The 109,266-nt window shown below is 62.7% G+C and carries 119 protein-coding genes and 2 tRNA genes (1 of these 121 only partly in view); 41 read left to right on the forward strand and 80 right to left on the reverse strand.

Annotated features, from left to right (window positions below):
- Nucleotides 1-162: 162 nt before the first annotated feature.
- On the reverse strand, nucleotides 163-1,344 hold the full coding sequence (locus tag GRS80_RS04800) for a hypothetical protein (RefSeq protein WP_160046582.1): 1,182 nt from the start codon (nucleotides 1,342-1,344) through the stop codon (nucleotides 163-165).
- The gene (locus GRS80_RS21080) at nucleotides 1,344-1,493 is read right to left on the reverse strand and encodes a hypothetical protein (protein ID WP_160046583.1); all 150 of its coding nucleotides are present in this window, start codon (nucleotides 1,491-1,493) and stop codon (nucleotides 1,344-1,346) included. The genes GRS80_RS04800 and GRS80_RS21080 overlap by 1 nt, the downstream gene beginning before the upstream one ends.
- 624 nt (nucleotides 1,494-2,117) lie before the next feature.
- Between GRS80_RS21080 and GRS80_RS04810 the strand changes: the two genes are divergently transcribed.
- The 7 genes from GRS80_RS04810 to leuS all read left to right on the forward strand — a co-directional run bounded on the left by GRS80_RS04810 (nucleotide 2,118) and on the right by leuS (nucleotide 8,680).
- The gene (locus GRS80_RS04810) at nucleotides 2,118-2,342 is read left to right on the forward strand and encodes a hypothetical protein (protein ID WP_160046584.1); all 225 of its coding nucleotides are present in this window, start codon (nucleotides 2,118-2,120) and stop codon (nucleotides 2,340-2,342) included.
- Between the two features lie 105 nt (nucleotides 2,343-2,447).
- Complete coding sequence (gene ribH / locus GRS80_RS04815) at nucleotides 2,448-2,861, forward strand: 6,7-dimethyl-8-ribityllumazine synthase (protein WP_160046585.1); 414 nt, start codon at nucleotides 2,448-2,450, stop codon at nucleotides 2,859-2,861.
- Between the two features lie 4 nt (nucleotides 2,862-2,865).
- Nucleotides 2,866-4,011 (forward strand): pyridoxal phosphate-dependent aminotransferase, encoded by a 1,146-nt coding sequence (locus GRS80_RS04820; RefSeq protein WP_160046586.1) that lies wholly within the window; start codon nucleotides 2,866-2,868, stop codon nucleotides 4,009-4,011.
- 158 nt (nucleotides 4,012-4,169) lie between these two features.
- Complete coding sequence (locus GRS80_RS04825; RefSeq protein WP_343161485.1) at nucleotides 4,170-4,901, forward strand: HNH endonuclease signature motif containing protein; 732 nt, start codon at nucleotides 4,170-4,172, stop codon at nucleotides 4,899-4,901.
- Nucleotides 4,902-4,949: 48 nt separating this feature from the next.
- Nucleotides 4,950-5,022 (forward strand) — tRNA-Gln (locus tag GRS80_RS04830).
- Nucleotides 5,023-5,414: 392 nt separating this feature from the next.
- The gene (locus tag GRS80_RS04835) at nucleotides 5,415-5,876 is read left to right on the forward strand and encodes an SPW repeat protein (RefSeq protein ID WP_160046587.1); all 462 of its coding nucleotides are present in this window, start codon (nucleotides 5,415-5,417) and stop codon (nucleotides 5,874-5,876) included.
- Nucleotides 5,877-5,983: 107 nt separating this feature from the next.
- Entirely contained in the window at nucleotides 5,984-8,680 is a 2,697-nt protein-coding gene (leuS, locus tag GRS80_RS04840; protein WP_160046588.1) for a leucine--tRNA ligase, read from the forward strand.
- A gap of 126 nt (nucleotides 8,681-8,806) precedes the next feature.
- On the opposite strand, the gene GRS80_RS04845 is transcribed toward leuS, so the two are convergent.
- The 5 genes from GRS80_RS04845 to GRS80_RS04865 form a co-directional block, all read right to left on the reverse strand.
- Complete coding sequence (locus tag GRS80_RS04845; RefSeq protein WP_160046589.1) at nucleotides 8,807-10,780, reverse strand: ATP-binding protein; 1,974 nt, start codon at nucleotides 10,778-10,780, stop codon at nucleotides 8,807-8,809.
- A gap of 49 nt (nucleotides 10,781-10,829) precedes the next feature.
- Nucleotides 10,830-11,426: a DUF420 domain-containing protein gene (locus tag GRS80_RS04850; protein WP_160046590.1), complete on the reverse strand. Its 597-nt coding sequence runs from the start codon at nucleotides 11,424-11,426 to the stop codon at nucleotides 10,830-10,832.
- A gap of 51 nt (nucleotides 11,427-11,477) precedes the next feature.
- Nucleotides 11,478-11,765, reverse strand: a complete 288-nt coding sequence (locus tag GRS80_RS04855) for a HalOD1 output domain-containing protein (RefSeq protein ID WP_160046591.1) — start codon at nucleotides 11,763-11,765, stop codon at nucleotides 11,478-11,480.
- A gap of 201 nt (nucleotides 11,766-11,966) precedes the next feature.
- Nucleotides 11,967-12,740, reverse strand: coding sequence for an ABC transporter permease (locus GRS80_RS04860; protein WP_343161452.1), 774 nt, complete (start codon nucleotides 12,738-12,740; stop codon nucleotides 11,967-11,969).
- Nucleotides 12,737-13,753 carry an ABC transporter ATP-binding protein gene (locus tag GRS80_RS04865; RefSeq protein ID WP_160046592.1) on the reverse strand — a complete coding sequence of 339 codons (1,017 nt, stop codon included), beginning with the start codon at nucleotides 13,751-13,753 and terminating at the stop codon, nucleotides 12,737-12,739. The genes GRS80_RS04860 and GRS80_RS04865 overlap by 4 nt, the downstream gene beginning before the upstream one ends.
- Before the next feature lie 130 nt (nucleotides 13,754-13,883).
- Between GRS80_RS04865 and GRS80_RS04870 the strand changes: the two genes are divergently transcribed.
- Together GRS80_RS04870 and GRS80_RS04875 are read left to right on the forward strand one after the other, a co-directional pair.
- Nucleotides 13,884-14,840, forward strand: a complete 957-nt coding sequence (locus GRS80_RS04870) for a TIGR03557 family F420-dependent LLM class oxidoreductase (RefSeq protein ID WP_160046593.1) — start codon at nucleotides 13,884-13,886, stop codon at nucleotides 14,838-14,840.
- Nucleotides 14,841-14,984: 144 nt separating this feature from the next.
- Entirely contained in the window at nucleotides 14,985-15,983 is a 999-nt protein-coding gene (locus tag GRS80_RS04875; RefSeq protein WP_160046594.1) for an aldo/keto reductase, read from the forward strand.
- Nucleotides 15,984-16,123: 140 nt separating this feature from the next.
- Here GRS80_RS04875 and GRS80_RS04880 read toward each other — a convergent pair whose 3' ends face one another.
- The 3 genes from GRS80_RS04880 to GRS80_RS04890 all read right to left on the reverse strand — a co-directional run bounded on the left by GRS80_RS04880 (nucleotide 16,124) and on the right by GRS80_RS04890 (nucleotide 18,865).
- On the reverse strand, nucleotides 16,124-16,762 hold the full coding sequence (locus GRS80_RS04880) for a thioredoxin domain-containing protein (RefSeq protein ID WP_160046595.1): 639 nt from the start codon (nucleotides 16,760-16,762) through the stop codon (nucleotides 16,124-16,126).
- 69 nt (nucleotides 16,763-16,831) lie between these two features.
- Nucleotides 16,832-18,253, reverse strand: a complete 1,422-nt coding sequence (locus GRS80_RS04885; protein ID WP_343161453.1) for a heme o synthase — start codon at nucleotides 18,251-18,253, stop codon at nucleotides 16,832-16,834.
- Between the two features lie 285 nt (nucleotides 18,254-18,538).
- Nucleotides 18,539-18,865, reverse strand: coding sequence for a hypothetical protein (locus tag GRS80_RS04890; protein WP_149082469.1), 327 nt, complete (start codon nucleotides 18,863-18,865; stop codon nucleotides 18,539-18,541).
- Between the two features lie 98 nt (nucleotides 18,866-18,963).
- On the opposite strand from GRS80_RS04890, the gene GRS80_RS04895 reads away from it, so the two are divergent.
- From GRS80_RS04895 to GRS80_RS20315, 3 genes are all read left to right on the forward strand, one after another.
- Nucleotides 18,964-19,866 (forward strand): DUF3267 domain-containing protein, encoded by a 903-nt coding sequence (locus GRS80_RS04895; protein ID WP_343161454.1) that lies wholly within the window; start codon nucleotides 18,964-18,966, stop codon nucleotides 19,864-19,866.
- Between the two features lie 94 nt (nucleotides 19,867-19,960).
- Nucleotides 19,961-20,254 (forward strand): PadR family transcriptional regulator, encoded by a 294-nt coding sequence (locus tag GRS80_RS04900; RefSeq protein WP_160046596.1) that lies wholly within the window; start codon nucleotides 19,961-19,963, stop codon nucleotides 20,252-20,254.
- A gap of 140 nt (nucleotides 20,255-20,394) precedes the next feature.
- Nucleotides 20,395-20,682 (forward strand): hypothetical protein, encoded by a 288-nt coding sequence (locus GRS80_RS20315; protein WP_235019665.1) that lies wholly within the window; start codon nucleotides 20,395-20,397, stop codon nucleotides 20,680-20,682.
- 96 nt (nucleotides 20,683-20,778) lie between these two features.
- Here GRS80_RS20315 and GRS80_RS04910 read toward each other — a convergent pair whose 3' ends face one another.
- Nucleotides 20,779-22,026: an acyl-CoA dehydrogenase family protein gene (locus GRS80_RS04910; protein WP_160046597.1), complete on the reverse strand. Its 1,248-nt coding sequence runs from the start codon at nucleotides 22,024-22,026 to the stop codon at nucleotides 20,779-20,781.
- Between the two features lie 242 nt (nucleotides 22,027-22,268).
- On the opposite strand from GRS80_RS04910, the gene hemE reads away from it, so the two are divergent.
- On the forward strand, nucleotides 22,269-23,285 hold the full coding sequence (hemE, locus tag GRS80_RS04915) for a uroporphyrinogen decarboxylase (RefSeq protein ID WP_160046598.1): 1,017 nt from the start codon (nucleotides 22,269-22,271) through the stop codon (nucleotides 23,283-23,285).
- Nucleotides 23,286-23,294: 9 nt separating this feature from the next.
- Here hemE and hemH read toward each other — a convergent pair whose 3' ends face one another.
- Together hemH and hemG are read right to left on the reverse strand one after the other, a co-directional pair.
- The gene (hemH, locus tag GRS80_RS04920) at nucleotides 23,295-24,368 is read right to left on the reverse strand and encodes a ferrochelatase (protein WP_160046599.1); all 1,074 of its coding nucleotides are present in this window, start codon (nucleotides 24,366-24,368) and stop codon (nucleotides 23,295-23,297) included.
- A gap of 90 nt (nucleotides 24,369-24,458) precedes the next feature.
- Nucleotides 24,459-25,733: a protoporphyrinogen oxidase gene (hemG, locus tag GRS80_RS04925; RefSeq protein ID WP_160046600.1), complete on the reverse strand. Its 1,275-nt coding sequence runs from the start codon at nucleotides 25,731-25,733 to the stop codon at nucleotides 24,459-24,461.
- 362 nt (nucleotides 25,734-26,095) lie between these two features.
- On the opposite strand from hemG, the gene GRS80_RS04930 reads away from it, so the two are divergent.
- Nucleotides 26,096-27,148: a phytoene/squalene synthase family protein gene (locus tag GRS80_RS04930; protein WP_160046601.1), complete on the forward strand. Its 1,053-nt coding sequence runs from the start codon at nucleotides 26,096-26,098 to the stop codon at nucleotides 27,146-27,148.
- A 54-nt stretch (nucleotides 27,149-27,202) separates the two neighbouring features.
- Here GRS80_RS04930 and GRS80_RS04935 read toward each other — a convergent pair whose 3' ends face one another.
- Nucleotides 27,203-28,057, reverse strand: a complete 855-nt coding sequence (locus GRS80_RS04935) for a 3-hydroxyacyl-CoA dehydrogenase NAD-binding domain-containing protein (RefSeq protein ID WP_160046602.1) — start codon at nucleotides 28,055-28,057, stop codon at nucleotides 27,203-27,205.
- A 167-nt stretch (nucleotides 28,058-28,224) separates the two neighbouring features.
- Here GRS80_RS04935 and GRS80_RS04940 point away from each other — a divergent pair, with 167 nt between their 5' ends.
- Nucleotides 28,225-28,806, forward strand: coding sequence for a hypothetical protein (locus GRS80_RS04940; RefSeq protein WP_343161455.1), 582 nt, complete (start codon nucleotides 28,225-28,227; stop codon nucleotides 28,804-28,806).
- 127 nt (nucleotides 28,807-28,933) lie between these two features.
- Nucleotides 28,934-29,179, forward strand: a complete 246-nt coding sequence (locus tag GRS80_RS04945) for a hypothetical protein (protein ID WP_160046604.1) — start codon at nucleotides 28,934-28,936, stop codon at nucleotides 29,177-29,179.
- Between the two features lie 125 nt (nucleotides 29,180-29,304).
- On the opposite strand, the gene GRS80_RS04950 is transcribed toward GRS80_RS04945, so the two are convergent.
- The 3 genes from GRS80_RS04950 to GRS80_RS04960 all read right to left on the reverse strand — a co-directional run bounded on the left by GRS80_RS04950 (nucleotide 29,305) and on the right by GRS80_RS04960 (nucleotide 31,639).
- Nucleotides 29,305-30,285 (reverse strand): PLP-dependent cysteine synthase family protein, encoded by a 981-nt coding sequence (locus GRS80_RS04950; RefSeq protein ID WP_160046605.1) that lies wholly within the window; start codon nucleotides 30,283-30,285, stop codon nucleotides 29,305-29,307.
- 230 nt (nucleotides 30,286-30,515) lie between these two features.
- On the reverse strand, nucleotides 30,516-30,866 hold the full coding sequence (locus GRS80_RS04955) for a DUF5798 family protein (RefSeq protein WP_160046606.1): 351 nt from the start codon (nucleotides 30,864-30,866) through the stop codon (nucleotides 30,516-30,518).
- A 152-nt stretch (nucleotides 30,867-31,018) separates the two neighbouring features.
- Complete coding sequence (locus GRS80_RS04960; RefSeq protein ID WP_160046607.1) at nucleotides 31,019-31,639, reverse strand: TlpA disulfide reductase family protein; 621 nt, start codon at nucleotides 31,637-31,639, stop codon at nucleotides 31,019-31,021.
- A 575-nt stretch (nucleotides 31,640-32,214) separates the two neighbouring features.
- On the opposite strand from GRS80_RS04960, the gene GRS80_RS04965 reads away from it, so the two are divergent.
- Nucleotides 32,215-32,889, forward strand: coding sequence for a LysE family transporter (locus GRS80_RS04965; RefSeq protein ID WP_343161456.1), 675 nt, complete (start codon nucleotides 32,215-32,217; stop codon nucleotides 32,887-32,889).
- Between the two features lie 17 nt (nucleotides 32,890-32,906).
- On the opposite strand, the gene GRS80_RS04970 is transcribed toward GRS80_RS04965, so the two are convergent.
- The gene (locus GRS80_RS04970) at nucleotides 32,907-34,169 is read right to left on the reverse strand and encodes a hypothetical protein (protein WP_160046608.1); all 1,263 of its coding nucleotides are present in this window, start codon (nucleotides 34,167-34,169) and stop codon (nucleotides 32,907-32,909) included.
- A gap of 159 nt (nucleotides 34,170-34,328) precedes the next feature.
- Nucleotides 34,329-35,000, reverse strand: coding sequence for an HD domain-containing protein (locus GRS80_RS04975; protein ID WP_343161457.1), 672 nt, complete (start codon nucleotides 34,998-35,000; stop codon nucleotides 34,329-34,331).
- A 210-nt stretch (nucleotides 35,001-35,210) separates the two neighbouring features.
- Here GRS80_RS04975 and GRS80_RS04980 point away from each other — a divergent pair, with 210 nt between their 5' ends.
- The 3 genes from GRS80_RS04980 to GRS80_RS04990 all read left to right on the forward strand — a co-directional run bounded on the left by GRS80_RS04980 (nucleotide 35,211) and on the right by GRS80_RS04990 (nucleotide 37,751).
- Nucleotides 35,211-35,621 carry a cobalamin B12-binding domain-containing protein gene (locus GRS80_RS04980; protein ID WP_149080103.1) on the forward strand — a complete coding sequence of 137 codons (411 nt, stop codon included), beginning with the start codon at nucleotides 35,211-35,213 and terminating at the stop codon, nucleotides 35,619-35,621.
- Nucleotides 35,618-36,712 carry a methylmalonyl Co-A mutase-associated GTPase MeaB gene (meaB, locus tag GRS80_RS04985; RefSeq protein WP_160046609.1) on the forward strand — a complete coding sequence of 365 codons (1,095 nt, stop codon included), beginning with the start codon at nucleotides 35,618-35,620 and terminating at the stop codon, nucleotides 36,710-36,712. The genes GRS80_RS04980 and meaB overlap by 4 nt, the downstream gene beginning before the upstream one ends.
- 94 nt (nucleotides 36,713-36,806) lie before the next feature.
- A complete protein-coding gene (locus GRS80_RS04990) occupies nucleotides 36,807-37,751 on the forward strand; it encodes an alpha/beta hydrolase (protein WP_160046610.1) in 945 nt (314 codons plus the stop codon).
- Nucleotides 37,752-37,764: 13 nt separating this feature from the next.
- On the opposite strand, the gene GRS80_RS04995 is transcribed toward GRS80_RS04990, so the two are convergent.
- A complete protein-coding gene (locus GRS80_RS04995; protein WP_160046611.1) occupies nucleotides 37,765-38,157 on the reverse strand; it encodes a Zn-ribbon domain-containing OB-fold protein in 393 nt (130 codons plus the stop codon).
- Entirely contained in the window at nucleotides 38,154-39,320 is a 1,167-nt protein-coding gene (locus tag GRS80_RS05000) for a thiolase domain-containing protein (RefSeq protein ID WP_160046612.1), read from the reverse strand. Before GRS80_RS05000 ends, GRS80_RS04995 begins: the two co-directional genes overlap by 4 nt.
- 237 nt (nucleotides 39,321-39,557) lie before the next feature.
- Here GRS80_RS05000 and GRS80_RS05005 point away from each other — a divergent pair, with 237 nt between their 5' ends.
- Nucleotides 39,558-40,625, forward strand: coding sequence for a M42 family metallopeptidase (locus GRS80_RS05005; RefSeq protein ID WP_160046613.1), 1,068 nt, complete (start codon nucleotides 39,558-39,560; stop codon nucleotides 40,623-40,625).
- 51 nt (nucleotides 40,626-40,676) lie between these two features.
- Here GRS80_RS05005 and GRS80_RS05010 read toward each other — a convergent pair whose 3' ends face one another.
- The 7 genes from GRS80_RS05010 to GRS80_RS05040 form a co-directional block, all read right to left on the reverse strand.
- Nucleotides 40,677-41,291, reverse strand: coding sequence for a HemK2/MTQ2 family protein methyltransferase (locus GRS80_RS05010; RefSeq protein WP_160046614.1), 615 nt, complete (start codon nucleotides 41,289-41,291; stop codon nucleotides 40,677-40,679).
- Complete coding sequence (locus tag GRS80_RS05015) at nucleotides 41,284-42,489, reverse strand: mechanosensitive ion channel family protein (RefSeq protein ID WP_160046615.1); 1,206 nt, start codon at nucleotides 42,487-42,489, stop codon at nucleotides 41,284-41,286. The genes GRS80_RS05010 and GRS80_RS05015 overlap by 8 nt, the downstream gene beginning before the upstream one ends.
- Before the next feature lie 89 nt (nucleotides 42,490-42,578).
- A complete protein-coding gene (locus tag GRS80_RS05020; protein ID WP_160046616.1) occupies nucleotides 42,579-43,427 on the reverse strand; it encodes a 16S ribosomal RNA methyltransferase A in 849 nt (282 codons plus the stop codon).
- A gap of 154 nt (nucleotides 43,428-43,581) precedes the next feature.
- Entirely contained in the window at nucleotides 43,582-44,058 is a 477-nt protein-coding gene (locus GRS80_RS05025; protein WP_160046617.1) for a universal stress protein, read from the reverse strand.
- A gap of 192 nt (nucleotides 44,059-44,250) precedes the next feature.
- The gene (locus GRS80_RS05030) at nucleotides 44,251-44,835 is read right to left on the reverse strand and encodes a DUF655 domain-containing protein (protein ID WP_160046618.1); all 585 of its coding nucleotides are present in this window, start codon (nucleotides 44,833-44,835) and stop codon (nucleotides 44,251-44,253) included.
- A gap of 73 nt (nucleotides 44,836-44,908) precedes the next feature.
- Entirely contained in the window at nucleotides 44,909-45,265 is a 357-nt protein-coding gene (locus tag GRS80_RS05035; RefSeq protein ID WP_160046619.1) for an RNA polymerase Rpb4 family protein, read from the reverse strand.
- A gap of 6 nt (nucleotides 45,266-45,271) precedes the next feature.
- Nucleotides 45,272-45,580 carry a 50S ribosomal protein L21e gene (locus GRS80_RS05040; RefSeq protein ID WP_149080091.1) on the reverse strand — a complete coding sequence of 103 codons (309 nt, stop codon included), beginning with the start codon at nucleotides 45,578-45,580 and terminating at the stop codon, nucleotides 45,272-45,274.
- Between the two features lie 458 nt (nucleotides 45,581-46,038).
- Between GRS80_RS05040 and GRS80_RS05045 the strand changes: the two genes are divergently transcribed.
- Entirely contained in the window at nucleotides 46,039-47,244 is a 1,206-nt protein-coding gene (locus tag GRS80_RS05045; protein ID WP_160046620.1) for a cystathionine gamma-synthase, read from the forward strand.
- Nucleotides 47,245-47,264: 20 nt separating this feature from the next.
- On the opposite strand, the gene GRS80_RS05050 is transcribed toward GRS80_RS05045, so the two are convergent.
- On the reverse strand, nucleotides 47,265-48,098 hold the full coding sequence (locus GRS80_RS05050) for a hypothetical protein (RefSeq protein ID WP_235019651.1): 834 nt from the start codon (nucleotides 48,096-48,098) through the stop codon (nucleotides 47,265-47,267).
- Nucleotides 48,099-48,377: 279 nt separating this feature from the next.
- Here GRS80_RS05050 and GRS80_RS05055 point away from each other — a divergent pair, with 279 nt between their 5' ends.
- Together GRS80_RS05055 and GRS80_RS05060 are read left to right on the forward strand one after the other, a co-directional pair.
- Nucleotides 48,378-49,067, forward strand: a complete 690-nt coding sequence (locus tag GRS80_RS05055) for an MBL fold metallo-hydrolase (RefSeq protein ID WP_160046621.1) — start codon at nucleotides 48,378-48,380, stop codon at nucleotides 49,065-49,067.
- A 250-nt stretch (nucleotides 49,068-49,317) separates the two neighbouring features.
- The gene (locus GRS80_RS05060; RefSeq protein WP_149080087.1) at nucleotides 49,318-49,755 is read left to right on the forward strand and encodes a hypothetical protein; all 438 of its coding nucleotides are present in this window, start codon (nucleotides 49,318-49,320) and stop codon (nucleotides 49,753-49,755) included.
- A 188-nt stretch (nucleotides 49,756-49,943) separates the two neighbouring features.
- Here the strand turns inward: GRS80_RS05060 and GRS80_RS05065 are convergent, their stop codons facing one another.
- From GRS80_RS05065 to GRS80_RS05075, 3 genes are all read right to left on the reverse strand, one after another.
- On the reverse strand, nucleotides 49,944-51,224 hold the full coding sequence (locus GRS80_RS05065; protein WP_343161458.1) for an MFS transporter: 1,281 nt from the start codon (nucleotides 51,222-51,224) through the stop codon (nucleotides 49,944-49,946).
- 211 nt (nucleotides 51,225-51,435) lie between these two features.
- On the reverse strand, nucleotides 51,436-51,702 hold the full coding sequence (locus tag GRS80_RS05070) for an elongation factor 1-beta (RefSeq protein ID WP_149080085.1): 267 nt from the start codon (nucleotides 51,700-51,702) through the stop codon (nucleotides 51,436-51,438).
- 10 nt (nucleotides 51,703-51,712) lie between these two features.
- Nucleotides 51,713-51,892, reverse strand: coding sequence for an HVO_2753 family zinc finger protein (locus GRS80_RS05075; RefSeq protein ID WP_149080084.1), 180 nt, complete (start codon nucleotides 51,890-51,892; stop codon nucleotides 51,713-51,715).
- Between the two features lie 386 nt (nucleotides 51,893-52,278).
- Here GRS80_RS05075 and nreA point away from each other — a divergent pair, with 386 nt between their 5' ends.
- Both nreA and GRS80_RS05085 read left to right on the forward strand, forming a co-directional pair.
- A complete protein-coding gene (nreA, locus tag GRS80_RS05080) occupies nucleotides 52,279-53,586 on the forward strand; it encodes a DNA repair protein NreA (protein ID WP_160046622.1) in 1,308 nt (435 codons plus the stop codon).
- A 99-nt stretch (nucleotides 53,587-53,685) separates the two neighbouring features.
- Nucleotides 53,686-53,892: a hypothetical protein gene (locus tag GRS80_RS05085; RefSeq protein WP_160046623.1), complete on the forward strand. Its 207-nt coding sequence runs from the start codon at nucleotides 53,686-53,688 to the stop codon at nucleotides 53,890-53,892.
- Between the two features lie 124 nt (nucleotides 53,893-54,016).
- On the opposite strand, the gene GRS80_RS05090 is transcribed toward GRS80_RS05085, so the two are convergent.
- The 7 genes from GRS80_RS05090 to GRS80_RS05120 form a co-directional block, all read right to left on the reverse strand.
- Nucleotides 54,017-55,111, reverse strand: coding sequence for an AI-2E family transporter (locus GRS80_RS05090; protein ID WP_160046624.1), 1,095 nt, complete (start codon nucleotides 55,109-55,111; stop codon nucleotides 54,017-54,019).
- Nucleotides 55,112-55,236: 125 nt separating this feature from the next.
- The gene (locus GRS80_RS05095) at nucleotides 55,237-55,701 is read right to left on the reverse strand and encodes a DUF302 domain-containing protein (protein ID WP_160046625.1); all 465 of its coding nucleotides are present in this window, start codon (nucleotides 55,699-55,701) and stop codon (nucleotides 55,237-55,239) included.
- Between the two features lie 238 nt (nucleotides 55,702-55,939).
- Nucleotides 55,940-56,638, reverse strand: coding sequence for a CPBP family glutamic-type intramembrane protease (locus GRS80_RS05100; RefSeq protein WP_343161459.1), 699 nt, complete (start codon nucleotides 56,636-56,638; stop codon nucleotides 55,940-55,942).
- 6 nt (nucleotides 56,639-56,644) lie between these two features.
- Nucleotides 56,645-56,929 (reverse strand): DUF5789 family protein, encoded by a 285-nt coding sequence (locus GRS80_RS05105; RefSeq protein WP_160046626.1) that lies wholly within the window; start codon nucleotides 56,927-56,929, stop codon nucleotides 56,645-56,647.
- A gap of 79 nt (nucleotides 56,930-57,008) precedes the next feature.
- Entirely contained in the window at nucleotides 57,009-58,187 is a 1,179-nt protein-coding gene (locus GRS80_RS05110; RefSeq protein WP_160046627.1) for an aminotransferase class I/II-fold pyridoxal phosphate-dependent enzyme, read from the reverse strand.
- 9 nt (nucleotides 58,188-58,196) lie between these two features.
- Nucleotides 58,197-59,201 carry an agmatinase gene (gene speB / locus GRS80_RS05115; RefSeq protein ID WP_160046628.1) on the reverse strand — a complete coding sequence of 335 codons (1,005 nt, stop codon included), beginning with the start codon at nucleotides 59,199-59,201 and terminating at the stop codon, nucleotides 58,197-58,199.
- A complete protein-coding gene (locus tag GRS80_RS05120) occupies nucleotides 59,194-60,519 on the reverse strand; it encodes an aspartate aminotransferase family protein (protein ID WP_160046629.1) in 1,326 nt (441 codons plus the stop codon). Before GRS80_RS05120 ends, speB begins: the two co-directional genes overlap by 8 nt.
- A 223-nt stretch (nucleotides 60,520-60,742) precedes the next feature.
- Here GRS80_RS05120 and GRS80_RS05125 point away from each other — a divergent pair, with 223 nt between their 5' ends.
- Nucleotides 60,743-61,771, forward strand: coding sequence for an NrpR regulatory domain-containing protein (locus GRS80_RS05125; RefSeq protein WP_160046630.1), 1,029 nt, complete (start codon nucleotides 60,743-60,745; stop codon nucleotides 61,769-61,771).
- A gap of 3 nt (nucleotides 61,772-61,774) precedes the next feature.
- Here GRS80_RS05125 and GRS80_RS05130 read toward each other — a convergent pair whose 3' ends face one another.
- From GRS80_RS05130 to GRS80_RS05155, 6 genes are all read right to left on the reverse strand, one after another.
- Complete coding sequence (locus GRS80_RS05130; RefSeq protein WP_160046631.1) at nucleotides 61,775-62,602, reverse strand: nitrilase family protein; 828 nt, start codon at nucleotides 62,600-62,602, stop codon at nucleotides 61,775-61,777.
- A 28-nt stretch (nucleotides 62,603-62,630) separates the two neighbouring features.
- Nucleotides 62,631-64,505, reverse strand: a complete 1,875-nt coding sequence (locus GRS80_RS05135) for an ABC transporter permease subunit (RefSeq protein WP_160046632.1) — start codon at nucleotides 64,503-64,505, stop codon at nucleotides 62,631-62,633.
- Nucleotides 64,506-65,600 (reverse strand): ABC transporter ATP-binding protein, encoded by a 1,095-nt coding sequence (locus tag GRS80_RS05140; RefSeq protein WP_160046633.1) that lies wholly within the window; start codon nucleotides 65,598-65,600, stop codon nucleotides 64,506-64,508.
- 6 nt (nucleotides 65,601-65,606) lie between these two features.
- Complete coding sequence (locus GRS80_RS05145; protein WP_160046634.1) at nucleotides 65,607-66,701, reverse strand: extracellular solute-binding protein; 1,095 nt, start codon at nucleotides 66,699-66,701, stop codon at nucleotides 65,607-65,609.
- Between the two features lie 147 nt (nucleotides 66,702-66,848).
- On the reverse strand, nucleotides 66,849-67,859 hold the full coding sequence (locus tag GRS80_RS05150) for an NrpR regulatory domain-containing protein (protein ID WP_160046635.1): 1,011 nt from the start codon (nucleotides 67,857-67,859) through the stop codon (nucleotides 66,849-66,851).
- Nucleotides 67,860-67,866: 7 nt separating this feature from the next.
- The gene (locus tag GRS80_RS05155) at nucleotides 67,867-69,270 is read right to left on the reverse strand and encodes an aspartate aminotransferase family protein (RefSeq protein ID WP_160046636.1); all 1,404 of its coding nucleotides are present in this window, start codon (nucleotides 69,268-69,270) and stop codon (nucleotides 67,867-67,869) included.
- A gap of 229 nt (nucleotides 69,271-69,499) precedes the next feature.
- Here GRS80_RS05155 and GRS80_RS05160 point away from each other — a divergent pair, with 229 nt between their 5' ends.
- On the forward strand, nucleotides 69,500-70,609 hold the full coding sequence (locus GRS80_RS05160; RefSeq protein WP_160046637.1) for a class II histone deacetylase: 1,110 nt from the start codon (nucleotides 69,500-69,502) through the stop codon (nucleotides 70,607-70,609).
- Nucleotides 70,610-70,713: 104 nt separating this feature from the next.
- Nucleotides 70,714-71,736: a hypothetical protein gene (locus tag GRS80_RS05165; protein ID WP_160046638.1), complete on the forward strand. Its 1,023-nt coding sequence runs from the start codon at nucleotides 70,714-70,716 to the stop codon at nucleotides 71,734-71,736.
- Nucleotides 71,737-71,754: 18 nt separating this feature from the next.
- Here GRS80_RS05165 and GRS80_RS05170 read toward each other — a convergent pair whose 3' ends face one another.
- Both GRS80_RS05170 and GRS80_RS05175 read right to left on the reverse strand, forming a co-directional pair.
- Nucleotides 71,755-72,252: a metal-dependent hydrolase gene (locus tag GRS80_RS05170; protein WP_160046639.1), complete on the reverse strand. Its 498-nt coding sequence runs from the start codon at nucleotides 72,250-72,252 to the stop codon at nucleotides 71,755-71,757.
- A gap of 84 nt (nucleotides 72,253-72,336) precedes the next feature.
- Nucleotides 72,337-72,858: a CinA family protein gene (locus tag GRS80_RS05175; protein WP_160046640.1), complete on the reverse strand. Its 522-nt coding sequence runs from the start codon at nucleotides 72,856-72,858 to the stop codon at nucleotides 72,337-72,339.
- A gap of 116 nt (nucleotides 72,859-72,974) precedes the next feature.
- Between GRS80_RS05175 and GRS80_RS05180 the strand changes: the two genes are divergently transcribed.
- Together GRS80_RS05180 and GRS80_RS05185 are read left to right on the forward strand one after the other, a co-directional pair.
- Nucleotides 72,975-74,324: a PQQ-binding-like beta-propeller repeat protein gene (locus GRS80_RS05180; RefSeq protein ID WP_160046641.1), complete on the forward strand. Its 1,350-nt coding sequence runs from the start codon at nucleotides 72,975-72,977 to the stop codon at nucleotides 74,322-74,324.
- A 223-nt stretch (nucleotides 74,325-74,547) separates the two neighbouring features.
- Complete coding sequence (locus GRS80_RS05185) at nucleotides 74,548-75,648, forward strand: pyridoxal phosphate-dependent aminotransferase (protein WP_160046979.1); 1,101 nt, start codon at nucleotides 74,548-74,550, stop codon at nucleotides 75,646-75,648.
- 127 nt (nucleotides 75,649-75,775) lie between these two features.
- On the opposite strand, the gene GRS80_RS05190 is transcribed toward GRS80_RS05185, so the two are convergent.
- Nucleotides 75,776-76,054: a hypothetical protein gene (locus tag GRS80_RS05190; protein WP_160046642.1), complete on the reverse strand. Its 279-nt coding sequence runs from the start codon at nucleotides 76,052-76,054 to the stop codon at nucleotides 75,776-75,778.
- 276 nt (nucleotides 76,055-76,330) lie between these two features.
- On the opposite strand from GRS80_RS05190, the gene GRS80_RS05195 reads away from it, so the two are divergent.
- Together GRS80_RS05195 and GRS80_RS05200 are read left to right on the forward strand one after the other, a co-directional pair.
- The gene (locus GRS80_RS05195; RefSeq protein WP_160046643.1) at nucleotides 76,331-77,503 is read left to right on the forward strand and encodes an ArsA family ATPase; all 1,173 of its coding nucleotides are present in this window, start codon (nucleotides 76,331-76,333) and stop codon (nucleotides 77,501-77,503) included.
- A 177-nt stretch (nucleotides 77,504-77,680) separates the two neighbouring features.
- Nucleotides 77,681-79,258, forward strand: a complete 1,578-nt coding sequence (locus tag GRS80_RS05200) for an MATE family efflux transporter (protein WP_160046644.1) — start codon at nucleotides 77,681-77,683, stop codon at nucleotides 79,256-79,258.
- A gap of 53 nt (nucleotides 79,259-79,311) precedes the next feature.
- On the opposite strand, the gene GRS80_RS05205 is transcribed toward GRS80_RS05200, so the two are convergent.
- The 3 genes from GRS80_RS05205 to GRS80_RS05215 all read right to left on the reverse strand — a co-directional run bounded on the left by GRS80_RS05205 (nucleotide 79,312) and on the right by GRS80_RS05215 (nucleotide 81,042).
- The gene (locus GRS80_RS05205; RefSeq protein WP_343161460.1) at nucleotides 79,312-79,827 is read right to left on the reverse strand and encodes a DapH/DapD/GlmU-related protein; all 516 of its coding nucleotides are present in this window, start codon (nucleotides 79,825-79,827) and stop codon (nucleotides 79,312-79,314) included.
- Nucleotides 79,824-80,699, reverse strand: a complete 876-nt coding sequence (locus GRS80_RS05210) for a hypothetical protein (protein WP_160046645.1) — start codon at nucleotides 80,697-80,699, stop codon at nucleotides 79,824-79,826. The genes GRS80_RS05205 and GRS80_RS05210 overlap by 4 nt, the downstream gene beginning before the upstream one ends.
- 82 nt (nucleotides 80,700-80,781) lie before the next feature.
- Complete coding sequence (locus GRS80_RS05215; protein ID WP_149080055.1) at nucleotides 80,782-81,042, reverse strand: hypothetical protein; 261 nt, start codon at nucleotides 81,040-81,042, stop codon at nucleotides 80,782-80,784.
- 257 nt (nucleotides 81,043-81,299) lie between these two features.
- Between GRS80_RS05215 and GRS80_RS20320 the strand changes: the two genes are divergently transcribed.
- Nucleotides 81,300-81,458, forward strand: coding sequence for a hypothetical protein (locus GRS80_RS20320; protein ID WP_200840327.1), 159 nt, complete (start codon nucleotides 81,300-81,302; stop codon nucleotides 81,456-81,458).
- Nucleotides 81,459-81,486: 28 nt separating this feature from the next.
- On the opposite strand, the gene GRS80_RS05220 is transcribed toward GRS80_RS20320, so the two are convergent.
- Complete coding sequence (locus GRS80_RS05220) at nucleotides 81,487-82,518, reverse strand: NAD(P)-dependent alcohol dehydrogenase (RefSeq protein ID WP_160046646.1); 1,032 nt, start codon at nucleotides 82,516-82,518, stop codon at nucleotides 81,487-81,489.
- Nucleotides 82,519-82,654: 136 nt separating this feature from the next.
- Between GRS80_RS05220 and GRS80_RS05225 the strand changes: the two genes are divergently transcribed.
- A complete protein-coding gene (locus GRS80_RS05225) occupies nucleotides 82,655-83,725 on the forward strand; it encodes an amidohydrolase family protein (RefSeq protein WP_160046647.1) in 1,071 nt (356 codons plus the stop codon).
- Entirely contained in the window at nucleotides 83,722-84,081 is a 360-nt protein-coding gene (locus GRS80_RS05230; RefSeq protein WP_160046648.1) for an iron-sulfur cluster assembly protein, read from the forward strand. The genes GRS80_RS05225 and GRS80_RS05230 overlap by 4 nt, the downstream gene beginning before the upstream one ends.
- 333 nt (nucleotides 84,082-84,414) lie before the next feature.
- Here the strand turns inward: GRS80_RS05230 and GRS80_RS05235 are convergent.
- The 4 genes from GRS80_RS05235 to GRS80_RS05250 all read right to left on the reverse strand — a co-directional run bounded on the left by GRS80_RS05235 (nucleotide 84,415) and on the right by GRS80_RS05250 (nucleotide 87,054).
- Nucleotides 84,415-84,485: transfer RNA gene (locus tag GRS80_RS05235), tRNA-Pro, on the reverse strand.
- 84 nt (nucleotides 84,486-84,569) lie between these two features.
- Nucleotides 84,570-85,478: an RNA-guided pseudouridylation complex pseudouridine synthase subunit Cbf5 gene (locus tag GRS80_RS05240; protein WP_160046649.1), complete on the reverse strand. Its 909-nt coding sequence runs from the start codon at nucleotides 85,476-85,478 to the stop codon at nucleotides 84,570-84,572.
- The gene (gene cmk / locus GRS80_RS05245) at nucleotides 85,475-86,053 is read right to left on the reverse strand and encodes a (d)CMP kinase (RefSeq protein WP_160046650.1); all 579 of its coding nucleotides are present in this window, start codon (nucleotides 86,051-86,053) and stop codon (nucleotides 85,475-85,477) included. Before cmk ends, GRS80_RS05240 begins: the two co-directional genes overlap by 4 nt.
- A gap of 53 nt (nucleotides 86,054-86,106) precedes the next feature.
- Nucleotides 86,107-87,054: a DUF106 domain-containing protein gene (locus GRS80_RS05250; protein WP_160046651.1), complete on the reverse strand. Its 948-nt coding sequence runs from the start codon at nucleotides 87,052-87,054 to the stop codon at nucleotides 86,107-86,109.
- A gap of 183 nt (nucleotides 87,055-87,237) precedes the next feature.
- On the opposite strand from GRS80_RS05250, the gene GRS80_RS05255 reads away from it, so the two are divergent.
- Complete coding sequence (locus GRS80_RS05255) at nucleotides 87,238-89,685, forward strand: hypothetical protein (RefSeq protein WP_160046652.1); 2,448 nt, start codon at nucleotides 87,238-87,240, stop codon at nucleotides 89,683-89,685.
- Nucleotides 89,686-89,776: 91 nt separating this feature from the next.
- On the opposite strand, the gene GRS80_RS05260 is transcribed toward GRS80_RS05255, so the two are convergent.
- Nucleotides 89,777-90,412 carry an adenylate kinase gene (locus GRS80_RS05260; RefSeq protein WP_160046653.1) on the reverse strand — a complete coding sequence of 212 codons (636 nt, stop codon included), beginning with the start codon at nucleotides 90,410-90,412 and terminating at the stop codon, nucleotides 89,777-89,779.
- Between the two features lie 59 nt (nucleotides 90,413-90,471).
- On the opposite strand from GRS80_RS05260, the gene GRS80_RS05265 reads away from it, so the two are divergent.
- Complete coding sequence (locus GRS80_RS05265) at nucleotides 90,472-90,933, forward strand: hypothetical protein (protein ID WP_160046654.1); 462 nt, start codon at nucleotides 90,472-90,474, stop codon at nucleotides 90,931-90,933.
- Nucleotides 90,934-90,948: 15 nt separating this feature from the next.
- Here GRS80_RS05265 and GRS80_RS05270 read toward each other — a convergent pair whose 3' ends face one another.
- Nucleotides 90,949-91,230, reverse strand: a complete 282-nt coding sequence (locus GRS80_RS05270; RefSeq protein ID WP_160046655.1) for an amphi-Trp domain-containing protein — start codon at nucleotides 91,228-91,230, stop codon at nucleotides 90,949-90,951.
- Between the two features lie 407 nt (nucleotides 91,231-91,637).
- Between GRS80_RS05270 and coxB the strand changes: the two genes are divergently transcribed.
- Together coxB and GRS80_RS05280 are read left to right on the forward strand one after the other, a co-directional pair.
- Nucleotides 91,638-92,618 carry a cytochrome c oxidase subunit II gene (coxB, locus tag GRS80_RS05275; RefSeq protein WP_160046980.1) on the forward strand — a complete coding sequence of 327 codons (981 nt, stop codon included), beginning with the start codon at nucleotides 91,638-91,640 and terminating at the stop codon, nucleotides 92,616-92,618.
- Complete coding sequence (locus tag GRS80_RS05280) at nucleotides 92,615-95,098, forward strand: cbb3-type cytochrome c oxidase subunit I (protein WP_160046656.1); 2,484 nt, start codon at nucleotides 92,615-92,617, stop codon at nucleotides 95,096-95,098. Before coxB ends, GRS80_RS05280 begins: the two co-directional genes overlap by 4 nt.
- 484 nt (nucleotides 95,099-95,582) lie before the next feature.
- Here GRS80_RS05280 and GRS80_RS05285 read toward each other — a convergent pair whose 3' ends face one another.
- Complete coding sequence (locus GRS80_RS05285; protein ID WP_343161461.1) at nucleotides 95,583-97,199, reverse strand: S8 family serine peptidase; 1,617 nt, start codon at nucleotides 97,197-97,199, stop codon at nucleotides 95,583-95,585.
- A 206-nt stretch (nucleotides 97,200-97,405) separates the two neighbouring features.
- Here GRS80_RS05285 and GRS80_RS05290 point away from each other — a divergent pair, with 206 nt between their 5' ends.
- Nucleotides 97,406-97,663, forward strand: a complete 258-nt coding sequence (locus tag GRS80_RS05290; protein ID WP_160046657.1) for a cytochrome C oxidase subunit IV family protein — start codon at nucleotides 97,406-97,408, stop codon at nucleotides 97,661-97,663.
- Between the two features lie 706 nt (nucleotides 97,664-98,369).
- Here GRS80_RS05290 and secY read toward each other — a convergent pair.
- The 21 genes in view from secY to GRS80_RS05395 are tightly spaced (at most 7 nt apart) and all read right to left on the reverse strand, a layout consistent with a single transcriptional unit that may run on beyond the window.
- On the reverse strand, nucleotides 98,370-99,860 hold the full coding sequence (gene secY / locus GRS80_RS05295) for a preprotein translocase subunit SecY (protein WP_160046658.1): 1,491 nt from the start codon (nucleotides 99,858-99,860) through the stop codon (nucleotides 98,370-98,372).
- A 3-nt stretch (nucleotides 99,861-99,863) separates the two neighbouring features.
- Nucleotides 99,864-100,346, reverse strand: coding sequence for an uL15m family ribosomal protein (locus GRS80_RS05300; protein ID WP_160046659.1), 483 nt, complete (start codon nucleotides 100,344-100,346; stop codon nucleotides 99,864-99,866).
- Between the two features lie 2 nt (nucleotides 100,347-100,348).
- Nucleotides 100,349-100,816, reverse strand: a complete 468-nt coding sequence (locus tag GRS80_RS05305) for a 50S ribosomal protein L30 (RefSeq protein WP_160046660.1) — start codon at nucleotides 100,814-100,816, stop codon at nucleotides 100,349-100,351.
- Entirely contained in the window at nucleotides 100,813-101,475 is a 663-nt protein-coding gene (locus GRS80_RS05310) for a 30S ribosomal protein S5 (protein WP_149080037.1), read from the reverse strand. Before GRS80_RS05310 ends, GRS80_RS05305 begins: the two co-directional genes overlap by 4 nt.
- A complete protein-coding gene (locus tag GRS80_RS05315; protein ID WP_149080036.1) occupies nucleotides 101,472-102,020 on the reverse strand; it encodes a 50S ribosomal protein L18 in 549 nt (182 codons plus the stop codon). The genes GRS80_RS05310 and GRS80_RS05315 overlap by 4 nt, the downstream gene beginning before the upstream one ends.
- Entirely contained in the window at nucleotides 102,020-102,469 is a 450-nt protein-coding gene (locus tag GRS80_RS05320; protein ID WP_160046661.1) for a 50S ribosomal protein L19e, read from the reverse strand. The genes GRS80_RS05315 and GRS80_RS05320 overlap by 1 nt, the downstream gene beginning before the upstream one ends.
- Nucleotides 102,462-103,208, reverse strand: coding sequence for a 50S ribosomal protein L32e (locus GRS80_RS05325; protein ID WP_160046662.1), 747 nt, complete (start codon nucleotides 103,206-103,208; stop codon nucleotides 102,462-102,464). Before GRS80_RS05325 ends, GRS80_RS05320 begins: the two co-directional genes overlap by 8 nt.
- A 3-nt stretch (nucleotides 103,209-103,211) precedes the next feature.
- Entirely contained in the window at nucleotides 103,212-103,745 is a 534-nt protein-coding gene (locus tag GRS80_RS05330) for a 50S ribosomal protein L6 (protein ID WP_149080033.1), read from the reverse strand.
- 2 nt (nucleotides 103,746-103,747) lie between these two features.
- On the reverse strand, nucleotides 103,748-104,140 hold the full coding sequence (locus GRS80_RS05335) for a 30S ribosomal protein S8 (protein ID WP_149080032.1): 393 nt from the start codon (nucleotides 104,138-104,140) through the stop codon (nucleotides 103,748-103,750).
- A gap of 1 nt (nucleotide 104,141) precedes the next feature.
- Nucleotides 104,142-104,324 carry a 30S ribosomal protein S14 gene (locus GRS80_RS05340; RefSeq protein ID WP_149080031.1) on the reverse strand — a complete coding sequence of 61 codons (183 nt, stop codon included), beginning with the start codon at nucleotides 104,322-104,324 and terminating at the stop codon, nucleotides 104,142-104,144.
- Entirely contained in the window at nucleotides 104,317-104,856 is a 540-nt protein-coding gene (locus GRS80_RS05345; protein ID WP_160046663.1) for a 50S ribosomal protein L5, read from the reverse strand. The genes GRS80_RS05340 and GRS80_RS05345 overlap by 8 nt, the downstream gene beginning before the upstream one ends.
- A complete protein-coding gene (locus GRS80_RS05350) occupies nucleotides 104,853-105,560 on the reverse strand; it encodes a 30S ribosomal protein S4e (RefSeq protein WP_160046664.1) in 708 nt (235 codons plus the stop codon). The genes GRS80_RS05345 and GRS80_RS05350 overlap by 4 nt, the downstream gene beginning before the upstream one ends.
- Entirely contained in the window at nucleotides 105,557-105,913 is a 357-nt protein-coding gene (gene rplX, locus GRS80_RS05355) for a 50S ribosomal protein L24 (RefSeq protein ID WP_149080028.1), read from the reverse strand. The genes GRS80_RS05350 and rplX overlap by 4 nt, the downstream gene beginning before the upstream one ends.
- 3 nt (nucleotides 105,914-105,916) lie before the next feature.
- The gene (locus GRS80_RS05360; protein WP_013878558.1) at nucleotides 105,917-106,315 is read right to left on the reverse strand and encodes a 50S ribosomal protein L14; all 399 of its coding nucleotides are present in this window, start codon (nucleotides 106,313-106,315) and stop codon (nucleotides 105,917-105,919) included.
- A complete protein-coding gene (locus tag GRS80_RS05365) occupies nucleotides 106,315-106,752 on the reverse strand; it encodes a 30S ribosomal protein S17 (RefSeq protein ID WP_149080026.1) in 438 nt (145 codons plus the stop codon). The genes GRS80_RS05360 and GRS80_RS05365 overlap by 1 nt, the downstream gene beginning before the upstream one ends.
- Nucleotides 106,743-107,147, reverse strand: a complete 405-nt coding sequence (locus GRS80_RS05370; protein ID WP_149080025.1) for a ribonuclease P protein component 1 — start codon at nucleotides 107,145-107,147, stop codon at nucleotides 106,743-106,745. Before GRS80_RS05370 ends, GRS80_RS05365 begins: the two co-directional genes overlap by 10 nt.
- 7 nt (nucleotides 107,148-107,154) lie before the next feature.
- Nucleotides 107,155-107,367: a 50S ribosomal protein L29 gene (gene rpmC, locus GRS80_RS05375; RefSeq protein ID WP_160046665.1), complete on the reverse strand. Its 213-nt coding sequence runs from the start codon at nucleotides 107,365-107,367 to the stop codon at nucleotides 107,155-107,157.
- On the reverse strand, nucleotides 107,367-108,344 hold the full coding sequence (locus GRS80_RS05380; RefSeq protein ID WP_160046666.1) for a 30S ribosomal protein S3: 978 nt from the start codon (nucleotides 108,342-108,344) through the stop codon (nucleotides 107,367-107,369). The genes rpmC and GRS80_RS05380 overlap by 1 nt, the downstream gene beginning before the upstream one ends.
- Nucleotides 108,344-108,829: a 50S ribosomal protein L22 gene (locus GRS80_RS05385; protein ID WP_160046667.1), complete on the reverse strand. Its 486-nt coding sequence runs from the start codon at nucleotides 108,827-108,829 to the stop codon at nucleotides 108,344-108,346. Before GRS80_RS05385 ends, GRS80_RS05380 begins: the two co-directional genes overlap by 1 nt.
- Nucleotides 108,830-108,836: 7 nt before the next feature.
- Nucleotides 108,837-109,262: a 30S ribosomal protein S19 gene (locus GRS80_RS05390; protein ID WP_149080021.1), complete on the reverse strand. Its 426-nt coding sequence runs from the start codon at nucleotides 109,260-109,262 to the stop codon at nucleotides 108,837-108,839.
- Nucleotides 109,259-109,266, reverse strand: the final stretch of a protein-coding gene (locus GRS80_RS05395) for a 50S ribosomal protein L2 (RefSeq protein ID WP_149080020.1). 715 nt of this gene lie beyond the right edge of the window; only the last 8 of its 723 coding nucleotides appear in the window; its start codon lies off the right edge, out of view — the gene reads right to left on this strand; its stop codon occupies nucleotides 109,259-109,261. The genes GRS80_RS05390 and GRS80_RS05395 overlap by 4 nt, the downstream gene beginning before the upstream one ends.

Raw genomic sequence — 109,266 nt, forward strand, 5'->3', positions numbered from 1 at the left:
ACCTTCGTCTAACCGTTGCTCTCGCCAATTATCACCGTGGAAACGATGTCGCTAGTCCTAACATCACGCTATGAGACCCATTCTGCCCCACCGCCCTAGAGGTCACTAAGCCCCTGTCCCAAGGAGCGGACGGCGGTAGCCACAGTGAGTAGCAGGGGGAGTTCACCGGTCGCCGCCAGCTTTACGGAGCGTCACCATCGTCGCAGTAGTCCGTTCACGTGCTCGAGTGAGTGTCTCCCCGTCGAGCACGCCAGTCGCATCTGTATCGGCGACGGGTCGGCGGTTGATGCCCGTGGCAAGTACGATATCGTCGTCAACTAGTCGTGCGGCGTGGATAGCGATCGCCCAGGGGCCGACTTGCCCGTTCAACACGCCAACAAATGTTCGGAGGTCGACCTCGTCGTCGAGCAGTGTCGTGGCGGGATCGGCCTCGAGGATCGGATCCGGATTCGCCACGAGCGGCGGGACGCGGTCACCATCGACGGCGTCGGGCCCGACGAGCCACTCGACTGTTCGCGCGTCGGTAACTCCAGCCCGGCGCAGCACGTCGCGAACCTCCTCGTGGGCGAAGATTTCCTCGAACTCGAGCCCGGCAAGGGGGTTGAGGTTCTGTCCGGCGACGCTCGCGTTTGGCGTAGCGAGAACGCTGAAGCCGAACGTCGCTCCCGACAACGGGGCGGATATGCCCGCATTGAACAACTGCCCGATATCGATCCGGTCGGGCGACGTCAGCGGTGTTGATGGGAATGTGCGGTCGTCCGTGAACGCAGCGATCAACAACTCGTCGGTTCGAAGCTCCTCGTCCGCCTCGACTGTCCGATACGGGCCAAATCGGTCGCGGAGTTCACGCGTCTCGACACCTAGCCGAGAGGCGAACGTAGCCTCATCGGTCGGAATAAACGTGGAGACTGATTTGGATTCGGCGGGATCCCAAGTGCTGCCAGGGATCCACGCCGTGCTTGGGCTCCACCCGTCACCAGTCTCGTCGTCGTATTCCTCGGTCCAGGACTCGTTTGGAAACACGCGCCACGGCTGCTCGATGAGGAGTCCCTCACCGCCGGTGTTCTGGAACGCGTCGACGCCAGTCGACGTCGCGCTCGCGAACAGCATACCCGGCAGCGGCTCGCCGTCCATTGCGCGTGCTTCCGTCGGGACGAGAAACGACGCCTCCGTGCCGAGGAGATCAACTGCGCCGCCGTCGGCGAAACCGAGTTCGATCGTTTCAGCGCCGACATCCGCTGGCGTGACGATGAGGCCGCCGTCGCTGAGGCCACCTGCGTTGGTTTCGTGGGTAAAACTACCGATGACGTTTTTCCGAATGCTCTTTCGTTTTCTTGCCGCCATCAGTCGTCCTCATCGAAGTCGGGTGCGTACACTGCCCCGTGGCTCGTAATTGTGACGGAAATACCGGCTTGCTCGCGCTCGAGCGTGGTCGACTCGTCGGCTAGTGTGGCGTATCCAAACGCCTCGCGGTCGGCCTCCGGAATAACCACGGGTGTCGCTTCGAATCGTTGATCCCTGAGATCTGAACACCCCGCCAACCCAGTTGCGACAATAAGACCGGCTCCCGCCAGCAAGCGTCGTCTCGTCGGTTTCGCACCCTCATCAACTGTCTTCCCACCCCTGTCAATCATTTCCACGTTCTAATCGAAACACATCCCTCATTTTATATAAGTATTTCCATAATTATGTTGGGTTGATTAGAGGCATGTTTCCCAGGGCATCCGAATTTTCGGACGAGGGAACGGCGAACACTTCCGAGGGGTGAGAGACAACCCACGCTAAAATCGGTCACTCTTTCACCCGGAGATCCACTGGTGAGAGGCCTTATACGTGTTCGGTGACCACCTACGCTGTCCCGTCTACCTTCAGCCTCGGTGCGAATCTCGAGCGTGATCGTCAACCGTGGTAGAGCGACAAAACGAACACCAGTACATCTGAATTCATGATTATGTACCGACGATCCGTTCTCTCGGCAGGAGCGGTGCTGACGGCGAGTGCAACAGCCGGTTGTTTCGCTGACTCGAGTCGTGCGGAGATAACGGTCGTAGATGGGCACGTCGAACGCGATAACGACGTCTTCGAGACGATTCTCGAGTTGGAGCGGACGGGCTCTGGTGGAACGTACGAAATTTTTCGTTCAGGTCGATGACGGAACCGGTAACATTTTTCCGTTCGATCGGATCCACGGAGACGTTTCCGAGGACGTCAGAAGGCGGACCGAGTCCGCACAGACGACGCCTCCCGACGAGATGGGGGCTGTCGACGACGAGTACGATGCAATCGCGACGATCTTCGAAGAGTCCACCCCCATCGAAGAGTTCGACTTCGAGACACGGTGAAACGCAACTCGAGGCGAGGAGTCGACCCAACCAACCGCGTCGAGCGATCCGGCGAGTTCGGCGGAGAACGGTACCTCTTTTACCCGCCCTCTCCACCGCTCGCGTATGACCACGCTCGGACTGGTAGTCGCGCAGTTCAACCGGCCGATCACCGAGCAGATGGAGCAGGAGGCGCTCGATGCTGCACACGCCGCTGGTGCGGAGGTCTTCGAGACCGTCCGCGTGCCGGGCGTCTACGACGCGCCGCTTGCCGCCGACCGACTCGCGCGCAGGGAGGCGGTCGACGCCGTCGCCGTCGTCGGGAGCGTCATCACCGGCGACACCGACCACGATCAGGTGATCACCGACGCCGCCGCACAGCGTCTCGCCGACGTCAGCGTAGAGCGTGATACACCCGTTACCCTCGGCGTGACGGGCCCCGGAATGTCAGCCGCCGAAGCACGGGAACGCGTCGAGAACGCGGCGAACGCCGTCGACGGCGCGCTCGATCTCGTGTCCGAACTACCCGACCCACAGTGATACGATGACGATGGAATTCACCGACCGCGTAACCCGAGTCGAACCGTCCGCAACCCTCGCGATCTCAGCACTCGCCACCGAACTCGAGGCCGACGGCGCCGACGTCGTCGACCTCTCCGTCGGCGAACCCGACTTCCCGACGCCGCAAAACATCGTCGACGCCGGACAAGACGCGATGGACGCCGGCCACACCGGCTACACCACGTCGGCCGGCATCCTCGAGCTTCGCGAGGCGATCACCGACAAACTCGCCGACGATGGCCTCGATCACACGACCGACGAGATCATCGTCACACCCGGCGCGAAGCAGGCGCTGTACGAGATCGTCAGCGCTCTCGTCGACGACGGCGACGAAGTGGTGCTGCTCGATCCCGCCTGGGTCTCCTACGAGGCGATGGTGAAGATGGCCGGTGGCTCGCTCTCGCGGGTCGACCTCTCCGGGTACGACTTCCAGCTCGAGCCCGCACTCGACGACCTCGCCGACGCAGTGTCGGACGAGACGGAACTGCTGATCGTCAACTCGCCGTCGAACCCCACCGGCGCGGTCTACTCCGACGCCGCCCTCGAGGGCGTTCGCGATCTGGCCGTCGAGCACGATGTTACGGTGATCTCCGACGAGATCTACAAGGAGATCACCTACGGCGTCGAGCCCACGAGCCTCGGCACGCTCGAGGGGATGGCCGACCGCACGGTCACGGTCAACGGCTTCTCGAAGGCGTACTCGATGACCGGCTGGCGACTCGGCTACTTCGCCGGTCCCGAGGAACTGATCGACCAGGCCGGCAAACTCCACAGCCACTCCGTCTCCTCCGCGGTGAACTTCGTCCAGCACGCCGGCATCGAAGCCCTCGAGACCGACGAGGCCGTCGACGAGATGACCGAGGCCTTCCACGAGCGTCGCGACCTCGTCGTGGATCTACTCGCCGAACACGACGTCGACGTCGCCGTGCCCGAGGGCGCGTTCTACATGATGCTCCCAGTGGATGACGACGATCAGGCGTGGTGTGAGGGCGCGATTGAAGACGCCCACGTCGCCACGGTCCCGGGGAGTGCCTTCGGGACGCCCGGCTACGCGCGAATTTCCTACGCCGCGAGCGAGGAGCGACTCGAGGAAGGGATCGAGCGGCTGGCCGACGAAGGCTACCTGTAGTCGGGTTCGCGAAATCGACCCCGTTTCGGAGCGAATTGTTCTTCGCGTGGGACCTTCGATCCTCAAGTGCAGCTTCGTCGTTCTCGAGAAGGGCTTTCAAGCTACGGGGCCGTTCCCCCGTCCTCGAGTTTATATACGATACCGAGGCCAACGCCGGCGTGGACTGTCCGACGTGCGGGAAGACACTCCGGACGGAGCAGGGAATGCGCCAGCATCACACCAAGGTGCACGGGAAGCCGCTGCCGAACCGGACGTGCAAAGGGTGTGAAACGGAGTTCTACGATCCGAAAGCGCGCCGGATATTCTGCGAGGAGTGCAATCCGAACGCGGGCGAACACAACGGAAACTGGAAGGGCGGGACGGAGACGTCTACGTGTCGGCTCTGTGATTCGGAATTTGAGTATTATCCATCCGATAAACCGGGACTGTACTGTTCAACCTGTGTCGAAGATGCAAATCGGTTTCTCGGCACCCCGTATTACGAATATCATGAGATCGAACGAGTGAAACGAGTCTGTGAATTCTGCGGAAGGATATCAACAGTACTGAAATCGAAAGCTGAGCGTGATCCGGTACGGTTCTGTAGTCGAAACTGTCTCAATCTTTGGCTCTCCGATCAGTGGGGAGACACTGACAATCCTTATAACGGACGCTGGAGGGAAGTAAGGCGGAAAGCACTCGAACGGGATGATCATACGTGCCAACACTGTGGCATTACCCGGGAGGAGATCGGTCACGAGCCAGACGTTCACCACATAAAACCAGTTCGGGAATTCAACGATCCACAACTCGCACATACACTCGATAACGTCGTTTGTCTCTGTCGAAGCTGCCACCGATATGCCGAAATAGCGCAGATTGACCGGCTCTCACCGACCGAGCAAGAGTAAACAATAACTCATAAGCCGCTCTGTTTCCAACCAGTAGTTGTCGGATTCAGTCCCGTGGTGTAGTGGCCAATCATCTGAGCCTTTGGAGCTCAGGACGGCGGTTCGAATCCGCCCGGGACTATGTAATGATTCCTACTATTCTGCCGAAGTCGCCAGAGGGTAGTATACCGGTGAGACGCCGGTCTCGAGTCGGATTGCCGCTTTTCCCTCGAAGTAAGACGGACCGACGATGTCCCGAGACACCAGGTTCGAACGCTCGAGTATCGGCGACACGTCGATCGAATTGATACCGAACGCCAGTAAATGTCGACGACGCAGGTAAGACGCGATTACTCCCACGATGGGGATCCGTTCGGTGGACGATCGACCCGGAGTAACGTCGGCTTGGCGATCCCAACCTCGAGTCGACCGAACGGCACAGATCACCGCGTGAGCGGGTTTCGAGGGCGTTGCTGGAAACAGTCACCGCGCATTTTGAGCGACGATGGGCTATCGCCGGCCTGTCGATCGATCATGAGTGAATCCACGACGAGCGACCCGGAAACAGGGGATGCACAGATGCGAGACCAGGGCGAACCGGAGGGACAGAAGTGGTTGAGCGGGGTCGTCTCCCTCGTCGGTCTGTGGATCGCGATCTCACCGTTCGTCTACGAGGCGGCCGCGGAGTTCGCGTGGAACAACGTCGCAGTCGGCGGAGCGATCTTCCTCTTAGCTGGCTACAACTTCTACCGGATCATCACGGCACACCCGACCAGTACGAGCGTGATGTCTCTCGTCGCCTTACTGGCGCTGTGGATACTGGTCTCTCCGTTCGCACTCGAGGGCCAGTTCGCGATGGAGGGCCTCGAGGTGGCCGCGGAGGCGCTCGTCTGGAGTAACGTCGTCTCGGGACTCGTCGGCGCTGTGTTGGCGGCGTACATCGCGTACGCTGCCGGACGCAGGGCACCGGCCGGAACGCCCGCTGGGGCGCGGTGAACGGTCGGCGGTCTCTCACGAACTCTCCCATCCGGCCCGCTCGTTCGTGCCTCGAGTGGCCAACAATGATATAGCCGGCACTCCGAGTGGTGGACAACGGGGTCCCAATGCCGAGTCATTACGATCACGCGCAGGTACAGGAGTTTTGGCAGTACGTTTGGGAGCGCGACGACGTCTACGAGCTTCCGGACGACGCGACGGACCCGACGTACGTCCTGGGGATGTTTCCGTACACCTCCGGGACGCTTCACATGGGCCACGTTCGCAACTACGCGATCACCGACGCCTACGCCCGATATCGGCGGATGTGTGGCGACGACGTCCTCCATCCGATGGGGTGGGACGCGTTCGGTCTCCCCGCGGAGAACGCCGCCTACGAGCGTGCGAGCGATCCGGAGTCGTGGACCAAAGCGTGTATCCGCCGGATGCGAGAGGAACTCGAGACGCTGGGCTTTGGCTACGACTGGTCCCGAGAAATCACGACCTGTGAGCCGGAGTACTACCGGTGGAACCAGTGGCTGTTCAAACGACTGTACGAGGCGGGGCTCGTCGAGTACGAGGCGGCGACGGTCAACTGGTGTCCCGACTGCGAGACGGTACTCGCCGACGCACAGGTCGACGAACGGGATGATGATCGGATCTGCTGGCGGTGTGATACGCCTGTCGAGCAACGCGAACTCGACCAGTGGTTTTTCACGATCACGGAGTACGCCGAGGAGCTCCACGACGGTCTCGAGGACCTCGAGGGGTGGCCCGAGGGCGTCCGTGAGATTCAGCGAAACTGGATCGGCCGCCAAGAAGGCGCGAAAATCGGCTTCGAACTGTCGACCCCTGTCACGGGCGACGACGAGGGTGACGAACCGAACGGGGCGATCGACGCCGTCGATGTCTTCAGCACCCGACCGGAGACGATCTACGGGGCGACGTACCTCGCCGTCTCGCCCGGACACGACCTCGCCCGAGCGCTCGCCGACCGAACCGACGACGTCGCCGACTACGTGGAGACGGTCCGCGAGCGCGGGCCCGACGAGGTCGGCTTCTCCGGCGTCGAGACTGACGTGACGGCGGTCCATCCCCTGACGGGAGCGGAACTGCCGGTGTACGTCGCCGGCTACGTACTCGAGGATGTCGGGACGGGTGCCGTCATGGGCGTTCCCGGCCACAACGAGCGCGATCACGGGTTCGCACTCGAGCACGACCTGCCGATCGAACGCGTGGTCGTCTCCGGGACCGAAGACGACACTGCTGGTGACGAGACGCTCGAGGACGAACCGTACACCGGCGAGGGCATCCTCGAGGGAAGCGGCGAGTACGACGGCCTCGAGAGCGAACGTGCGCGAGACCGACTGGTCGCGGACCACGACGCGATTCAGGCGGACGTCACCTACCGGCTCCGGGACTGGCTGATCTCGCGACAGCGCTACTGGGGGACGCCGATCCCGGTCGTCCACTGCGAGGACTGTGGACACGTGCTCGTCCCCGACGAGGAGCTTCCGGTCGAACTCCCGGAGTTCGTCCGCACGACGGGGAACCCACTCGAGGAACACGACTCGTTCCGACACACGACCTGTCCCGAGTGTGGCGGCCCCGCTCGTCGGGAGACCGACACGATGGACACGTTCGTCGACTCCTCGTGGTACTTCCTGCGGTTTCTCTCCCCCGATCTCGCGGAGGCACCGTTCGACGCCGAACGTGCAGACGAGTGGCTCCCGATCGACGTCTACGTCGGCGGCGACGAGCACGCGATCCTCCACCTGCTGTACATCCGGTTTATGACCCGCGCACTCGCCGATATCGGCCTGATCGAGAAGCGAGAGCCGGTCGAGCGACTCGTCAGTCAGGGGACGGTGCTCTACGACGGCGAGAAGATGTCCACGTCGAAGGGCAACGTCGTCGCGCCCCTCGAGTACGGTGCGGAGACGACGCGGCTGTTCGTCCTCTCTGCGGCCCATCCCGAACAGGACTTCGAGTGGACCGCGAACAACGTTCGCGGTGCGTACGACCTCCAGCAGAACCTCTACCGGATGGCGACCGAGTTCGTCGAGGCGGCGGATACCCGTGTCGAACGACGCAACCACGACGAGTATATCGCACGCGAAATCGATCGAACCATCGTCGCGGTCACCGAGGAGTACGAACGGTTCCGGTTCCACCGTGTTGCGACCGAGATTCGAGAACTCGCGCGACTCCTTCGCCGGTATCTGGCGTACGATCGTCCACACGATGAGGTCTATCGTCACGGTCTGTTGACCCTCGCAGCGTTGATCTCACCGATGGCTCCCCACCTCGGCGAGGAACTGTGGAACAAGCTTCGGGGGGAAGGGCTGGTCGTCGAAGCCGACTGGCCGGAGCCTCGAACGGAGCCGTCGAACTACGCGAGCGAGCGTCGACTCGTCGAGCGAACCCTCGAGGACGTCCGCGACATCGTCGACGTGGCCGACATCGACGAACCCCAGCGGATCGAACTCGTCGTCGCTCCGGCGTGGACCTACCGCGTCGCGGCGGTGCTCACAGAAGAGGCCGACGGAGACGTGAACGTCCCGAGCGTGGTCGATCGCGTATCCGTCGGCGATCTCGAGACACCGTCTCGAGAGACCGTCGCGACGGTCGTCGGGACGCTACTCGATCGTGCGTCCAAAGGCGGCATGGATCAACCCTTGACCTTCGACGACGAGCGAACGCTGCTCGAGCGTGCCCGGTGGCTGGTCGCCGACGAGTTCGGTGCGGACGTCGTCGTTCGCTGTGCGGAGGGCTCGGAGACGACGAAAGCCCGCCCGGGGAAGCCGGCGATCCGAATCGATTGAGGACGGTCGCCGGTTCGTTTCTCTCGAGGGATGAACCGATCGTTCAGACGGGTTGCTATCTCGATGGACCGACACACCTGCCCCAGGGGTCGCAGGTGCGCCGGCACTGACCGACAGGAAACCGTATCAGGCCGACCTCGTCACCGTCGATTCGGGATGGGCCGGAAGCGAAAACGAGAACGTCGATCCCTCGCCTGGCTCGGATTCCACCCAGATATCGCCGCCGTGACGTTCGACGATGCGCTCACAGAGCGCGAGGCCGATCCCGCTCCCGGAGCGCTCGTCGACCGAGTGGAGTCGTTCGAAAACACCGAATATCCGGTCCGTATCGGCGGGATCGATACCGATCCCGTCGTCGCTAACCGAGAGGATCCACTTGTCACCGTCGCGTTTCGCGGAGACGTCAACTGCGGGCGGTTCGTCGTCCGTGTACTCGATCGCGTTCGAGAGCAGGTTCTGGAAGACCTGACGTAACTGATTGCCGTCGCCCCGAACGCGTGGAAGTGATTCGCTGGTAATCTCCGCATCGCTCTCCTCGATCTGAAATCGCAGATCCCGTCGGACGTCCGCGAGTACGTCGTTCAGGTCGACCGGTTCGAACGGTCTCCCCGAGGTCTCGACCCGTGAAAACGCCAGCAAGCCATCGATCATCTCGCGCATGCGCTCGGCGCCGTCGACGGCGTACGCGATGAACTCCTCGCCGTCCTCGTCTAACTCGTCGCCGTAACGGTCCTCGATCAACCGGAGGTAGCTCGAGACCATCCGCAACGGCTCCTGGAGATCGTGAGAGGCCGCGTATGCGAACTGCTCGAGTCGTTCGTTCGACTCCTCGAGGCGTCGGCGATACTCCTTTCGCTCGGTAACGTCCCGGAAGTAGACCGACGCTCCCGTCTCGGAGGGATAGATCGTTACCTCGAGCCAGCGCTCGGCCAGATCGAAGTAGTGGACGTAGCTGGTCGGCTCCTGGGTGCCCATCGCCGTCTCGAAGCTCTCACGGACGATCTCCTGGTTCGCTGCCTCCGGAAACTGCTCCCAGAGTTGCTCTCCCAGGAGTTCGGACTCCGAGCGCTGGAGAAGCTCCTCCGCGCGTTCGTTGACGTGCGTGTACCGAAACTCCTCGTCGAACGCACAGACGGCGTCGTCTATCCGTCCGAGAATTTCCTCCAGTCTGGTCTCGAGACGCTTTCGTTCGGTGATATCCTGAAGGGCGTACACCGCGCCGTCGAACGAGCCGTCGGTGTCGAACAGTGGACGACAGTGTGTAGAGAGCCAGACGCGGGTTCCATCGGGTTGGTCGACGCCGATGACTTCGCCGTAGACTGGCTCTTGGCTCTCTTTGACGATCGAAAACGGAAGCTCTTCACTGGCCAGCGGATCGCCCGATTCGTCGACGAGATTCCACCGATCGTCGTCGTGTGTGTACGACCGCACCTCCTCGATCGGTCGGCCGAGCAGCTCTTCGGCTCGCTCGTTTGCAAACACGTACGTCCCTTCCGAATCGACGAGCGTGATTCCGATCGGAGTCGTTTCGACGATTTCGTCCGTTAGTTCCATCTCCTCGTGGTGTCGTTGGTTCGCTCGTTCGCGCTCGACCGCGGATGCGAGAACGTTCGCAACGATCCCGACGAAGGTCACGTCAGCGTCCGTGTACTCGGCGTACGCCTCGTTGCGCACGTCGAGGACACCCCAGGGATCGTCATCCGGTCCGACCACCACACTGATGCCACTTTGCACGTTGCGTTCGTATCCGCGATCGAGATCGGTGACGCGTTCGTCCGTTCGGACGTCTTCGACGACGACGGGGGCGTCGACCGTCAACGCCTGTCGGACGCGAGTGTTGGGCTCCGAGATGACGACCGTCGACGTGGTGTCCTCGTCGATCGTACCGCTGACGCCCTGTACGTGAAACCGGCCTTCCGACCGTGACTCGAGAGCTACACACGAATCGACCGACAGCGTTTCGGCGATCGCGTCGGTGGCTCGCTCGAATAGCTCCTCGAGTGGGGCCTCCGACAGCGCCAGATCGGAGAGGTCCGCGACCAGTTGCTGCTGGCGGTCCCGACGCTCGAGTTCCGACCCGGTTCCGTTGGACGACGCCATTTTGACTGAACTAGTCGTGAGCCACGCGTAAAGAGGCTCCGCCGGACAGTCAGAACACGAGCATCGAACTGAACTCGTAGCTGTAGATGTGGTTGAGCATCAGGTACGTGACGATTCCGAGAAAGAGACTCAGAATCCACGAGCCGGCGGCGATGCGCCCGACTCGAGCGTGAGAGGTCTCCCGAAGCTCCGAGGGAGTGTGTGTTAGCCCGAGGATCAACGCGTAGAGGACGACCGGAACGGCGACGATCGAGAGGACGATGTGAATCGCCAGCATGATCAGGTAGGTGTAGTAGACGGCATCCGGCCCGACGAAGAGTTTCTCGCCGCCCCCGCCGACGCGAATCAGATAGACGACCAGAAAGAAGATGATGAGTACGAACCCACCGACCATCGCGAACCGATGTTTCTCGATTTCGTTCGTTCGGATCCAGTACCAACCGAGTACGAGGAGAACCAGCGTCACCGAGTTAATGGCTGCGATCGCGTGGGTAAGTGCGTTTATCTGTGCGTTCGTGAGATCCGGATAGATCGGAATATCGAGGACGAACGTCCCGATAACCAACGCATATCCGACGATCGTCAACAGGATCGTAACTCCGATCGGGCGCTCCCGAAGTCGCCGTCTCGCACCCGCAGTTGCCATTGGTCTCGATTGGACGGGACGTCGTATCTGTCTTGCTGTTTCCGAACGCGATCAGTCGGAGTCCCCGTCGGTGGTGTTCGCTGTGAGCGCGACCGTCCCGTCCTCGCCGACGGTGACCTCGTATCCACAGAACCGAAACGAGACGTTACAGTCCGTCGTGGGCCGATTTGCGCACAACGAATCGAGTGCGTCCGGGTCGACGACCGCGTGGAGCGGTTCGTACTCCGGCGGTTGCAACTCGTCAGGTGAAACCCCCTCTGCCTCCGCGACTGCCTCGACGACCGCACGGCTCGGTGGTTTTCGAACGGTTTCGCCAGCATTATCGCCACCACCATCCATCGTAATCCTTGCTTTCGAACCCCATCGAATAAAACTGTCCTTCTCCGTTTCGATTCGGGTGTCCGCCGACGTGAGAACCTTCGATGTCGAAGGGTAAATCGTCCGATCCGATTCGGCCCGGAGTGCGATGGTTCGTCAATCCACGGGGAGAGACAGCGGTAAATCAGCCGTGTGTTAACTTTCGATGGCGATGGCGTCGAATCAGTCCGTTCGCGGAATCGAGCGCGCGCCGAGGGCGAAGGCGACGACTGCGATCGTCGCGAGGACGACGAGGTTTGCCAGTGCCGGATCGACACCGGCGACGCCGGCCGGCTCCGCTTCCGGGAAAGTCGCCGCCCGCACCCCGCGAGCGAAGTAGGTCAGCGGTGAGAGTTCGACGAGCGGTCCGAACCAGCCGGGCAGTTGCTCGAGTGGAACGAACGTTTCGGAGAGAAAGAGCAGCGGGAGGCCGATGGCGTTGCTCGCAGCGACAGCGCCGTCTTGGGAGTCGGTGTAACTGCCGAGCATCGCACCGACGCCACAGAAACAGACGACGCCGACGAGGACGTAGGGAACGAGTACCGGAGAGACGACGATGTCGGCGCCGGTGAGTACGACTACGAGAACCAGAATGAGGACGCTCGCGAGTCCGATGATGATCGCGTTCACGAGCGTCTGAGAGAGCAACCACTCGCCGCGAGTCAACGGCGTCGTCGCGAGCTTCTCGAATCGGTTCCCTTCCCGGTGGCGGGCGACCTCGCTTCCCATCCGCGAGAGCGGCGTAAAGAGGACGACGACGGCGAGATACCCCGGCACGTAGTAGGCTGCGGGCTCGGCGAAGAGCCCGCCGCCGGTCGGGTCGGTCTGAACTAACGCGCCGAAGATGACGATCAGGATCACCGGGAAGAAAAACGTAAAGAAGACGGCGGTTCGCCGACGGACGAACGAGCGCCAGCCGGCGTTCGTCTCCGCACGCACCCGATCGATCCGACTCACGCGGTCTCACCCGCCGACGTCTGTTCGTCGTCCCGCGTTTCGGTTTCGCGCTCGCCGCCGCGGTTCCGATCCGCCGCGTCCGTCCGGCCGAGTTCGGCCCGGGACGCGAGTTCGAGATAGACCTCCTCGAGTCCGGGTTCTGTCCACTCGAGTCCCGAGTACGCGATTTCCCGTTCCTCGAGGTAATCGACGACGTCGCCGATCTCCGGGGGGGTGACGGCCCTGACGACGATCGAGTCCGTCGCGGGCGAGCGGCTCTCGCCCCCTCTCGAGTCGGCCGGCTGTTCCACCGGATACGCTAGCTCGTCGAACGCCGCCGGTTTCGCAGCCGTCTCGATCGTCAGCCGACTCGAGCCGCCGTGTTCGTCCACGAGATCGGTCGGCGTTCCGTCGGCGACGAGCGCGCCGTCGGCCAGCAAGCCGACGCGGTCGGCAAGGCGTTCGGCTTCCGCCATGTCGTGTGTCGTAAGGACGACGGTCGTCCCGCCCGCGGAGAGCGATTCGATCAGACGCCAGACCGTCCGCCGACCCGCGGGGTCGATACCGGTCGTCGGCTCGTCCAGAAAGAGGACGTCGGGATCGTTGACGAGCGTCGCCCCGACGCAGACCCGCCGCTGTTGCCCGCCGGAGAGGTTCTCGTACCACGTGTCGCCGGCGTCGGCGAGGCCCACGTCTGCGAGTACCTCCTCGGGATCGCGAGCGTCGTCGTACAGCCCCGCGTAGTAGCTGAGCAACTCGTGGGCGGTGAGCCGATCCGGCGGCGAGAACGCCTGCGGGAGGACCGCAAGCCGGTTTCGGTCGGTCGCCGACGGGTGTTCCTCGAGTACTCGTGCGGTCCCAGCGTCCGGCACCGTCGTCCCCGTCAGCGCCCGGACCAGCGTCGTCTTTCCGGCTCCGTTCGGTCCGATCAACCCGAAGATTTCGCCGCGTTCGATCGCCACGGAAACGCCCGCAAGGGCGACCGTCTCGCCGTAGGATTTCCGAAGCTCACTCGCCTCGACGACGGCTTCCATGCGCGTCGATACCCATTCGGAGCGGGTAAGGGGTTCGATTCTCGCCGCAACACACCCGGTTGCGACTCGAGGTGCGTTCGTGCCGTCGCAGGCTCAACCGTTACCGACGCGTCCGTCGTAGCCGTGTCGCATGGTCGAACTGGGATACACCCTCTCGAGTGAGGAGCACGGACCGATGGAGCTCGTCGAATACGCCCGCCGCGCGGAGGAGATCGGCTTCGATTTCGTCTCGGTCTCCGATCACTTCCACCCCTGGATCTCGGCGCAGGGGGAGTCGCCGTTCGTCTGGTCGACTCTCGGCGCGATCGCGGTGGCGACCGACGAGATCGAGGTCGGCGTCGGCGTCACCTGTCCGACGATGCGCATCCACCCCGTCAACGTCGCCCACGCCGTCGCCACCGTCGCCGAGATGTTCGACGGTCGTTTCACCTTCGGCGTCGGGACCGGCGAAAATCTGAACGAACACGTCACCGGCCACCGCTGGCCCGAACACGACGTCCGCCTCGAGATGTTAGAGGAGGCGATGGCGGTCATGCGCAACCTCTGGTCCGGCGAGACGACGAGTCACCGCGGCGAACACTACACCGTCGAGAACGCCCGCCTCTATACGGTTCCCGACGAGGAGCCGAAGACGATCGCGAGCGCCTTCGGGCCACAGACGGCTCGGTGGGCCGCCGAACACGCCGACGGTCTCTGGTGTTCCGGCCCGAACGGAGACGTCGTCGAGGCGTATCGGAACGCCGGTGGGGACGGGCCCGCGTACACACAGCTTCACACGTGTTACGCCGAAACCGAAGACGAGGCGATCGACACAGTCCTCGAGTACTGGCCCAACGGCTCGCTGCCGGGCGAACTCGCCCAGGAACTCCCGACCCCCGCTCACTTCTCGCAGGCGGCACGACTGGTCGACCGTGAGGACGTCGCCGAGTCGGGCACGACCACCGATCCCGACCCGCAGGCACACGTCGAAAGCATCGAGCAGGCGACCGACGCCGGCTACGATCACGTCTACGTCCACCAGATCGGCCCCGACCAGGAGCACGCCCTCGAGTTCTACGAGGAAGACGTGTTGCCGTCGGTTCGGTAGGGGTTCCCGTAGGCCAGGGAAACGACTGCGTACGGAGCCACCCGGCGTTCGACCCTCTCGAAAATATACTACATTTGTACTCACTTTCACGACGAATTCACCGGTTTCCGACCCATTTTATTTCCCGCGACGAGACCGTCGTGTATGGAGTACACCACGCTCGGAAACACCGGCACGACAGTCTCGCAGATCTGTTTCGGAACCTGGCGCTTCGGGATGCAATCCGGCGGCGTCGTCGAAACCGACCGCGAGGAGGCCCACGACCTCCTCGATACGGCCTGGGACAACGGGATCAACTTCATCGACACCGCGAACGTCTACGGCAACCCGAACGGCCTCAGCGAGGAGTGGATCGGCGAGTGGCTCGCCGACCACGACCGGGAGGACGTCGTCCTCGCCTCGAAGGTGTACTTCCCCTTCGACGGCTGGGGCGAACCCGGACCGAACGACTCCGGCCTCGGGCGTAAACACATCCGCACACAGATCGAGGGTACCTTAGATCGTCTCGACACGGACTACCTCGACCTCTACTACATTCACCGCTGGGACGAGAACACGCCCATCCGCGAGACGCTCCGAACGCTGACCACGCTCGTCGAGGAGGGGAAGGTCCACTACCTCGGCGCGAGCACGATGGCTGCCTGGCAGCTGACGAAGGCGCTGTGGACCGCCGACGTCGAGGGACTCGAGCGCTTCGACGTTACCCAGCCGATGGTCAACGCGGCCCAGTACGACGAGGTCGCCGACTACCTCGACGTCTGTGCCGACCAGGATCTCGCGGTCTGTCCGTACTCGCCGCTGGCTGGCGGCTTCCTCACCGGCAAGTACGACCGCGCCGAGGACGGCTCCGTCGAGGCGCCCGACGGCTCTCGGGGGAGCTTAGACGAGATGTTCGACGAGTGGTACACGACCGAGCAGGCCTGGGACGTCCTCGAGGCCGTCGAAGCGGTCGCCGACGAGGTCGACGCGACGCCTGCCCAAGTTTCGGTCCGCTGGCTCATCGAACAGGACCGATTCACGTGCGTCCCGATCGTCGGCGCTCGAACGCCCGAGCAACTCGAGGAGAACGTCGGCGCGGTCGAGATCGAGCTCACCGACGACCAGTTCGGACGGATCGACGAGGCGCGCCAGCTCGAGGGATAAGGGCTCCGTTCTTCACCGACGCTGTCTTTTGGGCTAACTGATACGGATTACTGCAGCGATGTACCGGTGAGACCGCCGTCCGGGTCGCGGTCTCACCGGAAATAATCTACAATAAACCGTATGAATCGGCGGCGATACCGTCAGGACGCGTCGTCGATCGCGTCGGAAATTTCGTCGAACTCGAGCGGTTCGTCGACGATCTCGCCGTCGACGACGACCGTCGGCGTCCGCTCAACGCCAGCCTCAGCGCCACGGTCCCAGTCTGCGGCCAGCGTCGGATAGTAGGTTTCGTCTGCGAGCGCACTCGAGACCGACGCCGGATCGACGCCGACCGATTCGGCGAGTTCTGCAAGCGCCTCGTCGCTCCAGTCGTCGTGTTCTATGACGGCGGATCTGTACTCGAAGAACTGGCCGTTCGAGTCGTCGTCGGTCCCCGTCTCGGCCTGGACGGCACGAGCGGCGTTTGCCATCGCGACGGACTCATCGGCGGCCTCGACGGGAAAGTCGAAGTGGCGGTAGGTGATCCCGCCAGTTTCGAGGTACGACGCCTCGAGGTCGGGGAAGACGTCGGCCTGAAACTCGTGACAGTACCGACAGCCCAGGTCCTCGTAGACGTCGACGGTCACGTCGCCAGATCCGAGCGTCGGCGTCGAAAGCTGACTCTCTGGGTCGATACCCTCGAGTTCGTCCGGTCGAGAGGCCTCGAACAGCGAGCTGCAGCCGGCCACCGCGGTGACTCCACAGCCGGCGGCGGAGACGAGAAACGCGCGGCGATTCATGTCTCGAACTACGAAACCGGATCGGTTAGAGGTGTCGTCTTCGACGTCCGAAATCGACGGTGTTCGGGGCTACAGGACGAGCGCGTCGACGACGATGACGACGAGTGCAGCGCCGAGGAACGCGTTGGAGGCGTGAAACGCCCGGAACGCCGCCGACTCGGTTTTCTCGAAGTGTAAGGTGACGGCAGCCCAGAGGAAGATCCCGCCGAAGATTGCGACCGTCGCGGCGTACAGCGCCCCGAGGTCGGTGATCCAGGCGAGTCCGACCGTCGCGACGAGCGTCGCCGCGATGTAGTAGACGATGTGCTTTCGCGTCTCCGTCTCGCCGCGGACGACGGGCATCATCGGGAAACCCCCGCGGGCGTAATCGTCCCGGTAGGCGAGCGCGAGGTTGTAGAAGTGCGCCGGCGTCCAGAGGAAGATGACACCCGCGAGTGCGAGCGCGGGAAGCCCGATCTCGTTGGTGACGGCGGCCCAACCGATCAGCGCGGGTAACGCACCCGCCGCGCCGCCGATAACCGTGTTCTGGACGGTGTTGGGTTTGAGCAACAGCGTGTAGACGACGCTGTAAAAGAGGATCGCGGCCAGCCCGAGTGCCGCGGCGAGGGCGTTGATCGTCAGGAAGACGGCGATCGAGGCGACGGTCAGCGCCAGACCGAAGACCATCGCGTTCCTGACGGGGATCAGGTCGGTCGCGAGCGGTCGATCCGCCGTGCGGGACATCTGTTGGTCGACGTCGCGCTCTAAGACGTGGTTGAACGTCCCCGACGCGCCGATCGCGAGCACGCCGCCGCTGAGCGTCGCGACGATCGTCGCGGCGTCGAGGGCTGGGCCGGCAGCGAGGGCCATCCCAGCAGCGGCGACGAGACAGAGCAACCACATCAGCCGCGGCTTCATCATCTTGAAGTACGCAAACGCGGTGAGTTTCGCTCTCGCGAGCCCCCCCGCGGGGAGTGACCGTTCGCCAGTCACTGCGTCGGGTTCGACCGGTTCCGGCTCCGGGGACGTGATCGCGTCGTCGTCATCACCGGTGGCGATCTCGAGATCCCAGGCAAGCGCGAGGACGATGGCGGTGAAGACGACGACGCCGAGTCCGAGGTGTAAGCCGGGTGTGATCGCGGCCGGGCCGAGCGTCGCGGTCGCGGCACCGATGGCGACCTGAACTGCGTACAGAATCGCACCGGCGACGATGGCCACGCGGACTCGCGTCGCCGCGTCGCCGAAGACGGCGGCGACGGCGGTCGTCGCGACGAGTATGCCGACGACGAAGGCGGTAAGTCGGTGGCCCCAGGCGATCGCCAGTTCGGTCTGGTTCAACGGATCTGCGGGGGGATGGCACGTCGGCCAGGTCGAACACGCCGAGGCGGCGTCCGTCAGCGACGTCGTCGCGCCGACGATCAACAGCAGGTAGACGCCGAGTGCGGTCGCTGCCAGCAGTCCGGAGAACCGCCGACGCGTGTGGATCGGTCGGGGAAACGAATCTGGGGCCACGACTGTTCTCGTCTGAACCTTCGCCTCCGCGTATTTATGATTCCCGTTTTTGACGACCTTCTGGGAGTCAACTCGAGTGGATCCGGTTTTCGATCGGCGAACCGGTTCGGTCGAGCGCGACTGGCGATTCGCTAGTGGTCACGGCTACGGAGCCGCTGGGACGGACACGGCCAAAGCCGTGGGAACGGGACATTCCCCAACCCGCGAGATCGGAGGACGTCTCCAGTCCGGCGGCGAGCCTCGCTGCTCGCGTGACTCGGTCGTCTTCGACGGACGTCAGCCAGCTCACATTCCCATGTCGCTCGCCGCCTCCGGTACCGGGAGGTCGTGGGGGGAGACGCCGAGTAGGTCGGCGACGTGGTCGAGCGCCATGTCGAATCCGTAGTAGCGCTCGAGTTCGTCGCCCTCGGCCGTCGGCCTGACCTTCAACATGGCGTACCCGTCGCGGTTCTGGGCGATCGCCGCCGTCGACCCTGGCGGGGCATCGGTTCGCTGACTCGAGTCGTCTGGGTTTCTCTCGCCTGCCGCCCGAAACTCGAGCACTCGCTCCGTCTCGGTCTCGTCGTAGCTCGCCACGATCCCGTTTTCTTCGGCCGTTCGCTCCTCGGTCATACGCGACCGTCGGTGGGCAACCACCGGGAATCTGTCGGTCTTCGTCGACGGCGATCGATACCGATACCGATTTTTCGCCCGCCTCTGGAGTCGGGTGCGTGGACCGATCGCCCGGCAACAGGACCGCCCGCCCGCTCGCGACGATCCGTCTCACGTCACGGATCGCCATCGCGTGGCTTGCAGTCTCGGTCGTCGGCTTCTTCGTCTCCGCCTACGCGTTCGGGCACGTTCTCGCGGTGGCACGCGGACGGCCACTCGAGCCGATCGTGATCGCGCCGCCGTCACCCACGGGCACGGTCCTCTGGCTTCTCGCGTTGGGCGTCCTCGTCGCGCTCGTCGTCGTCCTCCACGAGACGATCCACGGATTCGCGATGACACGGTTCGGGAACGCGCCGAGATTCGGAATCGGCGTGTCACACTTCCTGTTGCCGTATGCCTATGCCGAAACCGAGGGCACGAACTACACCCGAACGCAACTGATCGTCGTCTTGCTCGCGCCGCTCGCGCTGATTACGGCGGGCGGAGTGGCCCTCGTGGCGGTCTATCCGACGCCGCTTCTCCTCGTTGTCCTCGCGGCCAACGTCGCCGGTTCGGTGGGAGACGTCTGGATCGCCGCCGCGCTGTGTCGGTACCCCGCCGACGTTCGCGTGTCGGGGCTTCCCGACGACGAGCAGGGGTTTGGAATCTACCCCCCACCGGATCGGCGAATGGAACCCGAACCCGGTTCGTCGCTTCTCTCCTCGGTGACCGCGGGCGCAGTCGGGACGCTCTCCCTGCTCGTGACGGCTCTCTTCGGGATCGTCATCCTCTCGCTCGCGTTTGGCTCGGGAACCGTCGTGATCGGTGACCCGGACGGACGCTGGTTTCTCGTCCGCCACGAGCTTCGAACCCACGGCCGCGGCGCTCTCCTCGAGGTCGGCACCCCACTCGTCGTCGCGATCACGCTCGCTGGCGCTATCTTCTGGGCGACCGTCACCGAACTCCGACGACGGGCCGCGTGATCCGCCGCTGTGGCCCCGCAGACCATCAGTTCGGGTGAAAACCGATCTCGAGCAAAACCGTAACGTTCGACTCGATCGCCGCCCGTCAAGCGGTATGAGCAAGTGGCTCCAGAGCGGACGTCGCCGGGACGTCTGTTTTCTTCTCGTGGCCGACGGGCCGTTGCGCGGACAGCAACTCAAATCTCGACTCGAAGCCCACTACGACGACCGCCTCGAGCCGAAGTCGTTCTACGGCTCGCTGTCGGCACTCGTGGACGCGGGGTTCGTCGAGAAGCGGACGCAGGGTATCCACGACGTCTACGCGCTCACCGACGCGGGTGAACGCCGGATGCGAGACCACGTCGCGTGGGTTCGCGAGTGCGTCGACGCCGAGGATCCGACTCGATAGCCGACGGGACGGGTCCGAACCTCGAGTCGGTCGTGCGCTCGGAGAGAGACCCGATCGAATCGAGAAAACATATATGGTTTTACGGTGATTCTTCTCTCACAACCGTGCTCCCGTTTCCACCCCTGATCTCCCGCGAATCGATGCTCTCCGAGGACGACCTCCCGTTCACGTCGGCGTACCAGGAGGCAGTCGTCTACGACGAGGCCACCTCCCAGGACCCGCTCTACGAGGGGCCGATCATCGTCCACGCCAACGGCTGGATCGAACTCGAGGGCAACCGACTGCTCTCACCGAGTGCGATCCACCACATCGACGTCTTCGACGACGACCGTCTGGGCGGCGACGCAGACGACGCCGGAACCGGACGGCGACCCGACGACGGACACGGCCCAGGAGGCGAGCGAACGGGTCGGTACAGCCCCCGATAGTTCGATCGGGTGTTCGTTCCTCGAGGACCCGACGCCATACCTGATGATCGATGCCAGATTCCTCGAGCGACCGATGCCACGCCTCGAACCGGTCGGCTACGTTTCGAGCAACTGATCGCCGATCGTGTTCCGGAGCACTTCGCTCGTGCCCTCGTAGATCTCGTTGAGTTTGGCGTCCCGGTAGAACCGCTCTGCGGGGAAGTCCTTCGTATAGCCGTAGCCGCCGTGGATCTGGATTCCCTCGTTGGCGACCTCGCGGCTGATCTCCGAGGCGTATAGTTTGGCCTGGGCGGCGTCTTTGATGTAGTTCTCGCCGCGGATTTTCTTGTCTGCGGCCTTGTGCATGAGCATTTTCGCGGCCTGGATCTTGGTGTCCATATCCGCGAGCTTGTGTTTGATCGACTGGAACTCGCCGATCGGCTGGCCGAACTGCTCGCGTTCGTTCGCGTACTCTCGGGCCTCCTCGAAAGCCGCGCGGGCGATGCCGACGCCACGGGCCGCGATGGTGATCCGTCCGCCGTTGAGCGTTTTCAGCGCCTGCACGAAGCCCTCACCCTCCTCGCCGATGAGCCGGTCTTCGGGGAGTCGCATGTCGTCGAACCGCAACTCGGCGGTGGGACAGCCCTTGTCACCGAGTTTCTCCTCCGTGCCCTCGACGATGAAGCCGTCGTCCTCCTCGGGCCGGACGATAAACGAGGAGATGCCCTCGTTGCCCGCTTCGGGATCGGTCTTCGCGAACAGCGTGATCGTATCCGCAACGGAGCCGTTCGAGATCCAGAGTTTGCCACCGTTGACGACGTACTCGTCGCCGTCTTTCTCCGCGGCTGTGCCGTCTTCTCGCGGGCTTTGCCCGCTCGAATGGTCCGCGGAACGCTGTTCCGCGCTACTCCGTTCCGAGGCGCTTTGCGCCTCGCTTTTCTGTGCAGTAGTCGCCATCGCGGGCACGTCACTTCCTGCGCCCGCTTCGGAGAGCGCGAACGCGCCGATATCACGTCCTTCCGCGAGCGGGACGAGGTACTCCTGTTTCTGGTCTTCGTCCCCGAACTCGTAGAGCATGTTCCCCGCGAGCGAGATATGGGCCGCGACCACCGTTCCGAGGCCGCCAGAGGCACGAGAGATCTCCTCGAGGCCGATCGCGTAGGAGTGATAGTCGAGCCCCGCGCCGCCGTACTTCTCGGGGAACGGCATCCCCATGAGCCCGAGTTCGGCCATCTCGCTCACGAGATCGCGGGGAAACTCGTCGTCGTGGTCGATCTCGCTTGCGACGGGAACGACCTCCTCGTCGACGAACTCGGCGACCATATCCCGAATCTGTGCCTGTTCGGCCGAGAGTGTAAAGTCCATACATGGGCCAACGGGCGGGTCATCCTTTACTGTTAGCGCCCGAAAACGACCACCTCGAGCGGGTTTATTTCGGTTTCCGGTCACCATCCCGATCGTACGGAGAGGGAAGAATCGAGGGGACGGTCGGCGTCGAAGAGACGTTACGATCGGAGCCGGCAACATCTATCGACCGCACGAGGACCGATACCACCGTTTCACCCGGTTTCAAAACTATTAGGCTCGGCCTCGAACAAGGGGCGGGTATGAAACAACGGTTCATCGAGGCAGCCCGAGGCGGGCGGACCGACCGGCCACCGGTATGGATGATGCGACAGGCCGGCCGGTACCTCCCCGAGTATCGCGAGCTGCGGGCGGAGTACTCCTTTCTCGAGGCGATTTCGACGCCCGAGCTCGCCGCCGAGATCACGCTCCAGCCCTGGGAGCGGTTCCAGCCCGACGGAATCGTCATGTACTCCGACATTCTGACCGTCCTCGAGCCGCTGGACTTCGCCTATCACCTCGAGTCGGGCGTCGGCCCGGTCGTCGAGAACCCCGTCGAGTCGCCGGCCGACACCGACCGACCGCGCGGCGACGTCCGCGAGGAACTGTGGTACGTCGGCGACCTCCTCGAGCGGCTCTCGTCGGAACTGGGCGAGGAGGCGGCTGTCCTCGGTTTCGCCGGTGGGCCGTTCACGCTCGGTGCCTACGCGTGTGAGGGGACGCCCTCGCGGACGTTCATGGAAATCCGACGCCTCCGCGCAGAGCACCCGGAGGCGTTCCGACGGCTGCTGCGTGCCTTTACCGACGTGCTCGTCGACTACGTCACCTATCAGGTCGAGGCGGGCGCGGACGCGCTCCAGCTGTTCGATACCTACGCTGGACTGCTCTCGCCGGCGGACTACCGCGAGTTCCTCCTCCCGCTTCACCAGGAAATCCTCGAGGCCGTCGACGTCCCGACGATCGTCTTCGCCAGGAACATGGGGGCCAACCTCGAGTTGCTGGCCGAGAGCGGCGCCGACGTGGTCGCGCTGGACTGGACGGTCGATATCGCCGAGGCTCGCGAGACGCTCGCGGCGGTCGGCGACGTCGCGATTCAGGGGAACCTCGATCCGGCGCTGCTCTACGGCGATCCAGAGGACGTTCGCGAGCGGACCCGCGAGGTCATCGATGCTGCCGGCGACGAGGGGCACATCCTCAATCTCGGTCACGGAGTCGATCGAAACACGCCGGTCGAGAACGTCGCTGCCTTCTTCGAGACGGCGAAAAACGCGTCGCAGTAAGACGATTTCCTACTGCTGGGGCGGTAGCCCCGCGTTCAGACAGTACGTCCCCGGCTCGTCGCGACACTGACACGGCCGGAGGTTGTAGTACGACGGCTCGAGTCCGGACACGAACGGTTCGGCGAGATCCGAAAGCAGTTCCCCAAAGCGCGGATCATCGTGTGGCACCGGGACGCGGTGGAGCTCGAGACCAACTTCTTCGGCGTCCTCACGGAGGTCGACGTCGAGTTCGACCAGCGTCTCGGACTGTTCGTGCATGAAGCTCATCGGTTCCACGATGACGCGCTCGGCCGCGTCGGTACGGCCCAGTTCTTCGACGACGTCTTCGGTCTCGGGCTCGGTCCAGTCGATATCCCGATTCGAGTGGTTCTGATAGCCGATCTCGTAGTCGTCGAGCTCGAGGAGTCGGCCGATCGCCTCGGCGTGTTCCTCGACGTACTGGTCGTACCGGCTGCCTTCCTCGAGGTATTTCGTCGGCGTGCCGTGAGCGGAGAAGACGAACACGGTATCGGGATCGTTCGGATCGAGTCCCTCTTCGTCGAGGAACTCCCTGATTCCGTCGGCTCTGAGCCGGTTGTAGATCGGTGAGCGATGCCAGCCGGTCAGCGACTGGAACTCGGGCTCGTAGCCGTCGACATCGTCGATCGACGACTCGAGCGAGTCGATCGACGAGACCGTCGTCGACGGCCCACAGAGCGGGTAGATCGGAACCGCGAGCACCCTGTCGACGTCGTCGTCCGCGAGTTCCGCGGCGACGTCGGGAATCAACGGCTCCATGAACTGCATCGCGCGGTAGACGGTCACGTCGTCGTGGCCACGCGTCGCCAGTTCCTCCTCGAGAGCGGCCGCCTGGGCGTCGGCTTGCTCTTGCAGCGGCGAGCCGCCGATCTCCTCGTACTCTTCCATCAGGCTTGGCAGTCGGCGCTTGGCGAGTTCGCGAGAGCGCTCCCACGCCGCCTCGTCCGACTCGACGTCCTCGAGCGAGGCGTTGTCGTAGAAGATGCGCGTGAGGTACTCGAGGACGACGTCACGGTCGGGCGTCGCTGGTTCGCCGAAGTTCAGCAGAACGATCCCTGTTTCCATACGAGGGGCTGAGGACGCGACTGGTATAGATACTTCGGAGCCGGAACGAAACCGGGGTTCGGCCGAATCGGTTCCCCTGCTCCGTACCCCTTACTCGCCGCCCGCGAGCGTGTCTGCGAGACGGGTGCCGTTTCGGATCCGACCGGGAATCCCCGCGCGGCCGACGTAGTTCGCACAGAGGTGGATTCCGTCAGGTAACTCGAGGTCGTCCATCGCCGTCCACGAGTGGTCGTACGCTGGCATACCGGGCGTCCAGACGTGGACGTCGAGGGGCGTCGCGTCCGCGCCGGTGATGTGCTCGAACTCAGTCGCTGCGACGGTGGCGAGTTCGTCGTCGCTGGCGTCGGTCAGGTCGGGGTACCGTCCAGGATCGATGTAGCAGGTGAACACCCCATCGCGATCGAGGAAACTCGCGTTCCAGGTGAGGCCGCTGATCTGACTCGGCTCCGTCGACGGCACGAGGGCCCCGATCCCCTCGCGGTCGAACGCCGACTCGAGGAACACGACCGCGATCGGGTTGTAGTTGAATCGGTCGAGCGTCGCTGCGAGCGGCGAGTCGACTGACTCGAGGAGGTCGGCACTCGTTCCGGCGGGCGTGGTCAGGACGACGTCGTCGACGACAGCGGTGTCGTTCTCGGTGACGAGTTCGAAGCCGTCCTCGCGCTCGCAGTTCCGTATTTCCGTGACCGGCGTCTCGAGGCAGATCGAACCCCTGTGGACCTCGTACAGTCGTCTGGGGAGTTCGCCCAGCCCGTCGTCGAACGTACACATCGGCGGCGTCTCGCTGCCGGAGAGTAGCTTTCGAACGATCCAGAGGAGGATGCTGCCGTCGATCCCCCGCTTCTCGAGGACGCGGCCGAGCGAGTACTGCATCGGCATCTCATGGGTCTCGGTTCCGTACAGACCGCTGTACAGCGGGCCGAAGAAGCGACGGGCGGCCTGCGGGCCGAACTTGCGGACGAGAAACTCGTCGACAGTTTCCCCCGGCCGTGCTGGGTCGGTGAACGGCTCCTTCAGGATCCGGAGTTTTCCGCGCAGGCTGAGCAGGTTCGTGGTCAGCGCCTCGCGGACGGACAGCGGCACGACGCGCAACTCGCCGTCGTAGTAGAGATAGAGCGGCTGGTCGTCGTCGCCGAACCGAAGCTGGTCGCGAAGCTCGAGGTCATCGATGAGGGAGTCGATGCCAGGGGTCAGCCGAAGCCGCTGTGGCCCCAGTTCGACGACGCGACCGTCGACGCGGCGGCTTCGCATGATCCCACCTGGCTCGTCGCGGGCTTCGTACGCGAGAACGTCCTCGCCTCGGTTCTCGAGTTCGTGAACGACCGTCAGTCCGGAGATCCCGGCACCGACGACGCCGACGGTCATCTCGGATCACCGGTCGGTCGACGAAAACCAACAGAAGCGACAGCGGCGACACCGGATGGGTGGATCCCGTTTACGGTCATTCGTACTGTCGCGAGTCTTTGCCCTACTGGTTCCTAAAGGAGTCGAATTGCGTATCGGGACGCTCGAGTCGTACCGCTCGGTACTGGGCCCCTTCGTCTTCCCCTGTCCGTCAGTGCCGGTGTACCCGCCTCAGAGGTCGTGGTCGCGCCAACAGATCGGGATAGCAATCCGTATAAGTCGTCTCACACGAGCGCATAATTTTAGCGATCAATTCAGCGAGCGGAACATTACGCCGCGACCACGATATTTTTCTGGGAAGCCCCCAAAGTAGCATCGAGTAGATGACCACCGGCCAGCCCGAATTCACAACCGACGCCGACCTAGAGTGGTGTTACGACGCGGTACACGGCGTTTCGCGGACCTTCTCGATTACGATCGATCGGCTCGAGGAGCCGATGGCGAGACACATCTGTATCGGATATCTTCTCTGTCGTGTCGCGGACACTATCGAGGACGCGGGACACATCCCCCCGGGGGACCAGACCGACCTGCTCGAGACGTACGACCGACTGCTCGATCCCGACGCGGATCAGTCGGTCGAGACGTTCATGGACGACGTCAAGCCCTGGATCCCCAGGGGCGAGGCACGCACCGACGACTGGGAGGTCGTCGCTCACACGCCGCGGGTCCTGCGCACGTTCGAATCCCTCGAGGAGGAGCCCCGCGAGATCATGCGCGAACCGGTTCGCGAACTCGTCGACGGGATGGCCATGTTTACCGACCGCTACGCCGACGAGGGCGGACTGCGTCTACAGACTCTCGACGAACTCGAGGAGTACTGTTGGTACGCCGCCGGCACCGTCGGAACGCTCATCACTGGCCTCGTCGCTCGCGGGGCCTCTCCCGAGCGTGCCGAGGAGATGCGTGCGAACGCCCGCTCGTTCGCGTTGCTCTTGCAACTCGTGAACATCGCCAAAGACGTCGACTCCGATTACCACGAGGAGAACAACGTCTACCTCCCCGCCGAGTGGCTCGCAGAGGAAGACGTCGACATCGAACGCGTCACCCACGAGGAAAACCACAGCGGCGTCACGAACGTCATCCGCCGCGTGACCGGACGCGCCGAGACCTATCTCGACGACGCACAGCGCTATCTCGAGGTCGTCCCGGAGCAACACGGGAACCGCCTCTCCGCGTGGGCGATTCCCTACCTGCTCGCGGTCGGAACGATGCGCGAACTCCGGGAGCGACCGGAGGACGTCGTCCGCGAAGGTGACGTGAAAGTCCCTCGAGCGGAGGTGTACGCGCTCCTCCAGCAGTTCGAGGAGGGAGTCTCACGCCACCGACTTGCCGACCTTCGAAACGAGATGGCAGAGGAACCGCTCCATCAGTGAGTCCGGAGTCTCGTCACGTCGGTCGCTACCATCCGTCTTCCACGTCAGTCGCTATCACTCGTACTCGTAGAATCCGCGTCCGGTCTTTTTGCCGAGATCACCGGCTTCGACCTTCCGTTTGAGGAGGTAGGCGGGTTTGTACCGGTCCCCGAGTTCTTCGTACAGGGTCTCGGAGGCGTGCAAGCAGACGTCGAGTCCGATGTGATCGGCGAGCGTAAGCGGCCCCATCGGGACGTTCGTTCCGAGTTCCATGCCAGCGTCGATATCCGCCTTCGAGGCGACGCCCTCGTCGTAGACCCGGATCCCCTCGTTGATCCACGGCATCAGAATTCGGTTTGTGACGAAGCCGGGTTTGTCGTCCGACTCCCAGGTCGTCTTCTCGAGGTCGGCGGCGATCTCGTGGGCGAGGTCGATCGTCGCGTCGGTCGTCCGCTCGCCGACGACGACCTCGACGCCCTCCATTAGCGGGACGGGATTCATGAAGTGGAGTCCGATCACCCGCTCGGGCCGGTCGAGGTCGGACGCGATCGACGTGATCGAGAGCGTACTCGTGTTCGTCGCGAGCATCACATCCGAATCGCAGACGGCCTCGAGGTCGGCGAAGACGTCTTTTTTGACCTCGAGATCCTCCAGTACGGCTTCGAGTATTAGATCACAATCCGCGAACGCGTCGACGTCGGTCGTGCCGTCGATTCGCTCGCGAATCGTCTCCGGTTTCTCCTCGAGTACCCCCTTCGTGGCGAGGCGCTCGAGGCTGTCCTCGATGGTCTCGAAACCGCTCTCGACGAGTTCGGATTCGACGTCGCACAGGACGACGTCGAAGTCGTGAGTGGCGGCGACCTGTGCGATTCCGCTGCCCATCGTTCCCGCGCCGACGACGCCGATCCGATCGATTCGCTCTCGAACCATACGGTCGAGTTCCGCAGTCACGTCCGTAAACGTACTGGAGACTGTCGGATTCCGAACTCGGAACGACTCTCGATCGATGGGGCCGATCCGAACCCGTCGGGAAATTCCCCGGAACGGGGTCTCGAGGATAAGTTTCAAGACCGGAGGGTGAGAGATACCGGTAATTGGTGACGCGCGTGAACGACGAACAGGTCGTTGGTAATCCCGACGAGGCCGAACGAACGCCCGGCGGCTCCGAGATCAAATCTGACGAACGGGAGGCCCTCGAGGCGGCTGGTATCGATCCCGCCGCGGTCGCGGCCAAGGAGTGTTCGTATCGGACACTGTTGGATGACGGCGTCGACGAGTCGACCGCGGATACGCTTCGAAGGCGCTTTTCACTCCCGTGGTCGTTCCAGACGGACGGCGACCTGGATCGCCGGTCGGACGAAGTGCGCGGACTCGGCGAGGCCGAACGCGCCTGGGTCGCGGCGAGTGAGGACGACGGGTGGCAGGCGTTCGACCACGCGAAGTCTCGTGCCATCGAATCGGCGGACGAGGAGGAGACGGAACGACCGTGGCCACGTCCGACGCCGGTTCGGGCGGTCGCAGGCGTCGGCCCCGACGACGCGGAGGAACTCGCCGAGGCCGGGATCATCTCGGCAGAGCGGTTGGCGACGATCAGCGCCGCGGAAGTCGCTCGTCTTCTCGATCTCGACGTCCTCCACGTTCGAACGTGGCGGTACAACGCACGCGAACTGATCGAGTAGTCGAGCCCCCATCGTCTGCGAGTAGCGAAACTCCCGTACTGGTTTGCCGGAGGCCGACGGTATTCGACCGTGAACCCGTTCACCGACAGAGACTTACCCGGGAGAAGTGTACGTTGTATCGATACGCATGTGTAACCGGTTCGAGAGCTGTTCGAACGACGGGACGTATCAACTCGTCCTCGAGAACCGGAACACCGGCATGGAGGTCGTCGAGTACTACTGCAAGGCTCACCTCGTTTTGCGGGTCTGGGAGGTCGAACGTGACGACGCACTCGACGTTCGTGACGCACGATCGCTCTGTGCGACGTCGGAGGGCGACGACACGGCGTCGCCGGTCGAGCCGTCGATCGATTCCACGGGAGCCGGCGAGTGACCCGCACCGGGATGGCACGCTCCCGCGGAGCGCCCGCTCGTACGGAGTGCTGTGTCGACGTATCGGTGCGACCGCGACCCGTTCTGCGATCACGCCGGAACTGACTGACGCCAGACCGTCTCACGCTACGTGCTCCACGCCTCGAACGATCGGTAGATCTCCTTCGAGAGGTAGCGCTCACTCGAGTCGGGAAAGACGGTGACCACCGTCTCGTGAGGCGTCTCGAGTTCGCCATCGGCGATCGAGCGGGCGACCCGTTTCGCGGCGACGCTCGCGGCGGCAGCACTCGAGGCGACGAGGAGTCCCTCCTCGCGGGCGAGCCGTCGGAGTTCGTCGTGTGCCTCCCGGTCCGAAACCGAATAAACGGCGTCGACGAGGCCGGGATCGAACAGTTCGTTGGTGTCGGTGTCGTGGGTGCCGATCCCCTCGATTTTGTACTCGCCTTCCTCGCGGTCGTCACCGAGGAGTTCGCCGTAGAGCGATCCGTCGGGTTCGACGGCACCGACGTGAGTGTCGTCGTGGACCTCGAGGGCGTAGCGAGCGAGTCCCATGAGCGTCCCTGCGGTGCCACAGCCGGCGACGACCGCGCCGACCTCACCGTCGAGTGCGTCGTAGATTTCGGGGGCGGTCGTCTCGTAGTGGGCTTCGGTGTTCAACGGGTTCGAAAACTGCTGGGGAACGACGGCGTCGTCGAGCTCCGCGGCCAACTCGTGGGCGCGATCGATCGCTCCCCCCATACCGGCGTCGGTCGGCGTGTTGATGATCTCGGCCCCCAGTGCGTCCATCAGCTGTTGTTTTTCGACGCTGAACCGCTCGGGGACGACGAAGATGGCCTCGAGCCCGAGTTGCTGGGCGGCAATCGCGAGGCCGATCCCCGTGTTGCCCGCGGTCGGTTCGATAACGGTACCGCCCGGAGAGATTTCCTCGCGCTCGAGCATTCGCTCGAGCATGTACCGGCCGATTCGGTCTTTGACGCTCGCGCCCGGATTGAACGACTCGAGTTTCGCGTATATGCGGACTTCGTCGGGACCGTCGTGAACGCGGACGAGCGGCGTCCGTCCGATCGTCTCGAGTACCGAATCCAACGGTCGCTCGTGAGTCGTCATCGTCCTGGCAAATGTTGCCACTATTGTTAGCTCTTGCTGTTGTCTTCGACGGCCGGGAGCACAGAATCGATCCGTCCGAGCAGATGACGGCGGGGCGTGAGTCCGGTAGTTAGCCGACAGCGAGAAGGCGAGTCGGCGACGAGGGCGATCACGCGACAGTAACCGGCAGAATCCGCTGTCGACGAGAGCCGACGGCAGCCGGATAGACGACTATCGCGTCGTTCCTGGTGTTACTCCGCAGAAGTGGCTGTTTCCGCGTCCGATTCCTCCGTGCTCTCACCTTCGGCTTCCGTGATAGCGGCGTCGCCTTCGTCGTCGGGTTCGGCCTCGAGTTCGGCCTCGTCGATCGCGGCGTCGGCGAGGATCTGTTCGCCGTCGAGACCCTGTTCTTCGGCGATTGCGACCAACAGCGCCCGCTGTTCGGTGAGCTGATGATCGAGCCGTTTGACCGTCTCGTGGGTGTCGTCCATCTCCTCTTCCAGTCCGATGATCCGCTTTTGGAGTTGCTGTACCTGCTTGTACATCGCCTCGGCTCGATCCGAGAGTCCCTGGATCTTCTTTGCGGTGCTTCCGAGTCCCATGTTCGACAGAAGTATCGGGCGGCTAATGGGCCTTTTCCTCGTCCGCGCTGTCGTGGTATCGAGCACCAGTAGTACAGTTCCACCCGTCGGCCGATGGGTGAACCCGAACGACGGCCATCGGTTTCACCAATCAGCTCGGGGTTAGACCGCCGCTATCCGCCGTCGTCGTTGTCGTTCGCCGACCGATCGGAGTCGGTCGGCTCCCCCTCGAGGACGGGTTCGGTCGCCTGGACGATATCCGAAGACGGCTGAACGCCGACTTCGTGCCACCGCTTGTCGCCGGCTTCATCGACGACGATCGTCGCCGGATAGCCGACGACGCCATAGCTGGCAGCGAGACTCGGAGAGGAGTCGTACCCCACGTACCAGTTTCCGCCCAGATCGGCCCACCACTCCCGAAGGTCGGCTTCCGGCATGGTTTCGGGAGTCTGGTAGGTGATCGAGAGGACGGTCACTCGGTCGCCGTCTCGCTCGAGGAGCGCCTCGCGTGCCTCGGCGAGGTGGGGCATCTGTGCCTGACAGTTTCCACAGCCAGTGACGAAGAACATCGCGACGGTGACGCCGTCGTTCGGGACGGTAACGGTGCCGGCGTCGCTTCCACGGGCGTCGATCGTGCTGATCTCCGGCGGACCCTGATCGTCTTCGTCCGGTTCATCGTCGTCCGACGATCGATCCTCACCACCGAACGTCGGCACACCCCACCGGACGACACCGCCTCCAGCTGCGAGTACACCGATACTCGCGGTGCCGGCGACGAGTTCTCGTCGCTTCATCGTGGATTTCTCCCTGGTTTTGGGGCCCAATTGGCGTTCGGAGAAGACGCCCGTGACACGACGCCATCGACGGAAACGTCTCGGCCGGCGTGCCGATTCGCGTGGTGGGCGGCTCGATCGACCCGCGGCCGATCCGGTGGGCCAGACCAGTTGCCGTGTCGGTCCCCGCTCATACGACATCCTTCGTGACGAGCTACAAAGACTTCACTGGTACGAGAGGCGAACGGGTCGTTCGCGAGCGGTTCGATCGTGAGTTCCGACACACTAGTCGTCGGAACCGGGCCGCGACGGTCTGTTTCGAACGTAGCGATTCGATGGACAGTCGTAGCGGACTCGATGACGGGTGATAATGGGGACGGAGCCATGGAGCGTGTGACAGGGATCCACGGCTCCGTGTAACCGTACGCAATCCAAAACTAAAAGCACACCACACGATCGCGCAGTGCGAGATGCGCCGTCGTAATTCAGTAACGGCGTATCGGATCGACGTATCGGTCGAGATCTGAGGAAAGCCACCGCCGTCGCCGAGACGGCGACTTTTTTACGTTTCGGCCCCGAACCTCGACCGATTCACTGTGGTCGTCGTCACTGCGCTTGCGGGTATCGTCTTCGGTCTCGCTCTCGCCTCACCACCGGGACCGATGAACGCGATCATCGCCGAGGAGAGCGTGCTTCGCGGATGGTCTTCCGGGTTTCGTGCCGGTCTCGGCGCGATGCTCGCCGACGTCCTCTTTTTCGTGCTCGCACTCGCCGGCGTCGTCGCCGTCGTCGATTCGTACCCTGCAGTTCGGCCGCTCCTCTACGTGGTCGGCGGCGTCCTTATGCTGTACTTCGCCGTTGGCGCTTTCGCCGAGGCCAGATCCGCTACGTCGTTTACCGACGCCGGCTCCGCCGACTCGACCGGCTTCAGAAAGACGTTCGTCCTCTCGCTGTCGAACCCGTATCAGATCGGCTTCTGGCTCACCGTCGGCGTCGGCCTCCTCGAGCCAGGACACCTCGATGTCCTGGCGTACGCACCCGCCGTCGGCGACCTCCTCGAGGGGACACTGGTCGTCCAGACCGGATCCCCGACGCTCCTGGTCGGGTTCTTCGCGGGGATCGCCGTCTGGATCGTCGCCTACCCCGCCGCGCTGGTCTCGGCGGGGCGCCGCGTCGACGCGTTCGCACCGGCGGTCGCCGCGCTCAGCGGGGTCGTACTGGTCGGATTCGGACTCGTGTTCCTCGCGATGGGTGCGGTTCGACTCGTGTGATACGGAGACGTCCGCGGTTATCTGTCCGAGTCGTCACTCGAGTCGTCCGCTTCGCCGGTCGATCGATTCGAATCGGTCACCTCGTCCCACCCGGACGACACCTCCCAGGTTGACGGACCGCTCCAGGTCTCCGATCCATCGCCGTCGGTGCCCGACCTGTCGGATCGCGTCTCGCCAGGGTCGTCCGTTCGGCCAGACGAATCCGTCGACCACTGCGAACCGCCGTCGGTTCCGTCCGTTCGATCGCTGCCCCACGTGGAGTCGTCGCTACTCGTACCGTCGGTGCGGCGGCGGCCGGCGTGGCCGTCGTGAGTGCGACCGCCTGTCGAAGTCCCGCGGTCCGACCGAACCGCGCGGCGTTGGTCCGGGATCAGATCGAGGCTCCCGTCGGTGTCGCCGAGGATCAACAGCGCGTAGTACCGGACGTAGCTTCGAACCGGCGCTTCGACGAACGACCTGATGTAGAGGTAGACGAGGTAGGCGACGATCCCCGCTACGCCGACGAGAATCGCGAGGCTCTGGTCGCCGTCCAGTAACATCATCGACGGAAGGCCGAACACGAGCAGGCCGATCATCGAGACGAAAAAGCCGACGATGGCGAACACCACCCACAGACAGAATCCGATCACCCACGCGACCGCGAGAAACGCAGCGGTCCCGCCGACGTTCGACCGAATCGTCGCTGCGACGGTTCGCCAGGCCCCGATCGGCCCGCGATCCTCGAGAGCCATTACGGGAACGACGAACGCCGTCGTCAGCGTGTAGACGACCCACAACACGACGTACCCGAAAACGCCGACGAAGAGAATCGAAAGGATGAGGGGAAGCGCGAGATCACCGATCTCACCGACGTCGCCGAACACAAGCGCCAGGAGAACCGGGGTCGCGATCGCCAGAAGCAACGCGGTCCACAACGCCGCACGGAACAACACCAGCCACAGTCCGTGTCGAAGGTTCGCGCGAGCGTACCGGCGAACGTGAATCGCCTCCGAGCGCAGCGACTCGAGAAAGACGAACTCGAAGAGTGCGGAGAGATATCTGAACAGGACGAAGGCGGCGAGCCCGATGGCTCCGAGCAGGTACTCGATCGGAATCCCCATCGGCCCCTCGGCGGAGTAGATCGCCATCGTCGGATCGACGTCGAACAGCTGCGAGCCGAGCTCGATACCGCTGATGAGAAGAACGACCAGTGCGATCTTGAGCCATCCGATCGCACTGAGCGAACTGAGATACCGTTTCGTGACGTCGAAGGCGTCACTCAGATTGTCCCCGGCATACATGTTGGGTATCGAACTAGTGCCTGCCTGCAAGTACTTTCTGATACTCCGTCAGGTCACGGTACCGACACGCCAGCCAGGAGCGAACCGCTCAGTCGAAACAACATAGGCGGAGACGCTCGAACCGGGGCAACCGTGAGCGTCGACTGAGTGGCCGAAGCGTTAGCCCATAGCGGCGATCTCGTCCTCGAGCCACTCGCGGAACCACTTGACGCGTTTGAGCCGCTGGTGGGCGATGCTCTCGGCGGTATCGCTTCGAACGCGCGAGGCCGCGTCGTAGCCGCGCTCGAGGACGCGGTCGATCATCTCGTCTGCGTCCATGTGGGTCCGTGCCTCGTAGCCCATCCGCAACAACATCAACGCGGTACCGTTGGCGCCGATCTTGTCGAGCAGATCGGCCTCGATGAGACACTGCGTCTCGAGTGCGAGATCGTTCAGGTTGCCCTGGTAGGAGTGGTGTTCGATCGCCTGACACACCTGGTCGATGAACGACTCGGGGTACTCCGAACGCGACTCGAGGTACTCGCGGGCGACGCGAGCGCCAGCCTCGGCGTGGAGCTCCTGGTCGGCCTCGAGTTTGGCGACGTCGTGAAAGAGCGCGGCGACACGGGTGACGTCGGCGTCGGCACCTTCTTTCCGGGCGATCTCTTCGGCGAGATCGACCACGTTGAGGATGTGGTTGTGCCGATACTCCGCGGAGTGCCACGGGTACCACCGCATGCGGCCGCCTTCTTCTTCTTTCCCGACGCTCGCCGCAAGGTACTCGAAGACGAACGCTTTCATCTCCTCGAACTCGGTATCGGGTACCCTGTTTTCTTTTATTTCGACGCCCACGAGAGATCCCTCCGCAATAGACGAACGATAGTCATTGACTGATTGTTCGGTAGTTTCGCTCTTTAGCCTTTGGTTCGGTATACCGACGGAGTCGATGACTGTCAATACATCTAACAGTCTCCGTCGGTTCATCGGTTTCGACGGTGAAAACATGTTTTCACGGACCTGGAGTTCCGTTAGAGTCAAAGAGACGGCCGTAAAACTGTGTGTATGAGCAACGATCAGGGAGCGATCAGGTGTCTCGTCGCGAAGGTGGGACTCGACGGCCACGATCGGGGGGCTCACGTGGTCGCCCGCGCCTTCCGCGACGCTGGGTTCGAAGTCATCTACTCCGGACTGCACAAGGCGCCCGACGAAATCGTTCAGGCGGCAGTTCAAGAGGACGTCGACGTCCTCGGTATCTCCATTCTCTCGGGTGCACACGACACGCTCGTCCCGAAAGTCATGAACGGCCTCGAAGAGTACGACGCCAAATCCGACACGCTGGTCCTGGTTGGCGGTGTCATCCCCGAGGAGGATCGAGACGACCTCTACGACGAGGGCGTCGCGGCCATCTTCGGCCCGGGAACGTCGATCGAGGAAACCGTCGAGTTCGTCCGCACGAACGCACCCGAACGATGAATTCGGACGACGACGCGTTGCTCGAGAATCTCCTCGCAGGGAAGCATCGGGCGCTGGCTCGCGTCATCTCGAGAATCGAGGACCGATCGACCGGCTATCGGGAGCTGGTCTCCGAACTCTACGCACACACCGGGGGTGCCGACGTGATCGGGATCACCGGAAGCCCCGGCGCAGGGAAGTCGACGCTCGTCGACAAACTCGCCGAGACCTACCGTGAGCGGGGTGAGACGGTCGGTATCGTCGCTATCGATCCCTCCTCGCCGTTTACCGGCGGGGCCGTCCTCGGCGACCGGATTCGGATGGCCTCGACGGTCGGCGACATGGACGTCTTCGTCCGCTCGATGAGCGCCCGCGGGACCCTCGGCGGACTCTCGACCGCGACCGCCGACGCCGTCAAGGCGATGGACGCGTTCGGCAAGGACAAGATCATCATCGAAACCGTCGGCGCGGGCCAAAACGAGATCGACGTCGTCCGTACTGCGGATACGGTTGCCGTCCTCGTCCCGCCCGGTTCGGGCGACGAAATTCAGACGCTCAAAGCCGGCATCCTCGAGATCGCAGACGTGTTCGTCGTCAACAAAGCCGACCGTGACGGTGCCGACCGGACCGTCCAGGAACTGCGCGAGATGATCAGCCTCGACGACGGCGGCCAGGGTCACGGCTCCGATCCATCGGGCCACCACGGTCCCGGTACCGGCGGCGGCCACGGAACCGACACCGACTCGAGCACTGCCGTGGACGACGGAACAGTCGAGGAGTGGACGCCCCCGATCGTCGAAACTATCGCCACGACGGGCGACGGGATCGACGCGCTCGTCGACGAACTCTCTGCCCATCGGACCTACCTCGTGGAGTCGGGTGAACGCGCTACGAAGGCCCGAAACCGCTACGCGGAAGAGATTCGAACCCTCCTCAGAGAGGACGTGCACGCGATACTCGAGGACGAACTCGAGCGCGCCGGCGGGACCGACGAACTCGCCGACGCCGTCCGTCGCGGCGAGACCGACCCGTACACCATCGCGAACGAACTGCTCGATCCCGTCGAACGCTGTCTCGAGGAACTCGACGTCGAGGGTTCAGGCGAGCCGTGAGCGTCGGCTATGCCGGGCGCGAGACGAGGTCGTCAACGCCGTTTTCGATCGGTCGACCGTACATCTAAGAGCGTCGCCGACGAACAGCCGTCGTATGAAAGTTCGAACGCTTCTCGGCGCAGCCGCTGGTGCCGTCGGCGCTGCCGTGGTCGGAAACCGCCTTCTCGCGAAACGCGCAGGCGACCTCGAGAACCCGCTTCCCGGCGTCGAACGGACGTTCCGATGGCGCGGGATCGAGGTGCGCTACACCGTCGCCGGCGACCCCGACGATCAGGATGTGCTCTTGCTCCACGGAATCCACGCCGGTGCGAGCAGCAACGAGTTCGAACCAGTCTTCGAACGGCTCGCCGAACATTACCACGTCGTCGCAGTCGATCTCCCGGGATTCGCCCGGTCGGAGCGGCCGCCACTCGTCTACTCGCCGACGCTGTATGCGGAGTTCGTCCGGGATTTTGCGGCGGACGTCACCGACGACCCCGTCGTCGTCGCCTCGTCGCTGACCGGCTCGTTCGCAGCCGATGCCGCGGGCGAAACCGACGTGACCGCACTCGTGTTGATCTGCCCGACCGACGAGACCGCGCCGGAACGGCCGTGGCTTCGCACCCTCGTTCGGACGCCGATAGTCGGCACGACGGTCTACAACCTGCTCGCGAGCAAACCTTCGATACGGTACTTCTACGACCGGGACGGCTACTACGATTCCGCAGCAATCGACGACACCGAAGTCGCCTACGCCTGGAAGGGCGCTCATCAGCCGGGTTCCCGGTACGCGCCTGCCTCCTTCGTCGCCGGAACGCTCGACCCCGACGTCGACCTCGCTACCAAACTGGCCGAACTCGAGGTCCCGACGACGCTCGTCTGGGGTCGGGACGCCGAACTCGTTCCCCTGCGTGAGGGTCGGGACCTCGCGGAGGCCGCCGACCTCGAGCTGGTCGTCATCGATTACGCGACGCAACTTCCACACGCCGAACACCCCGAGACGTTCGCCGAGTATCTGAGCGCGGAGCTGACGAGCGCCGAAACCGACGTCGGAGAGTAACTGCCGTCTCGCGTTACACCGGCTCGAGGCCGAGAACGCGCTCGTCGGTCGTCTCGGAGATCGTAACTTCGGGCTCTACCTCGAGTCCGTTCTCGACGGCGTCGGGGTCGAGACCGACGACCTGACCGGTGATTCTCACCGGTCCGAAGTTCGCGATCGCCGTCGCGTACGGTGCGTCTTCCTCGAACGCAGGGGTCGGAACGTGTGTGACGGTGAACGTCTCGATCTCTCCGGTTTCGGGGAGATCGACACGTTCGAGGTCCGTCGAACCGCAGTCCACACAGACCCGTCGCGGTGGCAGTGATCCGTGCCCGTTCGGACACTCGAGGTAGAACGCGTTGCCGTCCTCGACGGCGTCGAGCCACTCGTCGTAGCCGGCGTCCTGTACGCCACGCTCGTCGCTCATGCGACCACCTCCAGTACGTGAACGGTCGCACTGGCGACCGTGCCACCCGCATTGTGGGCGAGGCCAGTAGTCGCGTCCTCGACGTGCTCGCTGTTCGGGTGTTCTCCCGCGAGCAACGACGCCACCTCCGCGATCTGTGAGGCACCGGTCGCGCCCACCGGGTGGCCTTTCGCTTTCAGGCCACCCGAGAGGTTGATCGGCGTCTCGCCGTCCGCGGTCGTCCGACCGTCTCGAGCGGCCGAGATGCCTTCGCCCACTCCCTCGATGTCGAGGGCTTCGATGGCCAGCACCTCGGCGATCGTAAAGCAGTCGTGGACCTCCGCGACGTCGATATCGCCTGCGCCGACGCCGGCGTCGGCGTACGCTTCCTCGCCCGCTTTGCGGGCTGCCGGCGAACGAGCCAGGTGTTCGCGGTCGTGAAGCGCCAGCCGGTCGCCCCCTTGCCCCGTTCCGGTGATCGCGACCGGAGCGTCGAGGTCGTTTTCCTCCGCGTACGCCTCACTCGTCAACACGAGTGCAGCGGCGCCGTCCGAGATCGGACAGGAGTCGTACAGACCGAGCGGCGTCGACACCCACGGCGCCTCGAGGGCGTCTTCGACGGTGATCGCGCTTCGGTACTGGGCCTTCTCGTTCGGCAGGGCGTTCTCGTGGTTTTTGACCGCGACGTGTGCAAGATCCTCCCGATCGCCGCCGAACTTCGAGAAGTACGCCTTGGCCATCAGCGCGTATGCACCCGGGAACGTCATCCCAGCCCGGACCTCCCAGAGGTCGTCGGCGGCGATCGCAAGCGCCTCCGTCGCGCCCGCGGTCCCGAGGTTTGTCATCCGCTCGGCGCCTCCCACGAGGACGACGTCCGCTTCTCCGTTTCGAATCCGATAGACGGCGTCCCTGACTGCGACGCCGCTTGAGGCACACGCTGACTCGTATCTGGTTGCCGGCGCACGGACACCCGCAGCTTCGGCCATCAGGGGTCCCTGGTGGCCCTGGTGTTCCGCGAGCTCGCCCATGAAATTCCCGTAGAAGACGGCGTCGACGTCGTCTCTGGGGACGCCGCTGTCTTCGAATGCCGCGATGCTCGCTTCGGCGAAGAGGTCCCGCCCGGTCCGTTCGGGAACGTTTCCGAACGGGGTAATCCCCGTTCCTACAACGCGTACGTTACTCATACACAGAGGTAACGTCCCGATCGGTTAATACTCCGTGGTTAATATCTCCAGGGTTTCGGTCCACCAGTACGTCATCCACGGGTCACGATAGGATGATGCGGACAGAACTGTTCGAAGACCGATCGCTCTCCTGGGGCCGTCATCGTTGGGGACTCCGCGAGTTCGGAACCGACACCTCACTGACTTCTCCGACAGTACGACCCACGCGTTTATCATCGAACGGCCGTCACGTCCAGTATGGATCCAGCGGAATTCGATATCGACGTTCTCGCGGAACTGACAGAAACGAGTGGCGTCCCCGGCTACGAGGATCGTATCCGCGACCTCGTCGTCGACCACCTAGAGGAGAGCGTCGACCGCGTCCGAACCGACGCGATGGGAAACGTCGTCGGAACACTCGAGGGGAGTTCCGAGTACGCCGTCGCCGTCGCCGCCCACATGGACGAGATCGGCTTCATGGTTCGTCACGTCCGCGGAAAAGACGACGGCTTCGGCTTTCTCGAACTCGACGCACTCGGCGGCTGGGACGCCCGCGTGCTGAAAGCCCAGCGGGTGACGGTACACACCGAAGACGGCGATCTTCCAGGGGTCATCGGCTCGCCGCCACCCCACACCTTAGACGAGGAGGAGCGCGAGAAGACTCCCGACGTCGAGGACGTCTTCGTCGACGTCGGTCTTCCGACCGAGGAACTCGAGGAGCGCGTCTCACCGGGCGACCTCGTGACGATGGATCAGACGACCGAACGCGTCGGCGAGATGGTCACTGGCAAGGCACTCGACGATCGGGTCTGTCTGTTCGCGATGCTCGAGGCTGCCGACCGACTCGAGAGGCCCGACGCGACGATCCACTTCTGTGCGACCGTCCAGGAGGAAGTCGGTCTCCGCGGCGCGCGGGCGCTCGGCGTCGACGTCGATCCCGACCTCGCGATCGCACTCGACGTCACCGTCGCCAACGACGTCCCCGGCTTCGACGCGGGAGAACACGTCACGAAACTGGGGGAGGGAGCCGCGATCAAGCTCAAAGACTCGAGTGTCATCACGAACCCGAAGGTCCACCGGCGGATGAAAGCCGTCGCCGAAGGAGAGGAGATCGACTACCAACTCGAGATCCTGCCCGCCGGCGGCACCGACACGGCGGGGTTCCAACGTACGGCAGGTGCAAAGCCGGTCGGCGCGATCTCCGTTCCGACGCGGTATCTCCACACCGTTACTGAGGCCGCCCACGTCGACGACATCGCCGCGACGATCGACCTCCTCGAGGCGTTTCTCGAGACCGAAAACGGCGAACACGACTATACCCTGTAGGTCGTCGTCGGGAACGTCTGGATCGTCCTGCCGGGATCGCCAGACTCGCTCTCAGCGAAACAGCTCGAGGACGGTCAGCGTCTCGAAGGGGAACGACTCGTCGGCGACGGCGGCCGCGCTGAACCCTTCTTCGCCTGCGCGCTCGACGACCGCCTCGACGCCGGTGAGACTGCTGACGAGCAGGTAGACCGACCCGTCCGGCGCGAGCACGCGTCCGACGTCCGCGAGGAACGGATCGATCACTGCACGGCCGTCCTCGCCCCCCGAGAGCGCACGTTCCATCCAGTCGTCCCACTCGTTGTCCGGCTCCGTCGGGAGATACGGCGGGTTGAACAACACGGCGTCAAACGCTCCGTCGGCGAACGGCGAAACGAGATTCGCCCGAACGGTCTCGACGCCGCCGCCAGCAGCCTGGCGAACGGCGTGTGGGTTGATGTCGGCTGCGACCACTCGAGCCTCCGTCTCGTCGGCGACGCGACCGGCGACGTAGCCGGACCCGGTCCCGACCTCGAGGACGAGCGATCGCTCACCGTCGTCGCCGCCCTCGCCGTCCCTGTCTCGTTCCTCTACGAGACGAGAGCAGGCCGTCCCGGCGAGCAGTTCCGAATCCTCCGCCGGCTGGTAGACGTCCGTCTCGAGGCCCCGTCTCGAGGCGAGGTCAGTCATCGTTCCTCCGTTCCGTCATCCGGTACTCGGTTCCATCGGTGGTCTGATCGTCGGCTATCTCTCCGTCGTCCGGTCTCGTTCCGTCGGTTTCGTTGACGTCCGTCGGTTCGGTGTGTTCGTCGATCCGAACGTCGGTTCCGGGTCGACTCGAGAGTTCGCGTTGAGGGAACGGGATGCCGATCCCCTGGCTTGCGAACTCGCGTTTGATACCGTTGATCGCGGCGGTTCGGGCGCGCCACCGGCGCTTCGAACTCGGCCGATCGATCCAGAAGCGAACGCCCAGAACGACCGCCGAGTCGCCGAACTCCTTCGTGACGACCTGGGCCCCCGGCGCCGAGAGAGAGTACTCGAGGTCGGCGATGACCGACTTGGCGACCTCGGTCGCTCGTTCGACGTCGTCCTCGTAGTCGACGCCGACGTCGATCTCGATCCGAAGTCGGCCGCGTTTCGATCGGTTCGTCACCATACTCGAGGAGATGACGTCGTTGGGGACCATGACGTACTCGCCGTCGAACGACCGGATGCGGGTGTTGACGATCGAGATGTCGGTGACGATTCCCTCCCTGTCCTCGACTTCGATCCAGTCGCCGATCTCGAACGGTCGGTCGAACATCAGAACGAAACCCGCGAGGACGGTCCCCAGAGTCTGTCTGGCGGCCATCCCGACGACGATCCCCAGAAACCCGGCCCCGACGAGCAGGCCACCCAGATCATCGATCCAGACGCCGAGAACGACGACGAGCGAGACCGACCAGATGATCACCTGCGCGATCCGGTGACTGATCTCGCGTTGGTGGGCAGTCACTGCCGAGGCCGATCCGAGCAGTTCGTCGATCACCCGCTTGACGAACCGTCTGAAGATGAGCGTCCCGACGATCAGGATGAACGAGACGATCGCTCGAGCCAGAATCTCGCCACCGAGGTCGAGTTCTGCGTACCCCTCACGGATCGTATCCGCCTGATCCCAGACGCCGACGACGACGATCAGGGTGAGCAGGAACGTCGTCGTAAGCACCGCGGTCGAGATAACGTCGCCGTACAGCGGTTTAGTTCGATCGCTGATCGTCGCCTGCAGCCGACTGTACGAGAGCAAAACGATCAACAGGGTACCAACTGCTGCGACGGTAGCGGCGAGTTTCAGCTCCGTCGGCTCGACGGTTTCTGCCAACCACTCGAGCATCGCCAGTACCTCTGACATAGTGAACGTTGCCTCTCGGCCTGTCGTCCGCCCAGCTTTGAGTATCCGTCGGTCGGTGATGCTACTCGACCACTGCCGGAAGCAGACTGCTAGCCGTCGGTTTCGGGCTCACCAACCTCGAGTGCGAGACCCGCAAGTTGCGCGAACGCCGTCGGCGACATCGCGTCGGCGCGCTTTCGAAGCACGTCCTCGTCGGCCGCCTCGACGACCGCCTCCGGTTCCTCGAGTCCGGAGATGTGGGCCGTATTCCGGATCGCGTTGCGGATCGTCTTCCGGCGCTGGGTAAACAGCGCCTTGACGAACCGGAGGAAGAACTCCTCGTCGGCGACCTCGTAGGCCGGCTCACGAGGCACTGCCCGAACGACGGCGCTCTGGACGGCCGGCGGCGGCGAAAACGCTTCCTTCGGGATCGACTCGACGATTTCGACGTCCGCGTAGTGCTGGGTCGACACCGACAGCCGGCCGTACGCCGAGGTGCCCGGTTCGGCGACCATTCGCTCGGCGAACTCCTGTTGGTACATCAATACCAGTGGTCGCTTCTCTGGGAGGAGCCGAAAGGTAATCTCACTCGAGACGCCGTAGGGCAGATTCGAGACGGACGCGGTGAACTCGGGCAACTCGACCGAGAGCGCGTCGCCCTCGATCACCGTCAGCCGACCTTCGTCGACCTCCTCGGCGAACTCCTCGCGTAGAAACGCCGCGAGATCGCGGTCGCGTTCGACGACCGTCACCTGGCCGTCGTCTCCCGCTTTCGCGAGCAGTCGGTCGGTCAGCCCACCGGTGCCGCCGCCGACCTCGAGAAGGTGGCCGATCTCCGCATCGTCGGATAGATAGGTCGGGAGCCGATCCAGGACGCGATCGTCGACGAGAAAGTGCTGGTCTCGATCCGGATCGCCGCGGACGCCCGCCCTCGCGAGCAGTCGATCGGGGTCTCTCATTACCCGCGGTTGAGCGCCAACGCGGGTAAACGCACCGTCTCCGTCCGATCGCGAGTGGGTGACGAAAATCAGTACCGAAGCCCGTTCGTACGAACTGTCGCGGCCGATCACAGACCGGCGAGCGATCGACCGGCGATCAGTATCACAGACCGTATCAGGCAGTTCCCTGCCGAACGTACGTCACCGGACAGGGCGCGTTGAGCATCACCTGCTGGGCGGTGCTACCGAACACCGCCTTCCCGGTCGGCGACCGTCGCCGACCGCCGACGATGACGTTGTCCGCGTCGACTTCGTCCGCGAGGGAGACGATCTCGTCGGCCTGATCGCCAACGATACCACGGATCTCGACGTCGACGCTCGCCGCCTCGAGTTCCTCGGCGATCTCGCCGACCGGTTCGGTCTCCTGTGCCAGCGACTCCGGCGGGACACCTCCTTGCTCGAGATCGAGCCCCATCCGATCGATGGCGTCGTGGTAGCTCTGGACTTCGTCTTCGTACTCGTCGGCTGAGATGACGTGTGCGAGAACGACTGTCGCACCGGTCGGCTTGGCGACGTCGATCGTCTGTTGTGTCAGCTCTTCGAACCGGTCGCCGTCGCCTGAACCCACCGCGAGTAGAACGGTTTCGATCATCACTCTCCGTTCAGTTCCAACGGGCTTAAATGTAATGTGAGCGGAGATTCCGCCTCTCGTATCGACCGGGTGGTACTCCGCTCGCGCTGTCGGCGTCATGTCCGGCAGTCGCATACGGTTTCCTGTCCGTCAGTGCCGGCGCACCCGTGACCCGTGGACGGATGTGCCGGTCCATCGGGACAGCAATCCGTATCAGTCGTTGCTCTGGCCGACGAACGTCTGGTATTTGAGATCGTCGTCGCGAAGCTCTTCGAGAATGCGTTCGACGAGGATCTCGTCGGGGTCGTGGAGCCCCGAGACGCGCTCGGAAAGCTCGTCGAAGCTCTCGAACGGTTTGCGTTTTCGTTCGTCGAGGATACCGTTTCGGAGTTTCTTCCCGATACCCGGTAACAGATTCAGCTGGTGGAGCCGCAGGGTGATCGGCTGTGCCTCGTTGTAGAAGTCGACGAACCGCCCCTCGTTCTCGTCGACGACGTCCTGGACGACGTACTCGAGCTCCGATCGGGCCCCCGAAGAGAGGTCGTCGTACTCCACGCGGTGGCTCTCGGTGACGACGCCGCGTTCGTCGGCCGGTTCGACGATCACTTCGTTTCCGATCGTCAACCGCTCGTCCTCGTCGAATGCAACCTGGTAGAGTTCGAAGCTCTCGACGTCGAGTGCGTACCCTGCCGGTGATTTCTCGTACTGGGGTCGTCCGTCGTCCGACAGACCGTGTGCGAGGTAATCCAACACGACTGCGCGCCGAACGTCCGTCCCGTCGCTGTCGGCTTCGCTCATTGTCAGTTGATACGGCGAGGCCATACTTAAATAGTCGGCTCGCTCTCATCTCCACGCGAGACTCGCGGTCCGTTCAGGCGTAGCGGGCGACGACGTTGAGAATTTCCTCGAGTTCGTCGCCGGACAGCGAGTACCGCTGTTGGGCGTAGACGGACCGCAGTTCGTCCCGATTGCGCGGCAGGAGGTTCGCGATCTTGTACGCCGACGGTTCGTCGACCTTCTCTAGGTCCTGCAGGTCGTCGACGAGCTGTTGGGCCTCTGCCGGCTCGAGGACGGCAAAGCGGTTCGCGTGTTCGATCGCGCGCGCGAGTTCGTACGGCAACTCCCGGTCCTCGTCCAGTGCGCGTTCGGCTTCGATGTCGGCGAGTAGCTCCTTCGTCTCCGAAACCGTGAGGAACTCCTCGTCGACGGTCTGCTTGAAGATCGTCATCCGTTCTCAGACGCGGTCTTCGGAGCGGTCCTGGGCGCGCAGGTGGGCCGCAGTGACGATCAGCGTTTTCTCCTTGCCGCCGTCGTTGATGCTGACTTTGAACGCGTTCCCCTGTTTGCCGACAACTTCGCCGGTTCGGCCGTCGAAACGGGGGTGGAACCGACCCTTGTGTACGCTCGGGTCGATCTTGAGGTGGACGTTCTCACCTTCTTCATACTCCTGAATCGCACGCTGTGGCGGGGACGAACCCCGATCTCGAGGATCATTCGAGAGTTTCTTCCGGGTTCCCTGCCGAGGTCCACTAGAGTTGGGCATAGTCGTACGACCCTCTTACTTGGTGATGGTTATAAAACGCACGTTCCGCGTTCGCCAGTCTCTGCTCGGGACGGTCGCTCTTTCATCCTTCGTCATCTTACAGGCCGCACGACGGCCGTCGACGGTCACGTCGTAGACGGTGTTCCGTTCTCAAACCCGGAACCGCTCCTGTACGTCGTAGTCGTCGAACGTCGATTCGAGTGCGGTTCGAAGCGTGGATTCCGTCGTCATGAGTGTCTCGTCGCGTTACGTGCGACGAACGGCTATCGCCCGACTCGAACTGCCGAACCACGGCTATAGCCGAGAAAATCCAGACGATTGTGTGACGTACGTCGGCTTCAAACTGTTGCTTTTTTCGCCACGAACGCTGTTCGGATCGTCTTTAGCTACGATGCACCGTCGAGTCGATACTCGAACCCAGGGCAAACGTAACGTGTATCGGCGCTCTCGGTCCGTGTATGGACGAGTTGGACGGCGGCCGCGACCGAGAGGAGCACCACGACCAGCACGGCGACTACCGGATCGAAACCCGATCGATCCATGCCGGCCAAGAGCCAGACCCCAAGACCGGTGCATTGATGACGCCCATCCACGCCAACTCGACGTACGAACAGGACGCGCCGGGCGACCACCGCGGCTACGAGTACTCCCGGACCGGAAATCCGACGCGGACGGACCTCGAGGAGAACCTCGCGAGCCTCGAGAACGCAGACTACGGCCGCGCGTTCTCGAGCGGGATGGCCTCGATCAACACGGTACTCAACCTGCTTTCCGCGGGCGATCACGTCGTCACCGGCAACGACATCTACGGCGGCACCCACCGCATCTTCACCCAGGTCTACGAGGAGTACGACCTCGAGTTTTCGTTCGTCGACATGACCGACCTCGAGGCGATCGAGGACGCCTTCCGCCCCGAAACTGAGTTACTGTGGCTTGAGACGCCGACGAATCCGCTCATGTCGATCGTGGATATCGAGGGTGCGGCCGAAATCGCCAACGCGAACGACGCGCTCTGTGCGATCGACAACACGTTCGCGACGCCGTACCTCCAGCGCCCCCTCGAGCTGGGTGCCGACATCGTCTCTCACTCGCTGACGAAGTACCTCGGCGGTCACTCCGACGTCGTCGGCGGGGCGCTCCTGACGAACGACGCCGACCTCGACGAGAGCTTTGGCTTCTATCAGAACGCCGTCGGCGCGACGCCCGGCCCCTTCGAGTGCTTTCTCGTCCTCCGTGGGACGAAGACCCTCCCGGTACGGATGGATCGTCACTGCGAGAACGCTCGCGGGCTCGCCGAGTGGCTCGAGGGTCATCCCGACGTCGACCGCGTCTACTATCCAGGTCTCGAGTCGCACCCGGGCAACGAGATCGCCCGCGAGCAGATGGACGACTTCGGCGGCATGCTGAGTTTCGAACTGGACGCAAGCTTAGAGGAGGCAAGCGAGGTCGTCTCGAGTACCGAGGTGTTCACCCTCGCCGAGAGCCTGGGCGGCGTCGAGAGCCTGATCGAACAGCCCGCGCCGATGACCCACGCGGCCATTCCGCGAGAAGAGCGACTCGAGGCTGGCCTGCGTGATGGGCTGATCCGCGTCTCCGTCGGGATCGAACACGTCGACGACCTGATCGCGGACCTCGAGTCGGCGATCGACGTCGTGCTCTCGTAACCGGTCTGCGGAACGACCGATCAGCTTCCACGGCGGGCAACGTGAGATCGGAGTATCGTCTCGAACCCGTCGAGGTACGACTCGACGCCGATACTCGAGAACTCGCCGTCGAACCGTTCGGCCTCCCGGTACTCCGAGCGCCAGCGCTCGAGAAGCGAGGCTTCGACCCCTGATTCGTCGATCGCACGAACGACGGATTCGACGTTCGTCTCCGTGGGATTTCGTTCGATACGCTCGAGGTCGTCGGTCGAGACGACCCCGGTCTCGAGTGCGCGAACCACGATTCCGGAACTGTAGTCCTGTTCGCCGAGTTCGCGCTCCCAGGAGGAGATCCAGTTGCTGATCCGTGCCATCCGCTGGGTTCGCCAACACAGACGCCGCAGCGATGCGAGTTCACAGCCGTCGAACGACGATGCGGCGGCGAGATCGATGTCTGCGTAGACGAACACGAGCATGTTGTGGACGTCGTACGCCCAGAGTTCACGCTCCGTGCCGAGAGTGGGGTACCGATTGAGCAGGGAGGAGTACTCGACGCCCGAAACTGACTGCTCGAGATCGAACTGGAGGCGCTCCGCGAACTCGTCGGCTCGAGGGAGACCCTCGTAGAGCGTCCGAAACCCGTCCCAGAGGTCGATCGCGAACCGAATCCGGTTGCCGTCGACGTCAGGGTGGTCCGGGTTCGCACGCCTCCGTTCGAACGGGACGTTCGCCAACTCCTCGAACGTCGCCCGGTCGCCGTAGCGCTCTGCGACGTCGTCGACCACCGTGATGTAGATCGACGCGAGCAGTTTCGCGTTCCGGACGCGACGAACTGACCCGGGATCGACACAGGAGAGCGTGATTCCGGGGAACACCCGGTACAGCCACTGCCAGAGTTCCCTGTCCCTATCATCGACGATCCGTTCGTACCGTTCGACGTGTGTTTCGACGTCCGCGGGAAACGTCTACTCTCGGACGTCGGCAACGGGATCGGTGTCTTCCTCGAGTGCCGAGAACGAGTTTGTTCCGTGCATGGCTTTTCTGAACGATCTGGGACGGTAATCGTATTTGAATCTGCGTCTCGGTCGACAGTATCGGCGATGTGGTCTGGATAGTCAGTGGCTACTATACGCACTCGGTGCGAACGGTGACGTATGCCAGACCGAGAGGATCCGGGTGTCCACGTCCTTCCGCTCTCCGTCGAACACGGTGGGCGTGAGTTGACGGTGTCGCCCACGGCAGTCGAGACCGAACGCGGACTGGTGTTGATCGACGTCGGGCCACGAGGTGCAGTCGGCTCTCTTACAGTCCACCTCGAGAGCCTCGGATACGAACTCGCGGACGTCTGGTTGGTCGTCCTCACGCACCACGACGCCGATCACGCAGGCGCGCTCGCGGAGCTCCTCGAGCGGACCGACGCGGCCGTCGCGACTCACCGGGCGGAAGCGCCGTTCGTGACCGGCGAGCGCGATCCGTTGAAAGGAAGCGCGGACGGTGACCGGTACCCGCCGGCATCCGTCGACCTCGAACTCGTCGGCGGCGTTCGAATTCCGACGCTCGCCGGGCCGATGGAGATCCTCGAGACCCCCGGTCACACGCCCGGACACGTCTCGTGTTACTTCTCGAACGGGGCGCTCCTGGTCGCTGGGGACGCGCTCGTCGCCGACGGTGACGAACCACTCTCGGGCCCAAAACCCGAGTACACGCCCGAGATGGACCGAGCGCTCGAGTCGGTCGCCGAACTCGCAACGCTCGACGTCGAGCACACGGTGTGCTACCACGGCGGCTACATCGATCGTGGCTCGGATCGGATCCGGGAGATCTCCGAGCGCGCGAGCGAATAGACGGGCCGTACACTTCTCGAAACCGCCGAACACGGATTTACCGATCCCGAGCGGTTCGTAGTACTCGATAACATCTGTCGTGGCCGACACACCGCCCGGACGGAAGCTGCGTCCCAACTGGATGACAATCCGACTCGGTTCTTCTCCGATCCGTTCGGATCGGTCGCATCCGGTCGCGACCGTTCGCCCAGGTCGTCCGGTTGGCACCCGAAGCGGAATTCTCATCGGCCTCGAGTGACAACGTTCACTAATGCGAATCGAACTCCGCGTCTGCCAGCACTGTCTCGAGGGCGACCACGGCAGCGGTCACCACAAAACCGCGCTGTTACAGGACATGGTCAACTGTGCCGAGCGGATCAAGGAGTACAAGGACGTCATCGACCTCGATGCGGTCCACATTCGGCGGGTTCGAGACGACGAGCCCGGCAAACCCGAGGCGCTACCGGTCGTCGCGGCGACGATCCAGAACGACCAGATCGTCCTCAACGATACGCAACTCGTCGCCGAGGGACAGGACGGCAACATGCTCCTGTACGCGCATCCGAACGACATTCTGACCGTCCTCGCAGGCAACGTCGACGAGATCAGCAAAGCCGTCCCCGGAGACGTCACCGTCGACCTGTCGGAACCGGGCGCGAAGATCGTCTCAGAGGCGAACCTCGGTGCCAATCGGAACCCGGACGGATAACGTAGCTCGCCCTATTCGTGAAACGTTCGCACGGATGAGATCCGCCGCGAGGGTGAATCGCCCACGAAGACACTCCAGGGACGACTCGAGTCGATCCCGAACGCCCGACTCACCTCGGCATCTCCTGTTATGTCCCGTCGACGATCGACGCCGATGCTCGAGACACGGTACGTCGACGGGGAGGACGGTTATGCTCCGGCGTCGATTCGGCGGTACAACACGAGCGAACAGCAGAACGCGACGGCGACGGACCCCGCGAGCAGGCCGAACGCGAGTCGGTAGCCGAACTCGGTGTAGGCGACGGTTCCCCCGACGGTGTCGCCCGTCCGGTACGCGTCGAGTATGACGCCGATCAGGGTCGGAAGGACGGTCGCGCCGACGAAGCCCGCGCCGTTGACTGTGGCTGTCGCGACGCCGCTTGCACCCGCCGGATACCGTTCTTTGACGATCGACAGCGAGAGCATGACGGCTCCGATCAGGAATCCAGAGACGAAGTACGCGACGCCGACGGCGGGAAGCGGCGGACGACCGAACGCGGGAACGATCGAGAGCACGAGGACGAACAGTCCTAACCCGGCGACGAGCGGGAGCGTCCGCTGTCCGAGCCGATCCGAGATCCAGCCGACGGTCGGCGCGCCGAGGAGCATCCCGATCGAGCCGAGGAGTGTAAAGTAGGATGCCGTCGTCACCTCGAGGTCGTAGACGACGACGAGATAGGGAACGCCCCACAGCCCGATCAGCGTCAGGATCGTCCCGTTGCCGGCGAAGAAGATCATCGACAACAGCCACTGGTCGGGATCACGGGCCAGCCGACGCAGGTACTGACCGGTCTCCGCGAGGGTGATCGACGGCTGTTCTGGCACGCCCTCGATCGGCTCGAGGCCGGCGTCGGTCGGAGAGTTCCGCGCCAGGACGTACACGCCGGCGGAGCCGAGAAAGCCGACGATCGCGAGTCCGAAGACGGTCGGCCGCCAGCCGAACGAGTCGACGGTGATCGCGAGCGGCGTGGTTGCGAGGATGGCACCGAGGCCCGCGACACCGGCGGTCAACCCCGTCATCGTCGCGAACTCGCCCGCCCGATACCAGTTCGCACAGAACCGGAGGATGGAGACGAAGATGACGCCGCTTCCGAGACCGATCAGCGCCCGAGAGGCAAGTGCGAGCACGTAGCCGTCGCTGACGGCGAAGCCGATCGCGCCGACGCTCAGCACGACGCCGCCGATCGACCCAACGTGGCGCGGCCCGACCCGATCCGCGAGCACACCGGTCGGGATCTGAATCGCCGCGTAGATCAGGAAAAACGACGCGTGAAGCGTTCCGAGCTGGGCCGCTGTCGTGGCGAAATCCGCCGTCAGCCGCTCGGAGAGGACGGCCGTCGAGAGTCGGTGAAGATTGACGAGCAAGAAGACGACCGCGAGCGCTCCCCATGCGAGCCACCGACGCTTTCGCGGGTCCGACAGCGCGTTCACGCTCGAGTCGTTTCCCGTTCGCGACAGTAAGAATTGTGATCGGATCGGGGAGTCCAGGTTCGGTGTGCCCGAACAGTCCACTCGGAGAGATCGATCAGCTCACTCCCGGTTCGGCCGCGATGACACGTAACGAGCGCAAACTCACCCGTTCACAACCACGGAGTACAGACTGGAAGCGGTGTACCTCGAGCGGTGAAAAACGGCTATCCGATCAGATACGGCCGACGTTCTCGACGCCGACGCTCTCGACACCCTCGACACCCGTGAAGTTCTCTTCGACGGTTTCGGTTCCGCCGGAGCCGTCGGGGACGATCACGGTGGGGTAGAGCGCGACGAGACCGAACGCGACTTCCTCGCGTTCGACGCCGTTGATCTTTGCTCCCTCGGGAAGCGAACTCTCCAGGCGTTCCTGGAGCGCGTCGAGGTCGATCTCGGGGCTGTTCGGCATGACCTTGATTTTGGCAGCTACTTTTCCCATAGTAATCGTCTCACGGACCCATGAATCCGCAGTCGGGGCACTCATAGAGGTTGCTCTGCTTGCGGCACTTGGCACAGCGGTAGATCTGGGCCCCACAGTCGGGACACTTGAACGCGGCGGCGTTCGTTCCGGCGATATTGATCCCACAGGAGACGCAGGATCGCGTCCCTTGGTCGTCGGTCGTACTCATACTCCTCCCTTTCCGCCCGTCGTTTTTAACCGTTGTCTTTTGCGAGCTCTCGACGCCGGCACCGCCGGCGAGCCGATATGTCTCGAGACGGCCGTTGACTCTGGGTTCAGGGTGTTTTCTGAGCCAGAAAACACCCTTATAGGTATTTTATCTCCCGTTCGAAATGTGTGGGTGCGGCCCACCACGTCGGTGAAGCGCCGGTCGCCGATCGGGCCGTGCCTCTGACACTTCTGTCGTGGATCGAGTGATACGGCAATGATCCGCATCAGTCATCGCAGACTGATGAGGAGCCAGGAGTACCGACCGTGTTTGTACTATCGGTGAGCCGAGTGGCGTTCGAAGCCGGAACTCAACATTCAAGCGGTCCGCCACCGTACACCGACCGAATGCGCCTCGACGACTACATCGAGGAACTCGAGCCCGACGAGGAGGCCGAGCGCCGCCGCCTCGCGAAGGAGAAGTCCTACGCGATTACGGACCACTTGGCGGACTTCGAGCGCCGGTTCGACGACGCGCTCTCGGGCGATACCCTCGTCGGCTCGACGTCGCCGTCGATCTTCGTCGGGCGATCGAACTATCCCGACATCCCCGTCGGATTGCTCTCGCCAGTCGGCGACGAGGAGGCCGCCGAGGAGTACGTCACGGATGGAAACTGGTATCGTCAGGGGTACGCCATCGACGACGTCCTCCAGCGCAGAACCGGACTGTTGAACTCGAGCAAGCGTGCGAACGTCGACTCACCGGGGATCGCGAGTCGACTCACACCCTCCGTTCACGACACCTGGGGCGGCTTCGTCGGCGTTCAGCGGGAGGTCGCCATCGCGGACCGGCCGGTCGACCTCGAGATCGGTCTGGACGACAAACCCGACCTCGGACTTGAGGCGGGAACGGACGTCGCGACCCCGCGTGGCCCCCGCGCCAATGCGCGCAACGCCGAACTGCGGGAGAATCCGTACGTTCCGAAGCCCATCAAAAAGACCTTAGAGGACGACGACTGGCAGGCCCGGGGGGCGATGACCTACCTCTACCGGCGGGGGTTCGACGTCTACGAGATCAACTCGATCCTCTCTGCGGGCGCGCTGGGCGAGGCGAAACAGCGACGACTCGTTCCGACGCGGTGGTCGATCACGGCGGTCGACGACACCATCGGGCAGTTCCTCCGGGGGCGCATCCGGAACGAGCCCAGCGTCGACGAGGTACAGGTGTGGGCGAACGAGTATATGGGGAATCGGTACTGGGTGATCCTCGCCCCCGGGCGCTGGGAGTTCGAACTCGTCGAGATGAAAGCGCCGGGGAGCATCTGGAATCCGGATCCCCACGACGACGTCTGGATGGCCAGCGCCAGCGAGGGCTACGAGGGACGCTCGAGCTACGTCGAGGAGACCGCTGGCGCGTACTACGCCGCCCGCCTCGGCGTCCTCGAGTACCTCGAGTCGGTCGGTCGGCAGGCGAAGTGTCTCGTCTTACGTGAGGTGAGCGACGACTACTGGGCACCCGTCGGCGTCTGGCAGGTCCGCGAGAGCGTCCGAAACGCCTTCGAGGGGGAGTACGGTGAAGCCGAAACCTTCCACGACGCCGTCTCGGAGGTGACGACACAGCTTCCGGTTTCGCACGCACGCTTGCGCCGGAAGTCGGAACTGGCCGCCGGCTTGCAGTCGAGTCTGGACGCGTTCGCTCGCTCGAACGAGCCGTGATCGGGTCATCATATCGTCCAAATTCGGGCGATGGCTGTGGCGGTATCGGTCGGCGCACTCGAGGAAAACGCCTTTAATCGATCGGCGCCGAGCCACCTTATGGCGCTCCCACCCGATCTCATCACGCTTCTGGCAGCGCTGTTCATGCTCTTTGGCGTTCCGCTGATCCTGTTCTCGATCGTCCTGCTGTACACCGGCTACGTGCGCTACGACGCCGAACAGTATCTCGAGGAACTCGAGGCTGAAGCGGAGGAAAGGGTCGACGAACACGGGGACGAGGGCGTTCCTGAGTCGAACGACCAGTAGATCGGACGGATCGACGTTCGTCAGTTCTCGCGGAACCGAAACGCTATCTGTCGGCTCCGTCACAATCGTCCGCGAGTTGTGGTCGGGCCGGCCGTCGACCGGTACCGACTAACAGTAAACCGTATCAATCGGTTGCGCTCGGCGAGCTGTCCTCGGCGAGTGGTTCTCCCGTCTTGACCGGTCGGTCGGATTCGGTGTCGGCCGCTGTGAAGTCGTATCGGCTAAAGACGTTCAGACCCGCTTTGAACACCGCGAGCAGGACGGGGCCGAGAAACAGCCCCATGATTCCAAGCAGATAGATCCCGCCGATGACGCCGACGATGACGACGGCCGGATGGAGCCCCGAGTCTCGGTCGACGAAGATCGCTCGCAGATAGTTGTCGACGAGCGAGAGGACGGTGACGCCATAGAGGAACAACGCGAGGGCTGGCACCGGGCCACTGGTTATCGCGAGATAGCCCACCGCGGGTGCCCAGACGAGCCAGACGCCGACGGCTGGGAGAAACGCGACGACGGTCATGATGATCGTCCAGAACGCGACGTTCGGAACGCCGAGCAGGTACAGTCCGAGTCCGCCGAGAAGCCCTTCGACGATCGCGACGAGGACGTGACTCTTGATCACCGCCCAGGTGACGACGTTGATCTCCGCGAACAGCTCCTCGCGGACCTCCTCCTCGAGCGGGACGACCTCTCGGAGCCAGACGACGAACGTCTCGCCGTCGGCTAGCAGATAGTACAGGAGAAAGACGAAGACGATCAGTCCGAGCCCCATCTCGATGCTCGTGTTGACGAGATTGAGTAACTCGAGCAACGCGAGTTCGGCGGCGTTCGACAGCGACGAGTCGATCTCCGTGTGGACGGCCATTTCGAGTGCCTGAATCTGTTCGACCTCAAGGCCGAACTCGTCTCGAGCAATTTCGCGACCCCGTGTGACGAGGCTCGCCCCGTCGATGTCGCCGAGAAAGGAGGCGACCGTCTGGAGAACGATCAGCGAGACGAACAACAGTGGAACGACCGCTCCGACGACCGCAAGGATCGTCAGTGCAAGCGCAGCGATCTTCGAGCCCAGACGTGGCTCGAGACGTTCGTACGCGGGGAAGAGTACGAACGCTAGCAGTGCCGCGGCCAGCACGTACTGTAACAGCGGTGCGATCATCAGCGTCGCGATCGCACCGAGGACGACGAGCAGGAGGGCGAAGAAGGCGGTTCGGACGTCCATGCTCCGTTATCCCAGGGCGGATACGTAAACGTTGACAATTCCGCGAACCCGCCGATGGTGGAAACTCGAGGCGATAGATGGGGATCGGTTTGGGTGGTCTCGAGGATTCGAGAATAGACAGAACCTTACTCGCGCGTCTCGCGTTCGACCGAGTCGAACCGATCGAAGGCCTCCTCTGTGAGGTCGCCGGTGGTGTCGATAATCTCTGCCCAGGCCTCGTTATCGGGTGCAGTTCCGAGCAGGCGGGCGATGCGCATGATCGAGACGTGGTAGACGCGCTGTCGACCCGGTTCCTCCTGGTAAACGATCATGTTGCAGGGAAAGAGGCCGCCGATTCGCATCGTCTCGTCGAGCGCCCGGTCCGCGATTTCGGGGTTGCAGGCCCCGAGCACGTAGTAGGGGTCGCGATCGGCGTCGACTTTCTCGTTTAAGAGTTCGGAGGGTGAGAACTCGACCGGTATACCGAAGCCAACATCCTCACAGACCTCGCGGACGTGCTCGATCGCCTCCTCGTGGTCCATCTCGAGGACGGCCTGTTTCTCGCCGAAGGCGTCGGGATCGATCGTCTCGGGGTCGATCGGGAGACTCATACACGAGGGTTCGTCGTCCGGCGTCTTATACGGATTGCTGTACCGTGTTACCGCTGATACGGTCCGTTGTAGTTCTTTACCGGTGATCGCCGTCCCCGTCGGAGCGATCACCGGTAAAACGCTACAACGATCCGTATGAAACCACAGACCGGTCGCGGGCTCGGCGGAACCGATTGACAGTAACCCGTATATACTGCCGGTCGACGGTTCGGATCGATCGGTCCGAACGCGACGGTGATCACAGCGGGATCGGGAGCCACTCAAGGTATCGTAACGCGGCCGTGGGATCGAACAGCGGATCGTGCAGGACGAGCCAGTCGAGCAAGACGAGGCCGGCGCCGTGGGCGATCACCGACGGGAGGATGGAGTTCGATTTGTAGTCGACCGCGCCGAAGAGGACGTCAGTCGGCCCCGACAGCAGGAACTCGATCGGCGGCTTCGAGGAGTGGTGGATCATGTAGACGATAGGACTGATGAACACCGCCTTGAATCCGAGTTCCTTGACGCCAACACAGAGCAGTCCCCGGTAGTAGGTCTCAGTCGCCAACGCGAGCACGAACAGCTGGATCGCGTGTGGGACAAACCCGCCCGGTGCGGCGGAGGTCTCCCAGATCGGGTAAAACGCACGAATCGTCGGAAGCGTCGAACCCACGAGATAAAAAGGGAGAACGAACATCGAGAGCAAGACGGCGTTTCGGACCGCGATGCGGTTGACGTTCCAGCCGATGTGTCGTCCGTGAGTGAGTCCGAGCGCGAGCGGCCCGCCGATCATCAAGATCGATTCGAACACGACTCGACGATCGAGTTCGCCGGGGACCCAGTGCATCCAGACGATCGTCAGAACCGCGCCGGTCAGAAGCGACTTCTGTACCCAGGAAAGTCGATCGAACAGGTCACGAACGCCCTCGAGAACGCCCCCCTCGCTCTCGGTCGCCACGGCTGATTACTCGTCCGCGGTCGGAATCGGTCCGGTGCCGATGACCTCGCGGACGTGGGTTTCGAACTCCTGGTGGCGTTCGAAGTACGTCTCCTCGACCTCCTCGAGGATCGACGCCAACTCTCTCGGTCCGTCGGGCGTTCGGATCACGCTGTCCCCCTCGAGGCGATCGATCTCGCTTTTCTCCGTGGGCCAGCTCAGTCTCGAGGTGATCCGCGCGAGGGGCGCACCCTCGACGGGGGTGTGTTCTCCGAGTGAGACGGCGGGTTCCTCGTCCTCGTCGTCGCTCATGGCCGTCGGTTCGCGAGCGCGTCGATTCAAGGTTTCGCTTCCGACGGATCGGTCACGGCCGCTCGAAGACCGTCCGTCGTCACCACCACCGGTTCTCCAGCAGCCGATCGATCGCCTCGTCGATGGTCGACTCGTTGCGCGAGAACGTAAATCGGACCCAGTCGGCCTCGGCGTCGGGATCGGTGTAGAAGCTGCTGCCGGGAACCGGCGCGACGCCGGCCTCTCGAATGAGCCGATAACAGAACTCGAGGTCGGTCTCGTCGGTCGGGTAGCGAGTCATCACGTAGTAGGCGCCGTCGGGTTCGACGGGCTCGAGACCGGCCTCACGGAGACCCGAACAGAGCTGATCGCGACGCCGTTCGTACGAGTCGGAGAGTTCCTCGTAGTACGAGTTGGGGAGCGACAGCGCCTCGACGCCAGCGCGCTGGAACGGCGTCGGCGCGCAGATGCTCGTGTAGTCGTGGATCTTCCGGAGTTCCCGGGAGAGATACTCCGGTGCGAGACAGAACCCGATCCGCCAGCCGGTGACGCTGAACGTCTTCGACATGCCCGTACAGACGACGGTTCGCTCGGCGAGGTCGCCGATCTCGACCGGGCTGACATAGTCGTCCGTGTAGACGATGTGCTCGTAGATTTCGTCGGTGAGGACGATCAGGTCGTGCTCGAAGACGATCTCCTCGATCCGCTCGAGTTCCTCGCGGGTAAAGACCTTCCCGGTCGGGTTCATCGGCGTGTTGAGTACGAGGATTCGTGCCCGCTCCGCGGCTTGGGCCAGCGCGTCGTAATCGGGCGCTAAGCCCTCGGTCATGTCCAGCGGGATCGGATTCGCGCCGGCGAACTGGCTCGCGGGGATGTAGCTCTCGTAGACGGGTTCGAAGTAGATCACCTCGTCACCGGGGCCCGCGAGTGCGAGCATCGTCGACATGATCGCCTCGCTGGTCCCGTTGGTGATGGTTACCTCCGTCTCGGGATCGTATTCGATCCCCTTCCACTCGGCGTAGCGCTCGGAGACCGCCTCCCGGAGTTCGGGCAGCCCCCAGGTGATGGTGTACTGACTGTCGGTGTCGATCGCCTCCTTCGCGGCGCGTTTGATCTCCGGGGGCGTCTCGTCCTCGTCGGGGATGCCCTGTGAGAGGTTGATCGCGCCCCGGTCGATCGCCTCGCGGGTCATCTCGCGGATGACCGATTCGGCGACGCCAGTGGTCCGGCCGGTGCCGACGACGCCGTCGGGAAGTCCGCCGTTGTGTGGTGTGTCCATGATCTGTGCTCACTCCGCGAACGCGCGCTCGAGCAACGTTACGAGGAGATACGCCGCGAGCCGTTGGGTTCCTTCGGTCGAATCGTATCGCGGCGAGACCTCCATCAGATCGGCACCGGAAACGGCGTCGTGTGCGCCGAGGACCTCCATCGTCTCGAGAGCTTGCTGTGCGGAGAGCCCGCCGGGGATCGGCGTTCCAGTTCCCGGTGCGACGCTGGGGTCGACCGCGTCGATGTCGAAGCTGACGTAAACCGCGTCGGTACCGTCGGCCGCGGCCTCGACGGCGTCGGAGACGACGTCGCCGATTCCACGATCTTCGACCTCGCGCATCGTGTAGAGATTGAGACCGGTTTCGTCGGCGAACTCGAAGAAGTCGGGGGATTCGTAGCCACGGATCCCGACCTGGCTGACGTTCTCGTAGTCGACGTATGGAGTGTCGGCGATCTGGGCCGTACTCGAGCCGTGGAACTCGGTGCCGAAGACGGGGCTCTCCGAGACGGTGTCGGTGTGGGCGTCGATCTGGACGAAGCCGACGCTGTCGTATCCCCTGCCTTCGGCGAAGCCGCGGACCGAGGGGAACGTACAGTAGTGGTCGCCACCGAGCAGGACCGGGAACGTCTGTGCGGCGAGCGCGGCGACGTGGGCAGTGATGCTCTCGGCGGTGGTCTCGTGGTCCATCGGGAAGACGGGAACGTCGCCGCAGTCGGCGACCTCGAGGTTCCCGAAGTCGACGTTCTTCCCGGTCTGCATGTTCGTGAGTCCGCCCTTGTAGTCGGAGATGTAGGCCCACCAGCCGCTGGCCTCCCGGATCGCCGCCGGACCGTACCGGGCGCCCGGCCGATTGGAAACCGCGCCGTCGTAGGGGACGCCGACGACCGCCGCGTCGACGTCGTCGACGTCGTCGAATGCGCGTTCCTCGCCTTTGAGGAACCGATCGAAGCCGGCGTACGCGAGTTCGACGTCAGCGCCGGTCACCGACTCGCGAAACGCCCCGGCTCGATCGCGCTCACGCATTCGTCTCGACCTCCGCCTCGAGCGCCGCTTCGAGCGACTCCACCGCTCGCTCGAGCTGGTCCCGCGTGATCGTCAATGGCGGCTGGAACCGCAAGATGTTGCCGTAGTAGCCGCCGACGCCGATGACGATTCCCTCTTCACGCAGGCGTTTCGAGACGGCCTTCGCGAGGTGGTCGTCCGGGGCCGCCGCGACGCCGAGTGGCCCCTCCTCGTCGGGATCGACGAGTTCGATCCCTTGCATCAGGCCGAGACCGCGGGTCTCGCCGACGACGTCGAACGACGACTCGAGCCCCTCGAGTCGATCGGAGAGCCACTCGCCCTGTTCGCGTGCGTCGTCGACGATTCCGCCCTCGAGTTCGTCGATCGTCGCGAGCGCGGCGGCGCAGGCGACCGGGTTGCCGCCGAACGTCGAGAGGTGGTCGCCGGATTCGAAGCTGTCCGCGATCTCGGCTGGGGCGGTGAACGCACCCAGCGGAAGCCCGTTCGCGATCCCCTTAGCCTGGGTCACGATGTCCGGTTCGACGTCGAAGTGCTCGACGGCGAACAGTTCGCCGGTGCGACCGTACCCCGACTGGACCTCGTCTGCGATCAGGAGGCCGCCGTGGTCGTGGGCGACCTCCTGGACGCGCTCGAGCCATCCTGCCGGCGGAACGACGATCCCCCCCTCGCCCATCACGGGTTCGACAACGATCGCGGCCAGATCTCCCGAGGTATGGGTGCCGATGACGTGCTCTATGCGGTCGGCACACGCCGTCGTACACTCGCCGTCGCAGGACGAACACCGGTAAGCGTACGGTGCCGGCGCGTGGGCGACGTCGTTGATCGTCGGTGCCATCTCCTTTTTGTACGCCTCGTTCCCCGTCAGCGCGAGACTACCGAGCGTCCGGCCGTGAAACGCCATCTCGAGAGCGACGACCTCCGTGTTGCCCGTGTGTTTCCGGGCGAGTTTGATCGCGCCCTCGACCGCTTCGGTCCCTGAATTACAGAAGAAACTCTTCTCGAGGTCGCCCGGCGTGATCTCGGCGATCCGTTCGGCGAGTTCCGCGACGGGCGCGTTCGGGTGGACGTACGAACAGCCGTGGACGAACTCCTCGAGTTGGTCCTGTGTCGCTTCGACGACTGCTGGATTGTTATGGCCAACGTTCGCCACCGAAATTCCCGAAAAGAGGTCGAGATACTCGTTTCCGTCGAAATCCTCGAGCGTACAGCCCTCGGCCCGCTCGACGGGCACGTCGAGGTCTTTCCACACTGACATCACGTACTCGTCGTACCGTGACTCGACTTCCCGATTATCCGTGAACGTCGTATTGGGTGCCATTGTCACACAGTATGGCAATTCGTTGCCACCCTATGAGACGGTCTACAGCAAATAAAAGCTTACCCACGGAGCCCTCCCTCACCGAGTCGAAACCGCGATGAGCCTGCAGTTTCCACGGACGGGTCGGCGAGTGAACGGTTCGATGGCAGTCGTTCCGCGAGAGGTTCGCCTCTCGCCACCGAACGCAAACATTAGTGTATCCCGTGGCCTTTTATTCGCCTGAATGCCCCCGGATCTCGATCGACGGACGTACGACATTCTCAGGCTCGTCGACCGCCACGGCCCGATCGGCAGCATTCAGCTCGTCGAACTGATGCAGGTACACGGCTACGAGATCAAAGGCCGGACGATCAGGCTCACACTGTCGGAGCTCGACGATCTGGGGCTGACCACGAAGGTTCCGGGACGCGGCCGTCGACTCACCGAGAAGGGGCGAGAAGAACTCGAGCAAGGCCACGTCAGTGGCCGACTCGAGCAGATCCGAGCGCGAATCGCACAGCTCACGAGCCGCGTGACCTACGATCCGACCGAAGACGCCGGAGTACTCATCGCGTCGGGCGCGTTCCTCGCGGAGGACGACGTGGCAGACGCGCTGTCATTGCTCGCACGGCTCGACGCGCGGTCGTTCGGTCCGATCCCCGCGTCGTTCGAGGAGAGCGCCGAGAACGAGCCCGGCGACTACCGTCTGCTCGTCCCCTCGAGTATCTCACTCGACGGTGTGTTACTCACCCACGGAATCAACGCGACGCTTACGAACGCCGCCGTCCTCGAGTACGAGCCCCCGGCGGACGGGACGGACGACTCGAGCGACCGAGACGGTCGAATCGTTCGCCACGTCGACGTCCTGAACGGGAAGGGGTCGTCGATCGACGTCATCACGCTCCTCATCGAGGCGAACCGAAGCGACGTCGAAAGCGTCCTCGAGTCGTCGGAGACCGGATTCCTGCTCGGCGACGACCGGGAGTTTCCGATCAACCGATTCGAGGAGGCTCGCGACCTCGCCGAATCGACGCGTGGCGAACTCGGCGGCGTCGTCGACTTTCAACGGCCACGCGAGCGAACCCAGTTTCAGGATAGCAACTCGGGGTGGGCGTTCGGCTCGATCACGTACGCCGGGACGGGGGAGCTGTTGTTGTCGGCGCTGTACGAGTACGATCTTACGACCTCCTGGGAGACGCTGTACGGGATGGTCTCCCGGCACAAACTCGAGCCAGTTCAGTCGATCGCTCGCGTCCCCGAGCCGAACGGCTAGTACTTACAAGTCGTAGACGTCGGGTCGACGGTCCGCGAGCACGTCGTCGCGGTCGGTCAGCGATTTGTCCCGCGCCCGCGTGAGGTCGCAGTCGACCTCGAGGACGTACTCGCCGTCGGCCGGCGCGGGTCCGGCAAGCGGTCGCCCGTTCGGACCGAGGACGACGCTCTGGCCTTCGAACGGAACGCCGCGCTCGAGGCCGGCGCGATCCGCACAGGCGACGAAGACTCGATTGGCGTTGGCGTGTGCGACCGCCTGATGGACGCCCATCGTCCAGTCTGCGGCTCGGTTCTCCCTCGCCACACCGGGGTCGGGAACCCAGTTCGTCGGCACGGCGATCAGGTCAACACCGCGTCGGGCCTGTGTGATCGTCGCTTCGGGGAACCACAGGTCGTTACAGATCTGGACCCCGAGTCGGCCAAACGGCGTCTCGAACACCGGCAGTCGATCACCCGGCTCGAACCAGCGTTTCTCCTCGTTCCAGAGGTGGACCTTACGAAAGACGCCTTCCAGGCCGTCCGGCGAGACGACGAAGGCGCTGTTATAGTACCGGTCGTCCGCTCGCTCGGGAACGCCGCCGACGATCCAGCTACCGGTTTCGGCGGCGACAGCGGACCACGCTCGAGCGGTCTCCCCGTCCCGGGGTTCGGCCATCGACGCCAGTTCGTCGGCCGACTCGAACACGTAGCCCGACGTCGCGAGTTCCGGAAGCACGACGAGATCGGCCGTCGGATGGGAGCGGACGATCTCGAGCGTTCGTTCGCGGTTGTCGCAGACCGCGCCGAACTCGGGGACCGTCTGGGCGACGACGATTCGGGTTTTGTCGGCCATCAGCCACTCATCTCCGTTCGAACGGACATTACTCCCAGATCCCTCCGGAGAGCCGATCGATCGCCGTCATCACGACGACGGTGAGGCCGATGAAGACCACGCTCGCGGCCGCGATCGTCGGCGGATAGGAGTACCGGAGCTGGTTGAAGATCTCGATCGGGATCGTCTCGACGAGGAACAACGAGAGCAGCCACGCGATGATGTACTCGTTGAGCGAGAGGATGAAGGCGAACAACGCCCCGGAGATCACGTTCGCGCGCAAGAGCGGGTACGTGATCGTCCGGATCGTCCGCACCGGCGACGCTCCGAGGTTCATCGCGGCCTCCTCGTACGTTCGGTCGATCTCGCGAAGTCCCTGGGAGATCAGGATGAACGGGAACGGCGCGTAGAAGATCCCGTGGGCGACGACGATGGCCGTCCGCGACCCCGCGAAGCCGATCTCGAGGAAGAACACGAGGAAGGCGACGCCGATGATCACGGGAGGAACGAGGATCGGGAGGACGCCGAGCGTCCCGTAGATCGTGCCAAAGCGGTAGTCGAATCGATCGAGCGCGAACGCGAGACCGCCACCGATCGTCGTGCTGAGGATCGCCGCACCGAGAGCGATCCCGAGGCTGTTCGCGAGTGCGCCCATCCAGCTTGTGTCGGTGAAGAACTCGACGTACCACCGTCCCGAGACGCCACCCGGTGGGAACGTCAGGAACTCCTCGGGCGTAACCGAGACCGCGACGATGATCGCGAGCGGAACGGCGATAAAGGCCATCGCCGCCACGACATACGCTCTGAACGTCACCCAGATGATCGATTCCCGGGTCGAGGAGTCTACCGTCGTCACGAGCGAGTCGACGCCCCCCGCGATTCGGGCAACGACGTACGTGAGACCGACAACCGAGGCCGCGTCGACGACTGCAGACCGGATGCGCATCCCTATGGGGGAACTCGAGGAGCCGACCGCCGGTGTAGCCTCGGATCCGCCGTCGGTTGCGATTTCGTCGCTTCCGCTCAGGCTTGCGGTCGTTACGTTGGTAAAACGAACCATTACCCAGAGGAACGCGAGCACGACCACGATCAGCCCGATACTCATCGCAGCGCCGAACGGGTAGTTGCTCTCGCTCATGATCTGCTGTTCGATCAACACCGGCAGGGTCCGTTCGGCGGAACTCCCCAGCAGTCGCGGCAGGACGTACGAACCCAGCGCGAGGATGAAGACGAGTGCGGTGCCGCTCGCGATGCCGTTTTTCGACAGCGGGTACGTCACCTTCCTGAACGTCCTCGCCGGCCCTGCGCCGAGATTCCTCGAGGCCTCGAGCAGTTCGTCGTCGATGTTGCGGATGCTACTGTACAGCGTGAGGATCATGAACGGCAAGAAGACGTACACCATGCCGACCACCAGCCCCCAGTAGCCCGGGTAGAACGACCGGGGTTCGGAGAGGATTCCGACGGCGACGCCGAAGGAACTCAGAAAGCCGCCCGAAGCGAGGATGACCTGCCAGGCGTACGCCCGGATGACGTACGTCACCCACAGCGAGGAGATGATCGTGAGCAACAGCAGACTCCGCAGCCACGGACGGTTCATCCGCGCGAGGTAGTAGGCGATCGGATAGCCAAGCACCAGCGAGAGGATGGCAGTGACGAGCGAGAGTTCGATCGTCAGCCACGTCTGGCCGAGATAGAGGCTGCTCGTGAGGAACCTGACGTAGTTCTCGAGCGTAAAGCCCATCTCGTATTGCCCGCCGGGGATGTTTACCCAGAAGCTGAACACGACCAGCATGGACAGCGGGACGAGGAAGACGGCGACGAGCCAGAACAGCGGGTACGAGAGGACGTACCACTTCGCGTTCGCCTTCAGGCCCGCACGGCCCGGCTCGCCGGCACCGTCGTCCGTGGGCGTCTCCGTCGCCATCTACGCCTCCACGAGCCGGCAGTCCTCGGCGGCGATAGCGACCGTCGTCCGGTCGCCGGGCTCGAGTTCGTCGAGCCCGCTCCGGCGGACGACGACGATCTCGCGACCGCCGTCGGTCTCGAGGCGAAACTCGACGCTGCTGCCGAGGTGTCGTTTGAACGTGACTTCTCCCTCGAACACGTTGGTCCCGTCGGCGTCGAGACCGACGCCGCCGTCGGTGCTCGCGTCCCGAAGTCGGAACCGCTCGGGTCGAACGACGACCGAGACCTCAGTTCCGGCCTCGACGCCGGCCGGATTCGTCGACTGGAGTGTCACGTCGGGACAGTCGACGGTCGCGTAGCCGTCTTCGACCGACGTGACGGAGCCGTCGAAGATGTTGGCGGTTCCGAGAAAGTCGGCGACGAAGCGGGAGTCGGGGTCGTCGTAGACCTCTTCCGGCGGCCCGATCTGCTCGAAACGGCCGTCGTTCATCACCGCGAGTCGGTCTGACATGGTCAGCGCCTCCTCCTGGTTGTGCGTGACGAACACCGTGGTGATGCCGATCTCCTGTTGGATCCGGCGCAACTCGACTTGCATCTGCTCGCGAAGCTTCTTGTCGAGGCTCGCGAGTGGCTCGTCGAGCAACAGCGCCTTCGGTTTCGGAGCGAGCGCCCGAGCCAACGCGATCCGCTGTTGCTGGCCCCCCGAGAGCTGATCGGGCGTTCGATCGCCGACGTCCGGCAGTTCGACCAGTTCGAGCATCTCGGCGACGCGGGCGTCGATCTCCTCGTCGGTGTACTCGCCCGCCGCTTCCATGCCGTAGGCGACGTTCTCGTGGATGGTCATGTGCGGGAACAACGCGAAGTCCTGAAACACCATCCCGGTGTCGCGCTCGTACGGCGGCGCGTCGGTGACGTCGTCTTCGTCGATGCCGACGGTCCCCTCGGTCGGCGTCTCGAAGCCGGCGATCATCCGCAACGTCGTCGTCTTTCCACAGCCCGACGGGCCGACGAGCGTGACGAACTCGCCGCTTTCGATGTCGATGTCGACGCCCTTGACGGCGAGGACGCCGCCCGGATACCGCTTCGTGACGCCCTCGAGTGAGATTCCACTCATTCTGGCTTAGCCGATGATGAACTCCTCCCAGCGCTCGCTCACCCAGTCTTCCTCCTCGACGTAGAGTTCGTACTTCGGCGTGATCGCCTCGTCCGGTCCCGGACCCGCGATCCGTTCGTACAACTCGTCGTCGATCTCGGAGTACTGTTCCTCCACGGTCGGGCTCGTATAGAGGTTCTCCGCGAGGACGTCCTGTACCTCGGGTTGGCTCGCGTAATCGATGAACTGTCTCGCCTCCTCTTTGACCTCGGAGGTCTCGAGGGTGACCCAGAGCCCGGAGTCGAGGATCGATCCCTCCTCGACGAAGTTCGACTGGACCGGCGCACCGTCGTCTTGCATGACGAGCGTGATGTCGCTGTAGAGCATCCCCGCCGGCACTTCGCCGTCCCGGAGGCGCTGTTGGAACTCCGCTTCGTTCTCGTACCAGAAGTTCGCCTGGTCGGTCACGCCTTCGAGTTCTTCGAACACCTCGAGGACGCCGTCGCGGTCGTCGAGGATGTCCTGTCCGCCGAAGTGCAGTTCGGCGGTGACCTCGAGCAAAAACGAGTTCGAGGCGTACCCGAGCAGACCGAGCGTGTCCTCGTACTCCTCGTCCCACAGCGCCTCCCAGGTGTCGACCGGTTCCTCGATGACGTCGGTGTTCTGGACGAGGTTGATGTACCACGACAGCGCCCCGACGCTCGCGATTCCGCCCTCGGCTTCGTGGACGAGGTCGTCGCTGACGTACTCGACGCTGTCGAAGTCCCCGTCGTCCCAGATGTGCCAGAGGTCGGAGTTCAGTCCCTGTCTGACCCCCGTCTCCGCCATGATCGCGACGTCGACTGGTGCCTCCCCCGCCCCCACGGCGTTTTCGTACTGGGTGAGCGCCTCTTCGGAGGTCGGCTGCGCTTCGGATTCGACCTCGAAGTCGACCTCCTCTTCGAACGGAGCGAACAGCTCTTCGTCCATCACGTCCTGAAACACGCCGCCGTAGACGGCAACCGTCAGCGTATCTTCCTCGAGGACCCCTGTACACCCTGCGAGCCCGGCGAGCGTGACCGCAGTTCCGCCAGCGGCCGCTCGCTCGAGAAACGTCCGTCGTCCGTGTGTTTGTCCCGGCATACTCTTGCCACCGTATCACACTATCTACGTTTCCAATACATAAACCTTCTCACGGTACTTCAGAAATTGTTTATATATTAATTGTAGAGCCCGGTTCGAGGGCAACTTAGCACATAACTAGATCTGATTCCTTGAAGATATCCACACCTAATTACTCGTAGAAGAGAGGCTAGAACGCGATCGGAGGCCTCGAAGTGTCTCCCACTCGACTGCCAGGTCAGCCTCTATACAGGACGATATGACGCATTCGGACCCCCCGGCGTAGGTGAGTGAGCCGAACGCCCAGCCCGGATCTCCCCAGGGGAACGGCCCCGACTCACGCGGTCGACGAACGTCCAGTGAACCACCGAGTGCGTTGCGGGTTCCGACTGCGAGTTCACGGGCAGTTTCGTAATGTGCGAGCGGGAACTCCCTGTTGTCGGCGACGAGCAATCCGATCTCTCCGTCGAGTGTACTCGTCACGTCGGTCCGGTGGGCTTCGATCAACAGGGAGACGACGTCGAGCGTCGCTCGTTCGTCGCCGATCACGTCCGTGTACCGTCGGATCGCCCCACCGTTTTCCGCCTGATCTGGACCCTCGTACGGAACGCCGTCGGGGTCCGGGTCGTACTCGACGACGCCGATCGTGTCTGGATAGCTCTCGATCCCGTGTGAGAGAAAGACGCCGTCGATCGTCATGCTCGAGGGGATGGCCACCTCGAGACAGTCGGTTCCGTTCCTGTCGACGGGTTCGATACCGGCGACGACCGGCCCCAGCGGTGAGTCGTCGATCCGTCCGAGCACCGCCTCGAGTTCGTCGCGTTTCGCCTGCGGGACGGTGACGGTTCCCACGACGACGTCCCCGGTATCGGTCGCCGGATCGTAGCTGACCCGACTCGTCATGTCGGCCAGTTTCTCCCGCACCTGCTCGACCCGGCCACGGACGCCGCCGCGCTCGAGTTCGGCGCGTCCGTTCGCGGTGAGTCGTCGGCCCTTACCGCCGACCTTCTCGGTCAGGCTAGCGTCGTCCAGGTCGGCGAGCGTGAGCCGAACCGCTCGCTCGGTGATCGAGTAGCCCCGCTCTCGGAGGTGGTCCGTGAGGCGGACGCTACCGATCGGCTCGTGCTCTGCCAGCAGCCGAAGCACGTCGTACGTCCGCCGGTCGGGATCGGTCGTCATCGCCCGACTAGTGTTGGGCGTCGGATAAATGCGTGGCGAGATCCGCGAACGCGTCGACGTGAGCGTCGACCTCCTCGACAGTGTGTTGAACGCTTACCGTCCACTGCTGGGAGGCGTCGTGGGGGTGTGGAAGAACGTCTCTGTTTACCATCCCGATCCAGTAGGCTTCGTGGAACTCCTCGTCGATGTGCCTCCAGTTGCGGAAGGTGCGAATCGGCTCCTCGGTGAAGTGAACCATCCCCTGAGAGCCCACGGCTTTCACCTGTGCCTCGAGGCCCGAGTCTTCGATGACCTCGCGATAGCCGGTAGCCAGCCGAGCGTTGAGGTCGGCGACGTGGTCGTAGGCCTCGTCTGTCAGGATTTCCCGGAGCGTGACACCGACGGCGCGAAGCGACAGTGGGTTTCCGTTGTACGTCCCGTAGTGTGCCGCGCCGGTCGCGACGCCGTCGTTCAGATCGTCGGCGATCAGCCCCATGATCTCGCGTCGGCCGCCGAACGCGCCGACCGGGTAGCCGCCACCGATGGCTTTCGCGAGCGCGACGAGGTCCGGTTGGACGCCGTAGTACTCCGCACCGCCACCGGGCGCGAGTTTGACGCCGGTTTTCACCTCGTCGAAGATCAACACGACGTTGTACTCGTCGGCGAGTTCGCGCAGGCGCTGTAAAAATCCGTCTTCCGGTTCGACGAGCCCGAGGTTGAGACAGGCAGGTTCGACCAGGATCGCGGCGATCTCCGATCCGCGTTCGCGTAACAACGCTTCGACGCTCTCTGCGTCGTTGTACTGAGCGAGCAAGACGTCGTCGGGAACCGACGACGGGATCCCCTGAGACTCGCGGACCGGCCGCGGATCGCCTGCCGGACCAGCCTGCTCGAGTGGCGGCATCTTGCTTACGAGCGCCGGGTCGTGTGCGCCGTGGTAGGCACCTTCCATTCGAACGATCTTCTCGCGTCCGGTGTACGCGCGTGCGAGACGAGTCGCGTGCATCACGGCCTCCGTTCCGCTGTTCGTAAAGCGGACCTGTTCGATCGCTTCCCACCGATCGATCAGCGGAGTCGCTGCGAACTCGAGCAGCTCGCTCGGCCGGGTGTAGAGTGTCCCTCGTTCGATCTGGTCGGTGGCGACGTCCGTCAGTCGTGGATGGGTGTGACCGACGAGCTGGGTTCCGTTGTTCAGCGCGAAGTCGAGGTACTCGTTGCCGTCGACGTCGTGAATCGTCGTTCCCTCCGCACGCTCGGCGTGGAACGGGTACGGATCGTACGCCCGGAACGTGCTGCAGACGCCGGCTGGGACGATCTCTCGAAGCTCGTCGGCCATCGTCTTCGAGTTCGGCGTCCGCTCTCGGTACCGTTCGTACTCACGAGCGAGCAGTTCGTCGGTCGCCGCGTCGGGGCTCGAGTTCTTCTCGGTCATCACAAAACCCGGAAATAGACTTCCGGTTATCTGCTCTATCGAAGCGGATCCTCATATAACTATCGCAGGCAATGTTCGTATCGATCGACCGTTCGTCCTCGTTATCGGCGCCACAGTCGTTTAACCAACCACCTATTCGAACACTCCAGTGACGAGCGCGAGGGCTATTGCGGAAGTACACTTCCGCAATCGGTACCCCTAACTCGTCGGTCGTCTCTGTTCAGAGACGATGGAGGTAACCGCACTCTGGGACGAGCGGTTTCTCGAGCACGAACCGCCAGCAGGGGAAGGGGAAGCACCGTGGACGGGACGACTCGCGGTCGAACAGCCCCACCCCGATCGGGCGGTCCGCTTGCGAAACATCCGCCACGTCCTTCGCCACGAACTGGGGGAGCGGGTCCGGTGGCGCGACGCGCCGGAAGCGACGGACGAACAGCTCCACCGCGTCCACGATCCGTCTCACGTCGAGGAGTTACGCACGTTCTGCGCTGGGGGCGGCGGCCGAATCACCGGCGGGACCGGCGCCAACGAGGCGACGTACACGGCCGCCCGATACGCCGCGGGTGCCGCCGCCGAAGCCGCCGACTACGCCATCGCGCACGAACTCGAGGACGTCCCGTACGCGGCGGTCAGACCGAGCGGACACCACGCCCAGCCGGCACAGGTCGACGGCTTCTGCTTTTTCAACAACGTCGCGGTGGCAGCCGAGGAGGCGCTCACACACGAGGACGTCGACCGCGTCGCGATCCTCGACTGGGACGTCCACCACGGTAACGGCACACAGGAAATTTTCTTCGATCGCACGAACGTCCTGACGATCAGCCTCCACAACGAGCACGTCTCGTGGAACCCCGAGGCTCACACCCAGACGGGCGACGTCGACGAACACGGGACGGGCAACGGCGTCGGCTACAATGTGAACGTTCCGCTCCCACCAGGGACCGGCGACGACGGCTACGCGGCGGCGTTCGACCGCCTCGTCGACCCGATCGTGGGCCAGTACGACCCTGACCTCCTGCTGGTCAGCGCCGGTGGGGACCCCGGAACGGTCGATCCGCTCGGACGGAACGTCGTGACGAAAGCCGGGTTCGAGTCGTTCGGTCGGCGAGCGCGTCGGATCGCCGAAACCTCCGCGAGCGGTCGGCTCGCACTGATCCAGGAAGGCGGCTACCACCCCAGCCACCTCGCGTACGCGACGCTCGGCACGATCGAGGGCGTACTCGGCATCGACTCCACGATCGACGACCCGTTCGTCTGGCTCGAGGGAGACACCGACTCTGCGGTCGCCGCGGTCGACGAGGTCGTCGACCACTACGCGGCGTGGTGGGATCTCGAGTAGCGCTCGCAACCGGTGAGAGACGGGTCCGACGAACGCCCGTTCCCCTCTGTGAACTGACCTGTGTCTGACGTACCGTTTTGTGGAGGGAGGTCGAATGACCCCGCATGACAAGCCTGACGGACGTCTACGAGGGGAACGCACGGGGAGTAACCACTCCCCGGCGGTTGTACGCGGGAACGGCGCTCGTCCTGGTCGGCGCGCTCCTGGCCGTCGTCGCCGTCCTCCTGGCGGCGACCGATCTCTTCGGCGGGTTCGTCGGCTCGCTGGGCTGGGAGATGGGCGAGACGTACGCCTCGGTTCGCATCGGCGGCCTGCTCGCCGGCCTCGGCGTCCCCGTCGCGCTCGTCGGCGTCTTCACGGTACTACCCGCGAGCCGTCGGGTCCGGGCGGCAGCCGCGATCAGCGCGAGCCTCTGTCTGCTGGGCGTCGCGCTGTTCTGGTATGCCTACCCTTACCACTGGCGTGGCGTCGGCGACGACCTCACCCTGCAGGTCTCTGCGGTCTACCTCCTCGGCCTGTTCACCGCCGTCTGGTGTCTGTTCACTGCCGTCGTCAACTTCAAGACGCGCAACGACCCCGGGGGAATGCTCGAGATGAACGTCACCCGCCGAAACCAAACGATCGTCGAAGTCCCTGAAGAAGAGCAGTCGTCTGGCGGATTCGGCGGTATCGGTCTACTGGGCGGAACGCCCGACGGCGATGTCGAGACGCAGACGAACGCCGATTCGACTGGATCGGCACGGACGACCGAGACGGCGTCGAGAGCCGACGACGGAACTGTTCTCTCCGCCGACAACGACGGTTCCCAGTCTGCTCGCTCGAGTCCGTCTTCGACGGGCGGGACGTCGGGCCGTTCTGCCGGAAACGGCATCGCTACGCCGACACCGACCAGCGACGGCGGGTCGACGACTGACGACGTCTCCTCGCCCATGGACGGTGGCGACGACGCCGAGATCGTCGACGCCCCGGCCGAACCCGACCCCGATCCGACCGACCGCTACTGTGGGAACTGCCGACACTTCGAGTACGTTCGGTCCTCCTCGGGCATGGTTCCGTACTGCGCCCGCCACGAACGGGCGATGGACGACATGGACGCCTGCGAGCAGTGGGTTCCGAACAAGCGGTAGCGTCGGTCCGTTTCGTTTTCAGATCCCGAGCGTCTGGCGACCGACCTCGAGTCCCCACTGGGGCACGTCGAAGACGATCGCCGCGGCGACCGCCAGTTCGACACCCGTCACGAGCACCGTGACGATCGTCGCGTACCGGCTGCTGACGGGGACGCCGGTCGGAAGATCGTACTCCGTCGAGAGCAGCGGGTAGAACAGCGCGATGCCGCGTCTGCTCCCGGCCATGTCGAGGACGTAGTGAGTCAGGACGCCGATCCAGACGTACTCGAGGTTCCCGAAGTAAAACGGGAACGCGACGAACCCGATCAGCAACGGGAGATTGTGGAGCGTCTTTCGGTGCGTGCCGAAGGCCGTGTCGATATCCGGAACCATCGCACCGAGCGTGACCGGAACCGTGATCGCTACGATCGTCCAGAGTGTCTCCGGCACCGCCGACAGCTCCGTCGCCGGCTCGAGGATATACCCCAGCCCGATGCTCAACAACACGGCGTTGAGCACGTGTCCCTTCTTGTTCATCCACCCCCTACTCGTGAACCGACGGACGAATACCTTTCTCTCGAGAGTGTTCCCCGACTGGAATGCTCTTCGAACCCGAACCGTTTATTCGCGCTCGCGCTCGTCGATCGCCGCGAGCAGGTCCTCGAGCGCCTGGTCGACCGTTCGTGCGCGGATCTCCGCACGGTCGCCGTCGAACTCGTACCGCGTCGCGGTCGCAAACGAGGACCCGCTCCCCCAGGGGCCGGCGTAGGCGACGGCGATGTAAACGGTGCCGACCGGATTCTCCTCCGTTCCGCCGGTCGGTCCCGCGATTCCAGTCGTGGAGAGTCCCCAGGTGACGTCTGCGACGTCGCGGACGCCGCGGGCCATCTCGCGGGCGACCGGCGCGGAGACAGCGCCGTGTTCGTCGAGCGACTCACGGCTGATGCCGAGGAACCTCCGCTTTGCGCCGTAGGCGTACGCCGTCACACCCGAATCGAAGACGTCGCTCGCGCCGGGAACGGCGGTGATCGCGGCCCCGATCAGCCCGCCGGTACAGGACTCCGCGACCGCCAGCGTCTCGTCGGTCTCACGGAGCGCGTCGGCGACCGCCATCGGGAGGTCGCGATCGATCTGGTCGTTCATCGTCCGAACGAACGGCGTCGGTCGTTGTCAATGGTCGGGACCCGCCACCGGTACCGGCGATCGTACCGTTCGACGTTCCGGTTGGATTATATAGAGGACTGAATGACTTCTACTGGATGAACCGTCGAGATCTTCTCGGATCGATCGGCGTCGCCGGCATCGGGCTCACCGCGGGCTGTCTCGACGTCGATTCCCTCGAGGAGGACCTCGACGTCGGGTTCTATCTGGAAGACGGCCCGACGGTCGCCTGGGAACGCGGCGTCTCCGCGGATGTGGTGGCAATCGAGGCGACCCCGGATCAGACGGTCGTCGCGACCGAGCGCGAACTGCTCGTCCTCTCACGATCGAACGGCGGTCCCGTCCGACGCCACGTCCACGGATCGATCCGGGGACTCGAGGAAGACGACTCGGGGTGGTACGCCTACGGCGACGGTGGCGTGCTCGCGGTCGATCGCTCGAGTGGGGACGAACTGTGGCGCGTGAGGGGAAGCTACCAGCGGCTGTTCCGAGCCGACTCCGCGGTCGTCTGTTATGCGTCGAACGGGCGCGAGACGGTCGGGTTCGACCCCGAAACGGGCGACGAGCGATGGACGTGGGAGGGAAACATGATCTACACCTACTCCCCGTCGTTCGGCCTCGTGCCGGGGGACGGCTACCGCGCCTTCGATCTGAACGCGGGGGCCATCGAGTGGTCGTTTCGCGACGGGGATCGACACACGCCGATCGCGGTCGCCGACGACGTCGTCGTCCTGTCAGCCGAACTCGATCGGTCGGAGGACAGATCGCTCGTCGCCCTCGAACGCGAGACCGGAACCGAGACGTGGCGGTTCGACGCCGTGCACGCGCGGAGCTGGGCTGGGGGCGTGATCGACGGTACGCTGTACGCGGCGGCGACTCCCCACACCGGGTCGAAGCGCCTGTCCGCGATCGACCTCGAGTCCGGCCGGGACCGGTGGACGGTCACGCTTGAGGAGGCGTTCGACCGGGGAACCACGACTCCGGAGACCGTCGTCGACGACACCGTCGTCGTGAGCACACCCTGGGGTCAGGGACTGCCCGCCACCTGTGCGGTCGATCGAGTGACAGGGGAACTCGAGTGGACCAGGGAAGACCACGGCCTCGTCGGGACGACCGACGACCTGCTCGTTCTCACCAACGACGACGGAGCATTCGTCGGAATCCAGCCAGACGGATCGCTCGAGTGGGAGGGCAACATGCAGGTCGTCCCGCGGGTCAGTAGCCCGGCAACCGGCGAACTCGTCTACACACCGCCGGAGATCGTCACCCTCGAAGATGCCTTCGCCGCGGCGTTCGTCGGGACCAACGGGCTCGAGTTGTGGGACGAAACGCGGGGACGACGCCGCTGGCGACACCGGTTCGAGGAGACGATCGACGGGCTGTTCGCCGCCGCCGGCGATCTCTACGTGCTCGTCGACGGAACGCTGGTCTCGATTTCCCTCGAGTGACCTCTGCCCTCCCAACGCACGATCGACGGAGAGTGGACACCGACGGTGAGAGAACGGGCCGTCGATGGCGAGGGAGCGGGCCGTCGACGTCGAGGGAGCGGGCCGTCGACGGACGTAACGCCAACCACCCTCACCGGTAGAGTGAACTCTCGGTGACGACGGTCGCAGAGAGCCGAGATCTGCGGACGGAAAGAACGACGTATCGCCGGTGACAGTAGCACGCATGGAGTACGAGACGCCACTTTTCTTCCAAGTGATGAAGTACGCGTCGCGGGCCGACGGAGACGTGATCGACATGGTGAGTGGCAACCCTGACTGGGAGCCGCCCGAGGCGCTCCGCGACGGACTCCACGAGTACGCCGACCTCGAACCCGCTGCGTTTCAGTATCCGCCGAGCGACGGACTGCTCGAGCTTCGCGAGGAGATCGCCGCCCGTCGCGGTGTCGAGACGGAACAGGTCGTCGTCACCAACGGTGCGGGTGAAGCGAACTACCTCGCGATGGCACGGGCACTCGAGCGCGACCGGGGCGAAGACGTGATCCTGACAGATCCGGTCTACCCCTATTATCCGGGGAAGACGACGATGCTCGGCGGAACTCAGCAGTTCGTCGCGACCGACGACGAGGGCCAGCTCGATCCGGCTGACGTCCGCGCGGCCGCCAGTGACGAGACAGCGGCGATCGTCGTGAACTCACCGAACAACCCGACCGGTGCGGTCTATCCCGCCGAAACCGTCCGCGAACTCGTCGCGATCGCCGAGGAGTACGACGCCCTGTTGATAAGCGACGAGGTGTACGACCACTTCGACCTCTCCGGGGAGTTCGCGAGCGCCCTCTCGGTCGACTCCGAGCACCGGATCGTCACGAACGCCTTCTCGAAGTCGCTGGCGATTACGGGCTTTCGCGTCGGCTACGCGATCTTCCCGCCGGAATTCGTCGAGAACGCGAGGAGCCGGCACATGCTGGTCAACGTCGCCGGCAGTCGCCCCTCACAGTACGCCGTCTTGAACGCGCTCCGAGAGACCGACCCCGACTACTACGAGCGAAACCGCGAACTCCTCCGCGAGCGGGTGGACGCGTTCACCGACGCCCTCGAGGAAGCGGGCGCCGAGTACACGACACCGAAGGGCGCGTTCTACGTGATGGCACGCTTCGAGGGGTATCCGGGAACACTCGAGAACGTCTTCGAACTGATCGACGAGGCCGGTGTCGCCGGTATGCCTGGCGAGGCGTTCGGCGACTCGCGAACGGAGTGGCTCCGGTTTGCACTCGTCACGCCACGGGTCGAGGAAGCCGCCGAACGGTTGGCGACTCGATTCGTGTAGGTTGTGTGCGCGGTTCGGAGCGTGCGCGGTTCGGAACGAACGAAGTGAGTGAGAACCGCGGAAACGTGAATAGCGCGGGATCGAAGATAATCGTCATATCGACGCCGAAAACTGCCCGCTTCTCGAGTTACCGGAGCGATCCGGTCCAGCAACAGTCGGTACAGGCGAACAGGCCTGCACCGTTGACTGTCGATTCGCCACAGACGGGACAGTCGGTCGTTCCTGTCGTCCCCGTCGGTTGGTTCTCGTCTTCGGACCGGAGGACGCCGCTGGCGGTTGGCGTCGGAAGCGCGACACCGGTGGCGGGCGTTTCGTACGGGAACGATTCGGTGTTGCCCTGGCGGGTCGGTGTGGTCTCCTCGAGTGTCGATTCCGTCGCCGTCCGTTGCGTGGTTTGTAGTGACATGGTCGTGAGGCGTGTTGTCGGTGACCCGATCTCGGATCGGATCTCTTGACCGAACGAACGGCGATCTCGTATTTAATGATGTGGCTTAAACGATAATATGCCGACTAAATATATAATGGTGTTAAATTACCATTTCCAATGTCGGTAATTCGAACGGCCTCGAGTAGCGGTAGACCCGGCCGGGTACCGTGGCGGCGCTCGAAGCCACTGCACGTCATTGCGCACCTGATCGATCTGGACCGACGAATACAGGTGTTGGGACGAGGTATCACGACCATGAGCGGAATCGACGTCGAGCCGGTCGAGGAGAACGCGGACGATGGCGACGGCGGTGCACACACCATCGAGGTCACCCCGACGGACGACGCCGGTTCCGTCGACGACCGCGAAACGATCGAAGTCGAACCCTCAGACGAGCCACTCGAGGGACCGGAGTACGTCCTCTTCGGCGGGAAAGGCGGTGTCGGGAAGACGACGATGGCCGCGGCGACCGCGCTGGACAGCGCCCGCGGTGGTACCTCGACGCTCGTCGTCTCGACGGACCCGGCACACTCGCTCTCCGATACCTTCGAGACCCCCGTTCCCACGGAACCCGGTCGCATTCGGGAGGACGTGCCCCTCTACGGGGTCGAGATCGATCCGGACGCGGCGATCGAGAGCGGGAAGGCGGCGTTCGGCGGAGCCGGAGGTGGAGGCAGTGAGGCCGGAGGGGCCGGCGGTCCCGAGATGCCCGGCGATCTCGGCGGCCTGGGCGAGATGCTCGGCGAAGGGAATCCGATGGACGCTCTCCTTGGCGGCGCGATGCCCGGTGCCGACGAGGCGGCGGCGATGCAACTGCTTCTCGAGTACCTCGACGACCCCCGGTTCGAGCGGGTCGTCGTCGACACGGCACCGACGGGCCACACGCTTCGACTGCTTCAGTTGCCCGAACTCATGGACACCATGACGGGCCGTCTCCTCCAGTTTCGCCAGCGGATCGGCGGGATGTTCGAGAACGTCAAAGGGATGTTCGGCGGCGAGGAGATACCCGACGAGGAAGGCCTCGAGGATCTGGAGGTGCTTCGCGAGCGGATCGAGCGTCTTCGAGCCGCACTGCGCGATCCGACGCGGACGGACTTCCGGATCGTGATGATCCCCGAGGAGATGAGCGTCCTCGAGTCCAAGCGGCTTCGCACGCGTCTCGACGAGTTCGACATTCCGGTCGGGACGATCGTCGTCAACCGCGTCATGGAGCCACTCTCGGACGTCACCGACGACGTCGAGGGGGAGTTCCTCCAGCCGAACCTCGAGGACTGTGCGTTCTGCCAGCGTCGGTGGGATGTCCAGCAATCGGCACTCTCGGAGGCACAGGAACTGTTCCGCGGGACCGACGTCAAGCGCGTCCCGCTGTTCGCAGACGAGGTTCGCGGCGAGGGGATGCTCGAAGTCGTCGCCGCCTGTCTCCGGTAATCGAAATATCGTTTCGAAAGGATTTTCCCGCCCGTAACTGACTATTCGGTCAGTGACTGCGGTTCTCGCCTCTGGCCCCTCTCCAACCAGTCGAGGCACATCCTGTGGTGTCCGCACTCGGGATGGCCGCGAACTGTCGCGGGCCTTCGGGTACGGACTCGCCGACGGCGTTTACGCATGAGTTCAGACGATCCCACCTCCGACCCCGACGATCTCTCTGACTCGAGTGGCGAGTTCGAACGCGACACGGCGGATGAGGGGTCGGAGTCTGCGTTCGACGATCCGACCGAGTCGATCACCGAGGGGAGTCTCATCCGCCCTTTGTTTCACCTCGCCTGGCCGATCGTCGTTATTCAGCTGTTGCAGGTCACCTACAACGTCGTCGACACGCTCTATCTCGGCCGACTCTCCGCGGACGCTGTCGGCGCGATCAGTCTCGCGTTCCCACTCGTCTTCCTGTTGATCGCGATCGCCGGCGGGTTCACGACCGCCGGAGCGATCCTCGTCGCCCAGTACATGGGCGCCGAAGGGAACCGGTCGGCCGGACTGGTCGCCGGGCAGACGGTTTCGTTCGTCGGGCTACTGTCCGTCGTGATCGCGATCGGTGGTTACTTCTATACTCGTCCGGCCCTCGAGATTCTGCCGAGCGATCCCGAAACGTCCGCGGCAGTCATCCCGCTCGCAGCGGACTACATGGAAGTGTTCTTCCTCGGAATTCCACTCATGTTCGGTTTCTTTGTCTTCTCCGCGCTGATGCGAGGCTACGGCGATACGCGGACGCCGATGCTGGTGATGGTCGTCTCCGTGATCGTAAACGTCGTCCTCGATCCGTTCTTGATCTTCGGCTTCCAGGAGAATCCGCTGTTCGGCTGGCTCGGGCTCCGAACGCTCGAGGGATCGCTGTTCTCGGTGACCGGCTTTACGGGCTGGGGGATCGAGGGAGCGGCGGTCGCGACGATCGTTGCGCGTGGCGTCGGAACCGGCATCGGGTTGTGGTTACTGTTCGGGACGACTGTCGGACCAACCACCACTCTCGCTCACCTCAAACCCGACCTCGCGTTCATCGAGGACATCGTTCGCCTCGGAACGCCGAGTATGATCGAACAGAGCACGAGCGCGCTGGCGATGATCGCCCTGACTGCGATGGTCGTCACGTTCTCGCCGCCGGTCGTCGCCGCCTACGGGCTCGGCAATCGGCTCATCTCGCTCGTGTTCCTGCCGGCGATGGGGCTCGGTCGGGCGATCGACACGATGGTCGGACAAAATCTCGGCGCTGGTCGGGCCGATCGAGCGTCCCGTTCGGCGTGGCTCGCCGCGTCGACCGGCGCCGGCGTCATGTTCCTCGTCGCGGTCGTCGCCGTGACGTTCACCGAGCCGATCGTCGGCGTGTTCCTGGGGGACGTCCCCGACGCACCGGCGACGATCGCCTACGGCGTCGAGTACGTCCGCATTCGGTCGGTCGAGTTCGCGTTCATCGGCGTCTCGCAGGTGATGCTCGGGGCCTTCCGCGGGGCAGGCAACACGAAAATCGCGATGACAATCTCCGTAATCACCCTGTGGGTCGGTCGCGTCGGAACCGTCTTCGTCCTCGTGTTCGGCCTCGGCTGGGGCGAGACCGGTATCTGGACCGGGATGGCCGTTGGCAACATTCTCGGCGCGATCGTCGGCGTCGCCTGGTTCGCTCGAGGAACCTGGAAGAGCACCTACATCGACGAGTCGGACGATAAATCAGTTGCGGAAGAACCAGCAGGCTGAGTCGAACCGAGTGTTCGACGCTATCGTCGAGACGTTCGATCTGACGTCCCGATTCACTCGTTACCGTCGTCCGACCCCATCGGTCTGGCGGGAACGCCGGCGACGGTCCCCCCTGGGGGGACGTCTTTCGTCACTAGCGAATTGGCCGCAACCCGTGCGTCTGCCCCGATTTCGACGCCGGGCAAGACGATGGCCCCGGCGCCGATCATCGCCCGTTCGCCGACGACGACTCGGCCGGTTCGGTACTCGTCTTGCAGGAACTCGTGACAGAGCAACGTCGCGTCGTAACCGACGATAGCGTGATCTTCGACCGTGAGCAGTTCCGGCCAGAAGACGTCCGGCGTTGCCTCAAGTCCCCAGGAAACGCCCTCACCAACGGTCGTACCGATTCGCCGAAGGAGCCAGCGTTTGAGCCGGAGGCTCGGCGAGATGCGGACGAGCCAGACGACGACGTAGTTGATCGCGATCCGTATCGGGTGTTTCGCCGCGGTCCAGGAGGCAAGCGAGTTTCCAACCCCTGGTGTGGCGTGGCGGCTAATACGGTCGTGTCGGGTCCTGTCCTCGGTCACTGTCGGTCCTTCGACGTATCGTTACAAGAAACCGACCGTTCCGGCACGGACTCGAGACCCGATTCCACGTCGGCGTCCGTCGCCGACCGGCCACGAAGTGGACCGACGAGAGAGCGAAACTCTTCGGCCGAGAGCCCACAGCGGTACGCCGGCTTGTACATCATGTTCGACCCGCCCGCCCGTACGTTCCAGCCCGCCTCGATCGACTCGCGGAGATAGTACTGTGCACGAACGTTACCCGGTTTCACCTCGTACTCGCTGAGGCGGATCGGATGACGATCGAAGAGGCCACCCGGTTCGCGCCCGTTGACGAAGACGACCGTCTTCTCCTCGAGGTAGAGCGTCCCGTCTCGAGCGCGCTTCGCGTGAGCGTTCTCCGCGTGTCGCTCGAGGATTGCCTCTCGCTCGGCTCGTGGGGTGTCGGGCGTGACGACGTCGACCCGGTCGACCGTTGCGTATCCGATCAGGTACCGGTGTGCCCTGTCGCCATCGGGACGGCGCAGGCCGACGTAGAACCCCACGACGTCCCCGTCATCGAGCGACTGGAGCCGAGAGACGTAGCCGCTGGTCCTGTGCTCGCCGTAGGTGAGCGCCTCGAAGTTCGGGTCGTGGTGAAGCGGCCAGGACTCGAGTTCGGAACCGCTGACGGCGTCGACCCCTCCGCGGACGGGCTGTGGCTCGATTCGCGTCGTCAGGTCGGCCGCGACGCGACCGTCTGCTGATAAAGACCAATTCCCGAGGGTCGCGGATTCGGTCGTCTCGGCCGTCTTCTCCGGAATCGGGACGTACTCGAACCGGCCGTCGTCGTACAGCGGTCCGAGAGCCCCGAGATTGGTGCTATCGGCGCCGACACCTGCCAGAACCACCGTCATAGTACTAGATCCGGATGACGACGGGTTAAACGCCTCGAATTTCGAGGAAGGTACGGACGACTCGAGCCGAATTCTGAGCAGATTACCGGTGGCTCGAGCGTGACGTGTAGAACAGTGGAATCAGGAGGACGAGAAAGAGCGATCCCATGACCGCGATTCCGATCCAGATCGTCGACAACAGCGCTTCCGGGATCAGTCCCGCGACGTCAGCGACCCAGAGCAGACTGTACACCCCGGCGACGAGCAAACTTCCCACGTACAGCCGCAACACGAGACGCACGACGTGATACAGTGTCGTCCTCGTGACCTCCGGCGGCAGTCGGTTCTCGAGTACGCCGATCATCGACTCACCGTCCGATCCGTGGCCGCGTTTCCGTCGAACGCACACGTCGTCGTGAGGTCGCCGAACGAGACCGGTGTTCCCGAACGACCCGTCGATCTGTGGGAGTGATGCCGTCCCTTGGGATCATTGAACGTACACTGGTATCTGAACGGGCCGGCCGCTTGAATCTTTGTGTCAGTTTACCCCTCGAGTCGGAACCGTTTCGGTCCGTACAGTGCCTGCTCCACACTTTTGGGTCCACGGCCCGATTCGATGGTATGGCGTCGAAAACTCCCGTCGAGTGTCCCCTCTGTCGTCGAGTCGTCGAGCCGACGCTGACACTCGAGAATCATTTGCTCGAGAGCCACTCGAAGCGGGAGTTGGCGAGGTTCGTCGTTTGCGAGAACGAAACGTTGACGTACGGTGGCGTCTCCTGACATGAAGTATCGATAATCCGCTTTTCTTTCAGGGCTTGAGGACTGCTCGCCCTTGGATTTCACCGTCTTCCAGTTTTGCGGCGACTTCGTTTATTTCCGCGAGCGGATACTCGGTGGTCCGAACGTCAATTTTTCCATCTTCTACCAACGACATTAATTCTTGGAGTTCAGTGAATGATCCGCACAGCGTTCCACAGTAATTGATCTCGAGACCCACCATCGCCTGGGCCGGTGCAGTCACGTGACCGCCATAGCCGACGACGTAGTGATCCCCGCCCTGTTTCAGCAACGACAAGCCGAGATCAAGCGTCTCGTCGGAACCAACAAAATCGAGTATCGCATCGATACCGTGTTCATCAGTCACTGTATCGACTAGCTCAGATATCTCCTCGTCTCTGAGATTTACAGTATGGTCGGCAGAATCTGCTAACGCGAGCGCCTCATCTTTGATGTCTGCGGCGATTATTGTAGTTGCTGTCCGTTCATCGAGCAATTGAATGCCGATGTGTCCGAGGCCACCAACTCCGATTGCAAGCACCGTATCACCTGGTACGAGATTGGCACGTGCGCGCTTGACTGCTCGATAGGCGGTAAGTCCAGCGTCTGCGTGAGGTGCCGCCTCGACGGGATCTACGTTGGTTAGCTGGACTGCACTCCGTTCGCTTGTTCGCATATACTCTGCGAATCCACCGTCCGTGTCCATACCGCAAAACACGTGTTCATCGCAGTACATTTCTTCACCGAGTCGACAGGAGCGACAGGTTCCACACGTGAGTGCTGGATGAAGGACTACCTCATCACCGGGCTCCACTGCTGTCACTTCGTTACCGACCGACTCTACGGTGCCAGCGTTCTCGTGGCCTGGGGTGTGCGGCAAATTGATATCCGCAACCCCTTCAAAATCTCCGTGGACGATATGGTTGTCGGTGTGACACCACCCTGCTGCTTCGATACGAACGACAATATCGTCTGATCGTTTCGGTTCCGGCATTGGTAACTCCTCGAACGAAAACGCCATCGACATATCGTCCGTGTATTCATGCAGGCGTGCAGCGTCCATGATTGGTGTAAGTTAACTCATCACAGTTATTTCTTGTGCGAGGCTATCAAGGTATGTGGAAATGTATGTTTTCTTACCTATTTATCCAATGTCCATTTGAGAAAGAATTTTGAAGGGTATTCACCATATGTGGTACATGGTATCATTGAACGATACTCTCGTAGTCGACGCCGTATCACATTCATATAACCTGTCCCCTTCGAATTATCGGGTTGCCGAACAAGCCGAGCCGGTCGCCAGAAACGGATACGGGTTGGAATCGTCGATGCCAGACAAATACGTTCGAACAGAAGAGACGTTCCTCGACGACTGGCAACTCGCAGACACTGAGTCCACGCTATTTCAGGAGAGTGCTACCGACTTCAGTGTCTTCCACCCGCAAACGATCATGGTCTTCGAGGACGGGTTGACCTCATACGAGAAAGCAAAACAATTCGTAAAGAGGAACCCGAATCGGGGGGCAGCCCTGGCCGGAATCGATCCGATTGGAATGGATAATCCGAAAGAAGAGTTGACGAGACAGGTCGAAGAGCTAGGTGCACACGGTGTGAAGATATACCCATCATACTGGGAAGCAGACGGTACTCATCGGGGTTTCAGAATGGACGATCCAGAAACTGCATTTCCACTATGGGAACACGCCGCCGATCTTGGACTGGATGTCGTAGCCGTACACAAAGCGTTCCCCTTCGGTACGGTTCCGATGAAACCGTATAAGGTCGATGATATTGAGGAAGCCGCGATCAGTTTCCCAGATCTGAACTTCGAGATAGTTCACGGTGGTCTGACCTTTGCGGAGGAGACTGGCTGGCAGATCATGCGACATCCCAACGTCTACATCAATCTGGAGTTGACGCTCTCCGAAGCTGTAACCACGCCGAAAACGTTCGCAGACACGATGCAGGAATTACTGTACGCAGGTGGAAAACAGGCGATAGACAAACTCATTTGGGGCACGGGTGCTCCGCACTTCCATCCGCAACTGCTTCTCGAGCGGTTCTGGGAGTTCGATTTCCCGGAGATGGATGGTTTTGCCGGAACGTTCACAATAACTCAGGAAGACAAACAAAAAATCCTCGGCGAGAATTTTGCTAAGGCACACGGATTTGACCTCGACGAACTCAGGGCACAAACCGAAGCTGATGAGTCTGACGGTGAGGTCGCGGATCCGTGGTCAACAACGAACTTCGAGGTGGCCACAACATGAGCACGACTGAACGGGTCCGTGACTCCCTGCGTGAGATCGTCGATCCGTGTAGTGCTGCGACTGGTTCGAACCTCGACATCGTCGAGATGGGGCTTGTCAAATCTATCGAAATTAGAGAAGGCAAAGCACTCATCCAGATGCGGCTTACTACACCGTCCTGTCACATGATTCCATACTTTATGGAGGAAGTCGAGGATTGCCTGAAAGACTTCTCGGAGATTAAAACGATCGAGTTGGAAACCGACAATGGGTTCGAGTGGTCTCCTGACATGATGACTGAGCAGGCCAAACAGCGGCGACAGGCAGTCATAGACGAACACAAACGGAGGTATCTCCGTGAACAAGCCGATGAGTGAACAAACCAAGCGGACCGCTCGGGGTAGTTGCTCCCAGAAGGAGTCATATTTACTAGGATTCTAGTGGGTCGGACTCAATTATTGGTCATGTCGCAAACTTGTGTAGGGCCGTAACTGACTCCTCTGGAAACAGGGTCATCTCTAGTATCCAACTCGAAGTGACCCGTACGCGCGGCGGAACTCACCAGTGACGCGACTACCACATTTCTGATACCGATTTCGAGCCGATACGCTGGATTTCCAGCGCATTATTTATTGCACACCTCGGTTACGAGAACGTTGAACGGAGAGGTATCTGAGGTGCTTATTGTCCTCGTCTTATTAAAATTCTGATGGGACCGCCGAGAATTGAACTCGGGTCCTACGGACCCCATCCGCAGAGGATACCACTACCCCACGGTCCCGCACGTGGATCGACGGCCGTCTGCTGTTTAAGCGTGTCGTTTCGCTTTGCCCACACGGATCGGAACTCGAGTCGTTGGCCGGAGTCAGACGAGAACGCGCTCGAGATCCACGACGACACCCGAATCGGCCTCTCGGCTGCCGACGAGTTCACCGAGACAGACTGCCGCACCTGCGGGTGTGAAACAGGCGACGAGGTCACCGTGGCTGGCGTCGCTGCCGACGTCGAGTACGCCGGGTGCGTAGACCGGTGCGCCGTTTGCAACTTCGTGTGCGGCGCTCTCGGCGATCGTTACCCGCGCCAGATTCTCGAGAATTCGCTCGGCTGGGTCGACGACGTCGTACAGCGGTTCCGGATCGTCGTCCTCGAGCCAGAACGCGAGCGCATCGAGGAACTCGGTCGCGGTGTGAAGATCCGTATCGTCGAACGGTTCCGTCATCGTCCGGCGGAGCGCGCCCATGTGACCACCCGTCCCCATCGCAAGCCCCAGGTCGTGACAGAGTTTTCGAACGTAGGTGCCGCTCTCACACCGGATCCGCAACAGGAGTCGTCGCTCATCTCGTTCCAGAACGTCGAGGTCGTGAATCGTTCGCACTCGCAACCGACGAGAGACGGCGCTCTTTCGCGGCGGCTTCTGATAGATCGGTCCCTCGAACTCGGCGACGATCGATTCTGCGTCCGACGGTACCCGACCGTGACACTCGAGGACAGCAACGTACTCCTTTTCGCCTTCGAGAAATACCTGCGCGAGACGGGTGGCGTCGCCGAGCATAACCGGAAGACAGCCGGTTACCTTCGGATCGAGCGTCCCCGCGTGTGCGGCACGATCGATCGGTTCGGTCCCCTCGAGCGTCGAGAGTTTCTCGTCGACGGCGTCACGTATCCACCCGCTGACCTGATGGGAGGATGGACCCGGCGGTTTGTCCAGGTTGACGACGCCGAACGCGAGGAGTTCGGCCGGCGATCGATCGTCGGGCGGGCCACGAAGCGTCATTCGAACTCGTACTCGAGGGCGACGTCCGCTTTTCCTTCGTCGCCGGTCGATTCGTACTCGTCGACGGCGGTCACGAGCATGTCGAGGACCGCATCGGGTTCCCATCGAGCGGTGTTCACCGAGAGATCGTATATTGTCAGGTCCCGAATGTCGATGCCGTAGTACTCTTGATACCGTTGGGCCTCGCTGGCTTCACGCGCTTTCGTCTCTTCGGTTGCCCGGTCGGGATCTTTCTGCTCTCGTTCGGCGATCCGTTCGCCACGGACTCGGGCCGGCGCATCGAGCCAGAATCTAAAGTTCGCCTCGTCGCCCGCGAGCCACCCTGCGAGTCGGGACTCGAGGACCAGATCGTCCTCCTGGAGGGCGATTTCTCGGAGCCGTCGATCCAGATCGCGATCGATCTGGTCGTTCTCCTCGGCCAGCTTGTTGAACTCGAGGGGGGTGTAGCCCCGTTCGTCCGCAAGTTCTCGGAAGATGTCGCCGCCGCTGACGTGATCGAGGTCGAACGCCTCGGCGAGCAACCCGGCGGTGGTGCTCTTCCCGCTACCCGGCGGACCGGAGACGGTGAGTAACATATTCGACCTGCGACGGCGTGACTAAAAGGGGTTTTGAATCCGTCGGGGCTCGATCAGGTTCCTGCGGGGGTCATATCGATGTTCAGCGCTTTGCGCAACAGCTGCGTAAAGCCCATCGAACAGAGGAAATACCAGACGATCCACGCCCACATCGGGCCGACGAGACCCTGGTTCAGCCGCACTTCGCCCGCGATCGGCATGATCATCGTCAATTCGGCCTCGCTGACGTGACCGTCGAGGATCTTCCAGTACATCCAGAGAAACAGCGGGATGGTAAACAACATGATCCAGACCATCGGTCGGAACTGCTCTTTGAACATTCCGATGTTGTCGGCCATCGCCTCCATCTGTTCCTCGCGGACGCGGTCCATCTCGTTTTCGAGGCGTTCGATCTCGGCGTCGCTCGCGTCGCGTTCTTCGGCTTCTTTCTTGCGCTCGCGGACGTCTTTCTGTTTCTCCTGCATCGCCTTCATCCGCTTTTGGTACTTCCCGATGATCTCCGGATTCATCAGGTTGGCCTGCAACAGCGTCGAGTAGAGGCCGGTCAACAGCGCCACGGAGAGAATCACGGCGTAAAACGGGAGCGCGGCGTCGAGCGGTGCAAGCAGAAAGTCGATCGCTCCGCCGACCGTGTTCCGAACCGAATCGAGCCAGTAGCCGATCATCAATAGGACCGAGCCGACTGCGGCGATCTTGTCCCACTGGGACCACTTCGACTCCTCGTCGCTGATGTCGACGTCCGGCACTCCCGTCTCGCCGTCGCCGTCCAGCGCTTCGTCGTACGCCTCTCTGTCGGCGATCTCGAACCCCTCGTCCCCGTCGACCAACACTCCCTTCTCGATCAGTCGTCCCCATTGTCCGCTGGTCAGGTCGTCGTTGACGTCCTGCCAGGTAACCTCGCCGCCGTTTTCGTCGGCTTGCTCGCGGATCGTCTCGAGGCCGTCGGCGAGCGAGGAATCCTCACGAACGAGGGAGTTGATCTTCTCGGCTGTACGCGTCATCTGATTGTTCTAGCGGCCGTTCGGTATACAAGTGTTTATCTTCGTCGGAAGAGCGACGAACGAACCAGTGGTGGCCTCCGTCGGCGACGTTCGACCGCTTGCGGGGGATTCTTTTCGGACATTGCCTCCGCACAGTGATTTGGACAACATTTATTATCTCGAAAACTAAATCAGTACAAAATAATGACTCCGGGAGCTGACCGACTCCGTCAGACACTGCGTGGAGACCGGGGGGTGTCTCACGTCGTGGGGTTTACGCTGTTACTCGGGATCGTGCTGATGGGTTCAGTGCTCGTTCTCGTGTTGGGGATCGGATTACTCGAGTCCCTCGAGGACGACAGCGAAGCGGAGATTACGCACTCCGCGATCGATACGACCGAACACAGTATCGAGACGACCGCATCTACGGACCAGACGACGTCTATTCCGATAGACAACTACCGGCCCGATGGCACCGTTCACATCGCGTGGTACAACGCCTCCGCTGGTGCTACTAAACACGATGCGGTCGAAGCCGGGAACGAAACGGTCGAAATCGATCCACTCGGTGCACTGGTGGACGAATCAGACGACATGACGGTCATCCTCCAGGGTGGTGGAAGCTGGGTGGATCGCAACGGTGAGTACCGCGTAAATTCCGAACCGGACATCGGGTACGAGGACGAGTCCCTTCAGCTTCGATTGTTGACGTTGACCGAAGACGAGGTCCAGCAAAGCGAAGGGACTGCACAGCCAAACCCCGACAGCGATCTCTCCGAACGACTCGAGGAGGCCAGCGAAAACGCGACCAGAGACGGCTACAACGATATGGCACTCGTGATCGAAAGCGAGTACCACGACGGCTGGTCAGAGTTTCTCACCTCCGAGTTCGACAACCGCGAAAACTTCACGGTGAACAGCGGGGAGACGAGTCCCGTGGTCGGCACCGGAAGCGACGAAACCGTCGAGGTCATCATGGAGAACGTCACCGACTCGAGTGCGGACTTCTGGATCAAAGAGGACCACGGCGTCGTCAGCGGCGAGGACGGCGAGAACAAACACGTCGGCACCGACGACCTCGAGTTCAAAGCGACCCTCGAGAACGTCGGTGAAGTAGAGGAAGAACAGGACGTCGAACTCGACATCATCGGCGGTCCCGAGATAACGGAACCGATCGAACTCTCTAGCGGCCAGGAGGAGAACGTCACCTTCACGCTTGCGGACCCCCACGATCACTTACAGCAGGGAGAAGAGTACGAGTACCAGATCTATACGGATCAGGACGAACTCGAACAGCCGGGTTCGTTTTACTTTAGCCCGGAACCGGAACCGTACCTCGATATCGACGTCCCGCGCGTAGACGGGATGGATGCCAGTGACGAGGACGATCCGGTCGAATTCTCTGGAGACAATGCAACGGTCGAAATCGACATCACGAACATCGGCGGAGCCAATCTCTCTGATGGCGGACCAAATGCAGGGGAACTCGAACTGAGTCTCGAAGTCGACGGTGTTTCCGATGATGATCCGTACGACCTTGAGGGCACAACGAACCCCGAAGTTTCGGAACGGACCGTTGGAGAGACCGGAACTGCGACGTGGACTCTCGAACGAGATCAGCTACACGAAGGAGATCACGAATTTACTGTTTCTGCGGTGAACGGAAACGAAGCGACCGGCTATTTCACGGTCGATGATGGTATCAATGTCGAAGATAGCATGGTTATCGTCGATGCAGGTACCGAGGTTACGGTTCGAATTATCGGCTCAGAACTCAGTTCGTACCGTTCCTATTACGGAGAGAACAATTGGGCGCCAGCGTTCGTCGACGTCTATACGCAACGGGTTGACGACGATGGGAATCCGATAGAGGATCCCGTTCGGCACGGTCAGGGTGACGGGGTTTCTTGGGCGGATTCAAACGTAAATAGACATGAGCTTAGAGATGACATTCTGGAATATCAATTTGTTCCGGAAGAACGGGTGAGTTTCATGTTGCAAGCAACATCGTACGGTGGATGTGGTGATCGATACTATAATTATCAGAGAGACCAGTGGGAATGGGACGGATGGGTAAGTCAAGAGACAAAAGACGGAATTACGTACTTCGATTGCCCCACTGGGGACGAAGACAACCAACTTGTAGAGCTTACCGCCGATGCAGGGACTGAGGAATCGAACGTGCGAGTTCTGAACGAATCCAGAAATGCGTTACCGGAGATTGACCCCGGTGTCGAACCACAGTACAGTGTGGACGAAATTCTCGAGCGGGAAGAAGTCGGAATCGGCGTCTCCGAAGATCCGGACGGTTCCGGGACGTTAGATCTCGAAGACGACGAAGCAGTGTTCCTCTTCGAAATCACGCATCATCCGGAGCAGTACAACACAAATCCTGAACTCGACGAGAATACCGAATGGACCAATGAACGATATTGGCAAGAGGCGTTCGACGGTGAACATAGCGACCCGAACTTCAACGACATGCTAGCTCACATTGAGTTCGACCGGCAGTCGACTGCTCTCCAGGTGGATTTCGAGCCCGGGAGCGGTGACAGGATCGACTTCGGTCCAGGCGACGAATCCCACCGAGAACAGGGCAACATAACCGAAAGCGACATCGACGTTGGGACGGACGAAATCATCATCGGATAACGTCACCCAAGCCGCCGTTCTCGGTTCCTCGATCGGCAAAATATACCAGTTCTTAAAGCTGTTTCCCTGTACGTCGAAATCGAAAGAAGCGTTACGCCGCGTCCTCGATCGTCGCCTTCACGTCTTCCCACACTTCGTCTGGGGCCTGCTCGCCGTCGACACGCTCGAGTACCCCCTGCTCGTCGTAGTGGTCGATAACCGGCTTGGTGTTCTCGCGGTAGACACGGAGTCGCTCTTTGACGGTCTCCTCGGTGTCGTCTTCGCGTTGCTCGAGGCGCTCCTTGACCTCGGGATCCTCCGGCGGGTTGTACTCCACGTGGTAGATCTCGCCGGTCTCGGGGTCGAGACGGCGACCGGTCAGCCGGTGGACGAGTTCCTCCTCGCCGACGTCGAGGGAGAGGACGACGTCGAGGTCGGTCATCTCCTCGAGTTCTTCGGCCTGCTCGGGGTTTCGGGGATAGCCATCGAGCACGAAACCGTCGGCCTGGGAGAGTGCCTCGTCGACGATCGCGTTGACGACCTCGTCGGGGACGAGTTCACCCTGGTCCATGTACTCGCGTGGCGTGTCGTACTCGGTGTCCATCTCGGAGATGTCCATCTCCTTGTTCGCACGGAGTGCGTCTCCAGTCGTCACGTGTTCGACGTCGAACTCGGAGGCGATCTTCGAACTCTGGGTTCCCTTCCCTGCTCCCGGCGCGCCGAGAATCAGGACTCGTGGTTGTGCCATGTCGCTGCGTTGACCGCCAGCGCATAAAGGCTTAAAGAAACGAGGCCGAGGTGTATCGTATGACTCGATTCGAGGCCACCGATCCGACCGAGCGGCAGAAACTCTACGTCGATGCCATTACGGCTCATCGGACTCGAGGGAGCCACTTCCTGACGCTCGAAGCCGACGGCGACCGTCTCGAGAGCGATATGATGGCGAGTCCGTCCGACGGAAACGAACGGGGGACGGCGTCGACCGCCAGCGATGACGCCGAACTCGCTACCCCCCCGTGGATCCAGTTCGGTGACGGGACGATCAATCTCGACTGTACAGAGGACGAACTCGAGACCCTGAAGGGACTGCTCGCGGAGTTTCCCGCGTTCAAGATCGACGAACTGACGCGTCCCGAGGAGGCCGAAGGAGTGAACGCCCGCGTGAGTGCGAAGGCGGATCCGAACCGCATCGCTCAGTTCGTCGACAGCGTCTTCCGTCGCGTGTACGACCTCCCCGAGGAATTTCGCGTCTGGGCTGTCGAAATCTAATCGCCCTCTGTGTGGTTATCCGATGTGCAGGTCGCCGTCCGTTCCGTCCTCGCCTTCGTCCCACTCGAGTTCGAACTCGACGCCGAGTTCGTCTGGCCCGCCAGAACTCGAGATTTCCCGCTCGGCTTTGATTTCGAACGTCGGTCGAGACGGCGGCGCCAGTGTCACCGACTCACCACTGGATTCGAGGGTGAGGTCGTCACCCGACTCGAGGCTGTCGGCGACGGTTCTGAGGTAGTCGGCGATCTCCGTCCGGTCCATTCGGCGTTCGAACTTGAAGAGAACTTCTTCCGGCATACCTGAACGTTGGGCCGAACGGTATAGAGCGTTACGCCGTGACCGGCGCGCGCGAAGCGAACGTCGTCCGTCGTGACGGCAGTCGAACGTCGTCCGTCCTGACCGTACCCGCGTTCGAACCGAAGGTGTTCGACTCGAGTCGGCACGCGATCGAATAGCTGTCAACCCGAATATATGAAGCCGATCGATCAGCGATAGAAACAAGGTCGATGAATCCTACGAATCGGTGAGGGACGGAAGCGGGCAAACGGGGAAAACCCGCGGTACCCGTGTGGTTTCGGCCGGTTTCGAGACAAAGCCACTATCGGCTCGTTTCCAAATAGATAAGTGCCCCCAGCAACCATCGTCCGACATATAAGCGGTCTTCAATAGAGGTGGATACAATCTACAGCGCACTCACGATCCCGATGCAGGTGCAGACGCGCGTCGACGTGTTCGAGATGATTTTCCTCGTCTTCCTCGGACTCGGGACGCTCGTTGGCGCCGTCGTCATCGCGTACACGTTGTACAACGCGTACAAGTACCGCGACGAGGGCACGTCGAGCGACGACGATGCACCGACTCTCGGGGAACTACCGACGGGTGGAAAGGGCGGAAAGAAACTGTTCGTATCCTTCGGGTTGAGCGCCATCATCGTTATTTCGTTGATCATCTGGACGTACGGCTGGTTGCTGTACGTCGAGGATGGTCCACAGGAAGCTCCCGAAGACGCCATCGAAGTCGACGTCGAGGGCTGGGCGTTCGACTGGGGATTCACCTACGAAAACGGTGTCGAGACGAACTCCCTCGGTGAGGGAATGGTCGTTCCGGCGGACACCCCGGTCTGGCTCGAGGTGACTGGCACCGACGTCTGGCATACGTTCGGGATCTCAGAACTCAAGGTGAAAGCCGACGCGATCCCGGGTGAAGTCGACGAAACCTGGTTCATGGCAGAGGAACCCGGCGAGTACACCGCCGAGTGTTTCGAACTCTGTGGACCCGGTCACTCGGATATGGACTCCGACGTAACCGTCCTTCCACAAGACGAGTTCGATCAGTGGATGGACGATCAGCTCACGCTGACGATCACTCTCGAGGACGAGAACGAAGAACCAGTCACCGACGGCTTCGAACTCTCCATCGAACACCAGGAGAACGACGAGTTCGACGAGGATCTCTCGGCGACGCTCGGACCCGACGACTTCGAGGACGGAACGGTCGAACTCGGGGACTTCGAGCAGGGCGGTGCGTACGACGTGACGATCACGCCGACCGACGACGAGTTCGAAGCGATCGAAGACACGATCGACTTCACCGGTCCAACCGACGAAACCTACGAACTTGAGGACCCTGATGCAGACGACGAAGACGATGACAACAACAACAACGACGGAGGTGACGACGAATGAGTGACCTTCCCCCGATGACGTCAGTCAAACGGTGGCTGGTTACGACGAACCATAAGGACGTCGGGATTCTCTACATCGTGACGGCCCTGTTTTTCCTCCTCTTTGGAGGGGTAATGGCGCTCGCGTTTCGCGCACATCTGTGGGAATCCGGTGGAATCGGACTCCTGAGCGGTAACGAGTTCAATCAGGCAGTCACGGCTCACGGCCTGTTGATGGTGTTCTGGTTCCTCTCGCCGATCGCATCCGGGTTCGCGAACTATTTCGTTCCGCTCCAGATTGGTGCAAAGGACCTCGCGTTCCCCCGAATGAACGCACTCAGCTACTGGTTCTACCTCTTCTCCGGCGTTCTCATCGCGTTCTCGTTCTTCCAGGGCGGGGCGTACGCCGGCGGGTGGACGATGTACGCGCCGTTGAACGTACCGACGTACACGCCCGCGATGGAGGCGACGACGGGTGGCAACGCGACGATCCTCGGGCTGATGTTGTTCGTCATCTCGATCACCATCGGTACGGTAAACTTCCTGGTGACGATCCACCGGTCGCGCGCGGAGGGCCTCGGCCTCTGGAACATGCCGATGTTCACCTGGTCGTGGCTGCTGACGGTCTGGATGATGTTGTTCGCGTTCGCGGCGCTGCTCGCCGCGTTGCTGTTGCTCGCGACCGACCGGATCTTCCTTACGCAGTACTTCGCGACCGAACAGGGCTCGAGCCTGCTGTGGGCACACCTGTTCTGGTTCTTCGGCCATCCGGAGGTCTATATCGTCTTCTTCCCCGCGTTGGGGATCATGTTCGAGACGTTCCAGACGTTCACCGGTCGACGGTTAGTCGGCCGAAAGTGGGTCATCATCGCGATGGTTCTGGTGGCAGTCCAGTCGTTCCTCGTCTGGATGCACCACATGTACCTGACGACCATCAACTTAGAGATCAAGACGCTGATGATGGCGACAACGATCGGAATCTCGTTGCCGTTCGACCTGATGGTCTTTGCGTTGATTTACACGATGGTGAAAGGACGCGTCCGGTTTACGACGCCGTTCCTGTTCAGCCTGGGCGCACTCGTACTGTTCATCCTCGGTGGGATCACCGGGGTGTTCCTCGGTGCAGTCGTGCTGGACTACGAGTTCCGTGGAACTTACTGGGTTGTCGCCCACTTCCACTACGTGATGGTCTCGGGCGTCACCGCATTGGTTGCTGGCCTCTACTACTGGTGGCCGAAGATCTCCGGGAAGATGTACTCCGAGACGCTCGGAAAGATCAACTTTGCCGTCTACTTCGTCGGCTTCAACCTGCTTTACTTCCCGCAGTTCCTCGCCTGGGAGACGCCGCGGCGCGTCTTCCACTTCGCCGAGGGTGCCGAGTTCTACCACCAACTTTCGACCGTGGGCGCGTTCGTCTTCGGCGCATCGTTCCTGATCATGTTCGCAACGTTCGCCCACAGCTACCTCTACGGACCGCGAGCACCCGACAACCCGTGGGAGTACTCGCGTACTGCTGAGTGGGCCGTTCCGTCGCCGCCGCCACTCGAAAACTGGACCGGTCGACCCAGTTACAAGACTGGCCACCTCGAGTTCGTCGAGGACTCGAAGGCGGCGACCGACGGCGGCGTCGCCCAGGGCGAGGCGGCGGCTGCCGAGGTTGCCTCGACTCACGAAGAAGACCACCCCGATCACGCGAGTATCTGGCCGCTCGGGATCGGTATCTCGACGTTCCTGTTCTTCTTCGGGCTAACGGGAATCACGCCGTACATCGCCGAATTCGCACAGGGAACCGAGTCACCGCCCGAGGGTCTCGTCGGTATTGCCGGTGAACCGAACATCGTCTATCCGATCCTGACGGTACTCGGTATCGTGGCGATGGGATACACGCTGTTCAAGTTCGGCGTCGAACAGTTCGACGTCCCCGAGATGGCGGTCGCCGAACGATGGCCGTTCGGTGGCATCGGTAACACGAAATTCGGTGTCTGGGTGTTCCTCGCATCCGACGTCGTCGTCTTCGGTGCCGCGATCGGTGCGTTCGTCTTCATGCGTCTTCATACGGGCTGGAGCGACTGGACGACCGTTCCATTCGCCTCGTGGCCAGGTCTGCTCAACACCTACGTCCTGCTCACCTCGAGTTTCACCGTCATCCTGGCGCTCGTCTTCGCCGAACGCCAGAGCAAGAAGGGTCTGCTCGGGGCGATGGGTGCGACGCTGTTGCTCGCGCTGACGTTCATGGGCGTGAAAGCCTACGAGTACGGCGTCAAGTTCCAGCAAGGCGAGTTCTGGTGGACCGGAATCGAGTACTCCATCTACTTCGTGACCACCGGCTTGCACGCGCTTCACGTGATCTTCGGCGTGCTCATCGCGCTGTTCATGATCTACCGGATCGTCAGCGTGGATGCCTACCTCGAGGACCACCGGCCGGTCGAGTTCTTCGGACTCTACTGGCACTTCGTCGACATCGTCTGGGTCATCCTCTTCCCGCTGTTCTACCTGATGTAGCGGCGATTCGCTACATCGATTCTCTCGACTCCGATAGTAATCGTCGAAACGATTTCCTCTCCGCACTCGAGCGGTTAGCATGACCAGTGCTGGCCGCTGTTTTGTGAGCAGGTGAGTGTTGACGTTCGGTGGGTACTGTTGGTGTGAACGACCACGCCGCCGAGTCAAGTTCTCACGAACGAGGGGCACATACCAACGATACGGATGTACATACTGATCGTTCGGGCGGTGTGCGACCGAGTCCAGACCGATGTTCAATGGCGACGCAGCGATCGGTGGAACCGTCTCATCGGTTTACTGTCCGTCAGTGCCGGCGCACCCGCGACCCGTACGCCGGTCTATCGGGACAGCAATCCGTCTCACACGTCTCGGTCGAAAAGGGTGAGGCCGGTTGCCGCGTAGTCGAGCTCCTAGCGGTAGGTCACCGCTCGGCTTCGGTGCATCTCCTGTGCCTTCCTCGTCGGATATGTGGCACCGCTAGATGTCAAATCTCAATATGTCGAGCCACCACGACGAAGAGCCCCACCAAGACGGCTGCGGCGGTGAGCACGATAACCTCGGCGATGGGGGACGTGGACAGCGATTCGAGCCACGATTCGGCTCCGTCCACCGCATCGTCGGTCGAGCGGTCGTCACTCGCCTGTGTGCTGGCGACTTCCTCGGGTTCGACGCGTTCGTCGACTAACTGGGTCGCTGCGGCGTCTGCGTCGACGATCCCGTATCCGTACCGAGTGTCTTTCTCATCCGGTGCGTCAGCTGGCTTCCACGCTGTCTCCGTGAGGATTCTCGAGACGTCAGATGGCGTCGTATCCGGTTCGATCTCCAGTAACAACGCGATCGTTCCGGCGACGTGTGGCGTGGCCATCGACGTTCCGGGGAACGGTTCGTATCCTCCGCCAGGAACCGCGCTGTCGATCGCAACGCCAGGTGCGACGACGTCGGGCGCAACGTACGTTTCCGGCCCCGTCTCCCACTCAGTCCGCTCGAGACGTTCTCCCCCCGAGAAAGACGCGACGGCCCCGTCCGGATCCACCGCGCCGACGCTGATCGAATTGTAGACGTTCGCGGGCGATCCAGAGGTGTTCTCTCCCTCGTTTCCGATCGCCGCAACCACGGCAACGCCGCTCTCTTCTGCGTTCCGAACCGGGTCGGTCAGCTGGTGGTGTCGACCGGTCGCCCCAAAGCTCATACTGATCACGTCGGCCTCTTCCTCGAGTGCCCACTCCATTCCGGCGATGATCTGTGCAAACGTCCCGCCTTCCTCGTCCAGGACGAGTCCGTGGAGCAACTCGGTCTCGGGAGCGACGCCGATCGCCGTGCCGCTCTGATTTCCACCGGCGACGGTGGCACTGACGTGTGTTCCGTGCGCTCCCGAATCGTACGGCGTCGATCCCACGACGCGATCACCGCTCTCGTTGAACTCCGCCCAGCCACCGGGGTACGTCGGATCGGTTGGGTCGTCCGTGTATAACTCGATGTCCGGATGGTCCGCGTCGACGCCGGTGTCGAGGACGGCGACGCGGACCCCGTCTCCACGAGCGTCGTACTCTTGCCAGACCGTGGGTGCGTTCACCGCTTCGACACCCCAGGTTGTCGACGGATCGTCATCCTCATCGGCCACGTCGTCGCGTTCGTCCGGTTCCGGTGGCACCGATAGTTCGAAGTTCTCGTGGATCGCTTCGATTGCATCGAATCGCTCGAATGCCTCGAGGTCGACGCGATCCGTCTCGACTTCGAGTAAGACGGCGTTGGTCACCCAGAACTCCTCTTCGACGGAGATCCACGCTGTTTCGGTCGCGTAATCGAGCAACGGTGCTTGCGTTTTTGCTGCGTGTTCCTCAAGGCGATACTCGACCTTGTCGTCGCTTGCATCCTCGGGAACGGTTGCTTCCTCGAATCGAACGACGAGTTCGACCGTCTCGGAGTCCTCGAGATCACGAAGACTGTCGTCGATTTCGAGGTCATCGTCGCCACTGCTAACGAGGGCCGCGTTCTGGTTCGCTACTGTCGGAACCACGAACCCCGAGATCACGAGAGAAGACACCAGCAACGCGCAGACGACGCAAGCGATCGTCCGTGACGTTGGCCGAAAGCGTACCACGATACGATAACTGGGAAGTCATCGAACAAAGACATTCTGGTGTACGCACTCGTTTGATATCCACCTATCGCCGCCGATGCGGACTCCTGTGGCGGTCAGTACCGACATACTGACGACGAGTTTACGGTTGTTCGATGACAACTCGTCCGAACGGACTCGAGGGCGTTGAGGAAGGTATAAGTGCCCCTCGCCCCGAATACCCAGCAATGGCTGACGTTCGAACGTACTCGCTGATCTACGTCGCATTGCTGGTGTTGGGTACGGGCAAGTTCGCCTTTTTCGAGTTTCTGACGTACGAAATGGCCCTCGCAGGGACGATCGTGCTCGCGGTGGCCAAGATACTGTTGATCGCGGGCTACTACCAACACCTCCTCGAAGAGCCACGGTCTATCTCCTACATGATGGGCCTCGCCGTGTTCATGGTATTTCTGCTGACGATCGCAGCAGGATACTCCATCCAGTAACGCCCGAGCACTCTGTTCTCCGTTCATCTCGGCGATAGTTCGATTCCGTCTCCTGCAGGAACTGATACGGACCGCCATGTGTCTGTCTCGGTCGATCCCAGACCGCCGAGCGATCGACCGGCAATCAGCCATCGCAGACCGTCTGACACACTCGAGCCACAGTGGCGGGTTTTCGAATGCGCTCGTTGCAAGCGATCCAATCGACTTACGAGAAGAGATGGACGGTTCGAATCGTGGTCGCTCTCGAAGCGGATTGCGCTGTAGTGGCCATGGCTCGTACGCCTATTGTGATACGGTTTACTGTAAATCATTTCCGGTGCGACCGCGACCCGTCCTGCGGTTGCACCGGTAAATCGGTACAGCAATCCGTATGAGTCGTTACGGTGATCGCTTTCTCTCGTTCGAGCGACCAGCGGCAACACGTACACCGATCCGTCTCAGAGCGATGATCGTGGGAGGACTGTATCGTCCTCGCGAAAGACGACGTAATCGAGGCTCCTGACGAGTGAGATAGGCGGGTCAAGAGTCCTACCGTCAGCAGGTAAGAGTCGTACGGATTGCTGTACCGGTTTACGGGCGCAACCGCGACCCGGGCAGCCGGTGTGGCGGAACTGACTGATAGTAAACTGTAACAGTGACCGACTGGCCAGCAGAAAGAAAGAGACGTAGTCCGAGCGAAATCGGGCCAAAGCGGCCCGGAACTCCGTTACTCCTTGCCGAACATCTGGCGCATCATCGGATGCATCTCCATCATCTGCTCCTCGGCGATCTCTTCGTACAGTTTGTACGTGATCGAGACAGCCAGCAGCAGACCCGTTCCGGTAACGGCACCGATCGTTCCGAGCATGTTCGCCCAGACCGCCAGGATACCGACGAGCGCGCCGCCGATGACGGTCACCTGCGGAATGTACCGTTCCATGACCTTCTCGATGACGCCGACGTTCTGTCGGAAGCCAGGGATCTGCATCCCGGAGTTTTGGATCTGACGGGCCGTCGCTTCCGGCCCCATGTTCGTCGTTTCGACCCAGAAGATAGCGAAGATCGCACCGCCGATGACCATGAACGTCAGGTCGATAGAGATGCGGATCATCACCATCCACGCCTGCTGGGCGACTTCACCCGTCCACCACATCCAGTCGTTTGGCGAGTAGATCGGAGCGGTGTAGTAGAAGAATCCGCTCACGGGCTGGCCTTGACTGTCGTAGACGCCGAGCCACGGTAACTCTCGGCCGAGCAACGCGATGGTCGACGCGTCGCCAGTCTGGCGGTTGAGAATCTGACCGATGAACTGAACGTTCGCCTGCAACGCGCGAACGAGGATCATCGGCAGGACGCTCGCGTAGATGAGCTTCACGGGGAAGCGACCGCGAGCACCCTTAACTCTGGCGTGACTCAGTGGGATCTCGACGCGGACAGACTCCGCGTAGACGACGATCCCGAAGATCAACAGCGTCGTAAAGAGGGCGATAATGTGCCCGTCCTGTAGTAACAGCGTGTAGAGGCCGTCACCGGCAACGAGCGAGCCAACTTCTACCTGGCCGGTAAAGATCCGATACCAGTCGTAGAAGAATCCCCCCTCAGCTGGTTGGATAAACCCAGTAACGAGCTTCTGGCTCACGCCAGCGATGATGAACAGCCCGATCCCGCTGCCGACCCCCCACTTACTGACGACCTCGTCCATATAGAGGATGAGGACACCCCCGATGAAGATCTGGGTGAACATCAGCGCCTGAATCTGGGTCTGATCGAAAGTGAACCCGCCGAGCGTCAGCGACTGCTGGGGTGGCAGGAAGCCGCCGGCGAACACCATCGGGAGTGCGGTCAGCGCCGTCATGACGATGACGAGCAGCTTCTGTAGGCCCTGGTAGAGCACCTGATCTCGGGGATCGTCCGTATCCAGCCCGAGAAGGTTCGCCCCGCCGAGCAACTGCATGACGATGCTCGCCGTGACGATCGGTCCGATACCGACCTGCATCAGCGAGCCCTGTTCACCCGCAAGAACCGCACGGAACTCGCCGAAGAGGTCGTCCCCTGCACCGGATTCCATTCCGAACAGTCCGATGTTCGTCAGGAAGAAGTACAACACGAGGATCCCCGCCGTCCAGGTCAGCTTGCGCTTGAAGGGAACGTGTCCCTCCGGTCGCTGGACTGCGGGCATCCGCGTCAAGACCGGTTCGGCGGCTTCCTTCCATCCCATACGTTAGTCCTCGTTCTGTTCGGAGTCGTCGTCTTTAGCGTCCTGTGCTCGCTCCGAGAGAACTGCCTCACCGCCGGCAGCCTCGAGTTTCTCTCGAGCGGCCTCGGAGAAGGCGTCGGCCGTCACCGTCAGCTGGTTGCGGACTTGGCCAGATCCGAGGACCTTGACGACGTCGGCTTCGTGTCCGTCTTCGACGATGTCGCGAGCATCCAGTTCGTAGCCACCGTCGGCCTCGTCGGCGAGATCGTCGGCGACGTAGAGGATGGCGTCCTCGTCTAACTTCTGGACATCGATCTCTACGACCTCCTCGCGGATGTCGTGTGGACGTTTGAAGCCGTGTTTGCCTTTCGGTTCGTAGTTGTGGAACTCGTGTTTGCTTCGTCCGGCGCGGCCGCGTCCGCCACGGTGGCCAGCACCCCGTCGATTCTTGTGGGTACCACCGCTATGTGTCCGCGATCCGCGCTGACGTCGTTTTTTACTCGTCATGGTTATCGCATCGATTCTAGCAGGTCGTTAATCTGCTCTGTTGTATGCTTTCCGAGTTGTCCTCCCTCGACGGTCGGCTTCTTGATACCGTCGTGACCGCCACGCGGTGGGTGGAGCCGAAGCGTCGGTGACAGCCCAACGTCTCGAAGCGTCGTCTCCTCTGCGAGGAGCGCGTTCGCGAGCGCGTCGAAGTCGTCGAACTCGGTGTTCTCCACGAGCCACTCCTCGTCGACGTCAGACTGGTTGCCCTCGAGGGGTTCGGCGCGCTTTTCGAGCAGCGTCGCGAGAACGTCCTCCGTCGGCTCACCGTGTGCGACGTAGTCGTTGACCTTGGTGATCATCCCCTGATAGGTGTCGGTCTCGGGGACGAGCGCACAGTGGTTGACGCTGTGGATATTGAGCATCTCCAGGGTGTCCTGGACGTCCTGCTGGCGGTTCACTTCACCGCGAATCTGGACGATTGCCTTCATTGGTCGGCCACCTCGGCTTCGTCACGGTCACTTGTGCGCGGTGCCGGTTGTCGGGACTGCGAAGCGTTCTCGAGCGCGTTGAACGTCGCCTTCGCGAGGTTGACGGTCGTGCGCGTATTGCCGTGGCTCTTGGTCCAGGCGTTCTCGAGACCGGCCAGTTCGAGGACGTGGCGGACGGTGTCACTCGCGGCCAGTCCGAGCCCTTCGGGGGCCGGGATGACCTCAACCTCGACGGAGCCGGCCTTTCCGGTCGTCCGTCGGCTCAGCGAGTGTGGCCGCTCCGAACGGTCCTCCCACGAGCCGGATCCTCGAGGGACCTTGAGCATGTTCAGCTTCGCGATACCGATCGCCTTCTGGATGGCGGAGCCGACCTGATCGTCTCGGCCTTCCGCGTAGCCAACGTAGCCGTCGCGGTTGCCCACGACGACGACACATCGGAACTTCACGCGGCGGCCGGAGTCGGTCATTCGCTGGACCATGTTGATGTCCAGCACTTCGTCGTCCAGTCCAGGGAGGAGCTGGTCGACGATCTCGGGTTCCTTCAGCGGGAGCCCCGAGTTGAGGGCGGCTTCCATCGTGTCGATTTCGCCCTCCTGGACCTTCCGGCCGAGACGGGTGACGGGTTCCCATCCGTCGTCATTGTAGTTGTTTCCACTCATTCGAGAATCGCCTCTCGTACGTCGTCGAAGTGTTCTGGGAGTTCGGTCGCGTCGAACTCGCCGCTGTACAGCGGCTCGTCTAGCTGTTCTGCGTACTCGGCGATATGCTCGCCGCGGGTACGCGACCAGTCCGCGAGCACGCTATCGTTGTGCGGTATCTCGAGGCCGGCGTCGATTGCGCCTTCCTGAACCGCGAACACCTTGTTGCCGGGCGTCGCGGTGTTGAGGCCGATATCGAGAACCGCTTCCTCGAGACCGGCGTCGACGGCTCGCTGGCCGGCTAGCAGGCCGGTCAGGTACGCCGCCGAAATGTTGCTCGTGGGGGCGTCCCAGCCGTACTCCTCGAGATCGCTCGAGTGTGCGCTCGCGAGCGTCTCGTCGCCGTTGGGTCCGGGAACGATCAGCTGCGCCGTAGTGTGCTTGTTGCTCTTGCGAGCAACGAGGCGGGGCTTGCCCGATTTTAGCAGGCGCAACCTCTGATGGTAGTCCGTCCGGACCTCGCGCCGACGCCGCATCGGCACCTTGTATCGTGGTCCTGTCGCCATTATTGGTCACCGTAGTTTTCGTCGATATAATTCAACAGGTATTGGACGCTACGGAACTCCCCACCGCCAGCCTTCTTGTAGAGCTCGCGGTACTGCGTGGGCGTAACCTCGCCCTTGTCACGGAGTTCGCGCAGCTTCCGTCGCTGTGCACGAATCTTGTTCTGCCACTCGTCTTTGGGACTCTGGCGGGCACCCTTCTTGCCGCGGCGCTTGCCTGGCCCCTTCTGGTGGCCGTAGGCGCGCTTTGCGTTGCGCTCGCGGGCTCGGCCGCGGGAGTTGCCCGTTGCGTCTTCGGCCTGGATGAGGCCCTCGTCGACGAGTTCGCGGATCTCGTCGCGCGTGATCGCTTCGGCGATATCGGCCTGGGCGCTCGGGTCGAGCCAGATGCGATTCTTTCCGACGTCCAAGACGTCGGCCGCGAGTCGCTTCTGTGCGGAGAGATCAGTCATCGGATTCCACCTCGACTTCTTCGTACGTTGGGTTCAGGACACGAATGCCCTCGTCTTCCGCCGTCTCCTCGATCCGCTCGCGCTTGCGCGCGCCAACCGAGGACGCGATACGGACCGCTTCCGTGTCGCCGTCGACGCCCTCGAGGTCGTCGGTATTCTCGACGTAGACCTCTTCGAAGCCACTCGGGTGCTTGCCTCGAACCTCGGTGGGGGTCCGGAAGCCGGCCTGGACCTTCGGGCCCTTGCCTTTGACACCCTTTCGCTGCTTCGAGAGCTGCCCGCGGGGGCGGCGCCAGGATTCCGGCGTCCGCTTTTTCATGTGGTAATCCTGGCGGTTGAACTGCGGCTTCCCCTCGCTCTTGCGGCGCTCGAGAAGCCGTGTCTCCTCATCGGAGAGCTCCGGCGTCTTCTCGACCAGTCCACGAGGCTGCAGTTCCGTCTCGACGTCCTCGGCCAGTTCCTCTTCTTCGTCAACGCCGTCGTCTTCGATCTCCGCTTCGGTCTCCTCGGAGACCTCGAGATCGCCGACGTCAGCCTTGATACGCGCGGCGAGCGCGTTGCCGATACCCTCGGCTTCGGCCAGATCGTCCTGGTCGGCTTCCTTGACGTCCTCGATGGACTCGAAGCCGGCCTCGCGCAGGGCATCGGCCTTGCTTGCGCCGACGCCACTGATGTCCTCGAGTTCCTCCGGTCCGTCGTCGGCCGGCGTCTCCTCAGTTTCTGGTTCGTCGTCTGCCATCTATCAGACACCTCTTTTGGCGGGTTTCTCGGTGATGTAGACCCCGTCCTGGAAGACGCGGGTGTCCTTGCCGCTGACTCGGGTCAGCTGTTCGATGTCTGCCGCCGTCTGGCCGACGTCCTCTTTGTTCGGGCCGGAGAGGACGACGACTTCGCCGTCGACGGAGACGTCGGTGTCACCGTGGATGTTCGTTCGTCGCGGTGCCTTCTCGCCGAGGAAGTTCTCGATGACGACTTCCTCGCCCTCCGCGCGGACCTGCATCGGAAAGTGAGAGTAGAAGACTTCCATCTTGTACTCCCATCCATCGGTCACGCCGCGGAAGGCGTTCTCGACGTGGCTCTCGAAGGTGCCGACGGTCGCGTTCGTTTTCGCGTCCTCGGACTCGCTTTCGATTACCACGCTGTCGTCTTCCACGTCGACGCTCACGTCGGGGTACCAGAGACGCCGGGTAACGGTGCCTTCTGGGCCGTCGACGGTCACGTCGAGATGGTCGATCTCGACGGTTACGTTGTCGGGGATTTCCAGTTCGACTCGCATGGTTAGTAGACGTATGCGATCACCTGGCCGCCGATCCCCTGTTCGCGCGCTTCGTAGTGGCTCATGATGCCACTGCTCGTCGTGACGACGAGTGCACCGAAGTCTCGAGCCGGGAGGAATCGTTTCTCCCACTTCTCGAAGTCGTCGGCACCGGCGCTGTATCGGGGTTTGACGGGTCCGCAGGCGTTGATCGCTCCTCGCAGTTCGATCTCGAACTGACCGGCTTTACCGTCGTCGACGTACTCGAAGCCGTCGATGTACCCGCGGTCGTAGAAGACCTCGAGTACGCTGCCGATCTCGTTCGAGGCGGGCGTTACCTCGTGGCTCAGTTTACCGACGCTCTCGGCGTTGTCGAGCCCCGAGAGCGCGTTGCTGAGTGGATCATTTCCAGTCATGTTATCGGTACTTCTTGAATCCCATGTCGCGGGCGATCTCGCGGAAGCACTGCCGGCAGAGGTTGATGTCGTACTTGCCAACCAGGCCTTGCTTGCGGCCACAACGCTGGCAGGCCGCTTCCTGGCCCGTGCGCTTTGCGGCGTGCTCGCCCGTGCTGTCGTGTTCGTGTTCGCTTTCACTCATCCTCGGGGTCCTCTACGGTGACGTCGAAGTTCGCCTCGAGGAACGCGACCGCGTCCTCGGGGGTGAGTCGGTGACTCGAGGGGATCGACCGCGTCGCCTTGTCGCGTTTGGCGATACGGTAGCCCGGACGGACCAGGTTCACGGTGACGTCCAGACCGTAGATCCCGACGTTCGGGTCGTACTCCTGACTCGGGAAATCCGTGTGTTCGGCGATGCCGAAGCTGAAGTTGCCCGTGTCGTCGAACTGCGACGACGAGAGCTCCGCGATCGGCAGAGCCGTCTCGAGGAACTCGTGGGCGTCTTCGCCACGGAGGGTGACCTTCGTGCCGATCGGGTCGCCCTGGCGGATGCCGAAGTCGGGTTCGGTGTGTTTGGCCTGAGTACGGACGCTCTGTTGGTCCGTGACCTCCTCGATGATGTCCTCGGCTTTGCCGAGTTCACGGCCACCCTGACCGACGCCCATGTGGACGACGACCTTCTCGACGCGGGGTTTGCGCATCTCGTGGAACTCGCCGGATTCGGCTTCGCTCATTCGTCGTTACCTCCGTCGTCGGTAAAGTTCTCGTCGATCACGACGACGTACTCTTCGACGGTCTCGAACCCGCCGTCGTCAGTGGAGACGGTGACGGTGTTCGAGCCGCTTCCGGGCGTGACATCGATCGCTTCGATCTCGCCGATCTTGCCGCCGTGGTTGCCCTGGATGGCGGTGACGAGCGCACCTTCCTCGTAGGGGAAGTGTGCGACGATCGACTTGTCCTCGTTGTCGACGACGATGGAGTCGTTTGCGCTGTAGGATGGGTCGTCGACGATGACGTTCGTCCCATCGTGAAGCGTAAGCTGGGTGTCGCCGCCGGAGACCTGGCGTTTGCCATCGATCTTGCCGAGGCGACTCCCGGCGGCCTCCTCGTCGATTTCGGTCAGCGCGAGCCGACCGCCCTCGTCGGGGAAGACACGGTAGTACTCCTCCCGTCCGGGGAAGGCGATGATGTCGAAGATCCCGATCGGACGCTGTTCGTCGTTGATCGCGACGCCGTTGACGAGGATCGAATCCTCCGAAAGGGCGTAGCGCGCTTCCTTCGTGGAGTCCACGTAACCGAGGACGTCCCGCAGAAGAACGACGAGTGGAACGCCGTCTTCACCGTGCGGTCCGCCACCGGCTTTGACCGTGAAGACGTCGGTCTTTCGCTCGACCGGCCAGGAGTTCGGAACTGAGAGTCGTTTCTGGTGTTTCGTCATTCGCTATCACCTTCGAGACGCGCCTCGCGACGCTCGTCCGAGAGATCGAGGTCCGTAATTCGAACGTTCGAAGAGTCGAGCGGACGGGGAACTTCCTCGCCGTCGGCCGTCTCGATCGTCACGTCCTCGACGTGGATGACGCCGTCCTCGAGGACGACGCGTAGAACCTCGCCTTCCTCGCCGGCGTGGTCGCCACGCATGACCTCGACCGTATCGCCCGCGTTGACGCGGGTTCGACGCGTGTCGTACTCCTCGCGGAGGTCCTCGGAGAGCGTCGCGTGAAGCTGCTTCCCTCGCTGGTGCAGCGGGGCACGCTCCGTCTGATTTCGCTGTTTGTGTGGTTGTTTGCTCATTGTCTATACGATCATCGTCGCCGTGCTGGCGATTGCTCCGAAGCGCTCTGCGACTTCGCGGGCGATCGGCCCCTTGATCTCCGTGCCGCGGGGCTCTTCGTTCTCGTCGATGATGACCGCCGCGTTGTCCTCGAACTTGAGTCGGGTGCCGTCCGGTCGGCGGATCGACTTCCGCTGGCGGACGATGACTGCCTCGAGAACCTGTCGGCGCATCTCGGGGGTCCCCTTCGTGACCGAGACGGTCACTTTGTCACCGAGTCCCGCCTTCGGCTGGCGGTTCTTGGTGCCGTGGTAGCCCGCGACGCTGATGACTTTGAGTTCACGTGCGCCCGTGTTGTCGGCACACGTGACCAGCGACCCCTTCTTGAGTCCCTGGGTGACGTCAGCTTTCATCGCCTCCATCACTCATCACCTTCGTCTGCAGCCGCGGCGAGGTCTTCGTCCGAGAGTTCCGGCTCAGGCTCTGCCTGCCCCGTCAGCTCGGCGACGTCCACCGCAGTCGCTTCTTCGGTTATTTCGACGACCACGTGCGATTTCGTCTTCGACAGTGGTCGGGTCTCTGCGATCTTGACCGTGTCACCGACCGAGAGCGGCTCGAGCACGCCCGGCACGTGAGCCGGAATGCGCGAGCGTCGTTTCATGGAGCGGTCGTACTTCGGAACCGCTACATCGTACTCTCGTTCGACGACTACGGTCTTGTCCATGTCCGTCGAGACGACCTGCCCCTCGAGGATCTGTCCTCGAACGGAAAGGTCGCCGTAGAACGGGCACTTCTCGTAGTCGTATTCCTCCGGATTCTCAGGTTCCGGAGGGGTTTCAACGTCTAGTCCTATTGCCATGGTGAGTCACCATTCGTTTCCGTGCGTCGGGCGGGTCGTGAGAGCAGTCGCGATCCATCGACCGTAACGTAGGCTACGCCCTCGCCAGCGCTGTCTGATGGTGCCGATCGCTCGGTTCCACCAGGTTGAGTGTCGGCCAGTTTGGACGTAGTCCCCGACTCCTTCGTGGAGTCGGCGGCTTCATCTGTGATCGCAAACTCGAACGTCGAGCCCGATTTTGGCACCGTGACGACCCGGGACTCCCCGTCGGTTCGAACCTCTATCGAGAGCGTGTTCGTCGTCTCGATGACGACGCGGCCCTCGAGGCCGACCCGTCCGTCGTCGTCGCTGTCGACGACGCGGACCGGAAGCCCGTTGAGTTCGTGTCGCGGGAGCGTCTCGGGTGTCAGTGCCATTGCTGTGTTATTCGTCGTCGAAGTCGCCTTCCTCACGCTGGATCGTCTTGATCCGCGCGATCGTCCGTCCGAGTTCGCCGATTCGTCCCGGGTTCTCCGGGGCACCACCGGCTGCGAGGACGGATTTGGCGTTCAGGAGTTCGGTCTCGAGTTCCTCGAGTTCCTCCTCGCGCTCTGCCGGCGTCATGTCGCGAATCTCCTCGACGTGGATGATCGCCATCAGGCGTCACCTCCCTCGTCTTCGTCGTCGCTTTCGTCTTCGGCCTCCTCGTCTTCCATCTCGGCCATCAGCTCTTCTGCTTCGGCCTCGACGTCCTCTTCGAGGTCCTCGAGGCCCTCCTCGGTGTCGGCCTCGTCGTCCGCGTCGGCGTCAGCATCGGCTTCCTCGTCGTCTTCCTCGAGTTCCTCCTCGATGACCTCTTCGACGACTTCCTCGTCGAGGTCGCCGTCCTCGTCAGCCGCCGTCTCGACGGCCTCGTCGGCCGGCGCTTCGACGCCGGCCTCGACGGCTTCCGCTTCCTCGGGTTCGCCCTCGAGCAGTTCCTCGACACCCTCGGCCTCGTTGGCCTCGACGGCATCGGGAACGAGCTCTTCGGGATCGAGGTCCTCGTGGACGCCGAAGTCGTCGGGGAGTTCGGCGTTCGGCGGGATGATCTTGACCGTGACGCCGATCGTTCCGAGCTTCATGACGGCGACGCCCTGACCGTGGTCGACGATCTCCTCGGCGGGTTCGCCGTTGTGCTTGATGTATCCTCGGTTGAACTTCTCGACGCGCGAGCGAGCGCCCGTGACCTTCCCGGAGAGGACAATCTCAGCGCCGAGCGCACCGGCTTCCATGATCCGGTCGATCGTCGTGTGACCGGCTTTGCGGAAGTACCAGCCGCGCTCGAGTGCGTTCGCCAGTCGGTCCGCGACGATCCGGGCGTTGAGATCCGGCTCGTCGACCTCCTGGACGTCGATCTGGGGATCCTCGAGGTTGAAGCGCTCTTCGAGCGCCGTCGTGACCTTTCGGATGTTCTCGCCGCCTTTGCCGATGACCATCCCCGGCTTCTCTGCCTTGAGGACGATCTGGGTTCCCATCGGCGTTTTGGCGACGTCCATGCCACCGTAGCCCGCGCGGCCGAGCTCTTCCTGGAAGAACTCGTCTATCTGGGACCGCTGCAGGCCGTTTTCGATGAACTGGTGTTCGTCAGCCATTAGTTGTCGTCCTCCTCGGATTCGCTTTCGTCGGCGTCCTCGACGACGATTTCGACGTCGACTTCGGGCGTGTTCCAGGCCGATGCTCGGCCCATCGCACGGGGTTTACGACCGACCGCCTCGCCGACCTTGTGGGCGGCGACGTGGACGATCTCCATCGACGAACCGTCGAATCCCTGATGGTCGGCGTTGGCCTCGACGTTCTCGAGTAAGTCGAGAAACGCCTTGGAGGCCTTCTCGGGATACCGGCCTGCGTCCCAGCCGTCGATGTCGGAACGGTGTCCGACGCCGCTGTTGTGGGACTTGAACGGAACCGACTGTTCGCCGTCGATCACGTCCTGAAGGTACACCTGTGCGTCGTCGACGGTTCGTCCCTTCAGTTCGCGCGCGATTTCCTTGCTGTGCTTGTGGCTCATGTGACGCTCCCGAAGCATCGCTTTCGCGGTGGCGTCCGGGTCGGCGTCGACTGAGTAGTTGATTCCCATGCGTGGATCACTTCAGTGGGACGAACTTCGACGATCGAGTCGCGCCGATACCAGCCTGTCCGTGTTCGACGGAGTTGCGAGTCAGCTGGAACTCGCCGAGATAGTGTCCGATCATCTCGGGCTCGACGCGGACGCGCTCGAACGACTGTCCGTTGTACACCTCGAACGTGAGACCGACGAACTCCGGCAGGATCGGCATATCACGAAGGTGGGTCCGGATCGGCGCGTTTGCCGTCTCCTCTTCGCCTTTCTCGCGGGCCTTCTCGAGAAGCTTTTGTTTCTCGACGGAGAGGCCGCGTTTGATACTTCGCCGCTTGCGTGCGGGCAGCAGTTCCGCGACGTCTTCGAGCTCCATCTCCTGCAGCTCCTCAACGGTGTGACCGCGGTAGGTGAACTCCTCACCCTCACGGCCGGTTCGGTACTCCTGGCTCATTTGT

It is taken from the genome of Natrialba sp. INN-245 (genome assembly GCF_009807105.1).
In the GTDB taxonomy this organism is placed as follows: domain Archaea; phylum Halobacteriota; class Halobacteria; order Halobacteriales; family Natrialbaceae; genus Natrarchaeobius; species Natrarchaeobius swarupiae.

Bases quoted from the DNA above. Each gene is read 5' to 3' on its own strand.
- GRS80_RS05040 (WP_149080091.1), bottom strand. From the start codon at position 45,580: ATGCCCAACTCTAGTGGACCTCGGCAGGGAACCCGGAAGAAACTCTCG.
- meaB (WP_160046609.1), top strand. From the start codon at position 35,618: ATGAATTCGGACGACGACGCGTTGCTCGAGAATCTCCTCGCAGGGAAG.
- GRS80_RS05315 (WP_149080036.1), bottom strand. From the start codon at position 102,020: ATGGCGACAGGACCACGATACAAGGTGCCGATGCGGCGTCGGCGCGAG.
- GRS80_RS05360 (WP_013878558.1), bottom strand. From the start codon at position 106,315: ATGGAGGCGATGAAAGCTGACGTCACCCAGGGACTCAAGAAGGGGTCG.
- GRS80_RS05010 (WP_160046614.1), bottom strand. From the start codon at position 41,291: ATGACTGACCTCGCCTCGAGACGGGGCCTCGAGACGGACGTCTACCAG.
- GRS80_RS05070 (WP_149080085.1), bottom strand. From the start codon at position 51,702: ATGGGAAAAGTAGCTGCCAAAATCAAGGTCATGCCGAACAGCCCCGAG.
- GRS80_RS05035 (WP_160046619.1), bottom strand. From the start codon at position 45,265: ATGACGATCTTCAAGCAGACCGTCGACGAGGAGTTCCTCACGGTTTCG.
- hemE (WP_160046598.1), top strand. From the start codon at position 22,269: ATGAAACAACGGTTCATCGAGGCAGCCCGAGGCGGGCGGACCGACCGG.
- GRS80_RS04870 (WP_160046593.1), top strand. From the start codon at position 13,884: ATGGTCGAACTGGGATACACCCTCTCGAGTGAGGAGCACGGACCGATG.
- GRS80_RS05225 (WP_160046647.1), top strand. From the start codon at position 82,655: ATGGTATCATTGAACGATACTCTCGTAGTCGACGCCGTATCACATTCA.
- rplX (WP_149080028.1), bottom strand. From the start codon at position 105,913: ATGAGCAAACAACCACACAAACAGCGAAATCAGACGGAGCGTGCCCCG.
- GRS80_RS05230 (WP_160046648.1), top strand. From the start codon at position 83,722: ATGAGCACGACTGAACGGGTCCGTGACTCCCTGCGTGAGATCGTCGAT.
- GRS80_RS04880 (WP_160046595.1), bottom strand. From the start codon at position 16,762: ATGAATCGCCGCGCGTTTCTCGTCTCCGCCGCCGGCTGTGGAGTCACC.
- GRS80_RS05325 (WP_160046662.1), bottom strand. From the start codon at position 103,208: ATGGCAGACGACGAACCAGAAACTGAGGAGACGCCGGCCGACGACGGA.
- GRS80_RS05175 (WP_160046640.1), bottom strand. From the start codon at position 72,858: ATGAACGACCAGATCGATCGCGACCTCCCGATGGCGGTCGCCGACGCG.
- GRS80_RS05055 (WP_160046621.1), top strand. From the start codon at position 48,378: ATGCCAGACCGAGAGGATCCGGGTGTCCACGTCCTTCCGCTCTCCGTC.
- GRS80_RS04910 (WP_160046597.1), bottom strand. From the start codon at position 22,026: ATGGACTTTACACTCTCGGCCGAACAGGCACAGATTCGGGATATGGTC.
- GRS80_RS04845 (WP_160046589.1), bottom strand. From the start codon at position 10,780: ATGGCGTCGTCCAACGGAACCGGGTCGGAACTCGAGCGTCGGGACCGC.
- GRS80_RS05200 (WP_160046644.1), top strand. From the start codon at position 77,681: ATGAGTTCAGACGATCCCACCTCCGACCCCGACGATCTCTCTGACTCG.
- GRS80_RS05145 (WP_160046634.1), bottom strand. From the start codon at position 66,701: ATGCCGGGACAAACACACGGACGACGGACGTTTCTCGAGCGAGCGGCC.
- GRS80_RS05320 (WP_160046661.1), bottom strand. From the start codon at position 102,469: ATGACTGATCTCTCCGCACAGAAGCGACTCGCGGCCGACGTCTTGGAC.
- GRS80_RS05270 (WP_160046655.1), bottom strand. From the start codon at position 91,230: ATGCCGGAAGAAGTTCTCTTCAAGTTCGAACGCCGAATGGACCGGACG.
- GRS80_RS04800 (WP_160046582.1), bottom strand. From the start codon at position 1,344: ATGGCGGCAAGAAAACGAAAGAGCATTCGGAAAAACGTCATCGGTAGT.
- GRS80_RS04820 (WP_160046586.1), top strand. From the start codon at position 2,866: ATGACGATGGAATTCACCGACCGCGTAACCCGAGTCGAACCGTCCGCA.
- GRS80_RS05305 (WP_160046660.1), bottom strand. From the start codon at position 100,816: ATGAAGGCAATCGTCCAGATTCGCGGTGAAGTGAACCGCCAGCAGGAC.
- GRS80_RS05180 (WP_160046641.1), top strand. From the start codon at position 72,975: ATGAACCGTCGAGATCTTCTCGGATCGATCGGCGTCGCCGGCATCGGG.
- GRS80_RS05220 (WP_160046646.1), bottom strand. From the start codon at position 82,518: ATGGACGCTGCACGCCTGCATGAATACACGGACGATATGTCGATGGCG.
- GRS80_RS05365 (WP_149080026.1), bottom strand. From the start codon at position 106,752: ATGGCAATAGGACTAGACGTTGAAACCCCTCCGGAACCTGAGAATCCG.
- GRS80_RS05030 (WP_160046618.1), bottom strand. From the start codon at position 44,835: ATGAGCGAAGCCGACAGCGACGGGACGGACGTTCGGCGCGCAGTCGTG.
- GRS80_RS05195 (WP_160046643.1), top strand. From the start codon at position 76,331: ATGAGCGGAATCGACGTCGAGCCGGTCGAGGAGAACGCGGACGATGGC.
- GRS80_RS05110 (WP_160046627.1), bottom strand. From the start codon at position 58,187: ATGGACACACCACACAACGGCGGACTTCCCGACGGCGTCGTCGGCACC.
- cmk (WP_160046650.1), bottom strand. From the start codon at position 86,053: ATGTTACTCACCGTCTCCGGTCCGCCGGGTAGCGGGAAGAGCACCACC.
- GRS80_RS04955 (WP_160046606.1), bottom strand. From the start codon at position 30,866: ATGGGACTCGGAAGCACCGCAAAGAAGATCCAGGGACTCTCGGATCGA.
- GRS80_RS20320 (WP_200840327.1), top strand. From the start codon at position 81,300: ATGGCGTCGAAAACTCCCGTCGAGTGTCCCCTCTGTCGTCGAGTCGTC.
- GRS80_RS04875 (WP_160046594.1), top strand. From the start codon at position 14,985: ATGGAGTACACCACGCTCGGAAACACCGGCACGACAGTCTCGCAGATC.
- GRS80_RS05075 (WP_149080084.1), bottom strand. From the start codon at position 51,892: ATGAGTACGACCGACGACCAAGGGACGCGATCCTGCGTCTCCTGTGGG.
- GRS80_RS05300 (WP_160046659.1), bottom strand. From the start codon at position 100,346: ATGACGAGTAAAAAACGACGTCAGCGCGGATCGCGGACACATAGCGGT.
- GRS80_RS05385 (WP_160046667.1), bottom strand. From the start codon at position 108,829: ATGGGAATCAACTACTCAGTCGACGCCGACCCGGACGCCACCGCGAAA.
- GRS80_RS05380 (WP_160046666.1), bottom strand. From the start codon at position 108,344: ATGGCTGACGAACACCAGTTCATCGAAAACGGCCTGCAGCGGTCCCAG.
- GRS80_RS05025 (WP_160046617.1), bottom strand. From the start codon at position 44,058: ATGATCGAAACCGTTCTACTCGCGGTGGGTTCAGGCGACGGCGACCGG.
- GRS80_RS05210 (WP_160046645.1), bottom strand. From the start codon at position 80,699: ATGACGGTGGTTCTGGCAGGTGTCGGCGCCGATAGCACCAATCTCGGG.
- GRS80_RS05125 (WP_160046630.1), top strand. From the start codon at position 60,743: ATGCCCCCGGATCTCGATCGACGGACGTACGACATTCTCAGGCTCGTC.
- GRS80_RS05190 (WP_160046642.1), bottom strand. From the start codon at position 76,054: ATGTCACTACAAACCACGCAACGGACGGCGACGGAATCGACACTCGAG.
- GRS80_RS05140 (WP_160046633.1), bottom strand. From the start codon at position 65,600: ATGAGTGGAATCTCACTCGAGGGCGTCACGAAGCGGTATCCGGGCGGC.
- GRS80_RS05045 (WP_160046620.1), top strand. From the start codon at position 46,039: ATGGACGAGTTGGACGGCGGCCGCGACCGAGAGGAGCACCACGACCAG.
- rpmC (WP_160046665.1), bottom strand. From the start codon at position 107,367: ATGGCGATCATCCACGTCGAGGAGATTCGCGACATGACGCCGGCAGAG.
- GRS80_RS04950 (WP_160046605.1), bottom strand. From the start codon at position 30,285: ATGACGACTCACGAGCGACCGTTGGATTCGGTACTCGAGACGATCGGA.
- GRS80_RS04995 (WP_160046611.1), bottom strand. From the start codon at position 38,157: ATGAGCGACGAGCGTGGCGTACAGGACGCCGGCTACGACGAGTGGCTC.
- GRS80_RS05160 (WP_160046637.1), top strand. From the start codon at position 69,500: ATGGAGGTAACCGCACTCTGGGACGAGCGGTTTCTCGAGCACGAACCG.
- ribH (WP_160046585.1), top strand. From the start codon at position 2,448: ATGACCACGCTCGGACTGGTAGTCGCGCAGTTCAACCGGCCGATCACC.
- GRS80_RS05215 (WP_149080055.1), bottom strand. From the start codon at position 81,042: ATGATCGGCGTACTCGAGAACCGACTGCCGCCGGAGGTCACGAGGACG.
- GRS80_RS05290 (WP_160046657.1), top strand. From the start codon at position 97,406: ATGGCTGACGTTCGAACGTACTCGCTGATCTACGTCGCATTGCTGGTG.
- GRS80_RS05390 (WP_149080021.1), bottom strand. From the start codon at position 109,262: ATGAGCCAGGAGTACCGAACCGGCCGTGAGGGTGAGGAGTTCACCTAC.
- GRS80_RS05280 (WP_160046656.1), top strand. From the start codon at position 92,615: ATGAGTGACCTTCCCCCGATGACGTCAGTCAAACGGTGGCTGGTTACG.
- GRS80_RS04960 (WP_160046607.1), bottom strand. From the start codon at position 31,639: ATGAAGCGACGAGAACTCGTCGCCGGCACCGCGAGTATCGGTGTACTC.
- GRS80_RS05345 (WP_160046663.1), bottom strand. From the start codon at position 104,856: ATGAGCGAAGCCGAATCCGGCGAGTTCCACGAGATGCGCAAACCCCGC.
- GRS80_RS05155 (WP_160046636.1), bottom strand. From the start codon at position 69,270: ATGACCGAGAAGAACTCGAGCCCCGACGCGGCGACCGACGAACTGCTC.
- GRS80_RS04850 (WP_160046590.1), bottom strand. From the start codon at position 11,426: ATGGCAACTGCGGGTGCGAGACGGCGACTTCGGGAGCGCCCGATCGGA.
- GRS80_RS04865 (WP_160046592.1), bottom strand. From the start codon at position 13,753: ATGGAAGCCGTCGTCGAGGCGAGTGAGCTTCGGAAATCCTACGGCGAG.
- GRS80_RS04835 (WP_160046587.1), top strand. From the start codon at position 5,415: ATGAGTGAATCCACGACGAGCGACCCGGAAACAGGGGATGCACAGATG.
- GRS80_RS04890 (WP_149082469.1), bottom strand. From the start codon at position 18,865: ATGACCGAGGAGCGAACGGCCGAAGAAAACGGGATCGTGGCGAGCTAC.
- hemH (WP_160046599.1), bottom strand. From the start codon at position 24,368: ATGGAAACAGGGATCGTTCTGCTGAACTTCGGCGAACCAGCGACGCCC.
- GRS80_RS05250 (WP_160046651.1), bottom strand. From the start codon at position 87,054: ATGACGCGTACAGCCGAGAAGATCAACTCCCTCGTTCGTGAGGATTCC.
- GRS80_RS20315 (WP_235019665.1), top strand. From the start codon at position 20,395: ATGCTCTCCGAGGACGACCTCCCGTTCACGTCGGCGTACCAGGAGGCA.
- GRS80_RS04990 (WP_160046610.1), top strand. From the start codon at position 36,807: ATGAAAGTTCGAACGCTTCTCGGCGCAGCCGCTGGTGCCGTCGGCGCT.
- GRS80_RS05150 (WP_160046635.1), bottom strand. From the start codon at position 67,859: ATGACGACCGATCCCGACCGGCGGACGTACGACGTGCTTCGGCTGCTG.
- GRS80_RS05340 (WP_149080031.1), bottom strand. From the start codon at position 104,324: ATGAGTGAAAGCGAACACGAACACGACAGCACGGGCGAGCACGCCGCA.
- GRS80_RS05260 (WP_160046653.1), bottom strand. From the start codon at position 90,412: ATGGCACAACCACGAGTCCTGATTCTCGGCGCGCCGGGAGCAGGGAAG.
- GRS80_RS04945 (WP_160046604.1), top strand. From the start codon at position 28,934: ATGTGTAACCGGTTCGAGAGCTGTTCGAACGACGGGACGTATCAACTC.
- GRS80_RS05240 (WP_160046649.1), bottom strand. From the start codon at position 85,478: ATGACGCTTCGTGGCCCGCCCGACGATCGATCGCCGGCCGAACTCCTC.
- GRS80_RS05095 (WP_160046625.1), bottom strand. From the start codon at position 55,701: ATGAGTCTCCCGATCGACCCCGAGACGATCGATCCCGACGCCTTCGGC.
- GRS80_RS05105 (WP_160046626.1), bottom strand. From the start codon at position 56,929: ATGAGCGACGACGAGGACGAGGAACCCGCCGTCTCACTCGGAGAACAC.
- coxB (WP_160046980.1), top strand. From the start codon at position 91,638: ATGCAGGTGCAGACGCGCGTCGACGTGTTCGAGATGATTTTCCTCGTC.
- GRS80_RS05165 (WP_160046638.1), top strand. From the start codon at position 70,714: ATGACAAGCCTGACGGACGTCTACGAGGGGAACGCACGGGGAGTAACC.
- GRS80_RS05255 (WP_160046652.1), top strand. From the start codon at position 87,238: ATGACTCCGGGAGCTGACCGACTCCGTCAGACACTGCGTGGAGACCGG.
- GRS80_RS05330 (WP_149080033.1), bottom strand. From the start codon at position 103,745: ATGCGAGTCGAACTGGAAATCCCCGACAACGTAACCGTCGAGATCGAC.
- GRS80_RS05120 (WP_160046629.1), bottom strand. From the start codon at position 60,519: ATGGCACCCAATACGACGTTCACGGATAATCGGGAAGTCGAGTCACGG.
- hemG (WP_160046600.1), bottom strand. From the start codon at position 25,733: ATGACCGTCGGCGTCGTCGGTGCCGGGATCTCCGGACTGACGGTCGTT.
- GRS80_RS04900 (WP_160046596.1), top strand. From the start codon at position 19,961: ATGAGCAAGTGGCTCCAGAGCGGACGTCGCCGGGACGTCTGTTTTCTT.
- GRS80_RS05020 (WP_160046616.1), bottom strand. From the start codon at position 43,427: ATGAGAGACCCCGATCGACTGCTCGCGAGGGCGGGCGTCCGCGGCGAT.
- GRS80_RS05015 (WP_160046615.1), bottom strand. From the start codon at position 42,489: ATGTCAGAGGTACTGGCGATGCTCGAGTGGTTGGCAGAAACCGTCGAG.
- nreA (WP_160046622.1), top strand. From the start codon at position 52,279: ATGCGCCTCGACGACTACATCGAGGAACTCGAGCCCGACGAGGAGGCC.
- speB (WP_160046628.1), bottom strand. From the start codon at position 59,201: ATGCGTGAGCGCGATCGAGCCGGGGCGTTTCGCGAGTCGGTGACCGGC.
- GRS80_RS04930 (WP_160046601.1), top strand. From the start codon at position 26,096: ATGACCACCGGCCAGCCCGAATTCACAACCGACGCCGACCTAGAGTGG.
- leuS (WP_160046588.1), top strand. From the start codon at position 5,984: ATGCCGAGTCATTACGATCACGCGCAGGTACAGGAGTTTTGGCAGTAC.
- GRS80_RS05090 (WP_160046624.1), bottom strand. From the start codon at position 55,111: ATGGACGTCCGAACCGCCTTCTTCGCCCTCCTGCTCGTCGTCCTCGGT.
- GRS80_RS05005 (WP_160046613.1), top strand. From the start codon at position 39,558: ATGGATCCAGCGGAATTCGATATCGACGTTCTCGCGGAACTGACAGAA.
- GRS80_RS05185 (WP_160046979.1), top strand. From the start codon at position 74,548: ATGGAGTACGAGACGCCACTTTTCTTCCAAGTGATGAAGTACGCGTCG.
- GRS80_RS05265 (WP_160046654.1), top strand. From the start codon at position 90,472: ATGACTCGATTCGAGGCCACCGATCCGACCGAGCGGCAGAAACTCTAC.
- GRS80_RS04935 (WP_160046602.1), bottom strand. From the start codon at position 28,057: ATGGTTCGAGAGCGAATCGATCGGATCGGCGTCGTCGGCGCGGGAACG.
- GRS80_RS04980 (WP_149080103.1), top strand. From the start codon at position 35,211: ATGAGCAACGATCAGGGAGCGATCAGGTGTCTCGTCGCGAAGGTGGGA.
- GRS80_RS05335 (WP_149080032.1), bottom strand. From the start codon at position 104,140: ATGACTGGAAATGATCCACTCAGCAACGCGCTCTCGGGGCTCGACAAC.
- GRS80_RS05130 (WP_160046631.1), bottom strand. From the start codon at position 62,602: ATGGCCGACAAAACCCGAATCGTCGTCGCCCAGACGGTCCCCGAGTTC.
- GRS80_RS04855 (WP_160046591.1), bottom strand. From the start codon at position 11,765: ATGGATGGTGGTGGCGATAATGCTGGCGAAACCGTTCGAAAACCACCG.
- GRS80_RS05370 (WP_149080025.1), bottom strand. From the start codon at position 107,147: ATGGCACTGACACCCGAGACGCTCCCGCGACACGAACTCAACGGGCTT.
- GRS80_RS05170 (WP_160046639.1), bottom strand. From the start codon at position 72,252: ATGAACAAGAAGGGACACGTGCTCAACGCCGTGTTGTTGAGCATCGGG.
- GRS80_RS05085 (WP_160046623.1), top strand. From the start codon at position 53,686: ATGGCGCTCCCACCCGATCTCATCACGCTTCTGGCAGCGCTGTTCATG.
- secY (WP_160046658.1), bottom strand. From the start codon at position 99,860: ATGGGATGGAAGGAAGCCGCCGAACCGGTCTTGACGCGGATGCCCGCA.
- GRS80_RS04970 (WP_160046608.1), bottom strand. From the start codon at position 34,169: ATGTATGCCGGGGACAATCTGAGTGACGCCTTCGACGTCACGAAACGG.
- GRS80_RS05000 (WP_160046612.1), bottom strand. From the start codon at position 39,320: ATGAGTAACGTACGCGTTGTAGGAACGGGGATTACCCCGTTCGGAAAC.
- GRS80_RS05135 (WP_160046632.1), bottom strand. From the start codon at position 64,505: ATGGCGACGGAGACGCCCACGGACGACGGTGCCGGCGAGCCGGGCCGT.
- GRS80_RS05060 (WP_149080087.1), top strand. From the start codon at position 49,318: ATGCGAATCGAACTCCGCGTCTGCCAGCACTGTCTCGAGGGCGACCAC.
- GRS80_RS05350 (WP_160046664.1), bottom strand. From the start codon at position 105,560: ATGACGAAACACCAGAAACGACTCTCAGTTCCGAACTCCTGGCCGGTC.
- GRS80_RS05310 (WP_149080037.1), bottom strand. From the start codon at position 101,475: ATGAGTGGAAACAACTACAATGACGACGGATGGGAACCCGTCACCCGT.